The organism is Clostridium ragsdalei P11 (genome assembly GCF_001675165.1).
Classification (GTDB): Bacteria; Bacillota; Clostridia; order Clostridiales; family Clostridiaceae; genus Clostridium_B; species Clostridium_B ragsdalei.
In genome coordinates, this window is the sequence record NZ_LROS01000009.1 from 1 (window position 1) to 92115 (window position 92115).

Below are 92115 nucleotides of genomic sequence, written 5' to 3' on the forward strand. Positions count from 1 at the left end.
ATGGGAATTAGTATCAGATATTAAAATTCTTTTTGACGAACTTAATTCTAATTTTGCTAAGATTCATTCATTAGCTTATGCTAGAAGTTTCCTAGTATAAGTTAAATTATCACTTAGAAACCCTATATTAATATAAATGGTTAACTCTATAATTAAACTTTACAACCTGCATGATATTCTAACTTAAAAATCAACTTATACGCAGGCATATTTTTAAGTTAATAATTAATAATTAAAAATGAATAGTGAATGAAAACTTTTCTCTACTGTGGTGCGGAAAATCTCAAATTTAAAGCCTATTGAAGCTTTGCTTCAATAGTACAATGTTTTAGATCTTCTATAGTGCTAACGGAAGAAAATCATCCATAACTATTAATTCTTAACTTTTAATTTTTAATTATTAAAAAATATCTGGAGTATAAGTTGATTTTTCGTTTAGAAACTCTATAGGGAATTATCATTAAATTATAATAAATTTTTGAACCTTTTTGAGCTAAGGTGTCTCTTATATAATAGGTGCACCAAAAAGAGGAGGTAATTAAGTGAATAACATCGACATAATACAGCGCTGTAAAGAAGGTGATCTAGATGCCTTTAATATATTATTTGAAGAATACAGTGTAAAAGCTGTACGTACTGTATATCTTATAACCGGTCAAAAAGATATTGCAGAAGATATAGCTCAAGAAGCATTTATAAAATGTTTCAATCAAATAAAAAAATTAAAAAAAGCAGAGGCATTTGAATCATGGTTCTATCGCCTTCTTACAAGAATATGCTGGAGGTACTGTTCAAAACAAAAAAACAACCTGTGTATTGATGATATCAATGATAAAAATACAATTTCAAGCAACTCACTATCTGACATAACAGAAAAAAATGAAATAAAACATCTTGTGGATAAGGCCCTTGATAAATTGAGTATGCCTTTAAAAACAACCGTTATCCTATACTATTATAATGAGTTGTCCATAAAAGAAATATCACATGTATTAGGATGTTTTGAAGGTACTGTAAAATCTCGGCTGCATAACGCTAGGAAATTACTTAAGAAAGAATTTTTAACTGAAAATTTTGAGGGTTACTATTTTAATGATAATAAGGATGTGAGGTGTAATGAAAATGCTTAATCAAGAACAATTTGATAAAAATATAAAAAAAGCTTTATTAAACAAATCTCAGGATATAGTACCATCTGATAACATGTTTGAAAATATAAAATCTGAAATCAAATCAAATAGGAGTGATAAATATATGTCTAAAGAAAAATTCTTACCTTTTAGTTTAAATATTAAAAAAACTGTCATTGCTGCTTCCTGCGGATTTCTTATACTAGCAGGTTCAGTTGTTGCATCCCCAAATTTAAGGGCTTCAGCTCTTCAGAGTATAGGTAAATATGTTGATGGTTATACAGATATGAAGCATTACAATAAAGCTCCATCTAAAGCAGATTTACAAAAGGATTTAGGTTACAATGTAAAAATACCTAACTCTCTTTCCGGAGGATATAAACTGGTTGACGCTGGTGTAGATGGACATATAGACGGTGCAACCCCGGACAAACAATATGGTAATAGAGGAGCATATGCAATCTATTCAATAAATAATGATAGAAAAACAACCTTATCTCTTGGAGCTTCAAAAAGATCTGTAGATGCAGATGCTCCAATATTTAAAAATGCCGTACCTGTAAAAATGGGCAGCATTACAGGATATTTTACACAATATAAAGTACATGAAGCACCTGAAGGCACTAAATTTTCAGCTAAAGAAAAGCAAGATATCAAAGATGGCAAGGAAGTTCTAATTGGTATTGGAAGTCCGAAAAAAAATGTTAAGCTCAAAGAAAAGTTTAGCCAAGAATGTGCATTAAAGTGGAAAGATAATGGTATAAACTATGAACTTACTTCTATGGGCAATTTAAGTGAAAGTCAAATGTCTGAATTGGCTCAATATGTAATAAGCTCTAAATAGTTGTTATGGCTGGTATAAGTATAAAATTCACTTATACCAGCCATATATTAGTAAATTCTTAACTTTTAATCCAGTGAATAGATCACATCACCTAATTGTTCAGCTTCTGCTTTGTCATGAGTGACCAGTATAATGGTTCTTCTATTTTCGCTATAAATCATTAAAAATTTCTCTATTATATCACTTTTTAGTCTATCATCCAGTCCCTTAAAGGGCTCATCCATCAAAAGTAGATCGCTTTTATAGGCAAATGCTCTGGCAAGTGCAACTCTTCTTTTCATTCCTCCACTTAATTTATAAGGAAGTTTGTCTCTATAGTCCCATAATTCTACCATATTCAAAAATTTTCTTACAGCTAAATCTACCCTACCTTTGTCCATAGTAGACTTTAATACAAAAGCCACATTATCATATACACTAAGGTATGGAATCAATCTATCCTCTTGAAACACATAAGATATGGTACTGCCTTTTAAATTAACTTTTCCATTATAATCTTTTTCAATTCCACTTATTATATTTAACAATGTGGTCTTGCCGCATCCTGAAGGTCCAAGAATAGCTGTGATCCTATTTTTCAAGAATTTCATATTTAAATTATAAAAAACAGGTACTCCCTCGTAGTATTTACTCAATCTACTTATCGTAACTTCATATTGGTCTTCATTTTGCTCTTCCATAAAATCACCCTCTTTATCAATGCACATTTCACAGCTCACAATTCACAATTATAGTAAACAACTACTTTTTTGCTCTACTCAAGTAATACTTAAATATTTTTTCGAAAATAAAACTTAAAATTACAATTACAATAGTCCATGCGAAGAGTTCTGATGTTTCCAGAGTTGTTTTAGCACTTAAAAGATTTAGCCCTATAGAATAATTAGGAGTACTTAATACTTCAGATGCCACTGAAACTTTCCATCCGATTCCAAGACACATAAATATTCCTGATATAATATAATTTTTTATACTTGGTAGATATATATCTTTTATTACATACTTTCTCTTTACATTATATACACTTGCCATCTGTATCAAATATTTATCTACAGACTTTATACCTTGAATTACATTCGTATATATTATTGGAAAGCATATAAGTATAGCTGTGAAAATCACCACATTAGATGAATTAAACCATACTAAAGCTATAATAATTATGGATATAACTGGAGTGGATTTTACAGTAACTACAAGAGGTTCCAGTAGTTCTTCTATAAATTTATTTAGTCCTGCAATTATACCAGTTATAATTCCAATAGCTATGGATAATAAAATTCCAATAATCACTCTCAATATACTATTAAAAACGCTCTTCCAAAAATAATTTTTTCCCATTAAAATTATTAAGGTTTTTAGTACTTCAAATGGCGAAGGTAAAAGAAGAGGATTATTCATAAAAAGGGAGCAAAGCTCCCAAATCAGCATCCAAAATACTAGTATAGATAGTTTTTTAATTATTTTTGTTTCCACTGTAATAGAAATTTTCATCCGGCATTTTTCCTCCAATGGATTTTGGATTATTCTCATTTAAAACTTCATAAAATTTCTCCAAGGCCTGCTTTCCATCTTTAGCACTTATAAATACTATGTTACTCTTTGGAATAGCCATTTCCGCTACTTTAGCCTTTGGAATTATACTTTCCTTTGCTATAAGTTTTCCTGATTCTTGTTTATTTTTATTTACAAAGTCTACTGATTCTTTATATTTGCTCAAGAAGCTATCTAAATCTTTTCCTCTCTTGTCTATAAATGATTTTCTAAAAACCAAAGTTCCCATTACGAGCTTGCTCTGTCCCTGGGAAGCCTTGTCCCATTCTTTTGTCAAATCTATAGGTATTCTCAAATTACTGTCTTTCATTTTAGTTGTAGTTACAAAAGGTTCTGGTAAAACAGCTAGATTCACCTTTTTAGATGCTATTGCTGCAGCTAAATCGCTGTGATCCATCTTATAATCAATAGTTACATCTTTTCCTGGTTTCAATCCATTCTTCTTTAATATGTAATTTAACACATACTCAGGAGTAGATCCCTTACCACTTGAGTAAATGGTCTTTCCCTTCAAGTCAGCTATACTGTTTACTGTATTTCCATTTTCCACAATGTATAAAACACCTAATGTATTTATTCCAACTAACTTAACTTGACCTTTGGTTTTATTATATAGAATTGGTGCAAGGTTAGATGGAACTGCTGCACCATCCAATTCTCCGTTTACAATTTTAGACACTATTTGATCTGCAGAATTGTATACAGTAATATCATAGTCATCCTTATTTTGCATAAGTTTTGCCATACCCATTCCAGTAGGTCCTTTTAAAGCAGCTATCTTAATTTTATCCTTTTTAGCTGAAGCTGAAGTTGCAGTTGAATCATTAGAACAACCTGCTGCAAATAGGGTTGAAATTATAATCATAAATGACATTATAAATATACTTATCTTTTTTTTCATAAAAACCCTCCTATAGCTAATTAACTTAAAACATAGACACAATTCTATTTATTATCTATTTTATTATAACATTATCTTCAGGCTTTAATTAATTTTATATTTAGAATTTTTAAAAATATAAGTTGACATAATAAACATTTTGGATTAAAATAAAAGTATTAACAATATATACCATAAAATGCTATCAATTTAGTGTTTTAAAAATATCTTAAATTTCACAGTTATCAATTCATATCTTAACCTGATCTCTTACTTTAAGTTTAAGATCGGCAATAGTTATCTAAAAGCATTACCTTTAAAAAGATAATTGTTAATAACTGAAAAATATTTATTAATAAAGGCATTTGAAAGAAAATAACAAAGTTCAAATAACAAAGAACAGATAAAGATGATTTCCATCATACCTCAGGAAATTTATAATTTTAATATTTTCTGACGTTAGGAAGAAAATTATCATTATTTGATATTTGAACTTTGAACTTTGTTCTTTAAGAAAATTGCTTGGCAATTTTCTTATATTAAGTCAAAATTTTATATGTGCAAAAGTTGAGTTAATAAACATCTTTGTAATTATATATTAAGATGTTTATTAAATTTCAAAAATTTATTCAGCATAAGGAGGAATCAATATGAAAGCATTACTTTTAGCTGGAGGCAAAGGCACTAGACTAAGGCCTTTGACAGACAAACTTCCAAAACCCATGGTTCCAATTATGGGTAAACCGCTTATAGAAAGAACTATACTAAAGTTAAAAGAATCTGGTGTTAGTGAAATTGTCATAAGCACCTGTTATAAATCTGATTATATTGAAAATTATTTAGGGGATGGTAAAAAATATGGATTAAAAATACATTATATCTCCGAAGACTTGCCTTTAGGTACAGGAGGCGCCATAAAAAATGCCGAAAGTTTCTTTGATGACACTTTTATAATCATGAATTCAGATATAGTACATAATCTATGCTACTCTGATTTCATAAAATTTCATAGAGAAAAGAAAGCTTCTGTTTCCATAGCTATGACTGAAGTAAAAGATCCATCTCAGTATGGAGTTATAGAATTTGATGAAGACAACTATATAAAAGCTTTTAAAGAAAAACCTAAAGAAGAAGAAACCAACTCAAAATGGATAAATGCAGGAGTGTATATATTTGAGCCAGAAGTACTAAAAGAAATACCTGAAAAAGAAATTGTATCTATAGAAAAAGACACTTATCCCCTGATTTTGAATAAAAGCTATAAAATGGCTGCCTACAAATACACCGACTACTGGATAGATATAGGCACAATAAAAAAATATATAAAAGCACACGTAGATATATTGTACAGCAACTGTAATAAACTTATGGAAACAAAAAATCTTACAAATAAGAGTAATATAATTTTTAAAAATAAAAGTGTAAAAATTCATCCCAGTGCTAAAATAATAGGTCCTGTATTTATAGGTCAGGACTGTATCATTGAAGCAAACTCTCAGATAGGTCCTTATGTGGTTTTAGGTAACAATTGTCATATTGGCACTTCCTGCAATGTAAGCAAGAGTGTACTGTGGGATAGAATAAATGTACATGAAAATGTTAATCTGACAAATTCTGTAGTAGCTTCAGATTGCACTATAGAAAAATATTGCAATATAATTAATTCAGCCTATGTCTCAAACAATTATAATAATAATTTACTTGCAATATAAAAACTTAAGAGGTGATATCATTGAAAAAAAATATAGTATTTTTGAGTACCTATCCGCCACGTGCATGTGGGATAGCTACTTTTACTGCTGATCTTGTAAAAAATTTAGAAAACAAATTTTCTTCTAATTCCTATAAAATAACTGCTGTCAATGATGAAAATTATAAATATGCAAAGGAAGTAGCCTTCACATTAAATCAATTTGACAGAAAATCCTATATTCATCTTGCTAATATATTAAATAATTCCGATACTAACTTAGTTGTATTAGAACATGAATATGGAATATATGGTGGGGACTGCGGAGAATATATATTAGATCTTGTAAATAATTTAAATATTCCATTTATAACTACGTTTCATACCATACTTTCAATGCCTTCTGAGAAACAAAAATTTATACTCAAAACTCTAGGTAATAAGAGCCAGAAAGTCATTACTATGGGGAAAAGTTCTATAAAAATTTTGATGAACACATATAATATTCCTGAAAACAAAATCATACTTATTCCTCATGGAGTTCCGGATATTGTTGTAGAAGATAGAAATTGTTTAAAAGAAAAACTAGGATACAAAGATAGAAGCATAGTAAGTACTTTTGGACTTCTAAGTCCTGGAAAGGGCATTGAATATGCTATAGAATCCATTTCAAAAGTAGCAAAGAAACATCCTGAAGTTCTTTATCTGGTGCTAGGTCAAACTCATCCTTGTGTAAAAAAGGAACAAGGTGAAAGTTATAGAAATAAACTTAAGAACTTAGTATCACAATTTGATATTCAGAACAATGTAAAATTCGTAAACAAATATCTTACAAAAAAAGAAATAGTACAATACCTAACTTTATCTGATATATACATGACTCCCTATTTAGGTAAAGAACAGGCTGTAAGTGGTACTTTAGCCTATGCAGCAGGCTATGGTAGAGTTATTGTTTCCACTCCTTATAGGTATGCACAAGAAATGCTAAGCAAAAATAGAGGCCTTCTTGCAAAGTTTAAAGATGCAGATTCACTTGCAAAAGCTGTAAATTTCTTATTGGATAACCCTCTTAAGAGGCGTAATATGGAGCAATCCACCATGAAATTAGGCATGAAAATGAGATGGCCTTCTGTTGCAGCACAATATGAAAATCTATTTGCTTCTGTTATAAAAAACAGCGAAATTGCAACTCAGGTGGTGTAATATATGTTTACCTTTGAAGAAAAAGATTCTGTACCCCTTTTTATCATGACTGACGATACTGGAATTATACAGCACAGTGTATTTGCAGTTCCAGATCCAAATTCAGGTTACACTACAGATGACAATGCAAGAGCTTTGATTATAGCTATAATGTTATATGAAAAATTCAAAAGTGAAAAGTATATAAAATTAATTTTTACATACACTTCATTTTTGCTCTATGCCCAAAATAAAAGGGGAACCTTTAAGAATTTTATGGATTACAGTAGAAATTTCATTGAAGAGGAGGGCTCTGAAGATTGTTTTGGAAGATGTCTATGGTCACTAGGGTATATGCTTCAATCAAAAATTATTCCCCCCTCTATAAAACATGCAGCTCAAAAGATGATGTCAAAAGCTTTACCCAATGTAAAATCACTGTCTTACACTCACAGTAAAGCCTACTGCCTTTTGGGGCTGAATTTGATTTACAGTGAACTTTTAGAAGCCAGTTCTACATTTGAAATTTCAAAGCATACTGTAAAAGAAGATATAACTATGCTTTCAGATTCTCTTGTAGAAAATTTTAAGTGTTACAGCAGTGATTCCTGGAAATGGTTTGAAAATAGTCTCACCTATGGTAATGGCATATTTCCCTGGTGTCTTTTAAAAAGCAGTAATACATTAAATAACAAAGAGTACCTAGATATTGCCCTAGAAGCTTTAAGCTTTTTGGAGCAGCAGTGTTTTAAACAGGATTATTTTAAACCTATAGGAAATAATGGTTGGTTTAAAAGAAATGATTCTCATCCATGCGAATTTGATGAACAGCCTTTAGAGGCCTGCGGAACAGCTCTTATGTATATGGAAGCTTACAAATTACTTAAAGACGTAAAATACTTAGATAAAGCAAAATTATGTTATGAATGGTTTTTAGGTAAAAATTCCGCAAAAAAATCACTTGTAGATAACTTTACAAGGGGAGGCATGGATGGAATAATGGAAAATAAAATGAATTTAAATCAAGGAGCTGAAAGTATCATAGCAAAAATACTAACAGAGCTCCTTCTCTCCAAATAATTAATAATTAAGAGTTAAGAATTAATAGTTCTTAACTCAAATTTATATTACTTTCTCTTTATTCTATGCTTTTGAGGTTTTAAAGTAAGTTCTGTTACTACCAAGTTAGAAGATTCCCTAAGTACCCATTCCACCACATCTGCTATGTCTTTACAATTTATATAAAAGTCTTCGTTGCTATCATCTTCACTGAAATTTGCATTTCTATAGAAATTTGATTTCGTCATATCTGGATGTATTGTTACTATTTTTACACCTGTTTTTCTTACTTCACTAAAAAGACTTTCAGAAAAATGAGTTAACCCTGCTTTTGTAGCAGAATAAGCACAGCCATAAGTACTTATTTCCTTTGCTGTAACTGATGATATATTTATTATAATTCCCTTATTTTTCTTAAGTTGCCTCATCAGTATACTACCAAGTACCATAGGTACTTCCAAATTCACTGTTATCATTTCGTGTATCTTTCTAGGATTTAATTCTTCATGGGGGCCAAAGTATCCAACTCCACTATTATTCACAAGTAAAAATATTTCATCTTTGGCCTTTATTTCATCTATTCTCTGGAAGAATTTATTCGTATTTGTTATATCACAAATTTCTCTTATAAAATTAGGACTATCAAATTTTACCCTGGAAAAGTCTCTACCAAATCCATAAACCTTATAACCCATATTCAGTAGTTTCTGAGCTATTTCAAATCCTATACCTGAAGAAGCTCCCGTTACAATTGCAGTTTTCATCCTTACACCTTCTCTATAATTTTGTATTATTTTTATTGTACAAACACTTTAGATTTTTTTACATATTTGCAAACCAGATCATATACAAAATTCACCAAAAGCTTATGGTGATGTTCTGAATAACTGCAAGTTCCATCTGCAGTTTTAAATGGATACGCCAATAATAGAGATTGTGGATTCATTTTCTCCATGTTCTTTAAATAATCCTTCCCAATTCTAAATACACCAATACTCACATCCCGTATGTTTTCTTCTTGAATAACCCTGAATGTATCTTCTACACAATTCTTATAATACTCCTCCCAATTATGTACATATAACAGTGGATCAAAGCAAACTCTCACCTTCCATCCCCTATCTATAGCACTTTTAATACTATCCAACCTGAGCTTAAAACTTGGAGCACCCATTTCATATTTCCTGCAAATTTCTTCTGGTGAAAGAGTCCATGCAAGTATTACATTATCTTGCGGTACTATATTTTCTATACTTTTAAAATTGGAACTTTTAGTTCTTATTTCTATCTTTAAATTACTATGACGCCCTACAAATTGTATCCATTTTCTAATAAACCCTGTTATATTTTCAAAAGCCATAAGATCCGTATCATAAGATATACATAAATAAACGGAGTGCTTCTTTAGAATACACTCCACCTGTTTGAAAACATCCTCTAAATTCACAAATAGAACTATATTTGCAGAAGAATAAACTCCCTGCAGATAACAATACTCGCAATTATACAAGCAATTCATAATAGATGAAGTATAATAAAAATGTTCGTTTCCAAAATCATCACATACCCTTGCACCTTCATAAATTAAGTTTCCGTCATTGCGTGCAAGAATTAGTTTAGGAGACTTTTTTTGCACCAGAAAATCTTGATTGTGTCTGCAAAATACATCTTTATAATGATTTATTTTTATAACATTGGATTTTTTAAACTTAGACAGTACCTTCTTTGTATTTTCATTTTCAATAATCCCTTTTTCCACATAAATATGAGAAAAGCTACATAAATTCAAGCTGTTGTATAAGTTTTTCAAAATACATCTTCCTCTCATATTTAGTCTTACAGTAAATCTGAGTAAATGGCTCAAGAGCTAGGATTAAATTATCATTTCTAACCTTATAGCCTTTAGCTAACTTCTTTAGCTGATGCTGCATAGAAACAGACAAATTAAAATTGCATACTATTTCATTTATATAGTTCATATCTTTTTCATCCAATATGTCCTTAGGTTTTACACATTCGTGTTCGATATCCTGTATCCAACTACATATCTCATCTGACTTTTCACAAATTAATTCAGTAACTTTTTCCCCAGTTACATTTGTTCCATCCAAATAGTCAGATACTATCTTCAAAGAATAAATTCTATGGGGCGGCATAAATATAGATACCGCTTGAAAAAAAGCAGCTCCTTCCATGTCTACAATGTCACCTCTTATTTTTTCTAGGTCTTTTTGATCCACTATTTTTGCAAAACTCTCCAAACATGCCTCTTTAAAAGGATGTTTAAATATCATGTCAGGATAAAAATTCTTATCAGTAATGTAATCAATTATTTTATTACAAAGTACTGATGTGCCAATTTGAAAAGTTCTATCTTTACTTCCACAAACGCCTATATTTATAAAGGTATCGTATTGATCAGCTTCAAATTTAGCTATAATATATGCACAAGCAGAAGCCACATTTATTGCCCCGGTTTTACTTACTATAAGTACAATTTCTTCATTTTTAAAAACTTGAAATTTATTTACGGAATTATCCCTTTTTAAATCAAACCTTTCTATAAATGGCTTTGCCTCACAATGTAATGCTGTTACTATAAAAACCATATTTGCCTCCCTGTTGCCACTGCATTTATAAATAATTATACTTTAAATATACACTTAAGTGTATTAAATATCTATTATTTTATCCCCCTGCATAAGTACCTTTTTATTTTATAGTTCCAATCTTCATAAACTTCACCATAGTCTTCTTTTACAAATTCTAAAAACTCATCTAGTACTCCCAATTTATCTAATCCTTTCATTAAATGTCTTGGATAATTGCAGCATTTGGAATAATTATTTTTAGGATCTATTACTTTTATGGAAGAATCTTTACACAAATATAAGTCCTTACACCTTATATCCAGTTTAGTAAACTTGAGTTTCTGAAACTCTTTAATAAGATTAATAATGTTCTTTGCAACTTTTTCATCTAACCCATTTTGTTTAATGTAGTAATCAAGTCTCTCCCCTTCTGCATAACTTCTCACAATATAATAAAGCCCATGAGAATATATTTTAGGAAAATACTTGCTCTTACTAGTTTTTTGTAATATGTTATATTCACTTCTGCAAACATATTTGCTTTTAAATATTTTAATCACTTTATTATTATCTTCTAATAAATAAACAATTCCATTATGCCCACATCCTAAAAAATTTGCCCTCCTAAGCATGTTTTCAGCTGCATTATCTAATTGAATATAATATCCATCCCTTTTCTTCATAAATATACCTTCCTATATTGTTCTTAGTATATTGTATGAAACTATATTTTGTAACATGAGTATTTAAAATCAAGTATCTTACGGTAATATAGAAAATTTTTTTACCTGATTTTGAACTCTTTTGGAAAAAGCAATCCAAATAAGAAAGAAAGCAAATTTATTCCAATAACACATATAAATAAAAGATGTAAACCTGAAATCAAAGATTCCTTTATCAATTGAAGTGAAACACCACTATTTAAAATAGATGAAGAATAAAGATTGCTTGGATTTATACCTTCAATTCCCACATTCTTAAAATACTTTATTATACTTAAATTAAATATAGTACCAAATATACTCACACCTATAGTTTGTCCTAAATTTCGAAGAAGAATATTTGATGCCGTAGCTGCTCCTCTCATAGCATAATCTACAGAATCCTGCACCACTATAGTGACAATTGTAAAAGTACCTCCAAAACCAAAACCCATTATAGAGACACACAATATAATCCAAGGTAATGTTGAACCTACACTAAAAGTCAATAAAATGAAACTAGAAAGCAACAATATAATTGAACATATTAAAATTATACTTTTTTCCTTATATATAGTCAGCCATTTTGAAAGAACTATAGAAGATATAAGCCAGGTAAATGACATAGGGGCAATACAAATTCCTGAAATAGTTGCTCCAAATCCAAGCACATTTTGAATATAAATTGGCATATATACATCAATTGCAATTAGTGAAGCTGATACTAAAAAGCCTATTATACTGACAACTATGTTGACTCTTGTAAATATTTCAAAAGGCATAATAGGCTCCTTTGACTTTTTTTCCACAAAATAAAATACAAACAAAAGTGCTAAAGCTACACTTATACATATAATTGTAAGAGCCAAGTCAGGAGAGCTTTTTTTTCCAGCACTTAAAAATCCATACAAAATAAGTACTATAGAAATAGTTAAAACCAGCGTTCCCGTATAATCTATTCTTACTTTCCTCTTCTTAAAATTCTCCTTTAAATTATTTTTAAGAAGCACTATAGAAATTATTCCAAAAGGTATATTTATAAAAAATATCCAGTGCCAGGAGAGTGTGTCTATTAGAAAGCCTCCTAAGAAAGGGCCAAGTAGACTTGCAACTCCCCACACTGTACCTACCCATCCTTGAATCTTTGCCCTTTCAGAAGCAGCAAATAAATCTCCAACTATAGTATATGTTACTGTAAATATTGAACCTGCACCTATTCCCTGAAGAGCACGAAAAGCTATAAGTGAATACATATTCATAGATATTCCACATAAAAAACTTCCTAATAGAAATATTGATATTCCTACAATTAAGGTATTTTTTCTTCCATATAAATCTGACAATTTACCATATATAGGCGTAGTTATAGTAGAAGTAAGTAAGTACATAGAAAATATCCAGCTCATTAATTCAAACCCATTTAAACTTTTGACAATAGTAGGAATAGCTGTAGTCACAACAGTTCCTTCTACGGCTCCAAGAAATGTAGCTAGCATTATTGCAATTATTATATTTCTGTTTTTTGACTCCATATTAAATCACATCCTTTAGTAAGTACCGAAATTTGTCCTTAAAAAAACCTCAGGTTTATTAGGCATTTTCAAAGAAATAACTAGTCAGTATGCTAGCCTATTTTCCTTCAAATGCCTTATAGGCCTGAAGTTTCATTCAATATCCCGTTTTTCAATCTTTTAACTTTATCTTAATTCCACGTCCTATTTCCTTTATAGTAGGTAATATTCCTTCAAATTGCTCTGGGATATTTTCACTTAACATATATTCTGCATTTTTAGGATCATCTACATCCTTAAAGGCATACTGTACAATTAGCTTTTCTCCATCCTTACATAAAATTATACCTATAGATGAGTTGTCCCCTTCATCTCTTACTGAGTCATCCATGGCAGAAAGATGGAAAGTTAAAATTCCGAGATATTCCGGCTTAAATTTCCCTATTTTTAGTTCAACAGCTATATAACATTTTAATTTCAAATTGTAAAAAAGTAAATCCTCATAATAATCTCCACCTGAAAGTTCCATATGATGTTTTTTTCCTACTAGGGCAAATCCAGAATTCAGTTCTAGAAAAAATTCTACTACACTCTTTATAAAATGTTGTTGAAAAACCTTTTCTTTAATTTCATCCGAAATGTCCATAAAATCCATGAGATATTCATCTTTTAGTATAGGAGAAAATTTTTTAATATCTTCTTCAGATAGATCTTCTTCCTGTTCTTTTGAAATGGTATCTTTTATAAAGCAAAAACTGTCTTCAGATTTTGCTTTACTTTTTCCTTCATCCTTTTCTTCTTCAGAGTTTTTTTCCTCAGAAGTAATAATGCCTTTATTTTCAATATTTTCTTTTTCAACGGATTCTGTATTAAAAAGTTCTGCATAATCTAACTCCTGAATTCCGCATTCTTTATCTATCTCTCCTATTAAATCTTCAACGGACCAATCCTTTTCCCACATCTCATCTATGTATTCTTTTCTCTTATCAATATTTCTTATCTTATTCATGAGAATTAAGTTACACGACCAGCTTATTTTAGATGCCAATTGACTTACATAATCCTGAGAATTATATTCTTCAGCAAATCTAGCCATATTTTCTAAATTCTTTTCTGTAAAGCATAGATTACCTGGGAACTTACTTTTAAGATATTCTACTGTTTCACTTATAAATTCTGACTCGCAGCCTTCTTTTTCTCTCATTAGAATCAAATTTCCTATCTTCCAGTAGAGCATAAACATATACTCATTTATATTTACCAGTGCTTTATTTTTAAAAAGAATTATATCTTTCTCTAAGTTCTTAAAAAATGTATCCATATCATTATGATGTTCTATCATTAAAAAAATCACCTCACAATAAAATTTTTCCCATAATTTTATTATAGGGTAAAACATATAATATTACTACCCAGGTCATAGTCATTTATTTGTAATTTCTAATCTCTAAAATTTATACTTTTTACATATCTATCTTTTCCAAGCACTGTTTTTTTAAATATACTTTGGGCATTTTGCAGATACAATTCTGGTTTAGGCATAGAAGGACTAAAATGAGTAAGCCACAATTCTCCCACTTCTGCCCTTTTGGCAAGAGCAGCTGCTTCTGAAAATAACATATGTTTATACTGAATGGCCTTTGAAATATTTTCATCTTCTCCATACATCCCCTCACATATAAATACATCAGATTTTTCTACAAATTGAGCTAATTCACGAGTTGGCCTTGAATCGGTACAATAAGACACTTTTAATCCACTTCTTTTATCTCCAAGTACCATTCCAGGAGTATATATTTTTTCTTCATATTCTATCTTTTCTCCCTTTTGAAGCCTGTTCCAGAGGATTAACGGCACTTGATTTTTTAAAGCCTTGTCTCTATCAAATTTTCTATTTCTATCTACACTTATGGAATATGCAAAACAGGGCATTCCGTGGTCTACAGACAATACACCTATATTAAAATCTCCTATTTTTTCAAAGTAGCTTTCTTTACCACAAAGTTCAAGTAAGTTTATGTTATAGGGGAGCACAGGTGCTATTACCATAAGTCCCTCTATTACTTTTCTTAATCCCATAGGCCCAATTATCGTAATAGGCATATTTCTGCCGGAATTAGCTATGGTAAGAAGCAATCCTGGAAGGCCTGCTATGTGGTCTGCATGAAAATGTGTAAATAAAATTATATCTATATTTTTTATCTTACATCCAAGTATTTTTAAGCTAACCTGAGTTCCCTCACCACAATCTATAAGTAGTTTTTTTCCATTATAAGATGCTATCATAGATGTAAGGTACCTATCTGGCACAGGCATACTTCCCCCACATCCTAATAAGCATAAATCCAACATAATTTCCACCTTCTCTTCTAATTAGTATATGCCTAATGTCTATTTTTAAGCTAGAACCTAATTTAATTTTTTTATCCGATGACTACCTGCTCTAATACTCCCACGCACTCTGTGAAAGCGACTGTCACCAAATCAAAGAATTTGGGACATCTGCTTTTCTCCAAGTGGGAGTAAAGAGCAGTTACGTCCCTGGATAACGATTTCTCCTAAAGGATAACGCCTTCTAAGTGCTGAAGCACTAAGAATCCTGTTAATAAGCATCAGGTGGAGTCAAAACTCCATCTGATGCCAAGAACTCTGTTTATCACTTGAGAGATTAAAATAAAAAATAGGATTTATCCTGAGATCATCTACACCTTCAGTGATAAATCCTTAATTATATAAGTGTTTTAAAATAATTCATCTATTATAACTTTTATTTAAGAAGTTTTTACGGCAATCATGCACTTAATATTAAATCATCAATTTTACAGCCAAGTATCTTTGCAATCACTGCAACTTTTTCAAGGCTTGGATTTTTCTTATCTCCTCTCTCCAATTCTTCCAAATAAGATTTTGAAATTGAAGTTTGAAATCTGGTATCTTTAGCAAGATTTTGAATATCCAAAGTAGTATACCCCAAACTTACTCTTATATCACGAATTTTTTTTCCGTTTAACATAAGAAAACCCCCTATTTAATATTAACTTCTTTAAGTTGATTATATTACTTTTAATCAAGAATTTACAGATAAATTTTATCTTTTTAACATAAACCTAACAAATATTTAATAGTACAACTGTGTTATAATACCATTAAGTATTATAATAAGGTGGTTTTTACATGAAACATTATGAAGTTCTTTACTTACTAAAAGAAAATAGAAATGACTTTGTTTCCGGTCAACTTATAAGCGAGAAATTAGGTGTAAGCCGTACTGCTATATGGAAATATATAAAAGCATTAAAAGAAGAAGGTTATACTATAGACTCTTCCTCTAAAAAAGGCTATAAACTTATAAGTTCCCCTGATATACTTACTTCTGAAGAAATTAAAGGCTATTTGAATACAAAATATATAGGCAAAAAAATTATTCATTATGAAAGTATAGGATCTACAAATACCACAGCAAAAAAATTAGCTGAACAGGGAGAAGAAAATGGGACTATAATTATAGCCGAGGAACAAACTGCAGGACGGGGCAGGATCGGCAGAACATGGTCATCTCCTAAATATAAAAGCATATATTTTTCTATAATATTGCGGCCGAATGTAAATCCTATGGAAGTTCCAAAGATAACACAGATAATTGCTGCTGCCATAATAGAAGGATTAAAAGAATTGAAAATAGAAGCTAAAGTAAAATGGCCAAATGATATAGTAATAGATGGTAAAAAAGTTTGCGGTATTTTGACAGAAATGAGCGGCGAATTAAACAAAGTAAATTATGTAATTCCTGGAACAGGCATAAATGTAAATTTAAATAAAGAAGATTTCCAAGAAGATATTTTAAATAAAGCCACTTCTCTTAAAATGGAAACAGGATCAACTATGGATAGAAAAGTTACCTTAGGCACTATATTAAATAAATTTGAACCTCTATATGAAGAATTCGTTCAAAAAGGAACTATTGAATCCTCTATAGAAGTATGCAAAAATAATTCTGCTGCTATAGGTAAAAATATACGTATAATTCAAAATAAAAATGAAAGACAGGCAAAAGCAGTAGATCTAGCTGAGGATGGTAGATTAATCGTACAATATGAAAATGGTTCTTTTGAAAAATTAATATCTGGAGAAATTTCTATAAGGGGTTTAGATAAATATATTTAAAAAGGTTAAAACTTTTATATTTAAATCATAATAAAAATAGCTAAAAAATATATTTAAGGATGTGCTAAAAAATGATTTTAATAAAAAACGTAGAATTATTTAATCCTAAATCCATGGGGAAAAAAAGTATATTAACATGTTTTGATAAAATAGCTTACATATCTAAAAAGATAGACTTTCCATCTAGTAATTTCCCTACAGTTGAAATAATAGATGGTGATGACTTAATTGCAATTCCCGGTTTAATTGATCTCCACATACATATAAATGGGGCCGGGGGTGAAGGAGGCTTTAATAACAGAACTCCTGAACTAAACCTTACAAATCTTACTTTGAACGGTATCACTACCTGTGTAGGACTTTTGGGAACAGATGGAATTACAAGAAGCATGGGTGGACTTATAGCTAAAGCCCGGGCTCTTGAAAAGGAAGGCATAACAACCTACTGCTGGACAGGGTGTTACTCCGTTCCCACAAGGACTCTTACAGACAGTGTGAGAGGAGATATTGTACTCGTAGATAAAATAATAGGAGCTGGTGAAATAGCTGTATCCGATCACAGGGACAGTCATCCTTCTGAAGAGGATTTAATACATTTAGCTTGTGAAACAAGAATAGGTGGAATCATTTCAGGCAAATGTGGTGTACTTCACATGCATCTAGGAGATGGTAAAAAAGGTATGACTCCTCTATTTGATTTAATAGATAAATCAGACATACCTTTTGAAAACTTGCTGCCCACACATTTAAATAGAAACAGTTTAGTATCCAAGCAAGCTTTAGAATATTTAAAAATAGGTGGATTTATAGATATAACTACTGGAATTAAAAATGAAGGAGATACTGCTCAAAGTGCCGCTGAACTCTACAGTAAAATTCTAAAGGAAAATATATCTCCTTATCATGTAACTATGAGCTCTGATGCAGGAGGAAGCATGCCTATATTTGACGATAAAGGCAATCTAACAAAATTAACCGTAGGACTTCCCTCTACAGATATGGAGTCAATAAGAGAGTGTATAAAAATGGGGCTATCTATGGAACAATCCCTCATCCCCTTCACTTCATCTCCTGCAAAATTTCTAAAATTTGAACATAAGGGCTCTCTCCTTGAAGGTTATGATGCTGATCTAATTTTATTGGATAAAAAACTAAACATACATACCCTCATAAGTAAGGGCAAAATTATGGTTCAAAATTATAAACCATTAGTATATGGAACCTTTGAAAATAGTTAACAATGCACAATTCACAATTAATGAAATTTTGCCTGAAGGCAAAATAAATTTAAAGAATTTTCAGCTTTCGCTGAAAATCCTCATTAATTGTGCACTGTCCATTGTGCATTGTTTAAATTGATATTATAACTTCCTCATAAGGAATTATTGTCTTTGCCCTAAGCATTGCATTTTTCACTGCATTTACAATGCCTGAGCAGCATGGTACTTCCATTCTCACTACAGTTATACTTTTCAAATCATTTTTTTCTATAATTTCAGTTAATTTATCTTCATAATATTTAATGTCGTCTAACTTAGGACACCCTATTACTGTAATGTGATCCTTTATAAATTTTTTGTGAAAATCTCCACAGGCATATGCAGTACAATCAGCAGCTACAAGTAACTTCGCATTCTTAAGATAAGGTGCATTTGTATTTATAAGTCTCAATTGAACAGGCCACTGTGTTAACTCAGAAGCGGCACTAAAATCTTCCGAATTCTTTTTATCTGTATACGCATTTTTATCTGAAGCTCTCTCTATTCTTCTAGCTGCTGTACCTGGACATCCACAAGGCATAACTTCTTCCTTTTCTTTAGCCTTTTTAGCAACTAGTTCCTCATCATAATCCTTGCTTTCTCTTTCAATTATACTTATAGCTCCTGTAGGACATTCAGGAAGACAGTCACCAAGTCCGTCACAGTACTCATCACTTATAAGTTCAGCTTTTCCCTTTACAAGTTCAATAGCACCTTCATGACATGCATTTACGCAAAGTCCACATCCATTGCATTTCTCTTTATTTATATTAACAATTTTTCTTATCATAATATTTTCTCCTCCTTATTTTACTGTCTATATTATAATAAAATGCAGTCACAAAATCCGTAACATATGTTACTAAGTCTAAAGAGTACATAACAGATAACAATATCTTTCTTTAAATAGAGAAAAGGAAACGAAAATTTCGTTTCCTTCTCTACTACTTATTGTACAATTATCTGCATCCACAACCGCAACATAACAATAACAGTATTATTATTATTACTACTTCTTTTCCTCTATTACCTCGTCTACAACATGACATAAAGAACCCTCCTTATCTTCCTATAATAATTCTAAGCTATCTAATTTCTCATCATTTGCTCTACACTTTATTATATTAATTAAGTTTATAAAGGTTACTGTTAAGTTGAAAAACTTACATTTTTAAGATTAGTAACTACTAGCATCCACAACCGCAGCATAGTAATAATAATATTATAATTATTACTACCTCTTTTCCGTAACCCCCACATCTACATGACATAAAGTTTCCCTCCTTGTCTTCTTTTAATATTTTTATAAATATTTATTGATTCTCACTTTTCATCATCTGTTCTATACTTCTATAATATTAATTAACTTAATAAATGTTACTTTTAATTTTCGCTAGTGACAATTAGAAATTTGTCTTATTTAAAATATATGATATAGTTATATGTGAAAATGTTTAACTATACCATAAAAATTTGGAGGTACATAATACTTATGGATGAATTAGAAATTAATAATAAGTTGCAACAAGCTTTTGATACCTTAATCCCCTATATGCATTACTTTTTTGATGATGAAATAGCCTTTACCATGTCAACTACAACTCATTTTTTAAGAGTAGTAAATAGCAAAAATATTAATATGAATGCAAAACCAGGTGATCCTTTAAGACCTACTGGTGCAGCTTATGAATGCATAAAAGCAAGAAAACCTATTTCTACTATAGTTCCTAAAGAAACTTTCGGTGTAGAAATAAAAGCTATAGGACTACCTGTAAAGGAAGGTAATGAAATAGTAGGAAGTATAGTACTTGTAAAAAGTTTGGAGAGGCACAATAAATTTGTTGATATGTCTAAAGTGCTGTCAAGTGCCATAGAAACTCTTTCTGAAACCTCAAGTGTACTATCTTCTGATATAGATGAAATGACAAAACATAATGAAATTCTATTATCAGAAGTAAACGATGCCTCTGATAAAACTAAAAATACAGATGAAGTTTTAAATTTTATCAGAAATATAGCATCTGAAACTAATCTACTGGGATTAAATGCATCTATTGAAGCAGCAAGAGCTGGAGATCAGGGAAAAGGATTTACAGTAGTAGCAAACCAGATAAGAAAATTATCTAACTCCAGCAGTAAGTCTATAAACGAAATAAATTCTACATTAACTGAAATAGAAAAATCTGTAGCCAAAATATCTGAAGGCCTTGCATCAACAAAAGATACTTTTAATAACCAATTCTCCAAAATTCACGAAATAGATTCTTCCATAAATAACTTATCCGAATTGGTAGACAAGCTTAAAGATTTATCTGAATAAATCAATGAATCTTACTTAGTGGGAAAAGCGACTATCACCAAATCAAAGATTTGGTGATAGTCGCTTTTCCCACTAAGTCTAGATGAATTATCTAGAGGCGTAGCTACTGTTATGCACAGCATAAGAACTCTAAATCGCTAAAGCTCAAGAGTTCTAATACCTCCCACTTTGATAGAAGTGGGAGTATTACAGTAGGTAGCCATCAGATAAAACTCAGGAATTTGATTTCCTGAGTTTTCCTTTTACTTAATATTGTTTTTCTCTATAAGGTTATGCCCTTCTATCCAATCTACAAATTGTCTTGCAGTTCTTGCAGAACGTCCATTGTACCAAAGTTCCCATTTAAGAGCCTCCCTATGTAGAGTATCTTTGTCTATATTTAATTTTCTTCTTTCAGCTATTCCATCTACAATTTGCAAATATTTATTTTTATCTGGAGATACAAATACTACATTTATTCCAAATCTATCTGCCAGTGAAAGTTTTTCCTGCACACTATCTCCTTCATGTACTTCCCCTTCGGAGCCGGAATAGGAAGACGTCATTCTTTCATTAAAATATTCTTTTACAAGATGTCTCCTATTTGATGTAGCATATATTATAATATTTGAAGATTTATTTTCAAGTCCTCCTTCAAGTATAGACTTAAGTGCAGTATAACTTTCTTCATCATCCCCAAATACAAGGTCATCTATAAATATAATAAATTTTTCAGGCCTGTTTTTTAATTTTCTTATTATATTGGGAAAATCCACAAGATAAGATTTGGGAAGTTCAATCATACGAAGTCCTTGAGTATAATATTTATTGAGTATGGCTTTTACCGTGGATGATTTACCTGTACCCCTATCTCCATGAAGAAGTACATTGTTTGCAAAAAATCCATTTAAAAACTGCAGTGTATTTTCTATTACTATTTGGTGCTCTCTCTCATATCCAATAAGATCTGAAATATCAATAGGATCAGGATTTTCAATTCCCTTAAAGCAGCCTTTGCCCTCAATATGTTCCCATATAAAAGCCCTATAACGAGCAAAAATTCCACAACCATAGTGATTATGAAAATCTTGAATATCATCTACGCATTCATCCCAGTTATCACTATTATAAAGTTTTTGTTTTACATCTCTTACATACCCTGGACTATTTATACCTTCAAAATCAACTTCTGTTTTCCACTCCGGTAATCTCTCTACTATCTGTTTTAACTTGCCGTCAGAAATATACTTTAACAAACTTTCCTTTACATCTGCGGAAGTTAATTTAGCAATACAACAAAGATTTCTTAAATCGTTTTTAGCAGCTTTCTTAATTACATCTTCTTCTTTTTCTAATTCTTTGTTTTCAGCTTTCATGGAAAATGGATTTTCATTAAAAATCAATTTATCCATGATATATTCCTGTAGAGAACAATATCCGCTGTTTACTAATTTAAAAAAGGAATCATTGTACATGTTTACAGCACAACCTATATTGATTTTCCCCATATCAATATAGCTTATAAGATTTCTCAAATTTCTTATTACCTCATCTTCAAGTAAATTTCTATAGATAGATACTGAATCAAAAGCTAGTTTTACATATCTTATTTCAAAAACATTTTTTAAATTTATGCTTTCCATAAAAAGCCCCCTATGTATCTTTGTTTTTAGTATATATTCCATTTTAACACACAAGGATATGATTTTAAATCATATTGCAAATTCTATGTTATACTTATACATGAACTTAAAACTATAGCAAATTAGGGGGATAATTATGGATATAACAAATTTAAAACTAGAGGACTTAAAAGAAAATTTAAGAAATATTAAAAGTGGAGTAATTGCCTTTTCAGGTGGTGTGGACAGCACTTTTTTGCTAAAAGTTGCCCATGATATCCTTGAAGATAAAATAATAGCAGTTACTGCTGCTTCATCTACTTATCCTAAAAGGGAATTAGAAGAAGCTAAAAAATATGCCAAATCAATAGGTGTAAGACATCTAATTATAGAATCAGAAGAACTAGATATTAAAGGCTATAAAGAAAATTCTGTAGACAGATGTTACTACTGTAAAAAAGAATTATTTTCAAAACTAAAAAAAATTGCAGAAGAAAATAATGCAACTTATGTTTTAGATGGAGCAAATTTGGATGACACTGGAGACTTTAGACCAGGCATGAAAGCAGCTAAAGAACTAGGCATATTAAGTCCTCTAAAAGAAGCTGAACTTACCAAAGAAGATATTAGAAATCTTTCAAAAAGAATGGGACTTCCAACCTGGAACAAGCCTTCTTTTGCATGCCTATCTTCCAGATTTCCTTATGGAAATGAGATTAACAGTCAAAAACTAAAAATGGTAGAAGATGCAGAGCAATTTCTTCTGGATTTAGGTTTTAAACAAATTAGGGTAAGGCATCACAATGAAATTGCCCGAATTGAAGTTGCTCCAGAAGAAAGAGCTAAGTTTTTTAATGTAGATTTGATGAATAAGGTTGGACAAAAGTTAAAAGAAATAGGTTTTACATACGTAACCCTAGATCTATTAGGCTATAAAACTGGCAGCATGAATGCTGTATTAAAGGATGCTAAATAGGGGATTTCTAAGCAAAAATTAACTCATACTACGGATATTTTTAGTAATTAAAAATTAATAGTTAAGAATTAATAGTTATGGTTGATTTTCTTCCGTTAACACTACAGAAAATCTAAAATATAATAATAAACGTATCTGCAGAAATACTTTGCTGTAGGTTTTCTAACTTAAAAATCAACTTATATGAAGGCATATTTTTACAATAATGAAGCTCTTTTAAATATTTTGTAACTAAGTCTTAGGAAAAAATTTTAAAAAAATCCAGAACTTTTGAATTGTTTGAGGTACGAGTTTTCAAAAGTTCTCAGTATTTTTTAAATTTTTTACTTAGACTTATCAAAATATTTAATGAGCTGAAGGTTGTAAAATATATCCGAAGTATAAATTGATTTTTGTTTAGAAACTCTACATTTTATGGTGCTGAATTTTATCATTACATGCCCTGTATAAGTTAACTTTCAAGCTGCAAACCTATTTCTTAAAATTCTATCTTGATATTATACTCTTTAAGCCATGTATTTACCTGAATAAGATAAGCAAGAAGCTGTGGTCCTCTCATAAGTTGGCCAAACCAAGGTGCTTTAAAAGAAGATCCACCTGTATCTATTAATGTCTTAACTGATTTTTTATCTATAAGCGGCAAAATAGGAGAACTCTTGTCTTTCATAATATCTGACATCCGCTTTGTAACTATTTTTGTATATTCCGGGTTATGAGTTTTTGGATAAGGGCTCTTTTTCCTTTCAACAATTTCTTTTGGCAGTATTCCCTTTAACGCCTTTCTCAGTAACCCCTTTTCTCTGCCTTTATAAAATTTTATCTCCGGTGGTATATTAAACGCATACTCTACCAATCTATAATCTGCAAAAGGTACTCTAACTTCCAAACTATTAGACATACTCATACGATCTTTTCTATTTAAAAGTGTTATCATAAACCATTTTATATTTAAATAAAATAATTCTCTCATTCTGTACTCTAATTTAGATTCACCATCTATGTGGGGCACCTGTTTTATACTACTTTTATATTGTTCATTTAGATATTCCTCCAAATCAAGTGCCTTTAATTCATCAGACAATATTTCCTTTCTTGAATTAATAGATTTTGACCATGGAAAAGTATCTGCATTAATGTCTTCAGGTCTTCTATACCACGGATATCCTCCAAAAATTTCATCTGCACATTCTCCTGACAGTGCAACTGTATTGTCTTTCCTTATTTCCTTGCAAAAAAGATATAGTGAGGAATCAATATCTGCCATTCCAGGCAAATCACTAGCTCTTACAGAATCATAAAGGGCATCTGCTAAATCAGAACTTGTATTTATAATCCCATGATGAACACTTTTTATATAATCCGACATTTTTAATGCCCAGACTCTATCCGGCGTAGGTTCGAAAGAATTTGCTTTAAAATATTTGTCATTATCTTCATAATCAATAGAGTAGGTATTTAAAGTCTTTCCTTGTTTTTTAAATTCTGCTGCAGCTACTGTAGATATAACACTAGAATCAAGTCCTCCTGAAAGCAGTGTACAAACGGGTACATCTGCTACAAGCTGCCTCTTAATAGCATCTACAAGCAGTGTTTTTACATGCTGAGCTGTTGTTTCTGTATCTTCATTGTGAATTTTACACTGTGGTTTCCAGTATTCTCGCAGCTTAATACCATATCTATCATATAGAACATAATTAGCAGGTGGTACTTCATATATGCCTTTAAATACACCTCCACCCAAAGATCTAGCAGGCCCAAGGGCAAATATTTCAGTCAAACCATCCCTATCAACTACAGGTTCAATAAAGGGATGAGCCAATAATGTTTTTATTTCTGAGCCAAATATAAGTGAATTATTTTTTACTGTATAAAATAGTGGTTTTACTCCTAATGGATCTCTTGCCATAAATATCTGATTTTTACTTTCATCCCATATTGCAAAAGCATATATTCCATTTATATGTTTCAAACAATTTACTCCCCAATGGATATAACTAGTTAGAAGTACCTCTGTATCAGAATAGGATTTAAAAGAATAATTTTCCTTTACAAGTAACTTTCTTAAATCCTCAGTATTATAAAGTTCTCCATTGTATACAATAATATATCTCCTGCCACCTACACTTTTTGACATGGGCTGTACACCACCAGAAGGATCCACAACTACAAGTCTCCTGTGCCCTAAAAGTGCATTTTTAGAAAAGTAATAGCCTGCATCGTCAGGTCCTCTTTTCTTTAAAGTATCTGTCATATTTAAAATAACATCTCTATTTTTAGAAATGTCCTCTTTTAAATTAATCCATCCTGCAATTCCACACATAAGAAGCCGCCTCCGAATAAATATTATTAATGTACATATAATTTAATCTATGATTTAAAAAATATATATGTGAATAAATTTTTCTATTTATCCGATGACTACCTGCTCTAATTTAATGTTTCAAAAGTGTATCCTTTTGACTTTAAATACTGTATTACCTCAGGAAGAGCTTGTACTGTTGTTCCCTTTGTAGCAGCATCATGCATCAAAACTACTACAGTATCATCATTACTGTATTTTCTAAGCTCATTTAATAAAACATCCACAGGAACATTATTTCTCATAGCATCTCCAATCCAATCATTCCAATCCACATAATGATATCCTGCTTTTGTAACTGCATCTTTAAAAGGATCCAAATTCAAATGACGTGTATTAAAAGAGCCTCCTGGAAATCTCATAAGTTTTAAATTATAATCCTTTCCAACTATGGACTTAATTACCGTATCACATCTATTTATGTCATCTACAAACACTGATGGATCTTGCCTGTATCTAAGTTCATGGCTGTAAGTATGGTTTCCAACTACATGTCCTTCTTTTACTTCTTCTTTTACCAAATCCTTATTTCTCTCAGCATTTTGTCCAATTAAAAAGAAAGTTGCCTTTATATTATTTTGCTTCAAAATTTGAAGTATTTTTAAAGTATTTGGAGAAGGACCATCATCAAAAGTTAAGTAAGCCACTTTCTTTCCATCTGTTCTCTTGGTTTTCCAAGGCATATACGCTCCTGCAGGCTGTTTTGTTGTAAATCTTTGTTTTAGTTCATCCTTCTGCTTTTCTTCAGCACTTTTCTGATGCTCTACTTTATTAGAAGTAGTTACTACTGCATGTTTCTTATATGCAACTTTAGTTCCTATAAAAAATGCCCAACCAAAAATACATAAGAAAATGATTCCTATAATTATATTGTTTCTTCTCTTGATGATTCTATTTTTTTTAATTCTGTCCTCATATTTATTCATCAGTTCCATCTCCCTAATAAGATTCTAATGTCATACTGCATTTGAAAGAAAATAACAAGTCAAATAGACTAGTATACTGACTAGATATTTCTTCTAGATATTTCTTTGAAAATACCTAAGTAAAATTAAAAAATAGCATTTCGATACCTTCCTTTAATTTCACTTCATTAATTTCCCTATTTATAGTATAATAAATCATTCTATTTTACTATACATTATGACAAAATGTAATCATTTTGTAATTTGTTTTAACTCTTTAATGATATATTCTAAAAAATCTGAAATTATTCATTGGCATAAAAAAACTATAGAGAAGCTATTTGTAGTACTATCACTTCTCTATAGTTAAATTATTTTAGATTATTTTTTTATTTTAAAAGAACTCTTAAGAGATACTATTCTATTAAATACTATTTTCCCCTCTTTAGCAAACCTAGGATCAACATTGAAATATCCATGTCTGAAAAATTGAAACTTTTGGCCTGGTTTTGCATTTTTCATATCAGGCTCCAAAAATCCATTTAATATTTCCAAGGAATTTGGATTTACATTATCTAAAAATGAATCACTGCCTTCTTCTTCCTTTTCATCCAAAATTAAAGGTTCATAAAGTCTTATTTCTGCTGGAATTGCAGTACTTGCATTTACCCAGTGAAGTGTACCTCTAACTTTTCTTCCGTCAGGACTATTTCCGCCCTTTGATGCAGGATCATAGCTGCAGTGAAGCTCTTTTATATTTCCTTCTTCATCTTTTATGACTTCTTCACATTTTATAAAATAAGCACCTTTTAACCTAACTTCATTTCCCGGAAATAATCTATAATACTTTTTAGGTGGATTTTCCATAAAGTCTTCTTGTTCAATATATATTTCCTTTGAAAAAGGTACTTTTCTAGTTCCTGCTGCAGGATCATCTGGATTATTTTCAATTTCAAAAGTATCACATTGTCCTTCAGGATAATTTGTTATTACGACTTTTAGCGGCCTTAAAACAGCCATAGTTCTAGGTGCTTTTGTTTCCAGATCATCTCTTAAAAAGTAATCTAGCATTTGAGAATCTACTACACTACTTGCTTTTGCCACACCTATAGCTTTGCAGAATTTACAAACAGATTCTGGTGTAAATCCTCTTCTTCTAAGTCCTGCAATAGTTGGCATACGCGGATCATCCCAGCCATCCACAAAATTCTCATCTACTAACTTTTTAAGTTTTCTCTTACTCATTACCATATTTGTAATGTTGAGTCTAGCAAACTCTATCTGCTTTGGTACATTTTCCATTTCACATTCACGCACTACCCAATCATAAAGAGGCCTGTGATCCTCAAACTCAAGTGTGCATATAGAGTGAGTTACTCCTTCAATGGCATCTTCTAGCGGATGTGCAAAATCATACATAGGATATATGCACCATTTATCTCCTGTATTGTGATGTGGGGCATGTGCTATACGATATATAATTGGATCTCTCATATTTATGTTAGGAGAAGTCACATCAATTTTAGCTCTTAAAACCTTTTCTCCGTCTTTAAATTCTCCATTTTTCATTCTTTCAAATAATTCAAGATTTTCTTCTACAGTTCTATTTCTATAAGGACTTTCCTTTCCAGGTTTAGTTAAAGTACCCCTGTATTCTCTTATTTCATCTGGAGTCAAATCGCACACAAAAGCCTTACCTTTTTTTATTAAAAGTAATGCTCTTTTATACATTTCATCAAAATAACTGGAGGCAAAGTGCAATTCATCCCAGTCATATCCAAGCCATTTTACATCTTCTTTTATTGACTCTACATATTCCGTATCCTCTTTTGAAGGATTAGTATCATCAAATCTTAAATTAGTTCTTCCACCAAATTCATCTGCCAATCCAAAATTTAAAACTATTGACTTTGCATGGCCTATATGTAAATATCCATTAGGTTCTGGAGGAAACCTTGTTATTATTTTTTTATACTTTCCTGACTTCATGTCTTCTTCTACTATGTTTTTAATAAAATTTGATGAACTCTTGCTTTCTTCCATAAGTTAACCATCCTTTTCTAAAACTTATTTATCTGATGGATACCTACTGTAACACTCCCACTTTTATCAAAATGGGAGATAACAGTAGCTACGCCCCTAGATAATTCATCTAAACTTAGTGGGAGAAACAATCTCCCACTAAGTAAGATTCATTGATATGTACATCAGAGTGGTAATCGTTACCTGACCAAATCATGATTTGGATTCTCTGATTGAAAGAAAAGGCATTTTTTATAAGTAAATGCCTTTTCCAAATATCTATACAAATTGCTTGTTTTTAATATACACTCTAAAGGCTATCTCTTCTACAAGTGAAAAAATACTAGATGTTATAAAATACAATCCAAGTACTATTGGAGCTTTAATTGTTATTAAAAGTCCAATTACTCCAGGAAGTATTGCTGACATCTTATTGTACTGCACTTCCTTATAGACTTTAAAATAATCTATAGAATTTACTAGGCCAGGCAGCATTGAAATGATCGAATACACTATAGGAACTATAAAATAACTATCGCTTAATTTTATTGAAGATACCCAAGGTATAAGCACTGTACCTGAAATTACAGGCATGTTTATAATGGTTTTATAAAGCCCCCCTATTATAGGAAACTGAATAATTGTAAGTAAACATCCCATCATACTTTTTAAATTATCCTTATAACAGTTTTGTATTTCCTTTTCCATCTTAAGCTTATCATTTTTATACCTAATTTTTATGTCTTCCATCTTTTTAGCAACTTTCTGCTGCTTTAAAATGCTGAACCTTTGTTTCATAGACATAGGCATCAAAAGTACCTTTATAATTAAAGTGAGAACAACAACTGCAATACCCCAATCTCCTGTAAAATTAAATACGTGATTGAGCAAAGCACCCAGTAAATTAAAAATAATGTTCATATAATATCTCCTATCTATAAATTATTATATTTTAAAACATTATTTTTAAATAAGGCTGTGTAAAATATATCCACACTTTATATTTTTCGTAACTCACATACTGTTTTATATATAATTTTTTTGGATAACCCAATGCCCTTAAAACTATACATTCTATTAAATTATATCTAATACTTTCTCTTAAGCTTTTATGTACCTGTAAAACACCAGAAAAAACTGCAGTTATACACATAAACAACAGAATAAAGTAGAAAATATTGAAAAAGTCCATGTTCATGATAAACATTCCTTTAAAATAAATTATATATCAAATACTTTTATTTGATATTACCATATAATGATTTTATATTCAACACAAACCCTTTATTTATGCTAATATAACCATAATATCACAAAAATATTATTTAAAAATAAAAATTTTTGTTGTACCTTACCTTACGTCATGTGTTACAATAATTTAGGCAGAGGTGATAAATAATGACTTCCCATAAATCAGAACTAGTAAGTATCGGCAAATTTGCCCAAAAATCAGGTGTTACCTTGAGGACTTTAAGGTACTATGACAAAATAGGTCTTTTAAAACCCTGTGCATATACTGAGTCTGGTCACCGATTATATAATGTTGAAGATTTTGGTAAGCTTCAAAAAATACTTACTCTTAAATTTATAGGTCTTTCACTTGAGGATATATCTAAAATAATGAACTATGATTTAAATCAAGGTGATTTAAAAAGATCTCTCCAAATACAAAAAAAGATAATGAAAGAAAAAATATACCACATTGAAGCTGTAATAAAATCCATAGATGAAGCTGTGCATATGCTTGACAATGACAAGGAACTCAATTGGAACAAGTTTATAAACATAATAAGCATAGTAAATACAGATCAAAAGTGGATGGAACAATATGAAAATGCCTCTAATTTAAAAGCCAGAATAAGAATTCACGAACTTTTCAGCACCAATAAGCGAGGATGGATGAAATGGTTTTTTAATCAATTAAATATTCCTTCCAAAGCTTCTATTTTGGAACTTGGATGTGGTAATGGGGGGTTATGGCAAAAAAATTTGGATAAAATTCCTGAAGGCTGGGACATTACTCTTACTGATTTTTCCCCTGGAATGCTTCAGGATACAAAAAATAATTTAGGCATCAATTCAAAAAGATTTACATTTAAAATAGCAGATGTACAAAATATACCTTATGAGGACAATAGTTTTGATGTAGTAATAGCAAATCATGTATTATACCATGTAGGTGATGTAGACAAATCCCTTTCAGAGATTTATCGTGTTTTAAAACCTAAGGGCTATTTTTATGCCTCAACTGTAGGTAAAAATCATATGAAGGAAATGAGAGAAATCGTTAAAAAATATAACTTTAAAAATATAACTACAGATAGTTTTAATATTACAGAAAGTTTTCAACTTGAAAATGGTCTGTTAAAACTCTCTAAGTGGTTTAAGAATGTAAAAATGAAAAGATATAGTGATAACTTAAAGCTAACAGCTGCATCTCCTCTCATAGACTACATATTTTCCATGCCCGGTAATATAAAAACTACATTTGACAAAGATAAACTTGAATCCTTTGCAGAATACTTGCAGTCTGAAATAAGCAAAAATGGGTATATTTATATAACAAAAGATACTGGTTTTTTTGAAAGTAGGAAATAGTTTTATACATCAACCTACAATCTAAAAATTTATATAATAAACAACGAAACGAAATGAAAGGATTGATTATAAATGAATAAAAAAATACCATTCTCACCACCAGATATAGGTGAAGACGAAATAAATGCAGTTGTAGAAGTTTTAAAATCAGGATGGATTACTACAGGTCCAAAATGTGCTGAATTTGAAAAAAAGATTGCTGAATATTGTAATAGTGATAAAGCACTGGCTGTAAATAGTAATTCTGCTGGACTAGAACTTGTATTGAAGGAATTTGACATAAAAGCAGGAGATGAAGTCATAACTACTCCTTATACTTATACTGCAACAGCAAGTGCAGCGATACGCAGAGGAATAAAACCAAAGTTAGTAGATATAGAAAAAGATTCTTTCTTAATTGATTTAGAAAAATTGGCAGATGCTATAACACCTAAGACAAAAGCTATATATACAGTAGATGTTGCAGGAGTACCTATAGATTATGATGCTGTTCGCAAAATATTAAAGGATAAAAATCGTGAGGATATAATTTTTGTATCGGATTCCGCTCACTCTTTTGGTGCAAAATACAAAGGCAAAAGAGTTGGTTCTCAAGCTGATTTCCATGTTTTCTCCTTTCATGCAGTAAAAAACTTTACTACTGCTGAAGGTGGTGCAATAACATTTAACGAGAATGATAAATTTGGTAAAAAAGACTTATATAAGGATTTTAAGTTGGAATCCCTACATGGTCAATCAAAAGATGCTCTTTCCAAAATGCAGGCAGGTGCATGGAAATATGATATAGTCACAGATGGGGGTAAATGCAATTTAACTGATATATCTGCAGCTATAGGTTTGGCGCAATTTCCAAGATATGAAGAAATGCTAAAAAAACGTAAAGCTATATTTGATTTATATACTAAATTTTTAAGTGAAAAAGATTGGGCTATAATCCCATTTAAGAAAGATGCTATACGTGAAACTTCATACCACTTATATCTTCTTCGCATAAAAAACTTTAGTGAAGATCAAAGAAATGAAGTAATAAAATCCCTTGCGGCAAAAGATATAGCTACTAATGTCCACTATACTCCTTTGCCTATGTTTACACTTTACAAAAATTTAGGTTACGATATAAAGGATTATCCAAATGCATATAATCACTATGCAAATGAAATTTCTGTACCAGTTTATTCTCTTCTTAAATTAGAAGATGCCGAATATGTCGTTAAAGAATTAATTTCTGCTGTAGAAAAAGTAATGAAATAAATTGAAAGAGAGGACAAAAAATGAAAGTTAATTTTTTTACACCTACAAGAGAATACTTAGAAAAGAAAGAGGAATTTAATAAGGCTATATCAGCTGTACTTGAAAGTGGAAGTTTTATATTTGGACCTCAAGTATCAGAACTTGAAGAAGAAATAAAAAAATATACAGGTGCCAAACATGCCATAGCTGTAGCTTCTGGAACAGATGCACTTTTAGTTGCTTCCCATGCACTTGGATTTAAAGATGGAGATGAAATTATAACTTCCCCTTTTACATTTTTAGCTTCAACTTCTTGTATAGCTAAATTAAATGCAAAACCAGTTTTTGTTGATGTAGATGAAGATACTTTTAATCTAGATGCAAATAAAATAGAAGAAAAAATAACTTCAAAAACTGCAAGTATATTACCAATACATCTTTTTTCACAGATGGCAGATATGGATAAAATAATGGATATAGCATCCAAGCATAATTTAAGCGTTTTAGAAGATGCTGCAGAAGCTTTTGGTATGCAGTGGGGAGGTTCCTCAAGTGAATACAAACATTCTGGTACTATAGGAGATATTGGTATTTACTCATTTTTCCCAACAAAAACGCTAGGTGGTTATGGCGATGGAGGCATGATAGTAACTAATAATGACAAGTTAGCTGAAACTGCTAAAATGCTTAGAGTACATGGTGCTTCTAAGAAATATCATTATGACTATATAGGATATAATTCAAGACTTGATTCTATTCAAGCTGCTGTACTTTTAGTTAAGCTAAAGTATATAGACAATGCACTTAAACAAAGACAAAAGGTAGCTGATTGGTACAAAGAAAGACTTGCTGATTGTGACTATATAAAACTTCCTACAGTTAAAGGAAATCAAAAACCAGTATATTATGCATTTAATACATTAGTAGAAAAAAGAGATGAACTTGCTGCATACTTAAAGGAAAATGAAATTGGAACTAGCATTTATTATCCAATCCCTCTTCATCTTCAAAAATGCTTTGATTATTTAGGCTATAAAAAGGGTGATTTCCCTGTAGCTGAAAAACTTTCAACTAAAGTTTTAGCTCTTCCTATATACCCTGAAATAACTGAAGATGAAGTTAACTTTGTGTGCGAAACCATTAAAAAATTCTATACAAAGTAACATTATACAAAAAGCAGTATTTAGTTTTTACACTAAGTACTGCTTTACAAAATTAAACACATTTTCAAAGCATTATATATATTTTATCTGAGAGTGTAAGCTCTCCAGGATTCCAACACCTTTTAGGACATTTCATAATCTTGTATGACATATGCAAATCATTTATGAACTTATAAAATTCATTATCAAGCCAGGGAGGAGTCCAGCTTCCCGACCTACATATGTGAATGACATTTATGTTCTTATTCACTAAATGATCCACCTTAGGATATTTTATAGAAAACGATTTATTTATTTCCTCAAATTCACTTTTTTCTTCATAAGTATAAGGACTATAAACTATACTTGCCTTTTTTATAATACTGTTTTTTAAAAGTTTTCCAAGCCAATTGGCACAATTCAATTCAAAATCAAGTGACTTCATTCCACCATAACCCAAATCAGAATGTGCATCAAAATTTATAACTTCATCACAATTATTGTTTTGAGCTATGAAATAAGAAAACTTATGGGAGTCAGATACATATACCTTAGCTTTACTTTCTATGGAAAAACATTGTTTTATTTTACTCCAAAAGCCTTTCAGTTCATTACCGGTTCTAACTGTTTTTTCAATGTTTTCTCCCATTTGCCTATTTTTAAAATATCTCCTATACCACAATATAATATTTGTTCTCTTATTCTCAATATAAGAGCCGCACCATTCCTTTCTTACAGGAATAAAATAATCCCAATCAATGCTGAGAAGATTTTTTTTCATAGCAACACACCTCACATATAACTATAATGTTACACCTCCAGCATGAATTTTTAAACCTTTGAAATACTAATTTTTAACATAAGACATCCACATATTTCTTATATTTTTATAATATTCATCCTTAGTAATATTATAAAGTACATTCATTTCTTCAATGTGAATGCAGTGATAAAAGTCAGAACTACTAGGAGGTCCATTTTTTATAATGTGATATAAATCATAGGATGTGAAGTTCCCTATATCATAATAAGGCAGTATATATTTTAAGCTTAGAAGTCCTTTATTCCAGTATCTTTTAGCCACGTTAGAATAATATATATTTTGAGGACAGTGTACACTGCTCCAATCATATAAACCTATCAATGTAAATATATACCCGTTTAATGTATAGGTAGATGTTTTTCCCACATACTGCTGAAAAAATATCTTGTCTTCAAGGCTTTTATCTAAAGCACCTAGATTATCCATAACACCACCTTCTGAAACAGGCGTTAAAAGATATTTAAGCACTCTCTGCCCTGCATTTATATACTTTGAATTTTTAGTTAAATGATAGGCTCTAGTAAATACACTAAGTGCCTGACCCTGGGACATACTTGAAGCCCATCCTTCATTTAAGCATTCATAATATCCAAATTTGAACTCATATCTTAGAGATCCATCCTTTTTTATACTCTTTATTAAAAAATTCGCTGTATTTAAAAATTTATCTTTATTAGCTCCAGTATCCATATACCCATCATATAAATAAAGTGCATATTGGCATATAGTAACTGCATTGTAATAAAATTTGCCATTGTATTTTACCATAGGTATGCCGTTTTTATCATATTTAAAACTAGGAGACTCAATATAAGCCCAATCTGGCTGATAATTAAAATACTTTTTTACAGGATTATATTCCCCATATAATGTGTAATTACACTTATTGCTTTTATAATAATCCACACCATTTTTGCCAATATTCAGATACTCGGAGAGGAAAGAATACTTATTCAAAACAGGCACTTTTCTCTCTGCCAGCAGCTTACATATTTTTGCTTCATTTATAATACTTTTAGGCATATTCTTATTTTCTAAAACTGTATTATATCCTTCTATAGCTTTTGAATACTTTTTTTGATTTTGCAATCTTCTGCTATTTTTTAGTATGTTTTTCGCTTCATTTTCAGATACTTCACCCACTTTTAAAAGCCTTTGCTGCTCCAGTAAACACAATTATGTTAATAACCAAAATTATAACTGTACATATTATCTTTGTAATTATATTTTTCTTAAATTTCATATTTTCTCCTTTTATGACTTTCAAATAATATTAACCTATTATAACTTCTAATATTATTTTCTAATACATAAAAATATATTCTACACTTTAATCATCGCTTTCCCATTTTATATATATAAAATCAATAATATGGAATTACCTTATTTCTACCTGTATGCTTTGCTTCATATAGAGCGATATCTGCACTTTTTATAATTTGTTTAACATTATTTACAATATCAGGATAAGTTGTAACCCCAATAGATACAGAAATATTAATTTTTTTACCTATGGATAGTATAAACTCATGCTTTTCTATTGCTTTCCTTATTCGTTCACCAATTTCTATAGCTTGTCTATTAGGACAGTCTATTAATAATATTGAAAACTCTTCTCCACCGTTTCTTGAAATTATATCAAAAGATCTGCATACTGTTTTGAGTATTAAAGCAATTTGTTTTAGCACTTCATCCCCTGAAGGATGACCATATGTATCATTAATTTTTTTAAACCAATCAATATCTATCATAATAAGTGAAAGCCTTTCTTTTCTTTCAACTGCCCTTTTAGATAAATCGTTAAACAAGTTGTTGAAATTTCTAACATTATTAAGCCCAGTTAAAAAGTCTCTGCAGGAATCTTCCTTAAACTTCATAAACAACAAACTTGATTGATTTATATACTCGCAAAGATAATATATTATAAATCCAAATATAATTGTTAAAATTGAATATATAATAAAGGTTTTGTAAATTGTACCATTGATTTTTACAGGTGACGATACTATATTCATAAAAAGAAAATGTAAAATCAAACTGCTGCTAATCATGCATATCCATTTTTTTGTTTTCTGTACACTGCATTTAGAAATAATCCCACAGCTAATACTTATACTTAATATTGTAATTGACATAAGTAATGTTTGATAATTTATTAGCCAAAATACTATTGAAAAGAAAGAAATTACTACCCCTGTAATAAATGAAGATAAAAAGCCGCCGTTTATTGCTGAAATAAGTATAGCAAAATTTTGAAAATCTACCGGTATGTAACCTTTATCTTCCATAATAAAAGGTATCAAAAATCCGCCTAAAACCCCTGAAGTAATTCCATATAACACTCTTGTCCTTACAGGAGACGATGGATTTAATAAATGTTCCTTATTTTTAAAAAATTGACTCCATATAAAAAGAAATGAAATGAAAAGAAATACACTATTAAGTAAATGTCTTGTAATAAATAAATAATTATTTATAGGGCAACACCTCAAAACTTGGAAATTCCACCCTGTTTAATAAAGAATATTATAAGAGTATCTTACACATTTTAACTTATTTTTTATATACATTATTATTTAGGACGAAATAAATATTTTGTTCTAAAAATGATGATTTTATACTCATTTATTTTAATTTAATTTCATAAATTGAAAATAATTACATACTTTATTCCATTTTATTGAAAATAATAACATTACTTTGATATTATTATTATAATAATTGGATTTTACGCAATATTATGTTATAATTTATAATACAAAATATTTATAATGTACAATTATCTTGAAAAGAGGAAACTAAATGGAAAGAAAAGGTGATAGAAAAGTAAAATATCTTACCCAAGAAGAAGTAAAAGATCTTTTTAAAGCCATTATTAATTTAGATAGTACACATGCAGTTAGAGATTTAGCAATTTTTAGAGTTGCTTATAGGTGCGGCTTGAGAGCTTCAGAAATTGGTTTAATTAAATTGGAAGATTATAATGCTTCCAAAGGTGCAATTTACTGCAAAAGATTAAAGGGCAGTTACAATAATACTATAAGACTTGATACTAAAACTAAAAATGCATTAGATACGTATATACATGAAAGCAAATTATCATTTAATTCTGAATTTTTATTTAAAAGCCAAAGAGGGAAACCAATTTCCAGACAAACTCTTGATTATATGATGAAAAAATATTGTTCCTATGCTAATATTTATGATAAAAGTAAATATCATTTTCATTCTATAAAGCATACTACAGCAGTTCATTTAGCAGAATCTGACATGGACATAAAAGAATTACAATGGTGGCTTGGGCATAAATCTGTTACAAATACAGAAATATACTTTCAATTTACAACAAAACAGCAGGAAAAGATGTATTCCAAGCTTGAGGCAAAAAGTGAAATGGTTTAAAAATATATAATTGCTGCATTTTGTCGATATTTTAATTTTGAACTTACTTATTTAAGTTTTTATTAAATCTAACAGCATACGTTAAATATGGCTCTCCAAAATATTCTTCTTTATCTTTTTTATATCCATGTTTTTTATAAAATGAAATGGCTCTACTATTTCCCTTAAAAGCCCATATTACAATTTCTTTATAACCATATTTAAACGCCTGTTGCTCTGCAAAGTTAATTAATTGACTTCCAATTCCTCGATTTTGATAAGCCTCCGAAATATAAATACGCCAAACCTCAAAAGCCCCTATTTTATCATTGTCAACTGTATCTCCAATGGATAATAATGCTGCAATATGCCCATTACATTCATAAACATAGTTTGATAATCTACCAGATAAGAAATCTGCTTTCAATCTCTTTTCCCTATTAAAACAACCATTATCATTGAGCAATTGTTCATTTACATAACCATCATATACAGATCTCCAATTATCATTGACAATTTTACAAACAATTTCTATATCTTCTTCTTGAAGCAAACGTATCATTTAATTAATTTCCTTTCTAAATTGGAATTTATTCTTATTATTTACATACACCAACCCATGTTCCAGAAGTTACTTTTGATAATTCTTCTGGGGTAATTTTTACATCAGAGTTACATGAGCTAGAATTTATAATTGGAATTCTGAAATTGGAATAACTGGTTTTGGATTTGCAGAATGTTCTCCGATAATTTTCTCCATCCAAATCATATCATACCAGTTTCCAAACTTATATCCGCATTTTGTAAAATGTGCAACTTTCCTATATCCTAAATGCTCATGAAAATATGTACTGGCATTGGTAAGATATGTATTTTCAGTAGATGTATAAGCTATACACGCATTGAGATTAAGAATATTTTGTCTCTTTAATATTTCTTCCAAAGCTAAATACAATTTTTTGCCTACACCTTTGCCTCGACAATCCTGACTTAGATATATAGTAGTTTCAACAGCCCAATCATATGCAACTCGCTCCTTAAATGACGAAACATATGCATAACCAATAATCTGATTGTTATCTATTGCTACTATATATGGATATTTTTTTAATATATTATTAATTCTCTCAGTAAATTCTTCAACAGATGGAACATCATATTCAAAAGATATTGCAGTATTCCTTACATAAGGTGCATATATAGCTAAAATTTCTTTTGCATCTGCTTTAGTTGCCATACGTATTGTAACGCTTGTCATTATCCTACCTTCTTTCCCAAAATATAAATAATCTTTAATTGTCACTCTCTTAATTTTTCTGTGCAAAGACAATTATACTTCAAAGTTCAAAACATTATTCAATAGATTTACTAAGTATTACCACTCATTAGCCCTGGATATATTTCTTAATCCACTGTCTTAAAAATTGTAGTTGTTCTTCGGTATGAAAATAATGCTCTCCCTGTTCCATAACCTGTAAATTACAGTTGAAGCATTTTACAAATGAAGCTACCACATCAAACTCACATAAGTTGTCTTCTGAACCATAAAGAATTGAAGTTGGCTTATTCCAAGCAGCAATAGGATGTTCTTTTACATAACAGTAGTAATCCCAATAGAGTGTTTGTCCAATAGGTGTCGAAATTTCTTTTTCTGATTTAAGTCTATTCTCACTTACATTAAACCATGTCATCATATTATTTATAATACGTTCCATATTTACTACAGGAGATAAAAATAAGCACTGTTTGATTATCTCATCTTTATATGCTAATAGAGTGAAATATGCCCCAATACTACAAGCAAATACACTTATATTATTTGATAATGACTGAGCATAATTCATAATAGTATTAAGATCTTTAACACAGTTTTGAACTTTACAAGCATAGGCTTCATTCTTGCGATCACCATACTCAGGTAAATCAAAACTAAGCACTTGATAACCTATTGCTATTGCCTCTTCTGCAAATATAGTAATGGCATCGTCTTCCTTATTTGACATATTACCATGTACCGCTACAAATAATTTATCGGATTTCTTACCCCACAAAATTGCAGGAATATTTTCTATTTTTAATTTACTCTTTATCATTGTATTCTCCTTCATATCTTTCTTTATACCTTTTATTATACATAAAATATAGTATAAAAATCATTTTTAATATATCTATTATAACTCCTAATCATATACCACAAATTATGTTATATGTAAGTTTTTATATTATTTTTTGTTCTAATGTATTGTTTTTATGATATAATATAAAAAACAATACATAACTTTCAGGAGGAAAAAGTGATGGTTGTGGATCCAATTAGAGATAAAAATAAGATAGACGCATTGCTCATGCATTTAAAAGATAAAAGTGAAAGAGACTGGCTGTTAGCAAAATTTCAATTAAACACGGGATTAAGGATTAGTGACGTGATTAAAGTTAGAGTTCAAGATCTAATGACTTCCTATCTTAGTTTCAAGGATGATCTTGTGATTCAAAAAAAGAAAATCAAATTAAATAACAGCCTTAAGAAAGCTCTAAATGCCTATATAGAGCATAATAATCTTGGACAAACTTTTTATATTTTTCAGAGCAGAAAAGGCTTAAATAAACCCATAAGTGTCACACAAGCTTATAGAATTCTAAAAGCTACAGCTGTAAGTCTTCATATAAAGAATTTTGGGACTCACAGCTTAAGGAAAACATGGGGATACTGGACTTATAAGGCGAACAGATACAATATTGGTCTTATTATGTATACATTTAATCATTCATCAAAAAAGATCACTCTTAGATATATTGGGATAACTCAGGAAAATAAAGATGAATTATATTCTTTAGTTCAATTTTAATTTATCCGATGACTACCTGCTCTAATATTCCCACGCACACAGCGAAAGCGACTATCACCAAATCAAAGATTTGGGATATCTGCTTTTCTCCAAGTGGGAATAAAGAGCATCTACGTCCCTGGATAACGATTTCTAAGCATCATGTGGAGTCAAAACTCCATCTGATGCCAAGAACTCTGTTTATAGCACTTGTATAATATACTAAAAATTTTATGGGGATATAAGCGAACAAATTTTTTAGCAGTTAATAGGCCAAAATTTAAAAAAAATTTACTAGGAGGACTCTTATATGAAAATAAAAAATGCTTTAGAAAAAAACACTAAACAAGCTATTGTAAACAAAATCGTTAATTATCTTGATAAAAACCCAGGAGAAAATGTAGATAAGATATTTTCAGCTATTAAAATGCTGACAAAAGATAAATCTGCATTAGCTCAGATTGAGTTTGTTGAGAATTACTACAACAACGATAAATCCAAACATGAATTTATCCAGGATATTTTAAAAAATACAGATACTAAATGTTTAAAGAAGTTTTTTACTAATTTTTTTGCAAATGCAAATTGGTATGCTGGCCCTAAGAGACAAAAATACATGGATGAAGAAAATACTAAAATACCCTTTGTCATGCTTTTAAGTCCATCCATGAGGTGTCCACTTCACTGTAAAGGATGTTATGCTTCAAGCTACAGTAAAAAAGATGATATTCCCCCTGAAGAAGTTGATAGAATTATAGGAGAAGCAAGAGATCTTGGAATTTATTATATTATCATTTTAGGTGGCGAGCCTTTCTTCAATGATTATCTTTTGGATATATATGAAAAATACGACGATGTAATGTTTACACCATTTACTAGCGGACTTTTACTTAATGAAAAAATTGCAGATAGAATCAAGAAATGTGGTAATGTAATACCTATGCTTTCAATTGAAGGATTTGAAAATGATACTGATGCTCGTAGGGGAAAAGGAACGTACCAAAAAGTTTTAAAAGCTATGGACATGCTCCATGAAAGAGGTATATTATTCGGAGTATCTTCAGCAGTTACAAGAACTAATATAAACACCGTACTCAGTGATGAATTCACAGATATGTTGATTGAAAAAGGTTCTAAAATGAGCTGGTACTTTTTATTCATGCCTGTTAATGGCGAAGATGAAGATTTTAATATGATGCTTACAGCAGAACAGAGAGATTACCTTGGAAAAAGAGCTAGAGAAATAAGAGCTAATAAACCATATTTCACTTTAGATTTCTTTAATGATGCTCCATATGTAGGTGGGTGTATAGCAGGCAAATATTATTTTCATGTTAATTCAAAAGAGGATGTTGAACCTTGTATATTTTCTCACTTTTCAACAGTTAACTTAAAGGATAGGCATTTAATTGATGCTTTTAGGGATCCTTTTTTCAAAAAGCTAAGATCAATACAACCTTATAATAAAAATATGTTAAGACCGTGTATGATGATAGATAACACAAACGTTATAATTAATGTATGTAATGAAGTTGGAGCAAAGCCTGATGATTCTGGAGCAGAAAAAATGCTTCATGACGATGAATTTCATAAAAAAATAACAAAATCAGCAGAAGATTTTGTACCATATGCAGAAAAAACATGGGATGAAGTTTTTAAGAAAAAAGGTAATGATAATTTTGCTAAGGGATAAGGCAATGCTGGAGAGCAGCCTGAGCGTTTATTGCTGTTCTTTACAGAAATCGATAAACCTCAGTGATTTGGGGACAAAGTCCCCAGGTTAAGCTCCTTTATTTAAGTATTTCAACATTTTCATAAATGGTTTTCTTCTCATTGGGTGAAATAACTTTATCTGTAATATACGCTATTAAAATAATCACAGGTATATCAATTGCATATCGGGTAATCATAAATTTCCATCCCATTACTGATGCTTCAAATAATGATATAGGTATTTTTGTAGCAGACCATGCTCCTATAAAAATTAGCACGTTGAAAAATGCACTTTCCTTTTTCATCAAAACTGCAGCAAAAGGGAAAGAAACATATACCGGTCCAGCAGCAAATGAACCTAATAAAAAGGCAATAATCATACCTTTTAACCCTGAACCTTTTCCCATAAGTTTTATCATTGTTTCCTTTTGTACCCAAGCATCCAAAAGCCCCATCAGAATAAAGATCGGGGGCATAATAGCAAGCAGTTCCTTTAAATTATCTGCCGTTCCTTCCAACGAATTTATTCCCAATGAAGGTTTTACTAACAATAAAATTAAATTTATTATTAAAATAATACCAAAAGTTCTATATCTTTTTAATATTCTTTTCATCATATTAACACTCCCATCACAAAAGCAATTGCAAAAGAAAACACAAGGGCAAGTGAATTTCTAACATATGTGGCTTTCTTACCCCAATATTTTGATTCAATAGGGATTGTAATAATTCCAACCATGACTGACGTTGATATAAGCATTGTTATTTGAGCCATGCCAGCCCCATTTTTTAACAAAGTAGCTGCTAATGGAAATGTGACAAAACCAGGTATTACAGTACAAGATCCAATAAGTGCAGCTAACGCTAAACCTAATATACCAGATTGATGACCCATTATTTTTGAAATGACCTGCGGGCTTAAAATAGCAAGCATAATTCCTATAATAAACAATATGGAAAGGAATAACGGCAAGATATTTTCAAAAGACTTCCAAGCTTTTTTTAGAGCCAGTAAAGTTTTTTCGTGGCTTTTAATTAATGATATAAATAATAGAACAAGCATTAAAAAGTATAATCCCATAGTAAACATAAAATTCTTTTACCTCCTCATATAATTAGTTGTGTAAAATTAAGCACTATAGTGTAATAAATATAATAGTGTATTTAACACTATTAGCATACATCTATTTTTTGATAGTGTCAATAACACTAATATATTATTTGCAATAAGGTGTATAAAGTAATATAATGTTATTATACTATAAATAAAAAGGAGATATTCTATGGCTGGTAAAAGAAAACAATCTCGTCATCTTCCTGCATTTATTTTATTGACACTAGCTGAAGGTTCTGCATATGGTGGTGCAATATATACTTCACTTATAGAAAATATACCTGATTTTCAGTGTGATCAAGGAGCTATATACCGTACTCTTAAGCAGCTTGAAGATGATGGTGCAGTAATATTTTCGTGGGATACAACTAATTCAGGACCTGCAAAAAAAATCTATACTATTACTGACACCGGATTAAATCAACTTGATGATTGGAAAAATGATATAGAAAAAAGAATCCTATATTTAAAATATTTTTTAGATAGATATAAGAATTTAAATAGTTAAACTATGAAACTCAATGCCATGTTTTCATACATGAAGTTAGACATAAAGCCAATAGTAGGATTAGATCGTTAACATGGATGATATACTTTGAATACTAATTTATTATCTTGCTTATAAGCTTTTATAAATCCACCATGAAGTTTTACTATGTTTTTAACAATTGATAAACCTAAACCGCTGCCTTCTTTTTGTCTAGATGAGTCTTTTTTATATAATCTTTCAAAGAAGTTTTCCAGATCATCCTTTGAGATTGGATCATTAGGAATGTTTGACACTGAAAGTACTGCATAAGGCGTATTATTAAAAATTTCTTTACTAATATCAAACTCCACAACTGTATTTTCTTTGGAATATTTAAATGCATTACTTAAGAGATTATTCACCACTCTTAAAAATAAATTAGGATCTACTTCAATATAAATAGATTCCTGGGGCAGATTAATTGAAAGCTTTAATCCCTTTTGTGTGAATTCGTCTTCCTCTTCTTCAGCTATCTGTCTTGCAAGTTCATTTAACTCAAGTTTCTGCTTTTCAAGTATGATATCATTTGAAGAGAGCTTTGAGTATTCAAAAAAATCATCAAGCATGTTTTTTAAATAAATACCTTTCTTATCCATTATGTCAACGTAATTATCAAGCTCACTTTTTGACCCATACTTGTTATTTTTAATCATATTTATATATCCAAGTATAGTAGTTAATGGAGTTCTCAAGTCATGAGATATATTGGTCATGAATTCGTTTCTGCTTTTTTCTTCTTTCTCAATTTTTGAAGCCATGTAGTTTATGTCTTTTGCAAGTTCACCTAATTCATTTTTGTATTTTAATGGAACACGATTGGATAAGCTGCCTTCTGCAATATTTCTAACTGTTGATTTTATTTTAGATATATAGGAAATACGCTTCCATATGAGCAAGAAAAAAATAATTGCAAAAGTTACAATCCATAGTATGCCTACACTGTTTTCAGTGTCTAATTTTCCATAACCTATATATATATAATATAAATAGTATCCATCTTTTAAGTAATCACATCTGGTTATTTTACATAAGTTATCTCTACCAGTATTTAAAAATTTAAATGTATTTTTACCGTCTACAATTTCATGAATATCTATATTTTTAATTTCTCTATTATTTGCAGCTATTACTGTTCCATCTTTTTTTACCACAAAAATATAACATGACATATCAAATTCTCTATCCATATATTTTTGTAGTTTGCTGGAATTATTAATATCCATGTTTTTTAAATCATCTTCAATCCTAGAAACCATATGAGCATGTATATATATAGGAGTGTCTTTAGAATTATTCAAAAATGATCCTAAAATATATTCCTTTAAAAAAACTACAAGCATAAATGATATAAGTCCAGAAACAATTGCGCAAAAAACTAATTCACTCCTAAGCTTAAATATTCTTTTTAATTTTAAAGTTACGGAAAATAGTATTATAACAATAATAAGTTCAAATATCGTTCTCAATTTTATAACCAACTCCCCAGATAGTTTTTATATATTTGCCCTTCTTAATGTTATCACCTAGCTTGTTCCTCAAATTTTTAACATGCATGGTTACAGTATTGTCATTTTCCATAAATGTATCTTTCCAAAGCATTTCATAAAGCATTTTGGTTGAGTACACCCTGCCTTTATTTGATGCCAGTGTGTATAAAATTTCATTTACAAGCATTTCTCTTATATCTTTGTCATCATCTATTATCAATATATTTTCTTTCATAACCATCACCCAATTCAAAATTATATCACTTTTTATTTATACATATTTAGAAAACAGCTAATCAAGATCTCTCTTTCCAAAAACATAAGTACTTAAAAACATCATAACTAAAGTCCACAGAAGACATACAATCAAAACAAAACACACATTTATACTACTAGCAAGTTTTAAAGAAATATCTCCGGATAAGGTACCCAAACTATCAACTATATATGGGATAGGTAAAAACTTTACAAAAACGCCATATTTAGCTGCTGCAAGATATTTACCTGAAAAACAAAAGAGGTACCAAAATTGTGTTCCTGCAATTAGTATGAAGCTTGCAAGCGATGAAATAAGTGAATTCCTGCAAATAGTTGATATAAACATAATTATTGATATAATAGCTATTGAAATAACTATTAAAATTAATATAAGTTGAAGAATTACACTCCAAACAGGAATTATTGACATACTTCCACTTACGTACTTCATTTGAGAAGCCACTGGACTTAAAGGTAGTGATTTATCTAAAACATATTTTGCACCTACATCAAAAGGTAATCTACAATCTGAAAAGCCTAAGTGGATTCCAGCTTCCACTATAAATACTATGGTACTTATAATTATAGTGCCTGCATTTAAAATCACTGAAACAATAAACTTGGATGTTATGATTTTTTTTCTTGAAATAGGTTTAGTAATTAAAGCCTTAATTGTATTGGGTGAATATTCCCCTGATACTATATCAGATGACAATACAATAGGAATAATCAAAAAAAGCAATACAAAATATTGTAAAATACCTATAGCTGCATACATTCCCTTTGGTGCTAACTCACTTTTTTCTATATTGTGTTCTTTTTCATATTTCAATTGAAGTATTTTGTAATCATTTTTAGGATTATTTTCTTTTTCCAATTTTTGAATTTGTTTATCTAATTTTGATTTATCATAGTTATTTATTTGATTTAGCATGTCTTCTTTGTCATCTATTTCTTTTTGGGTCTCCAATATATCTCTAGAAATATCTGCCTTTTTAAATTCAGTATCAGCTTTAGTTTTGTCTATCTTTAGACTGTTAAGAAGAACTTTATCTTTTTGAATTTGTACTTCTACAGTATCTATTTTTGAGATTCTCATTAATCCAAAAGCTATTGTAACAATGAGAATGACAATAAGCGCAATTTTCTTTTTCATCATAACTCTTTTAAGTTCCTGCCATATATATTTACTCATCACTATCTTCCCCCATCATCTTTATAAATTTATCTTCTAAATTTTGCTTTACTTCAAAGAAACCTTCTATTTTTATTCCAGCCTCATGTAAATTTTTTAATATATCAAAAATATCATGTAACTCAGTATTTATTAAAATTGAAATACCATTATTTTCTACTTTTAATAATTTTACATCAGGTATATTTTGAATAATTTCTGATGATTTTTCTGGGAAATTAGTTTTTATAAACATATTTTTTTCACTGCTAGACTTTTCTTTATCACCTATTTCCTGAATATTAATAATTTTTCCGTCATCTATAAATACAATTTTTGTACATATATTTTCTATTTCACTTAAGATATGTGAAGATATAAAAACACTTACTCCTTTTTCTTTAGCTAAAGTGTTTATAGTATTTTTAAGTTCAAAAACTCCCATGGGATCCAGTCCATTTGTAGGCTCATCTAGTATTAGTAATGATATATTTCCCATCAGTGCTTCTGCAAGTCCCAGTCTTTGTTTCATCCCTAGAGAATATTTTTTTACCTTTTCATCAATTTTTTCACCTAAATTAGATGATTTTACAGCACCTTCTATTTGATCTTTTGTTACATCTTTAAGTACGCTTGATATATAATTTAGGTTTTGCCTTCCTGTCATATATCCATACATCACTGGTGTTTCCACTACTGATCCAACATTTTTTAAAGCTTCTTCTCTTTCAGTTTTAAGATTTTTTCCACAGATTATAACTTCACCTTCATCGGGAAACAACATGCTTGTTATAATCTTAATTAATGTGGTCTTGCCTGCCCCGTTTCTTCCTACAAAACCACATATCTCGCCCTTATTTATAGAAAAATTAACATCAGTTAATACCTGCTTTTTACCTCTCTTTTTAGAAATGTTTTTTAATTCTAAAACTTTCTCCGCCATTTTCATCATCCTCTTTTAATATATTTTATTTGCTACCAATATTTACAATTATAAAAGGTAAAAATATATTAAAAGTATATTAAAAATAAAGAAAAAATAAATTTATTACAAAAGGGCCCTACCTAAATATGGATATTAGTCAATTAATTTATGTCTTATTATTGGATTATTTGTTAGGTAATTTTTTGATATTTTCTCAGTATTTTTTCGAAAAAAATAAGACCTGCCGTCATAAGCATGTCTTGATTCTAATTGAATTTTCTTAGTTTCAATTCTCTTTTTACTCATAAAATTATCCTTCCAAATTTAATTTTTTTAGATACTTTAAAGATTCCAACTGGTCATTCGGGTAACCTTCCAAAATAAAAGCACCTTTATAATTGAAGATTATTATAACAAGCAATTGTATGAAAATCTTGTAAGTTAGGATTTTCTAATTCGCACTCCATTCTATTCCAACCAACCGATTGACGTAAATCTGCTAAATTCGAAACTGATATTTTCTCATTTATCCGATAATCCATTGCCTATCCCCCTATAATTTAATGTAATTCTAATTTTTTAATTCAATTGTTTGTATCTTTCCATCAAGATTTATGGTGACTTTTATTACTTCGTCTTTATCCTCCGTTGCTCCACCTGTACTACTTGATGTCATAGTATAAGTTCTTTTCCTTGGAGAGTTTTGCCCTATACTTCCACCTCCAGCACTACTTTTATACGATATTTGCAGATGTTTTACCGAAGATAAGTCAGATATATTTTTCTTATAGGTTACTGTAAATGTATCGTTAGAATTACCTTCATAATGTAGCTTGTCATCTTTCTTAGTAAATGTGTCTATAGAATTCACCTTATATTGGACAGTCCAAAATTCATTTTCTCCTTTATAAGTGTAGTTGTGTTTAATTACGTCTTTATTTGAACAACCTGCAACCATAAACAACATTATAGTGATTAAAATTATGGCTATTTTTCTCACACTATACTCCCCCACTCTTTTTTATAATTAATGAACAATATTCTGACACTATGAAAAGTTATTTTCATAGCCTTAAACTATTGAATTATATTATTTCATCAACACATCTTAAAAATGAAAGATATATGAATAACACAAGAAATAAATCATTGTTATATATGATAACTATCTACTAGGATTGTACTTAAGATTATTCTATTTTATGAGGAGTGTATCAGCATCAGATATGGCTATATTGGTGATATCCTTTCTAATGGCAGTTTCATCAACAAAAGATTTAGAGGAATAATTCTAAGTTATATAAATCTACTATTTATATAACTACCTTAAATTTAAAAATCACTTTTTCTTTTTTACTTTTGGATAAGAAAGTTCTTCATACATCTCTGTTATCAGTTTGTATAATAACTCTTTGTTATCAACATTGTGAACCAAAAGCATTGGTTTTGCACCATCATATGGCAATTCCTCTGTTCCCCCTAACATCAACTGTTTGCTGGATTTAGTTATCTTAACCAAAAAACGGTCATCATATATTCCTCCAAAAATTTTCCCCTGAAAATATAATATATATTCCCCCATCATTTTTCTATAGGAAATATTATTCAGTGTATCTAACTGTCCAATGATAAAATCTAAATACTCTTGACTAGAAGCCATATCCTATTTCCTCCAGTTATTTTTAAATTTACAATCTAAAAAAGAACAAGAACTTATTAATATATTACGAATTAATATAAGTTATTATGTTTTCTATATTTTTCTTATTTGTATAATCTACTGGTTTATCATATATAGAAAGCATACCTATTTCATCAGACGATAAATCTTCCTGCTTTTTATTTTTTATTTTCCATTTCAATAGTGTCATAAGAAATTTATCAAAAATATTTAGTTTACTATAATTAAATCCACCTCTTAAATAGAAAAATTTGATAGACTTTTGTTGATCTGTAGTAAAGTTTTTATTTCTAACTTCAGTTATCACTTCATCTCTTGAAGGTGATGCCCCTGTGGCAAAAACTACAATCTTTTTATTTCTTAATTTATTAAAGTTTTTTGTGATTAAATTTATGCCAATAATGCCTACTGCATACAAACTACCACCATAAATTATGGTATCATATTTAGCCAGCATATTAATATTAACATTTGCTGCATCAAAAATATCTGCTGATAATTCTTTTGAAATCCACTCTGCATATTTCTTTGTAAAACCTGTTTTTGATTTATATATTACTACTATTTTCATACTTATATACATTCCCTATCTCTCTTATGTATTATATAAATTCCCAGTTTTAATATTATAGCCTAATATTTATATAACATACCATATTATTAAATTTTAAAAAAGCATTCATATATTTGAATTCAATAACTTTAGTTGATTATTTTATGAGGAGTGTATCAGCATCAGATATGGCTATATTTATGATATCCTTTCTAATGGCAGTTTCATCAACGAGATATTTAGCGAAATAATTTCCTACTTCTTTAACCTATAGGTATCGTATATACTCCCTGATATACATTAGCTTTAATCATACTTTTCTTTCGTCTCAGCTATCAACTCTGGCAATTTATGCGTTAATTTCATCATATGTTTTAACTTATTACCTGCTGATTTATCCTCTGCCGCATCATAGTTAACATTTTGGGTTAGTTCATCTCTATAAGGTATCCTCTTAGGTTCTGCCACTGAAAAGGCATTTACAGATTTGAAAAGCCATTCTCTATCAATTCCCCATCTGTCCGCTAAATCATTAACATCGGCTTTTAATTTATTCTGTTTCCAAATATCAAAGGCCTCATCAAAATTTAAGTTGTAGGGCAAATTTCCAGTTATTAATTCAGTATCTACAAACTCCTTCAATAGATGTGCTTTACTATCTTCACCCATATCACTCAGTTCTTGAATTTGCTCATAAATTATACGCCGTGTTTCCCCATCTACTGTTTGCATACCATCCACATTGCTCACCTTGGAGCCAATCAATTCAAGTATATGTGATGCATCAATTACTTGTGTACCTGCTAACTTTGTTTTTCCAATAAGAGGTTTAACAATGCTTGGTATAGGATCACCTGTCCCACCTTTACCTATCAAATTTTTATACGCACCTCTATATTTTAACCAGGTATGCTCCTCAATACCAAAAGTACTATCCTCCCATTTATATTGATAATATTGTTCCACTAAATTGAATTGTTCATATGCATCTTTAAATGCAGTAATAAACTTATCTTTCTCTTCTTTCACATCTTTTATTATTTGCCACTGCGAAGGATCTTTAAGTGACTTAACCATTTTCAACGCATTTATCTTGAATTTTTCAACCGCTGCCTTATATGTATCAACGATTGCTTTGCTATTGCTGCCTCCACTACCATATAATTTCAACGCAATTGTTACTGCTTCTTTTGTAAGCCCTGGATACTGAAAGTTAACAATTGTTCCAAATTCTTTATCCCTTCCAAATACACGATTTGTACGGGAATATGCCTGGATTAAGTCCTGTAGTTCCAGTTTTCTATCAACATACAGCGTATTCAATCGTTTAGAGTCATATCCTGTGAGTAATTGCTTTGCAACAATCACAAGGTCTATATTCTTTTTATTACGTCCACTTCCACCACGGGCTGCACGTTCCACTATATCTTCAAAATATGCATTCTCACCATGCTTTTTATCACCGGCAATAAATTCAATACCTGTAAACTCAGAGTAATCCTTAAACATTCCTTCAATGATTTTTGATGAAATATTATAAGTATCACTATAATTTTCATTTTCAAAACTGAAGGTCATGGCAATATTTAGTTTTTTCCCACGTTCATCTAATTGCTTCTTAAATTCATCATAGAAAGCTACTACCCGCCTTTTGTACTCAACTGTTAAAATAGCATTAAATTTTCTTTCTTTAGACTGATTCTCCCAGTTATTTAATATTTCCTCAACAACTCTTGGAATATGTGTTTCATCTTGATAGGTTAAAATGTTTCTTTTTTTAGCCTGCCTTTCCACTTCTGTTTCAGACAATGCTTGTACCTTCCGTTCAAGCTCTCTATCTGAAAGCTCCGGGTGCTCTTCTTTCATTTTTTCTACTAACTGTTCTCTTAAATCTTCATAACTTTTAAATTCACCAGTATTGATATAATCCACATAAAACCCTAAAACATTCCCATCTGAAATTGCCTCGTCAATGGTATATTCATGAAGTTTCGGTCCAAATAGCTTTTCCGTAGTGTTAATTACTTCACTTTTCTCATTTATTTTACCTTTAACATTATTTTCATCAAATAAAGGTGTTCCCGTAAAACCATAGAAAAGACCATTTTTTCTAAAATAATTTTTAATTGTCCCCATCATCTGACCCATTGTTGTTCGATGAGCTTCATCTACAATAAATACAATTCTTTTATCTGCCACTGTATTGTCCTTAGCTTCTTCTAATTCCTTTACAAGTGCATTAAGTTTAAATGTTGTTGTAACTATAATTCCTGACTTCTGTGATTTAAGCTGCTTTTTTAATTGATAGGTATGTTTGGTGTCATCCACAGTTACTGGTTCATAAGCTGCATATGCCTTAAAATTATCGCTAGTAGTCCTATCTAGTTCTCGTCTATCAACTAAAAATACTACCTTATCAAACCCTGCGCGGGTAGATAAAAACAAGGCTGTCTTAAAACTAGTAATTGTTTTTCCAGAACCAGTTGTATGCCAAACAAAGCCTCCATGGGGTATACCATTATTATCCCATCCAAAAGCAGCACCTTCCACAGCTTGCAATGCGTAAACCTGATATGGTCGCATTAGCATATGCTTCCTGTTTTCCTCTTCTTTCGCCTCATCAATTACCAGGTAATCTCCAACCATTTGATGTGCCATAGGTATCATTAAGAAATGTTGAATCACTTTTTTCCAATCATTTATCGGTTTATTCTTTTTATCTGCCCAATGAAAAACAAAGGATGGATTAAAAGCATCAACAGACTTTGGTGTCGCAAAATAACGAGTTTCAATCTCTGTAGTAATTACCATCATCTGTGAGAATGCCATGAAGTTATTGCAGTATTCACCATCCCTATAGTACCTCTTAAACTGTTCATAGGCTTCATCTAACGACTTATCCGTGCGTTTTTGTTCTATATTAATTAGTGGTAAGCCATTAATTAGTAATACTATATCAAATCGATTATCACCCGGAGTTACTACCTCTCTTGCAATACGGTAACTTGAGTCACCGCCTCTTACCTCTGCCTTTTTGAATATAGTTAAAGTAATCTGTTTCCTGGTTACTTTTGGATTATCATCACGATAAATCCCGTCAATTTTTCCTTTAGCTTCTTCAATTGACAATATTTTAGCAGCTTCATAGCTATTGCTGATTTGACCTACCTTAGTCATTACCTGTGCAAATTCATTATCTGTTAACTCTACACCTTCAAGTTGATCCGCATTTATACGATTTAACTCGCCTCTCCAATGATTAATCAGATCAGATACCGTTACTTTCTTCTTATTTCCATTTAGGTAATCTGGAGCCTTCCATTTGTATTTTACTAGTTCTTTCACAAAATTCTCCTGAAAAGTCCTTTCAGAAGAATTTTTAGATGCATTACTCATGATTTACGCTCCTCTCTAAATAAACATTTCATTTAGGTATGCTTTCTTTATATTTTGAAGTTTTTCGAGCTTACGCTGATGAAGGGTGATAAGGTTGTCAATGTGAGCAAAATAGTTTCCAAGTTGTTTCCGTTCTATTTCGCTCACTGGAAATTTTAATCTCAACTCACTCAATTCACTGGCTTTAATTAGTGGTTGACCAGTACCAAAAGATAGGTTTTTTAAATTATATTTAGAAAGTGCATAATAAATAAAATCCAAGTTGCTTCCCTGCAAGAACACCGTATTATCACTTATTTTCACATTTCCAGAATACTTATACAAATCACCAGCATTCACACCAACACGAGCAGTTAATACAAAATCACCGGAATAATCATATTTCTCATTATAGCTTATCACAGATGTTGAACCCAAAACAGCATAAGGAGTTATATCTGATTTTTGAACACCCGAAGCAAATTTACTTTTTCCTGTTCCAATAGTTGCAACTTCTTCACCTAGCTTACGCTGTTCCCAATCGTCCGTAAAACCAGCAAATCTTAGTTTTGGCTTACGCTCACCTTCAGCAGGAAACATATCCTTAAGATATGCTTTTTTTAATGCTTTCATCTTATCTAACTTACACTGATGAAGGGCTATAAGGTTGTCGAGTTCTGAAAGTAATTCACCTATTTTCAATTGTTCTTCTACTTTTGGCAAGCATATATCAAGATTTTTTATAAGTTCAGCGTTATAACTTTGTTGCTTTGTCCCCTGAGTGAATCTAATACCATAGTCTTCTCCTACCATCTTATACCATTGAAATAAGAACTGCGTACTTAGCAATTTCTTATTAGGAAATACCGCCATACAGGACTGATTCAACGTTGTATCAATACCAAGAATTCCACAGTTACCACGAGTTCCAGCAGCCTCTAGTCCAGTTATTGCCATAACAAAGGTGTTTTTAGGAACAATACGTAAATTTGCGTCATCCTGGCCAGCGGACGTTATTTTTTCACTTGTCATTATGACAACCGAGCGATTTAATTCTCCGCTTGATAACCAGTTGATATTGCCATTCCAAAAGTCATCTCGGAATCGCGATGGAGTTTGTCCATTATATAATCCATCTATCACATCTCCTAACTTACGCTGTTCCCAAACTTCAGCATTTTCGAACTCTTTAAATCGTCTTTTCGGTACATTTTTCTCATTTTCGCTCATTATTTCACCACCAATTCATCCTTAAGTGCTTCAAACTCACCCATCAAGCTATCTATCTCCGTATCTATCTCTGACAGTGTATTTGCATAACGTTCCTCAAGCATTTGTAAAGTGTTTAATTCTGCTTTCAATGGAATTTGTACTAAACTCACCATTTTTTCAGCAGTACTTCCAAACCATTTTTTATACATTAAATTATCTATTTCATCATTCGTTAATACTAAAATACGTTCCTGCACTGCATCCTTAAGCTCTTTTTCTTCAGATTTGATAGCTTTAGCAAGTGAAGATTTTTTATTTATTAATGTTTCAACCTTTTTTAGTAACTCATATTCTTCTGAAGCTTTTTCAGCTTTCTTTAACTCTGCCTTCAATAATTTATTGTCAAAAGCATCACCTGGTTCATCCTCCTCGTTCTTTTTCAAAGCATCATATAAAGCATTATTTTCTACACTATCTTCAACCTTTGCAGCTTCTACCAAATCAGCTAATTCTGTCTCTATCCTTTGAATGGAATCTCTTTTATTTTCAATTGCCTCTAATTCTGCATGATAAAGTTCCTTTGCAATCAAACCACTCGGAATAATACTTCCAACCCATCCATCTTGTTCCTCTCGTTTATTACTTCCTGAACCTTTTGTTATCATATTAGGTTCACGGGTACGGCCTATATTATAAAATCCACCACTTGCAATAAGTTCTGTATCATGGGTTAATGCCTCTTTCCAAATTTCCGCTATTATCTGATATCCATCATATACATCAATATACTTATAATCGGACAAAATTTTCTTGATGCTATCAAGCATTTCTTCCATAAGATTTACTAGATCAGTGGATTTATCAACATTTCGTAAGACATCCCAATACTTCCCTATATAATCCTTTGTTTTTGTCCTGATTTCATCTGACATAGTAATAATATGGGCATCATTTAAAATCTCGTTTGTTAGTTCACTTACTGGCTTTGTAAGACTCACATATCCAGGACGAATTGTTTCAAAGCAGTGATTCAAGACATCAGGAACAAGTGCTTGTAATACTGTTAAATCGTCTATATTGTTCTGTGGGATTCCTCCTAGCAAATGAGCATCCACATCATGGCTAATTTCCGTATCGATAGCTTCAACGTAACGAGGTATATTCATATTGTATTCATTTTTCTTGATGTCTTCGCGTGTTGCAAGGTGACTATATCCAGGTATCTCCACCTTTTCCATGTACGCATCTACTATTTTTGCAATGTCTTTTTCCTGAAGTACATTTTGCTTTCCTACTTTAATAAAACTATTTGATGCATCAATAATAAGTACTGGAGCATCAATTTTACGATTCTTTTTTAATATTATAATCACAACTGGAATTCCTGTATTTGTAAACAGATTATTTGGTAAACCTATAATTGCATCAATATAATTCTTATCTAGTAATCTTTTACGGATTTCCCCCTCAGAAGATCCACGAAATAAGACCCCATGTGGTAATACAATTGCCATAGTTCCATTTGTTCCTAGGTGATATAATCCATGCAGCAAAAATGCAAAATCACCTTTTGAATCTGGTGGTAAAGTACCTGCTATTTCAAAACGGGGGTCGCTTACTTTTAATCCCGCTTTATTCCAGTTCTTTGCTGAATAAGGTGGATTCATAACAACCGCATCAAATTGCACTCCTTCATTAGGATTTGCTGGATCTTCTGGCCAATCATTGGAAAGAGTATCACCATTTTTAATGGTCATTTTTTCCGGACGCACTCCATGAAGAAGAAGATTCATACGGGTCAAATTATAGGTTGCTGTATTCTTTTCCTGACCATAGTAATCCAAATCTCTTTGCACATTCTTGTCCAGGTGCTTTTTAACTGTCAAAAGTAAGGAGCCTGACCCAACTGTTGGATCATATATTGATTTAATTTCTGAGGATTTTGCGACTATCTGAGCCATAACTTCACTAACTTGGTGCGGTGTATAAAATTCCCCAGCCTTCTTTCCAGACTCCATTGCAAACTGACCAATCAAATACTCATAGGCATCTCCAAGCACATCACCCTTTTGCAGAGCCACCATGTTAAGATCCGCAAATAATAGTATCAGTGCTTTAATATTTTTACTTCTTTCATTTAAATTGCTGCCTAAAGCTGTGTCTGTAAGATCAAGAGTGGAACTAGAGAAAAGCCCCTTAAAGTCACTTGCATCATCGGATACAGCTATTGTTCTTTCAAAATTATTAAGGCTATCTGAAACCTTTTGGACTTCAAAATTTCCTGAATTAATATCTTTAATCCATGTTTGATAAAGATATTCTGGAGATACATAATACCCCAAAACATCTTGTATCATTTTTTCAAGGTCATCTCCATATTCAAGCTTGTCCTTAGCATACTCACTAACCAACTCATCTTCTGATAATTGACCTTTTCCTGCAGCATCTCTATATTTCTCCAAAGTTTTATCACTTAAAAACTTATAGAACATGAGTCCAAGCATATAATCCTTATAGCGGCTTGCATCCATGGAACCTCTTAATTCATTTGCTCCATCCCATAATCTTCTTTTAATCTCTTCCGATGTAATCATCATTATGCCTCCGATTCTTAAATTCTACTATTTAATCAACTAAGTACGAACGCCATACATTAATACCTATATTATTCTTAAAACATAACACTCATATATCTCTTTATGTTAAGTTTACCACAAATCAAAGCAATAAAAAGAGTCCTTCTTAACATATTATCAATACTTTAAAAGTCCTATAATTCTTTATTTAATTTTCATATACCAATTAATATTTAATTAATAAATATATCTTTATACCTGATAATAAAAAACATTAATTCCATAATAAAATTATAAAATTGGTAGAAATAATTAGGAACAATATGAGTTAATATCATACAATATAGTGTGAAAAACTTTTATGGAGAATTATATATGAAACAAAATAAAATAATTTCAAATAACTCCACAAATTACAATTTAGTTCAGGATAGTTTTAAACATAACCATTATGGCTGCTATGCTTATTTTTATAAATATTCGCATCTTTGTTATTATTTACACCGTTGTCCATATAAAGTACCTGCTTATTGTCATCCATTTTTTTATAAATATGGCTTGTATATGAATGATAGAATGCTGCAAGAACGCTATTATGAACCTCAAAATAATAATATGCACCTTGTTATAAATTCTAATAATACAAAAAAGTTATCTAAACACTTTCACAAAACTACTGATTTAACTAATTTTAAAGGTAATAAAGTTATAAACTTAAATGGATTAGCTAATTTAAATATATCTGGTAGTTCCCAATTTTCTGAAAATAGTCTTATATTAATTAAACAATCCCTAGGCGATGCTATGCCAATAATTATAGTTGACTTAAGACAAGAATCACATGGATTTATTAACGGTATAGCGATAAGTTGGTCAGGTAACAGAAACAAAGCTAATAAAAGCTTGACTAAAGAAGAAGTTTTATTTGATGAAAATACGAGATTACAAAGCATCTTATTAAACAAGCCACTATCTATTGGCAATAAAATATTAATACCAAAGAAAGTAGAAAATGAAGAAAAATTAGTTGAAAGCTATGGTATGTCATATATGCGTATACCAGTAACAGATAAAGAAAGGCCTACTAATGACATGGTTGATTATTTTATAAAATTCGTTAAATCATTGCCCAAAAATACCTGGCTACATTTTCATTGTAAAGGTGGAGTAGGAAGAACAAGTACTTTTATGGTAATGTATGATATGATGAAAAACGCTAAAAATGTTAGTCTCCAAAATATAATGAATAGACAGGTCTTACTAGGAGGAAAGGACTTACTTAGAGATGAACTATACCTAATGAACCGCTCCAAACAAAGAGCTAAATTAATAGAAAGATTTTATATATATTGTGTTGAAAATGATGACAACTTTAAAACTACATGGTCACAATGGATTAGAACTTAGTGATATATTCTAAAAACAGGCAGTCCAAATTTAAGATAAAATTGAACTGCCTGCTGATGATAGACAAAATAGGGCGATATTTAATTTTAAGTTTCCGTCGCTGCTTATAAGTTGATTGTTAAAATAGTCCACAGTAACATTTTGATATTCTATATTTTTTACCATAACAATTGCAGGATATTATGGAGGATAAATACGAATGGCCGATGCATTTGCGTCATAAAATCCAGTTACCTTATCTCCTACCTCTACCACTTCATGATCCACAAAGTAAGTTCCTGTTTCGAATATGATTCAATTTCCATTTATTACGTAACTTTTTACTTTTACATCACATAATATAAATAACCTGTACTACAAATTACTAATTTATAATGCTAAACCTTAAATTAAAATTTGATTTAATTATCTATAATCATATTGACAAGAGTTTCAATATGTATCTGCATTGTATCCAAACAATCCACTGGTGTTTTGACTCCTTTGACCAACAACGGGAATTCAGTACAACCTAAAATAATTGCCTGTATTCCATTTTCAACTTTCATTCTTTGAATAATCTTCAAAAATGCTAATAAAGTCTCTTCCTTGACAATACCCAACTCTAATTCTTGCGAAATCTTTTGATTAACAAACTCCCTTTCTTCATCAGTTGGAGTTATCACTTCTATATGATTTTTTGTGAATGGCTTTTTAAAAAATTCCCCATTCATAGTAAAGATTGTTTCTAACAATCCTACTTTAGATATATTACGTCGTTTTACTTCATCACAAGTAGCCTCAATAATACTCACAAGTGGGATATTTACACTATTTTTTAAATTTATTCCTTATATATCAAGGGTTATAGAATTTTTTATATAAAATTACCTTTGCTTAGGTTTTTTCTTAATACACACAAGTTTCTGGACATCCATCAGTTCATTATCATTTTCTACCCTGTAATGTATCCAACCACCATCACCACACGGATAACGATTTTCCCATAGTTTTTTTGTTTTAGGAATCATTTTATCCAACTCTTTATATAGCTTTTTTAATTCATTTTTGCCTATTGTTATTGTGACTGTAAATGAACCTCTTTCAAAAAATACATAACACAATAATTTATTTTTATGGCTATATTTATACCCCCACCCATAGTTGTTGCCAAATGGAAATTTTAATTCACGAATTAAATCATAACTATCGTGTAAAAATGTTTCAAGCTTTGATAGTCTATTATAAGCTTCTTTTCCTAAAAGATTACATATTTCTAAAGACGTAGGAATTACATTCTTATCCATAAACCTTTCAACTGTACTCGTATACATAATTAGCACTCCTTTGTTACAAGTATTCATAGTTCATAAATTCAATTTCAATAAGATATCATTTTACCAAAATTACATTATTTTCTAAAGCCATTTCTATAATCAAATAAATTAAATATTTCATATTATTAACTTATAAATTTCTATCTATATATTATAGTAACATATTAAATATGACACCTGTATGTCATAATAACTTACCGTTGTGACGCAAGACAAAAATATTATGTACAAAATCCTACAAATACAGTTTAGGCTCCTTTATAATTCTATTTTTCATTGTTAATACTTTTGAAACCAGAAATCTCGGTTTATAAATAATTTTTCTTGCCTTTTTAGGACACCTTTTAGCACAACAAAAACAACGCAGACATTGTTCTTCATCTATTTCTAAAGTTTCCTTGTCGATTGCATTCATAGGACACAGTTTTACACATATATTGCAGTGACTACATTTACTCATATCTGCAAAAGGAGTTTTTGTAAATAATCTAGCACTATTTTTAGGCACTATTTTTGCCATTAATGGTAGTTTCCCTTGAGAAATTTTTTCCTCATAAACAGGCACTCCAATTAACACTATGTCTCCATCAATTAAAGGAACGCCAGCCTCTCTTACTTTAGGCAAGGTTAAATCAATTATCTTATTATTAATTATTTTCATTCCTTTTACAATTGAATTAATAATCTTTTTAGTTGTACCTGTTGGTGAAAAATATATTGTTGTTACTGAACTAATTAACATAGTTATTCTACCTCACATTTATCTAATATAATTACTGCACAATAATTTACGATTGTGATTTAATTGATATAAAAATTGTACCACATTTAGTCCTACTCCTATTACTTTTATCTGATGTTGATAATATATGTTTGTTGATTTCTTATATCTAGGTATATAATGCCATTTGTATTTAGCCCAATAAAAATCTGCACCAACTATATTAGGCTTACGTATTCTTTTATTCTTCTCTCTATATCATCCCTTTTTACCTGGAGCTTGGCTATATTTTTAAAATCTCTTTTAATCTTACATTTGTTATTTTTTATTTCGTAACAATTGTTACAGACTAAATCACAGTATTTTAGTACTATATAATCATAGCAAAGAAAGTAATAAATTTATAGATATAAATTTTAAGGGGAAAGGTGGAATTCTTAAATGTCAATGTTTTGTTATCAATGTCAAGAAACAGCTGGATGCAAGGGGTGTACTAAAGTAGGGGTTTGTGGTAAGAATGAAAATGTTGCAAAGGCTCAAGACTTATTAATATATGTAACTAAAGGGTTAGCTATTGTAAGCAACGAAGGAAGAAAAGTTGGAGTTAAAGACAGCAATGTCGATAAAGTTATAGTAGAAAATTTATTTACAACGATTACAAATGCTAACTTTCACAGAGATTCTATTTTAGGCAGAGTAAAAGAAACTTTAAAAATAAGAGAAAAATTAAAATCTAAAGTAATTAGTGCTGGTGGTACAGTTGGAGAAGTAAAAGTAACCGGCGGCTTTTTCAAGAAGATATTTGGAATGCAAACCACAGAGATGATTATGCCAGATGCAGCAGTTTGGACAGCTGATAATACTATAGAATTTGATGTAAAAGCTGAAAAAGTTGGAGTACTTGCGACAAAAAATGAAGATATAAGAAGCTTAAGGGAGCTTATCACTTATGGATTAAAAGGATTGTCTGCTTATATGAAGCATGCAATGAATCTAAATTACAATAATGAAGAAATTCATGCATTTATGGCAAAAGCATTGGCATCTACAATAGATGACAGTTTAACTGTTGATGATCTGGTAGCTTTAGCACTTGAAGCAGGTAAATTTGGTGTAGATGGCATGGCATTACTTGATAAAGCTAATACTGAAAGTTATGGACATCCTGAAATAACAACTGTTGATATTGGAGTTAGAAATAATCCAGGTATATTAATTTCAGGACATGACTTAAGGGATTTAGAAATGTTACTAGAACAAACAGAAGGAACTGGAGTAGATGTATATACTCATGGTGAAATGCTTGCCGGACAATACTATCCTAAATTTAAAAAGTATAAGCATTTTGCAGGAAACTATGGCAATGCATGGTGGAAGCAAAAAGAAGAATTTGAAAAATTTAATGGTCCAATCATCATGACTACAAATTGTTTAGTTATACCAAAAGACACCTATAAGAATAGATTATTTACGACAGGTGATACGGGAATGCCAGGATGTAGCCATATAGAAGTTAAGGCTGATGGAACAAAAGATTTTTCTAAGGTTATAAAAATGGCGAAGAAATGTAGTGCACCTACAGAAATAGAAAAAGGACAAATAGTTGGTGGATTTGCTCATAATCAAGTTTTAGCTTTAGCTGATAAGGTTGTAGAAGCTGTTAAATCAGGTGCTATAAAAAGAGTCTTTGTAATGGCTGGATGTGATGGAAGAGCAAAATCAAGAGATTATTATACAGAATTTGCTTCAAAGTTACCAAAAGATACAGTTATATTAACTGCAGGTTGTGCTAAATATAAATATAACAAATTGAGTTTAGGTGATATTGGTGGAATTCCAAGAGTATTAGACGCAGGACAATGTAATGACTCATATTCATTAGTTGTTATAGCACTTAAACTTCAAGAAGTATTTGGATTGAAGAGTGTAAATGAGTTACCTATATCATATAATATAGCTTGGTATGAACAAAAAGCTGTAATAGTATTATTAGCATTATTACACTTAGGTGTTAAGAACATTCACTTAGGACCAACACTTCCTGCATTCCTTTCAGCAAATGTTGCTAAGGTATTAGTTGATAACTTTGGAATAGGTGGAATAACTGATGTTGAAAATGATATTAAGAAGTTTATGGAAATCTAAAGTATATAAATTCATATAAGTAAAATGGCTCTATTTACGATATGGTGGAGAAGTTGTCATAAAAAACTGTTAGTCAGATATGTAAATATCTGACTAACAGTTTCTTCCTATTTTTCTTATTAAAAATTATACTTATTCCATAATTTCATTAATGGAGTCATCCCTTGAAGTACATCAATTTTACTGTCAGTACTACATATTGTATCGATGATTTTATGTACTAATTTATTATCTAAATTTTTAATTGCAGAATCCAAATCCTTGTCATTTAAATTTTCCAAGAACCTTCTTAAAACAAGAGAGTGATTATAGTTTTTAAATAATGGTTTAACAAGCTCTTCATATTTTCCTATTCCACATATATCATAAGCTGAATATATCCCTGTAAGTATTGATGCAAATTGCCCAAATCCTAATCCAGGAGAAAGAGCTCCAAAACAATTTCCAACAAAATAAGTATTATCAACTTTGGGTACATTACATATTCCCGTCATATATTTTGTAATCTCAAACTTATCTGTTATTCTAAATTTTTGATCTAAATCTTTGCAAACTAAATTATAAAATCTTTCCCATATTGTATTTATATCTAATTTTATATTATCAGGATAGTCAGGGTAAGCTATAACAATATTAGCTTCTTTTTCAGAAAATGGTACAACCCATGCATATCCTTTAGGTATGATGTCATAATTAAACCATGCATGCGAAATATCTGTAGCAAATTTACCTTTAACTGTTACACCTCTTAATGTAAATGTAAGATCACACTTGTAATTTCCTAAATGTGAAGCATATTCTCCATCTCCTGTTGCTAATATTACATACTCAAAATTTTTACATACTTCTTCATATTCACAAGTTGAATTAAAATTAATTTTTGTCATCAATTGTTTCTCTAATTGACATTCATATGAATTTTCATGCCTTCCCCTAACATTTGTGTATCCGATTTTCCCATCAATACTTCCTATTTGCTTTTTTGAGTGGACAACTAATTTATTAACAGCATTTATTGGTTTCAAATGTATATCATAATTTTTAGAGAGAAAATACAGAGAATCTTTAATAGGTCTATCTAGTAAACTAAACATTGCCTCAGCATTAACAAATCTATCTCCAACACAATTTCTTTTTTCAAAAATTGTTGGTATAATTCCATGTTTCTCTAATGTTATTGCACAAGATAAGCCTGACATCCCAGCACCTAAAATAGCAATTTTCACAGAAATCACCTCCTGTTTTGTATAGTTTTTGCAACTTATAAATTTTGTATACAAAATAGATCACCTTACTCCGGTGTACTATTGTAAAAATACAAAACTGTTTAACGCCATGTATAAAATAGCATTAAACAGTCTTTGGAATTAAACTATGGAGGAAAAAACTAATTTCACAATTGTATTCTAAGCTTATCACCTAGCTGGTATAACTTTTTCAATATTGAACATATTATCAAGTACCTGCCAGTTTTCTGGGAACGGCTTTGCTAAAACCCAGTAGCTAACACCTCGAAGTCCATATTCATTTACAAGTTTATATTTGGCCTCTACACTTCTTGCATCTTCAAACCAAACTACATGATGTCGTCTTTCTTCATCTATATAGTTATAATATGGTGATTGTGCTTTTTGATCATATCTTATGACAGCTCCATATCTTCTTGCTCTATCCACCGCTTCTCTATTTCCTACGCTTTCTGCAAATTCTCCTCCTGGGGTGTATGGAAGTGTCCAATCGTATCCATAAAGCGGCATTCCCATCATTATCTTCTTAGGAGGTATTACAGTTACAGCATAGTTTATTACTTTTCTCACCTCATTAATTGGAGCGACGGCCATAGGTGGGCCACCTGACCACCCCCACTCGTAAGTCATTATTATTACAAAATCAACTATCCTGCCGTGGGCACTGTAATCATGAGCTCCATGCCATGCACCAGCTTTTACATCATATGTTTTAGGTGCCAATGCAGTTCCAACTACATATCCCAGTGGGTGAAGCCTTGCTACCAACTTCTCAAGGAATCGGTTATACTTTGTTCTATCTTCTGGTGGAATCCTCTCAAAATCTACTACAGTTCCATAATAACCTTTTCTCCTCATCATATCTATCATATTATTTATAAGATTGTTCTGAGCTTTATCATCATTAAGGAACTTTCTTATTAGCTCAGTATCAAAGTTTTTCTCAGATAAATTTGTAACTGAAAGTAAGGATGCAACCCTATTATTTTTTCCAACCGCAATAATTGTTTCATCCCTAAGCGGAGTCAATCCCCCCTCTGCAGTAATATGATGACTAAAAGGAGTTACATAAGTTAGATATGGTGCTGCATCAATTACAATTCTAGTTTCTTTTTCATCAGTAGAAGGTTGTATAAAGCCATTTGTTTCAATAGTTCCATAGTTTTTGGATTTTTCAGGTATCCTAAGTATCATACCTGGATAAATGGCAGAAGAACTTGACATGTTATTTAAATTTAGTATGCTGTCTACGGAAACTCCAAATTTTTTGGCTATAGACCACAGTGAATCTCCCGTTTTAACCCTATAGGCTCTTTCCCTGGATGGAATTACAATTGATTGTCCAACTACTAAACTTTCCCTTGGATTGAGGTCGTTGGCCTTTATTATACTGTCCGGAGAAACTCCAAATCTTCTGGCTATAGACCATATAGAGTCTCCTGGACGGACTACATATATACTCAAATATATATACGCTCCTTTTTTATTTACTACCATTAGTTATTATATTCAATAGCTCTATTTCTGTTCTAATGCATTGATAAATATTTTTCTCCAATTAACTTATTTTAAATTTTTGTATTAACTTATTCAATTTTTGAACTAATTCAGCTTGATCTCGAGAAGTTTTTAATATCTGATCCATCGCTAATTTAGAATGATCCATACTTTTATGAATAAGATTTGAACTTTCAGCTGACCGTTGAGATGACTCTGCTAAATTTTCTATTGCTGTAGACACTTCCCCCATAGTACTGCTAATTTTTTCAGTCATAGAAGCTAAATTTTTAGACATGTCACTTACAAATTTAGCATCTTCTTGATATTGGACTCCGATGCTATTAAAGTACTTAAATTGGGTTCTTACATTTTCATCCATAAAAACTAATAATTCATTACTATTATTTGAAAGATTAGTAAATCCATTTTTCACTTCACTAATAATCTCTTTTATGTTCTTAACAGCTTCAGATGTTTGTTCTGCTAGTTTTTTTACTTCATCAGCAACTACCGCAAAACTCTTACCTTTTTCCCCTGCTCTTGCAGCTTCAATGGCCGCATTTATGGATAACAAACTTATTTGTTTGGCTACATCTGCTATAGTATCTGCCATTATATCAATTTCTTCAACTACTTTACTCTCTTTAATAGATTCAATAATTCTCTTTTCTTTTTCTCCATAAATTAATTCAGTTTCATGAATTGCATTGCTGCTATTTTGTTCAACTTCTGAAGCTCTTTCCTTTATTTTTAATGAATTATTGCTTCCATCAAGTGCTTTATTTGATAAAGTATTTACATTAGTTCCAATTTCATACATAGATGCTGATATTTCTTCGGCAGTAGCTGTAGTTTCTTGCACCCCTCCATTAATTTCTTTCATAGCGCCATTAATAGTTTGAAACTGTGAAGTAACTTTTGCTACTGTTTCAGATAAATCTTCACTAGAAGAACTTAATTCATTAGAATAACCAACCACATTGCTTACAATTTGTTTAATATTATCTATCATAAAATTAAGGTTAACAGCCATTTGACCAAATTCATCTTCAGAATTGATTTGTACTTTATGGGTTAAATCTCCCAAACCTAAACCCTTTGCTAAACTATTAACTTTATCCACATTGCTCTTTAAATATTTTACTAAAAAGATAATAGATAAAACTAATATTAATATAGAAATAGCAGCAATTGCTATCATTCTATTCATTAGAGAAGTTACACCTGCATATAATTCTTTTTCAGGAATACAAATTGCTACTATCCATTTTGTTTCAGGAACTTCGTCAAAATAAACTATATTTCTTCCATTTTTATCTATTACTTCTCCTTTGCCAACCTTTGAATTAAGCATAATTTTTCCTAACTTTTTCAAAGAATTATTTTCATCTTCAGTAATTTTAGATTTCATAATTTTATCAGTACCAATATTAGCTCCAGCCATATAAAATCCTTTTTCATCTATTAAAAAAGCCCTTCCACTCTTTCCAATCTTTATGTTAGCAATATTCTTCTGAATAGAACTTATGTCAATATCAGCAGAAGCTATACCTATAAAATTATGATTATCGTCATAAATAGGTGATGTTGCAGAAACTAAAGTTACTTTTGAAGTAGTATTACTAGCAAGTGAATCCCACAGTGCCGAAGACCATTTTACAGTTTTTTTAGATTTAATATTTACCTTATACCAGCTATCTTTAAAATAATCATCCTGCCCAGTTTTATACACATCTGTAAAAACTACTTTACCTTCATTCTTATATGCATATAGTCCAAAGTACTTTAATGTGGAATCAAATTTATTAGGTTCAAACCATATACCTAATCCTAATGTACCAGCAGAGGCCGAATTAGAAACCAACATTTCTTTAATCAAGTTTTGCAAATTTTCTTCACATACCTTCTTATAAGAGGTTTTAACAACATTAGTCATAGCTTCTACAATTTTTGAATGTACTATAAGTTTTTTTTCTATATTATCTATATTATTACTTAAAAGACTCTTCATTTTTCCATTGATTTCAGTATCAATTATTTGCTTGCTTGAGTAATAAGCTACAATAGTAAGCATAAGTACAGAAATTATAGTTATTGGTAAGAATATCATCAAAATTTTCATACTAATCTTTTTTAGTTTCAATTTCATTCCCCCTTTCTCCTCTAAAATTAATAGTATTCACTTGCATCTAAAACCAATATTGCTCTAAATATTTAATAGGCCTTTTGCATATTATTCTAAATTCATCGAATAAACTATAATTATATTTTTTTAAATCAATACCTGGTGAAACTATTAGCCTCACCAGGTATCTTTAAAATTACTATTATGCTACATTTTAATTAGAGTGCCACTAAGTCCTTTCATAGCAAGTGGTGCCTTTTCCAAAGAAGCAATTACAGCTTTTTTACCAGGCTTACTACTTGCAAACTGGATAGCAGCTTCTACTTTAGGCAGCATACTTCCAGGAGCAAAGTGTCCTTCTTCAGCTAATGCTTTTGCTTCTTTAACTGATACCTCTTTTAATTCTTTTTGATTTGGCTTCCCATAATTAATAGCAATACGGTCAACTGCTGTTAAAATAAACAAGTATTCTGCGTCTACAAGTTCTGCAAGCTTTGCAGAAGCAAAGTCTTTATCAATAACAGCTGGTACGCCTTTATAATCTTCATTTTCATCTAAAATAACTGGTACGCCACCACCTCCACATGCAATAACTATAAATTCATGGTCAAGCAAATTCAATATGGAGTCCTTTTCCACTATGTCAACAGGCTTAGGGGATGCAACCATCTGCCTGTAACCTCTTCCTGCATCTTCTTTCATTACTAATTTAGGATCTTCTTCCATCATCTTTAATGCCTCTTCTTTTGAATAAAATCCTCCAATTGGTTTTGTAGGACATTTAAAAGCATTATCGTTCTTATCTACTAACATTTGTGTTACTACAGTTGCCACATGCCATGGCATTCCCTGCTTTTTTAGTTCTTTTTTTAACCCCTTTTGCAAATGATATCCTATATATCCCTGACTCATAGCCGTACACTCTGGTAGCTCAAACTTTGCAACTTTATCATTATTAGCTGAAGCAATATCAAGTGCCAAACTAATCATTCCTACTTGAGGGCCGTTGCCATGACTTATAATTATTTCATGTCCCTGTTTGATTAATCCAATTAAAGATGGAGCTGCATTATCTATCATTTTTTGTTGTTCTATTGGAGTTTTTCCTAAAGCGTTTCCCCCAAGGGCAATTACAATTCTTGACATATTTCTTCTCCTTTTTTATAAAAATTTCTATGCCTAATTATTTTATACCAGGCTGCTGCTGTGTAATACAATGAATGTTTCCTCCACCAAGCAGAATTTCTCTAGCATATATTCCAACTACCTTACGTCCAGGGAAGCAAGCTTCAAGAGTTTTTCTTGCTTTTTCATCATTAGGGTCTCCAAACATTGGGAATACAACACCTCCATTAGCAATATAGAAATTTGCATAAGAGGCTGCAAGTCGGTCTCCTTCACAACGTGGAAGAGTACCATCTACAGAATCCACTCCTTCACTTTCTTCCTTCGTAATTAGAATGTTTTTAGGTAACATTAATTTGTGAATCTTTAGATTTCTACCTTTTGCATCCTTTTCCCTACTTAGAATTTCATATGCTTTTTGAGAAATATCATATTGTGGATCATCTTCGTCCTCTGTCCATGCAAGAACGATTTCACCTGGAGCAATATAATGAAGAATATTATCTACGTGCCCATTTGTCTCATCATTGTATATTCCATAAGGAATCCAAATAATTTTTTCCAGATTTAAATATTTCTTCAATATATCTTCGATTTCTAATTTTGTAAGATGAGAATTACGTCCCTTACTTAATAGACATTCTTCCGTTGTAATCAACGTACCCTCACCATCTACATGAATTGAACCACCTTCTAAAATAAAGTCATCCAGACGATATCTATCTTTTCTCTCAATATCACAAATTTTTCTAGCAACATGATCATCTTTATCCCATGGGAAATACAGACCATCTACCAAACCACCCCATGAATTGAAAGTCCAGTCAATTCCTCTTACTTCCTTTCTATTGCTTACGAAAGTAGGACCACAGTCACGCATCCATGAATCATCTGTGGACATTTCAACCACACGCACCTGCCCTGAAAGTTTGCTTCTTGCATTATCATACTGAGAATTGCTAACACATACAGTTACTGGTTCAAATTCACTAATAGCAGTTGCAACCTCAACAAATACTTTTTGTGCAGGTTTTGCTCCAAGTCTCCAGTTATCCGTTCTTTCAGGCCAAATCATCCAGCATCCATCATGTCTCTCAAATTCTCCTGGCATTCTAAATCCATCTTCTTTAGGTATTGACATTAACGTTTTCACAATAAATACCTTCCTTAACATAATATATTTAGATTATTAAAGTTAATCTATAGTACTAATTAGATAAAATTTATTTAGAACTACTACTCTGCCTTATGTACTACTTTTCCATTAGTCATAGTAAAACATATTTTAGCATTTAGAAGTTCTTTAGGTGGCAAATTAACAATATCTCTGTCGATGACTGTAATGTCTGCCAATTTACCCTTTTCCAATGTACCAAGTTCATTACCTCGGCCAGCAGCACATGCTGAACCATAGGTGTGAGCTATCAATGCCTCTTCTACTGAAATTTTCTGATGAGGTTCCCAGCCTCCTTCAGGCTCTCCCTGTACATTTTCTCTTGTAACAGCATAATAAATTGTGAGCAAAGGAATTGTATCAATAATTGGTGAATCAGTTCCAAATGCCAGTGTAACATTACTATCAATCATATCACGGAAAGCCCACATTAATTTACTTCTTTCCAATCCTAAATCCTTTTCAATACCTGCTGGATCTATTAGACAGTGTCCAGGCTGCATTGATGCAATCACATGCAAATCAGCCAAGCGTTTTATATCTTCTTTTTGAATATTTTCCAAATGCTCTAAAGTATGCCGTAAATTTGGCTTTCTTCCATATTGCTTTTCTGCTTTTTCAAAAGAATCTAAAGCTAAATGTATAGCTCCATCTCCAATTGTATGAATTCTGATACTCATATCATTTTCTACTGCTGACATAATAAGATCTTCCATATCTTTTGGATCAATGGTAGTTCTACCATTGTCACCTTTAAAATAAGCATTAGAATATGGTTCTGAAAGATATGCAGTATGTGTACTTGAAACACCATCAAAGAACTGCTTAGTTCCTCCAAATTTCAACATGGTACCTTTATACTTTTCTCTCATCTTCAAAGGACGTTCCAAATTTTTTGTTATAGTTGGGAACATATTAACACGTGCTTTTAGCAAATTTTCGTCTAATAATTTTTGATATATATCATCTTTAAGTTGATCCATTCCTTCCATAGCCATCATGGATAGATCACAAATAGATGTTACTCCATTTTGTACTAAATGCTCTTGAAATTTTTTATAAGCCCCAAATAAAGATTTTTCATCAGATTGTAAAATATTTGAGCTAGCACTTAAACCTGCTGTTTCAAATAAAATACCAGTTAAATGCCCTTGTTCATCTTTCCCATACTTTCCCCCAACTGGTGGAATTGAATCTTCAGTAATTCCTAATTTTTCAAGTCCTCTAGAATTAAGCCATAATGTATGTCCATCTCCTGACATCATTGCCACAGGTCTATCAGGATAAACTGCATCTAAAGAATCTTTTGTAGGAAGTACTTTATTTTCCCATATAGGAAGATACCATCCCGATGTAACTATCCATTCATCTTCTCCAAATCGATCTGCAAAATCACCAATAGCATCTACGCATTCCTGTTCTGAAAAACCTCCAATAGGCAGTACTTTTTTATCAAGAATAAGTGCTGACATTAATCCATGAACATGAGCATCCTGAAATCCTGGTATAATTATTTGATCACCATAATTATATATTTTGGTATATTCATCAACTAACTCATCTAAGCAAGATGCATCTCCCACATAACTTATTTTATTATCTTTAACTGCAACAATACCCTCTATGACTTCTTTTGAAGTTCCTGTAAAAATATGATTACTTTTTAGAATAATATCTGCTTTATTCATAAACTTCCCCTTTCTAAGTATCAAACTACCCCAAACTATTAATAGATTTTATTTCTCTTGCTAATAAAATTAACGACAATAAACATGCTAGTATATCAGCAACTGGCTGACTGTACCAAATTCCCATCATACCAAATGGTTTTACTAGTATAAATATAAGTGGAATAGCAAACAACACATATCGACTTATACCGATTACAGTAGATACAGCAACTTTGTCCACTGCTTGATAATATCCAGAAATCAGGTTAGAAGTAAACCCAAAAGCAGCAAAAGATACTACAATTCTTGTATAAAGTGTTGCTGAATTTACAAGGCCAGCATTATTTCCAGCAAATGCACTAATAATTGGTCTAGCAAATATTTCAGTAATTATAACCAGTATCATAACAATAATAAAATTACTTGAAACACTAACTTTAATTAATTCTTTTAAACGACTCTTGTTTTTAGCTCCATAATTATAACTAGCAATTGGCTGAACACCACCAAGCATAGCATTGCAAATCATCATAAGAATATAAATAACATAACCATTAATAATTGAAAAAGCTGCAATGTCTACCTCATTTCCAAGTTTACCCAGCATGTTATTAATCACAATTCCAAAAACAAATGTACCTGCCTGTATGATAAAAAACGGTATTCCTGTTTTTAGTGCAGCTGCTATATTAGTAAAATCAATTTTTAAATCAGATACCTTAATTTTAAATAGAGTGTTTTTATCTAATAGGAAATAATAAATACAACCGAACCATAAACCTATTGACAACGCATAATAGATAGCAGCACCAGTAATCCCTATCTTAAAAACAACTACGGACAAAAATAGTTCTGCTAATGCCACAATAGATGCAAAGGACATAAAGAAAGAAGCTATTCCTGGTTTTTCATCCACCCTCAATACATAACACAGCATTTGCCCAATAACACAAAATGGGTATCCTATCATAAATATTTTTATAAATTTTACCACATCACCTGTAATTTGAGGTGTTGCACCTAAGAATCCAGCAACTCTACCTACATTGGTAAAAATAAGAATTGACAACACAATCATAAATATTGTACAAAACCAAAATCCCTGTGCAAATACTTTTCTAGCACCCTCATGGTCATTGTCACCTAACTTTATTGCCGCGATACTACTGATACCAACTCCAAAAAATCCTCCTAGCGCCAGGCTCAAATTTTCAAGAGGCATGATAATACTCACTGTAGCTAAACCTAAAGTTCCTAATCCACGTCCTATAATAACTCCTTCAAACATAACCATAACGCACTGTGCTATCATTCCAACTAAAGTAACAAAACTATATCTTGCATATAAACTCTTTACGGGCTTTGTGCCTAACTCTCTATCTTTAACATCTGCTTCCGGGTTTGTCATTAATTCATCCATTTTATGCACCCCAATCTATTTTTTTGAACCAATAGAATTTAGAACTACTTCTAATTCAGCTCTAGACTTCATTTGTGCAACTTTATCTTCTTTTTTTGCATTTTGATTTAAGAAATATACAAGTAATCCTCTCATAGCTGTCAATCTGTTTTCGCCTTCATCAAACACGATAGAATAATCAGCATCTATTACTTCATCTACTACCTCTTCTCCTCTTGTTGCAGGTAGGCAATGCATAAATTTTACATTAGGGCTTGCTTTTGCCATCATCTCTTTAGTTACTTGATATTTAGGATAGAATATTGCCATTCTGTCTTCCTTAGAAAGTTCAGCATCATATAAACCATACCAAACATCAGTATAAACGAAATCTGCATCCTTTAATGCTTCATCTTCGGTATCTGTAATCAATAATGAGCCGCCGGATACTTTACAATTCTCTTCTCCAATCTTAGTAAGTTCTTTCTTTAATTGATAACCTTTTGGTCCATATTGAACGAAATGCATTCCTAATTTAGTTGTAATAAACATTAAAGAAGCACACACCTGAGTAGCATCTCCTACAAATACAACTTTACAATCTTCCAATTTCTTTCCTTCTGGTAAATGTTCTGTCATAGTACAAACGTCTCCCATTTCCTGGGTTGGATGGTTGTAATCAGACATACCATTAATTACTGGTACTGTAGCATTTTTTGCAAGATCAACTACACTCTTATGTCTGTCTACACGTGCCATAAGAATATCTACTAATCTAGATAAAACACGGCTTGTATCCTCGATAGTTTCATGTCCTCCCAATTGAATCTGACCTGGAGCTAAATACTGAGCATGTCCACCAAGTTGTTCCATTGCTGTCTCAAAAGATACCCTTGTTCTAGTTGAACTCTGTTGAAAGATCATTCCTAACGTTTTATGTTTAAGTAACTGTGGATAATATCCATTTTTGATACATTTTTTCAACTTTAAGGATAAGTTAATAATATCCATTAATTCCTCCTTTTTAAAATCATTTGTGTTAATAAAATCTTTTACTGCCATTTTTTCTTCCTCCTAAAAATTTATATTTTTTTATTGTTGTTTGTTCATTTTCATGAACTTGCATTTCCTAGCTTACCATCTGGAGGAAATTTATAAATCCATCTATAGATATATAATTAGCTATACCTATAGATGGATTTTTTATATTTACCACATAAACCGACATAAACTTTTATCTATTTTTGTAATTTGACTATTTTTTTCATTAGAAAAATGATAAAATTATTTTGTATTCAATGGAATGCAATAGTTTCTAGATGAGCTAACACTGTGAAAGGAGATTGTAAAATGAAATTATTTTTCTTTTCTTATAATATTTTTTTAATTGTTATGTACGCTATGGCGTCTACCAGCTGTTTCTTTGCTTACTCTTATTCTAAAAAAAAGATTTATTTATACAGTGGGCTTACTTTTATTTTTTTTGTTTTAGATGAGTTCATAATTTATAATGCTGAATTTTTATTATACGGCACTAATTTTAATCTAAATGTAATTCCACATATTACATATCCTATCTTAAAAATACTAGTTGGAACAGGGATATCAATTTTTTATTTACTAATTACTTTTGCATTATTAAAAAAAGGTTTTCATATAAAACACTTATTGTTTCCAATGTCATTTTTCTTACTTTCTATTTATTTAACTACGTTGCCTGAATCTGTCATGAAGTTAGAATGCTTTTATGGAATACAACAACTATATATCATTAGTCTTTGCTTTTTTTATTTTTATTACCTCAGGTTCTCTACCAATCCTGACTATAAAGCTAGTATACAACCATACCGAATATTTTTTACTACAACTTTTATTATCACAATTTTTATTGCTTTAGAAGATATTGTTACAATTCCCAATATGGGCAAATTAATTGCTTACTTATCAATACGAAATGTAAACGAAAGAAACTTTAGTGAAGATATTTTATCTATTTTCTTCTCTATTATGGCCATTAAAATATCCTATAAAGTTCTTCATAGTATTTTCTACACTAAAAATTCTTCTACATATACAGATACAAATTCTTCTGAATTTGAAAAGCAGCTAAATTTTTTCTGCAGCACTTACAATTTAACTAACCGTGAAAAAGAAGTTATTCACCTTTTATTAGAAAACAAAAGTAATCAGGAAATAAGTGATCTATTATACATATCAATTGGAACTACCAAAACTCATGTTCATAATATTTATAGAAAAGCAGAAGTAAATAAAAAGATTGAACTTCTGCGCCTTTTTCAAGATACAGTTGTTAATAATTAATGAACAGGATTTCCAATAAAAAAAGGATTTAGCATCAAGAACCTGATCTCAATACTAAATCCTTTTTTACATTTACCTAAGTTAATCTCAAGCATAAGTAGTTTATTTTTTGTTTTAAAGTTCTACGGATTCCTACAAAATTATTTAGTTACTTCAACTTTTCCTAATTTCTCATAGAATTTTACTAGAGCAGAATGATCGCTTTGTCCCTCTCCATCTAAATGCAAATTTCTAAGCATTTCTAATACTTGATTTGTAAGGAAAAGAGGTGCTCCTACTCCTGCTGCAGTTTCAACAGCATTCTTTAAATCTTTTATATGTAGGTCAATTTTGAATCCTGGTTTGAAATTTCTGTCTAGTACCATTGGAGCTTTAGCATCTAATACAGTACTTCCTGCTAGTCCTCCACGAATAGCATTGTAAATTAATTCTGGAGATACACCAGCTTTAGTTCCTAGTACAAAAGCTTCTGACATAGCTGCTATATTTAATGCAACAATTACCTGGTTTGCTAACTTTGTTACATTACCTGCACCAACATCACCACATAGTACTGCACTTGTACCCATCTTCAAAAGTAAATCTTTATATTTTTCAAAAACTTCTTTCTTTCCGCCTACCATCATAGATAAACTTCCGTCAATAGCTTTTGGTTCTCCACCACTTACTGGAGCATCCAACATGTCAATTCCTTTTTCTTCTAATTTTTTAGCTATTTCTCTAGAAACAAGTGGTGCTATGGAACTCATATCAATAAATACAGAACCCTTTTTTATTCCCTCAATAACACCATTTTCTCCCAAGACAACTTCTTTAACCTGTGGAGAATTTGGAAGCATCGTTATTATAACATCACTTTTAGCTGCAACATCTTTTGGTGAAGCTCCTCTTTCAGCTCCTGCTTTTTCGAGTTCTTCTTCTGATGCCTTACTGCGATTATAAACTACAAGGTCATAACCTGCCTTTATTAAATTCTTTGACATTGGTTTTCCCATTATTCCAAGTCCGATAAATCCTACTTTCATAAGTCAATCCTCCTGTATTTCTATTTTATAATAATATTATCATACCTTTGCATTTATCATTCAATGTTCATTTGCACAAATATGATTTATTACTAGCAAACTATTTTATATATATGCATAACATTTTACAAATTAGCTTGTGGTATATACTGCATCAATTTCAATTCATCTTTTAAAACGCTGCCTATAACTATTTTACATTCATTAATCTTACTATATTTTCAACTGTTTTCTCTATATTTTCACTGCCTTTTTTTAGAGCACAGTCTAGTGTCGTCACACCTCTAACAATACTAAAAATTGAATCTATACCCTTTTCATACAGTACATCTATACCATTTTCAACACTACCTGCCAGTGCTACTACAGGTTTATTATATTTCTTTGCTATCATAGCTACTCCAATTGGAGTCTTTCCATATTGTGTTTGAAAATCAATACTACCTTCACCGGTAAAAACTATATCTGCTTGCTTAATTTTTTCTTCCAACTTAGAATATTCTATAACTATATCAATACCGTTTTTCAGCTCTCCTTTTAAGAAAACCATAAGTCCAGCTCCTAATCCACCAGCCGCACCTGCTCCAGGTATATTTAACACATCTACATTAATTTGTTCCTTAATTATCTTAGCATAATGCCTTAAGTTATCATCCAATACTTTAATCATTTCAGAAGTAGCTCCTTTTTGTGGTCCAAAGACATTAGACGCTCCTTCTTTTCCGCAGAGAGGATTAGTAACATCGCAAGCTACTTCTAATTTGACGTCCTTCAAGCGAACATCAAAATTTGTTAAATCAATTTTTTCTATTTTGCCTAACTCACCGCCGCCAAATCCAATCTCCTTTCCATCTCTGTTCATAAATTTTCCGCCTAGAGCTTGAATTGCCCCTACACCACCATCATTAGTAGAGCTTCCCCCTATGCCAACTAACAATTTTCTTATATTGTGGTTTAAACAATCTCTTATTAATTGTCCTGTTCCGTAAGTTGTTGTTATGAGCGGATTTCTTTTTTCTTTTGGCACCAAACCTATTCCGCTTGCACTGGCCATTTCTATAATACCTGTTTCGCCGTCTCCTAAAATACCATATTCAGCTTCTACTTCATCTCCAAGTGGTCCAATTACTTTTAATCTATATATATCTCCTCCTGTAGCATCAACAAGAGATTGCATTGTTCCCTCTCCCCCGTCAGCCATAGGAACTTGTATACACTTAATATTTTTATTTACTTTTTTTATTCCCTTTTCCATAGCTTCACAAGCTTCTTTTGCAGTCATACTCTCTTTGAAGGAATCTGGTGCCAGCAAAATACTAAAATCCTTTTTCATGTTTAAACCCTCCTATTGCCTAAAATCTATTCAAGAACTTAGCTTTTCTAATATATCTAAATTCTATATTAAAGTTAGCTGTTACTATTAAAAGCATTTACTATTTTTACAATTATTATTTATCATATATTTCTATTTTATTATTCTACTTTTTTACAAGTGAAACAATATTCAGTTGCACAAATATCATTTGTCGTTAATATTCTCTTTTTATTTATTTGCATAACTTATTTTTGATCCTAGCTCTTATATAAAAAAGGATTTGGCATTGAACTTAATATCAATGTCAAATCCTATGCTATAATAAAAGTTTTTGTTGTTACTTAATAACTTTTATATCTTCGTTTGCATGAAACTTTTTACTTAAGTCAACAGGTTCTACCTTATCTACTATAAACAGAAAAGCCAAAGCTCCAACAACAGCAACTGCAGAAGTATAATCCATAGCTAAATGAAAATTACCAGTTTTTTGATGTAAAACTCCAAAAATTATTGGACTAACTATACCAGATAAATTTCCACAAAGATTAAGTACACCTCCAACTCTACCTATCATGCTTTTAGGTAAAACATCACTTAGAGCTACCCATCCTAAGTTAGAAGCTGCATTTGCAAAAAATGCAATTGATAAAATAATTACAGCTATAATAGGTGTCTTTTCAAAGAAATTTGCTAAACATAAAATGGATGTAAAAAGTAATCCTGCAACTATTGGTATTTTACGAGCTACGGTCAATGATGTTTTTTTCAATAAATAATCGCTTAAAAATCCTCCAAATAGAACTCCTGCCATAGCCATCATATAAGGTAATATTGCCATAAATCCTGCTTTTTGTATTGGTAATTTTAATCCTTTTTGAAGATAAACAATAAACCATGTCATAAAAAAATATAAAGTAGATGCTACCGCAAATTGTGTAATAAAGATTCCCCAAACTCTTCTTTGCTTTATTACATATAAAATTTCATCCAATGAAATCTTATCTTCTTTTTTTGCTCCAATTTCATTAGGATTGTAAGCACCGTTATTTTTTAAGTAATCTAATTCTTCTTGATTTATACGTTTACTGTCTTTAGGGTCTCTGTATACAGCCAACCATATGATACCAAAAACGATTGCAATTCCACCAGAAAGATAAAATACTGATTCCCAACTTATTTTAGCAACCATAAAAGCTAATATAGGAGTAAATACTGCTAGTCCTATATACTGTGCAGATGAATAAATACTTATTGCTCTAGCTCTTTCCTTATTTGGAAACCAAAGTGCTGCTATTTTTGTATTGCTTGGGAAAGCAGGTCCCTCCGCTATTCCAATTAATATTCTACAAACTATAAGTACCATAAATGAAGCACCAATACCTGCAAACAACCCCTGCGAACTAAATGCCATAATAAATGTGAAAAATCCCCACAATACCATAGCTCCACCATATAAGAATCTTGCTCCAATTTTATCTAATATCATTCCAACTGGTATTTGAACTATAACATAAGACCATGTAAATGCTGAAAATAAAACTCCTAACTGGGTAGAATTTATTTTCAGCTGTTTTTGAATTGCAGTACCTGCAACTGATAAATTAGCTCTATCAAGATATGTTATTGCAACAGCCACAAAAAGCATTAGCAATATCAAAAAACGTACTTTTGTAGGTTTTTTTTCTGTATACATATTTTCATTCCTCCACGATTGTTTAATAATTAACTTATTATTTACCTAGGTTACTTTAATGTCTTAAGACTTTTATAAATGTTTACAAGTTTATTATCATATTTTTCGACATTTCATTCAATGTTCAGCTGCACAAATTTAAATCGTTATCAGGAGCGTTTTTTCATATATATGCATAACTTTTTTAACTCATATTTATAAGCAAAGCTAGCTTCAATACAAAGATAACGTATTAATAATTATACTCTCACATAAACACATATAAATTTAGGACTGCTACACTAATAGTTGGTGCAGCAGTCCTAAACGAAAGCATATTTTATCTTACTAAACAAGGGCGTTTATTGTTAAACTTCCAACCTGGAATTAAAAATTGCATAGCAACTGAATCATCACGTGCCCCTAATGACATTTTTGTATATAATTCATTAGCTTTCTTGACTTGTTCCATATCTATCTCTACACCCAAGCCTGGTTTGTCTGGAATATCTATCATACCACCTACAATCTTAAATGGATTTTTAGTCAAATACTGACCATCCTGCCATATCCAGTGTGTATCAATTGCAGTTACATTTCCTGGAGCTGCAGCTGCTGTTTGAGCATACATTGCAAGTGAAATATCAAAATGATTATTTGAATGTGAACCCCAAGTAAGTCCAAAATCTCTACAAGTTTGTGCTACTCGTACTGAACCTTCCATTGTCCAAAAATGTGGATCAGCTAATGGAATATCTACTGAATGCAGCTGAAGAGAATGTACCATCTGTCTCCAGTCCGTTGCAATCATATTAGTAGCAGTAGGCAAATCAACAGCTCTCCTAAATTCAGCCATGACCTCACGCCCTGAAAAACCATTTTCAGCTCCACAAGGATCTTCAGCATAAGCCAAAACACCTTTTATGTTTTTGCACAACTTTATAGCTTCGTCTAATGACCATGATCCATTTGGATCAAGAGTTATACGAGCATCCGAGAAACGTTTAGCCAAAGCTGTTACAGCCTCTATTTCCTTTTCTCCACTTAAAACTCCGCCTTTCAATTTAAAATCTTTGAATCCATAGCGTTCCTGTGCAGCTTCTCCAAGTCTTACAACAGCTTCTGGAGTCATTGCTTCTTCAATACGTAATCGTGACCAATCATCCTTTGAATCAGGTTCACTTACATAAGGTAAATTTGTTTTTTTCCTATCACCTACAAAGAATAAATATCCCAAAACTTTAACTGATTTTCTCTGCTGACCCTCACCTAATAATTCGCAGGTTGGTACATTAAGAAATTTTCCCATTAAATCAAGTAATGCTGCTTCTATTGCAGTAGCTGCATGTATAGTGGTACGCAAATCAAATGTCTGAAGTCCACGTCCACCAGCATCTCTAGATGAAAAAGTTTCTTTTACATTTCTAATTATTGATTTATATTTTCCAATACTTTGTCCCACAACTAACGACTTTGAATCCTCTATTGTCTTACGTATAGCTTCGCCTCCTGGCACTTCTCCAACACCAGTATTTCCTGCATTATCCTTTAAAATTACAATATTACGTGTAAAAAAAGGTCCATGTGCTCCACTTAAATTAAATAACATACTATCATGTCCTGCTACAGGAATAACTTGCAGATCAGTAACAACAGGTGTATTCTTTATCACATTTTTACTGTCATTCATGTTCTAACCTCCATAATATAGCATTTTACCTTACCATGCATGGTTTTTTACTATCAAACTTCCAATCTTTTATTAAATACTGCATGGATATAGAGTCATCTCTATCCCCACAACTCATTTTAGTATATAACTCATTAGCTTTCATAACCTTATCCATATCAACTTTCAAACCAAGCCCTGGCTTTTTAGGAAGTTCTATCAACCCATTAGATATTTTATATGGAGTTTTAGTTAAGTATTGTCCATCTTGCCAAATCCAATGAGTATCCATTGATGTAATTTCTCCTGGGGCTGCGGCAGCAACTTGAGTGAATACTGCTAATGATATATCAAAATGATTATTTGAATGTGAACCCCAAGTGTATCCCCATTCATTACATATTTGCGCCGCACGTACTGCACCATTCATTGTCCAAAAATGTGGATCTGCTAAAATTATGTCAAGTGAATTTAATGAAAGACAGTGACCAAACTGACGCCAATCTGTTGCTATCATATTTGTTGCTACTCTTAGTCCTGTAGCTCTCTTAAACTCAGTCATAATCTCTCTTCCTGAAAAACCTTTTTCTGGCCCACAAGGATCTTCAGCATAAGATAAAGCTGTACCAGCATCCTTGCATAGCCTTATAGCTTCTTCTAAAGACCATGCCCCATTAGGATCTATATTGACATTAGCATCTGGAAATTCTTTAGCTAAAGCTTTTATAGTTTCTATCTCTTTTTCTCCTTCAAATACTCCTCCTTTTAATTTAAAATCTTTTACTCCATAACGTTCTTTTACTGCATGAGCCTCTTCAATAATATCTTCTACAGTTACCATTCTCTTTCTTCTTATTTTAAACCATGGGTCCTTGCTATTGCTTTCATCAATATATGATAAATTCGTTTTATTCTTATCTTCTACATAAAATAAATAACCAAGCATTCTCACAGCATCTCTTTGTTTACCATCTCCAAGCAAAGATGCTACTGGAAGATCCATATATTGTCCTAATAAATCCAGTAATGCAGATTCAACAGCAGTTTCAGCATGAACCACAAAACGCAAGTTTTTTAAATCAAGTTCTTGAATACCTTCCCCATTATTTTGATCTGCACCCCAAGTCCTATTTTTTAATTCATATATTATACCCTTATAATCACCTATATGTTTGCCTATAACAAACGGCTTATAGTTTTCCAAAGCCTTTCTAATATGCTCTCCTCCATGTATTTCACCAAGCCCTGTATTACCTGAATTATCTTTTATAATAACTATATTCCTTGTAAAAAATGGTGCATGAGCTCCACTTAATGTTAATGACATACTGTCATATCCTGCTACTGGAATAACTTTCATATCTGTTACAATAGGTGTACCTTTACTACTCATATTAAATCTCCTCCAAATTCTGTATTTCTATAAAATATGAATCATTTGCATATATCCATAAAATTAATACAATAAAAAAACACCTCAAAGTTTCAATTTGGACTAGCATGAATTTAAAATATTAAGAAAACATACTAATAATGTCTAAATACTTTGCAATTTAATTATCATATTTTTTCATTCTTCCTTCAATGTTCATATGAATAAATTTCAATCGTTATCAAAGTCACTTTTTTATATATATGCATAAATATTTTTCAAAGAAAACTTTTACACATCAAAATAAAAAACTTACATTTTACTATTTTTTGTTCAACATTTCCGCAAAAAAGTATGCCTATTGTGCAAAGACAATAAGTTATATGATAAACACTTTTATTATAACTAATTAAATGATTGAGAGAGTGTTTCTATAATAAGCTTTTGGGCTTCCTTAAATTCTTCCCTACAGTTCTCAACAAAACCGTGCTTACTATTTAGGAACCTTTTTATCTTCACTTCTGTACCAACCTCAACCATCATCATTGCATATTTTTCCCCTTCAAAACGGAAACAATCTTTTCCTGCTGTTATTACAAGTGCAGGTGGTAAGCCTGTTAGCATTTCTTTTGTGGCAAATACTGGAGATACAAGTGGATTACTTTTATCCTTTTCATTTTCAATGTATAACGAATTAAATGCTCTCATTCTATCTACAGGAATAACATCTTTATCTGTTATCTTATCTTTAGGATCAGTAGCAGCATCCAAAAAAGCATAATCCAAAATCTGCAGTTTAATTTTAAAATCTTTACTTTGATTTGCCATAATAGCAATTGCTGCAGTTAGATTTCCACCTGCACTATGCCCTCCTACTGATATTCTATCTCTATCAACACTCAAATCAGCTGCATTATCAAATGCCCATTTAACAATATCGTAACATTCATTAAGTGCTGACGGAAATGGATGTTCTGGTGCAAGTTTATAATCAACACTAATTACTTTACAACCTAACTTTGATGCAATCTTACTGCTAAGTAATGTATCCCTTTTTTGATATTCTCTTACAAAACCACCGCCATGAAGGTTTATATACAATGGATATACCTTCTTATTTTCTTTTGGGCTTACTATATATATGTGGGCATCTCCATCTCTTGTGTGTATATTTCTTTCTTCACATGTAACAAAGTTTAAATAGTTTTCATATTCCTTAGAAATAATAGTTTTAACTACAGTAGTACTTCTTAACTTTTCTGCCATTTCTACCTTTTCTTTTTTAGTTAATTTCAACTTGAAATTCCACCTCCATTTAATGCTTGGCTCTATTAATATTAATTACTGATAAATAATGTATTATTTGATTTTATATCCCAAATTTTCAATAGCTATGTAGCACTCATCATCTGTTTTTAAAATATATTTTGCAAATACTTTTACAGATGTAATAGTATCTGCACCATCACCACCATAACCCATATTCCAGTCTGCTCCACCAGGAATAACCTTACCTCGCATTTTCTCACCCTCAAAACTGCCTCCACTGATCATAATTGCTCGAAGATATCCAAAATCATTTGCTCCAACTTCGAGCCTTTCAGGACAATTCACTTTCAGTTCCATAATTAATTCAGCATCCAACTTTGTAATCATACTTTTCCTCTCCTTCTATTTTAATTTCTTATAAGCAAATTCTAATCCTTATGAAATTTACTCCTTACACATTAGGAAACAATAGATTGCATACCATCCCAAATTAACTTTTTATCCTCTTCACCACATTTTATTTTACTAACAATATATTCACCAATAATCCTCAAATTTTTCTCTGTAGCATCTAATTGTATATCTCTTAATGTAGTCGGCAAATTAATGGATCGTAAAAAATTTTTATATTGATCAATCTCATCATTCGAACGTCCATTAATTTTCATCTGAAGAGATAGTCCCAAAGAAACTAATTCTCCATGAAAAAACTTAGCTTGTTGTTCTTTAAAAAACTTAGTTATGCAATTATAAAAATAATGTGCAATCGCTATCTGATTTCCGCTATTAGCTAAGGACGATGCCATCCCAGTTAGTACAATATTAGCACAAACCATATCCTCTACTTCCTGTGAATTGGAATTATTGTTTACATCATTTACAGCCTTTCTGCTCATTTCTATATATTTGTTCCAAGTAAATTTTACCACCTGCATAGCTAAAGACATTGAACTTGATTTCTTTAACTTGAGACAAGATGCCATTCTAAACTGAATTTCTGGATACTTTGCCATTCCGTTTCCTATTCCAGCCGCCAGCATACGAGAAGGACATTTTTTAGCAATAATATTTGTATCTATAATTACACAATCTACTTTATGTTTGAGAAACATATTGTCTAGTACCATTCCATCATCAGAGTATATTACACTAAGAATAGAATAACCCGCACATTGTGCTGCAGTAGTTGGTACTGTAACAATTTTTTTACTAAAAATATCAGCTGCAGCTTTAGCTGTATCTAAAACCTTTCCTCCTCCAATGCCTATAATAACATTAGCATTAAATTCGTTTGCCTCTTCTCCAATACGGTTTATCTGTGCTATTGTGCAATAGCCACTAAATATATGTACCTTATAATCGATTTCTTCGCTTTTCAAGCTTTGTTCTATTTTATCAAAGGAAACTCCAAGTGCAGTTTGTCCTCCAATAATAAAAGCTCTTTTTCCCAATTGTTTGACTTCTCTTCCAACAGCTTCAAGTCCACCAGAAGTTTGAATGTATTTACTGATAAGTCCAATACTATTCTTCTTACACATTCTAATACCTCCTCTACTCTCTTCCAATATAATCATCATATTTTTTTTAAGTAATATCAATATTCAATTGCATAAATAGTTATAGCTATCACTTCTTGTTTTTATGTAATTGCATAGTGCCTTGTTCAAAAATATATGATTTCTCATAGCAGAGGTTTAGAACTTAAAAAACTTTATAAATAGATTCTTAATATATACCAATCAATTTCCACCACAACATTCCAATTCCAATGAGAATTAAAAGATGTGCTATTGAAACGCAAAAACCTACAAACCACCATTTCTTTTGCTTAACATATCCTTCCGAAAAATAAACTCCTCCTTGTGCTAATCCATAATGAGTAAGTCCAGAACTTAAAGCTGATATGTTAACTAGTAAAAATATAGATACTATTGTTGGAGCTCCAGCACTTAGTAATATAGTTAAAAAGGCTGAAAATAGGGCAGTAAAATGTACCGTATTGCTTGCAAACAAGTAATGCAAATAATACATTATAATACATACTATAATTAGTGTAAGCATCCATGATTTTGTATATATGTGGTCTCTTACTATACTACTTATCCATTTAATAATTCCTAATTTGTTTAGTTGACCTGCCATCATCATAAATGCTCCTAGCCATATGAGTAAATTCCATATTTCTTTTTTGCCAGTGAACTCTTCCCAGGACACAATTCCTGTAGAAATTAATATTATGAGCCCTAAGACTCCTACAGTTGTAACATCTAAATTTATCTTATTCCCAATGATCCAAAGGAAAACTACTATTGCAAATACAAAAATCATTAGTTTCTCTGATTTACTTATAGGTCCTAATTCTTCTAATTTTTTATCCATCAATTCTTTAACATTGTCCATCTTTTTTATTTCTGGAGGACATAAAAAATAAATGATTATGGGTATAACTATAAAAGCTGCCAATGATGGGAGTAATGCCATTAAAAACCACATACCAAAAGTTATATTCTCTTTTACTCCCAAATCTCTAGCCATAGTAATTGCCAGTAAATTTACAACCGAAGATGTCATAAATAGAGAAGATGAAATAAGATTACTATGTAGTGCCGTAAGCATTAAAAATTCTCCTGCTTTTTTCTCAGTTCCATCTCCAACTTTTGATCCATAAGCTCTTGACAAAGATTTTGCAATAGGAAATACTATTCCACAAGACCTAGAAGCAGAACTTGGAATCAACATAGACAATATAATTTCACATATAACCAAAGAATATCCTGCACCTATAGTTCTCTTACCTATCTTCTTAATAAGATTATAGGCAATCCTTTTGCCAAGTCCTGTTTTAGTTATCCCTATGGAAAGGCAATCAGCACATACAATCAGCCAAATAACTCCTTCTGCATAGGATGAAAATGCTGTTTTTACTGTAATAATGTGTGTGCAAGTTAAAATAAATATGCCTATAAAGGATGCTAGTCCAAGTGATACAGCACCTAAAGCACAGGCAACTATAATAGCAATAAACACTGCCAAGAGGTACCATCCATTTCTAGGTACCATATTGGGTTTAGGTATAAAACAAATTAGTACTCCAATTAAGATTGATATTAGTAAAGGCTTTAATTTAACTGGAGAATTAAATTTAATTGCCTTCAAATTTAAACTATTTACCATATAATCCTCCCCAAATAAATTTAGCTAACATAACAATGTTAGCTAAATTTATTATTTCTTTATTTTAAATCACTTATGAAATTTGGAAGGTCAAAGCAGGACTTTACAATTTGTTTTGTTAAATAGCGGGTATTTAAAGGCAATCTATCTACATCTATATTGCAAGGATCATAGACATCTGATGCCATTGTAAAGCTCCACAATCCTCCAGGATAAGTAGGAACAAAAGCTACATATGTTTTTACAATTTTAAAGTTATCCTTTAATATTTTTCTCGTACTTTCAATTATATCACGATGCAGCATTGGAGATTCACTTTGACATACCATTACTCCGTCAGAATTTAATGTTTTTTTCACATTTTTATAAAATTCTTCTCCAAATAAATCTTTGGCAGGTCCCTCTGGATCTGGTGAATCAACTACTATTACATCATATTTAATATCTGTGTTTTTTACATATTGAACTCCATCTCCAAATTTGAAATTCACCCTTTTATCAAAATTTGCTCCTCCACTTATCTTTGGAAGAAACTTTATACATTCCCTTGTTACTATTTCATCCAGCTCAACCATATCAATTGTTTTAAGTTCTTTATACTTTGAAAGTTCACGGACTGCCCCGCAATCTCCCCCGCCAATTACCAAAACCTTTTCTGGTTTTTTGTGCGTAAGTACTGGAATATGGGTTATCATCTCATTGTATATAAACCCGTCTGCAGAAGTGGACTGCATTATTCCATCTAGTGCAAGACATGGGCCAAATGCCGCAGTGTCAATCAAAGCTATCTCTTGATAGGGGGATTTCAAATAAGAAAGTACCTTGTTAACTTTATAAGTGATCTTTAAATTTTTTTTCTCAACTTCAAACTCCTCAAACCACAGTTCGCCATCAACTTCTTTGAAATACTTTGGTAATTGATTTATTTTCATAATACTCCCTCCGTTATAATTAATATTTACATATCTAATAAAGTTTTACTCGATTAATTATAACTAAAACAAAGATGTATTTCAAAGATTAATCTAAATAAAATTTTTTAAGGCATTTGAAAGAAAATAACAAGTCAAAGATGCGACGTATATTTTTTATCAGACAAGGGGACAGGTTCCGCAGATAGTGAATCCTATCTAAGGGTTCTACCGACGCAGTATGATAAAAAATAGGCTAGCATACTGACTTGTTATTTCTTTGAAAATGCCTAAAGTACATCCAAAGTTACTTTTCTAGTAGGCTTTGGAAATATCCTGTCAAGTTGAATTAAATCTTCTTTAGATAAAACAATTGATCCAGTTCTTGCATTTTCTATTACGTGTTCCTCACGGGAAGCTTTAGGAATTGCTATAACATCCTTTGTCCTTATACTCCAGGCTAAAAGTATCTGTAATGGCTTTGCATTATATTTTTTCGCCATATTTATTAAAATAGGATCATCTAATAACTGTCTTCTCAATTTACCACCTTTGGCAATTGGGCAATACGCCATAATTGGCATGTTGTGCTTTCTCTGCCATGGCAGTAAATCAAATTCAATTCCCCTTGATCCCAGGTGATATAATACCTGATTAACCATACAATTTTCCCCATCTTTACAACTTGAAAATTCTTTCATATCTACTGTATCTAGATTTGATACTCCCCATCTTAATATCTTTCCCTGCTTTTTCAATTTTTCCATGCCTTTTATAGTTTCTTCAAAAGGCACACTTCCTCTCCAATGCAAAAGATACAAATCTAAATGATCCGTATTCAATCTTCTTAAACTATTTTCACAAGCAGTAACTATATTTGAAAGTCCTGCATTGTATGGATATACTTTGGATACAATAAATAACTTGTCTCTAATGTCCTTTATTGCCTGTCCTACTAAAACTTCAGAACCACCATCTCCATACATTTCTGCTGTATCTATAAGTGTCATCCCAAGTCTTATTCCCATTCTAAGAGTTTCTATCTCACTTTTTCTCGTTTGTGAATTTTCGCCTAGATACCATGTGCCTTGTCCTAATGCTGGTACTAAAGTTCCATCTGGTAACTTTACCAACCTTTTCTGATTTACGTTTCTAATTTGTTCTATTTCTTCATCACTTATTAAACTCAAAATATCAATCCCTTTCTTTGCATAATTATAGCCACTAATTTTTATTAGTTTCAAAATTAATAATAGAGCAGTACAGCCAAAATAAATCAATATAATTTTTAGGATTCATATTAGTAATCTTATATATTTTGTTAAGACGATAATTAAGGGTATTTCTATGTATGAATAATTTATTTGATACTTTATTTAACTCTCCATTTTCTTCTATGAAAGCTTTTAGTGTTTCTCTTAATTCACCATTCTTATCATTTAGTTCAATTAATCCATAAGAATCCTTTAATTCATTGATTTTCCATTGTGCATTATCCTGAAAAAATAGCATCTCATACTTCAATACATCAAAAATGTATACGTTATTATCAGGATGACTTTTTTTTCCAAATAAAAGTGTTTCTCTGGCTATTTCATAGGATTTATGCATGTCACTTAGTTTAGTATATACCTTTCCAACAGATATTTTTACATCAGTATTAGTTTGATTTTGTATTTTCTCATAAATTCCCTCTATTCTATCCTTACAAGTTATAGCCCTGTATTTTATATTTGGACACTTATATAATAAAACGATAGTCTTTGAGTCAATAACTGCTACTAATGATTCCTTAAGAGTACCCTCCAAAATTGATACTATGTTTTTTAATATATCCAAATCTTTTCTATTTGAAATCTGTTTAAAATTAGCCTGTATAATAAAAATAGTCATAGGATAATTAGAAGCTATTTTAAATTTTTTAGTATATTTTTCAAGCAAACGAAATGATCCCTGATCATTTTTAATAAGTGAAAGTATCATATCCTCTTTAACCCTGTTACTCCATTCAAGTTCCTTCATAACATAAGCTTGTTCTATTATCATTTCTGCAGTCATTTTGATAAGCTTACCATAGCCTATAACCTCATCTCTTTTTCCAGTAATACCTATTACTCCTACAATTTCATGTTCAAATTCAATAACTATATTTGTACCCTGCTCTACTCCATTCAATTTTCTACATTGATTTTCATCAATACTGAATTCAGATTTTCTTCCAATTGCAAGAACTGCACCCTCATGAACGCTTCCAATTCTATCTTTATTACCCGATGCTATTATAATACCTTGTTTATTCATTATATTAATATTTTTATTCACGGCTTTCATAGTTCTATCCACTATTTCTTCAGCCAATTTGGTGCCAATATCCATTTAATCTTCCTCCTGACTATATAATAAGAGTAAATCTTATTCTGCTACAATGTGCACATAAATAAAAACATTTAAGTGATAACGATTAATATTTGTGCAATTGAACATTGCTATATACTCCGATAAATACGATAATGATGCTGTAAGGTTATTCATTTAGAATTAATCTTATTATAATTATAATATAAAAAGGTTAATATTTCTAATTTTATAGGAATATCGTACTAAAACTTGGGAGGAATTGTATTATGTTAAAAGGGGTTTTTACACCAATGATAACTATTTTTGATGAAAATGGTCAATTTGACAGTAAATCAAATAAAGCTATGATTGAAAAATTGATTTCTGATGGAATATATGGAATATGTATACTAGGAACTACAGGTGAATTTTTTAATTTAACTTTTGAAGAAAAGAAACAATACATAAAATTTGCATCAGAAGTTATAGATGGAAGAGTTAAATTAATAGTTGGCACAGGTAGTACCAATTTAAAAGAAGTTATTGAACTAGGTAAATTTGCAGAAGAAAATAATGCAGATGCAATATTGGTTTTACCTCCATTTTACTTTAAGTTAGATGACAATCATGTTTTTGAGTATTTCTCCATTATAGCAGAGAATACAAATTTACCCATGATATTATACAATATTCCTCAAAATACAAAGGTAAATTTATCTCCAGATTTAGTCTTAAAATTAGCTAACAAATATGAAAATATAGCAAATGGCGGCGTAAAAGATACTACTCCAGCCCTAGCTAATGTAAGAAATTTTGTAGAAAAAGTTAAAAGTGTTCATAAAAACTTTGCTGTTTTCTCTGGAATCGATGAATACCTTATACCAAATCTTATAATAGGTGGAAATGGTATTGTAGGAACTCAGACTAATACTCAAGCAAAATTAATGGTTGAAACTTATAAAACTTTTATGAATAAAGATTTTGATAAATTGCTATTACTTCAAAAAAGAATAAATAAGATTATGGCTGTACGTGAAATGCCTGGCAGCAACAATATATTGTCTACAAAAACTGCGGCAAGTATAGCACTTGATATGGATTTCAACACTTCTATAAGATACTATGATATAAAGCTTCCTAAAGAAACTAAAGATAGGATCGAAAGAATTGTTAAACAAAAATAGTATATTTGTGATTAAAAAAGAAATGAAAGTAGATTAATCTACTTTCATTTCTTTTTAATTTTTACTTTTGAGCATATACTTAAATACCCATTGTATAGAATGTTCTATACAATGGGTATTTTTACTTACCTGGCAGCGACCTGCTCTCCCACAGAGCCTCCCCTGCAGTACCATTGGCACTGTGAAGCTTAACCTTCCTGTTCGGTATGGAAAGGGGTGTTACCTTCACGTCATTACCACCAGATACCGATTTGTCAAAATCTTTGATTTTGGTATAAATCGGTACTCATCAGCTTTAGCTGATTGAGTCTCATTAAATTGGCGAAAATTGCTATAAACTTCTCATATTTTCGTCAAGGTCTTCCCTGCGGCGCTCATTTACACAAGTAAACTCTGCTCCTCATTCAAGCCTTTCCTCAATCTGCTCGCTTCTATCAATTTTCTTATATATTATCTTTTAAGAGTTCAAATTACTCTGTCCTCTCAAAATTGCACAGTAAACTTTTCTTTCGTTTTTATTTGGTCAAGCCCTCGACCTATTAGTATCAGTCAGCTTAACAAGTTGCCCTGCTTACACCTCTGACCTATCTCCTCGTGTTCTTCGAGGGGTCTTACTAGCTTACGCTATGGGAAATCTTATCTTGAGGTGGGCTTCACACTTAGATGCTTTCAGCGTTTATCCCTTCCCAACT

Annotated in this window: 80 protein-coding genes, 2 rRNA genes and 1 pseudogene; 20 read left to right on the top strand and 63 right to left on the bottom strand. The window is 30.9% G+C overall.

Annotated features, from left to right (window positions below; translation table 11 throughout):
- Positions 1-542: 542 nt before the first annotated feature.
- On the top strand, positions 543-1130 hold the full coding sequence (locus CLRAG_RS04100; RefSeq protein WP_065077222.1) for an RNA polymerase sigma factor: 588 nt from the start codon (positions 543-545) through the stop codon (positions 1128-1130).
- A complete protein-coding gene (locus CLRAG_RS04105; protein WP_083985534.1) occupies positions 1117-1974 on the top strand; it encodes a hypothetical protein in 858 nt (285 codons plus the stop codon). Before CLRAG_RS04100 ends, CLRAG_RS04105 begins: the two co-directional genes overlap by 14 nt.
- 65 nt (positions 1975-2039) lie before the next feature.
- Here the strand turns inward: CLRAG_RS04105 and CLRAG_RS04110 are convergent, their stop codons facing one another.
- The 3 genes from CLRAG_RS04110 to CLRAG_RS04120 form a co-directional block, all read right to left on the bottom strand.
- The gene (locus CLRAG_RS04110; RefSeq protein ID WP_065077223.1) at positions 2040-2654 is read right to left on the bottom strand and encodes an ABC transporter ATP-binding protein; all 615 of its coding nucleotides are present in this window, start codon (positions 2652-2654) and stop codon (positions 2040-2042) included.
- A 61-nt stretch (positions 2655-2715) separates the two neighbouring features.
- On the bottom strand, positions 2716-3468 hold the full coding sequence (locus CLRAG_RS04115; protein ID WP_065077224.1) for an ABC transporter permease: 753 nt from the start codon (positions 3466-3468) through the stop codon (positions 2716-2718).
- A complete protein-coding gene (locus tag CLRAG_RS04120) occupies positions 3431-4429 on the bottom strand; it encodes an ABC transporter substrate-binding protein (protein ID WP_065077225.1) in 999 nt (332 codons plus the stop codon). Before CLRAG_RS04120 ends, CLRAG_RS04115 begins: the two co-directional genes overlap by 38 nt.
- A gap of 629 nt (positions 4430-5058) precedes the next feature.
- On the opposite strand from CLRAG_RS04120, the gene CLRAG_RS04125 reads away from it, so the two are divergent.
- From CLRAG_RS04125 to CLRAG_RS04135, 3 genes are read left to right on the top strand one after another with little or no spacing between them, the layout of a single operon-like run.
- Positions 5059-6120 carry a nucleotidyltransferase family protein gene (locus tag CLRAG_RS04125; RefSeq protein ID WP_065077226.1) on the top strand — a complete coding sequence of 354 codons (1062 nt, stop codon included), beginning with the start codon at positions 5059-5061 and terminating at the stop codon, positions 6118-6120.
- Between the two features lie 20 nt (positions 6121-6140).
- Positions 6141-7301: a glycosyltransferase family 4 protein gene (locus tag CLRAG_RS04130; protein WP_065077227.1), complete on the top strand. Its 1161-nt coding sequence runs from the start codon at positions 6141-6143 to the stop codon at positions 7299-7301.
- Between the two features lie 3 nt (positions 7302-7304).
- Entirely contained in the window at positions 7305-8360 is a 1056-nt protein-coding gene (locus CLRAG_RS04135) for a glycosyltransferase (protein WP_065077228.1), read from the top strand.
- 47 nt (positions 8361-8407) lie between these two features.
- Here the strand turns inward: CLRAG_RS04135 and CLRAG_RS04140 are convergent, their stop codons facing one another.
- The 8 genes from CLRAG_RS04140 to CLRAG_RS04175 all read right to left on the bottom strand — a co-directional run bounded on the left by CLRAG_RS04140 (position 8408) and on the right by CLRAG_RS04175 (position 16155).
- Positions 8408-9103 carry an SDR family oxidoreductase gene (locus CLRAG_RS04140; RefSeq protein WP_065077229.1) on the bottom strand — a complete coding sequence of 232 codons (696 nt, stop codon included), beginning with the start codon at positions 9101-9103 and terminating at the stop codon, positions 8408-8410.
- Between the two features lie 32 nt (positions 9104-9135).
- Positions 9136-10149 (bottom strand): SPL family radical SAM protein, encoded by a 1014-nt coding sequence (locus CLRAG_RS04145; protein ID WP_065077230.1) that lies wholly within the window; start codon positions 10147-10149, stop codon positions 9136-9138.
- The gene (locus CLRAG_RS04150; RefSeq protein WP_065077231.1) at positions 10115-10948 is read right to left on the bottom strand and encodes a 5'-methylthioadenosine/S-adenosylhomocysteine nucleosidase family protein; all 834 of its coding nucleotides are present in this window, start codon (positions 10946-10948) and stop codon (positions 10115-10117) included. Before CLRAG_RS04150 ends, CLRAG_RS04145 begins: the two co-directional genes overlap by 35 nt.
- A 74-nt stretch (positions 10949-11022) precedes the next feature.
- On the bottom strand, positions 11023-11613 hold the full coding sequence (locus tag CLRAG_RS04155) for a protein kinase (RefSeq protein ID WP_065077232.1): 591 nt from the start codon (positions 11611-11613) through the stop codon (positions 11023-11025).
- Between the two features lie 101 nt (positions 11614-11714).
- Positions 11715-13163 (bottom strand): MDR family MFS transporter, encoded by a 1449-nt coding sequence (locus CLRAG_RS04160; protein WP_065077233.1) that lies wholly within the window; start codon positions 13161-13163, stop codon positions 11715-11717.
- Positions 13164-13314: 151 nt separating this feature from the next.
- Positions 13315-14484 (bottom strand): PDDEXK nuclease domain-containing protein, encoded by a 1170-nt coding sequence (locus CLRAG_RS04165; protein ID WP_065077234.1) that lies wholly within the window; start codon positions 14482-14484, stop codon positions 13315-13317.
- Positions 14485-14582: 98 nt separating this feature from the next.
- A complete protein-coding gene (locus tag CLRAG_RS04170; protein WP_065077235.1) occupies positions 14583-15494 on the bottom strand; it encodes a ribonuclease Z in 912 nt (303 codons plus the stop codon).
- 439 nt (positions 15495-15933) lie between these two features.
- On the bottom strand, positions 15934-16155 hold the full coding sequence (locus tag CLRAG_RS04175; RefSeq protein WP_013239313.1) for a helix-turn-helix domain-containing protein: 222 nt from the start codon (positions 16153-16155) through the stop codon (positions 15934-15936).
- Between the two features lie 161 nt (positions 16156-16316).
- Between CLRAG_RS04175 and CLRAG_RS04180 the strand changes: the two genes are divergently transcribed.
- Entirely contained in the window at positions 16317-17306 is a 990-nt protein-coding gene (locus CLRAG_RS04180; RefSeq protein WP_065077236.1) for a biotin--[acetyl-CoA-carboxylase] ligase, read from the top strand.
- Positions 17307-17377: 71 nt separating this feature from the next.
- A complete protein-coding gene (gene iadA / locus CLRAG_RS04185; RefSeq protein WP_065077237.1) occupies positions 17378-18544 on the top strand; it encodes a beta-aspartyl-peptidase in 1167 nt (388 codons plus the stop codon).
- Between the two features lie 112 nt (positions 18545-18656).
- Here iadA and CLRAG_RS04190 read toward each other — a convergent pair whose 3' ends face one another.
- On the bottom strand, positions 18657-19355 hold the full coding sequence (locus tag CLRAG_RS04190) for an ATP-binding protein (protein ID WP_065077238.1): 699 nt from the start codon (positions 19353-19355) through the stop codon (positions 18657-18659).
- A 702-nt stretch (positions 19356-20057) separates the two neighbouring features.
- Here CLRAG_RS04190 and CLRAG_RS04195 point away from each other — a divergent pair.
- A complete protein-coding gene (locus CLRAG_RS04195) occupies positions 20058-20885 on the top strand; it encodes a methyl-accepting chemotaxis protein (protein WP_083985536.1) in 828 nt (275 codons plus the stop codon).
- Between the two features lie 242 nt (positions 20886-21127).
- On the opposite strand, the gene CLRAG_RS04200 is transcribed toward CLRAG_RS04195, so the two are convergent.
- Complete coding sequence (locus tag CLRAG_RS04200) at positions 21128-22507, bottom strand: ATP-binding protein (protein ID WP_065077239.1); 1380 nt, start codon at positions 22505-22507, stop codon at positions 21128-21130.
- Between the two features lie 136 nt (positions 22508-22643).
- Here CLRAG_RS04200 and larE point away from each other — a divergent pair, with 136 nt between their 5' ends.
- Positions 22644-23462, top strand: a complete 819-nt coding sequence (gene larE, locus CLRAG_RS04205) for an ATP-dependent sacrificial sulfur transferase LarE (protein ID WP_065077240.1) — start codon at positions 22644-22646, stop codon at positions 23460-23462.
- Between the two features lie 478 nt (positions 23463-23940).
- Here larE and asnB read toward each other — a convergent pair whose 3' ends face one another.
- The 4 genes from asnB to CLRAG_RS04225 all read right to left on the bottom strand — a co-directional run bounded on the left by asnB (position 23941) and on the right by CLRAG_RS04225 (position 29669).
- Entirely contained in the window at positions 23941-25782 is a 1842-nt protein-coding gene (asnB, locus tag CLRAG_RS04210) for an asparagine synthase (glutamine-hydrolyzing) (protein ID WP_065077241.1), read from the bottom strand.
- A 107-nt stretch (positions 25783-25889) separates the two neighbouring features.
- Positions 25890-26747 carry a polysaccharide deacetylase family protein gene (locus CLRAG_RS04215; RefSeq protein WP_065077242.1) on the bottom strand — a complete coding sequence of 286 codons (858 nt, stop codon included), beginning with the start codon at positions 26745-26747 and terminating at the stop codon, positions 25890-25892.
- A gap of 360 nt (positions 26748-27107) precedes the next feature.
- Positions 27108-28769, bottom strand: coding sequence for a glutamine--tRNA ligase/YqeY domain fusion protein (locus tag CLRAG_RS04220; protein WP_065077243.1), 1662 nt, complete (start codon positions 28767-28769; stop codon positions 27108-27110).
- A gap of 258 nt (positions 28770-29027) precedes the next feature.
- Positions 29028-29669 (bottom strand): YidC/Oxa1 family membrane protein insertase, encoded by a 642-nt coding sequence (locus CLRAG_RS04225; protein ID WP_065077244.1) that lies wholly within the window; start codon positions 29667-29669, stop codon positions 29028-29030.
- A 477-nt stretch (positions 29670-30146) separates the two neighbouring features.
- On the opposite strand from CLRAG_RS04225, the gene CLRAG_RS04235 reads away from it, so the two are divergent.
- From CLRAG_RS04235 to CLRAG_RS04245, 3 genes are all read left to right on the top strand, one after another.
- A complete protein-coding gene (locus CLRAG_RS04235; protein WP_065077245.1) occupies positions 30147-31346 on the top strand; it encodes a MerR family transcriptional regulator in 1200 nt (399 codons plus the stop codon).
- Positions 31347-31418: 72 nt separating this feature from the next.
- Positions 31419-32597, top strand: coding sequence for a DegT/DnrJ/EryC1/StrS family aminotransferase (locus CLRAG_RS04240; RefSeq protein ID WP_065077246.1), 1179 nt, complete (start codon positions 31419-31421; stop codon positions 32595-32597).
- 20 nt (positions 32598-32617) lie between these two features.
- Positions 32618-33739, top strand: a complete 1122-nt coding sequence (locus CLRAG_RS04245; RefSeq protein WP_065077247.1) for a DegT/DnrJ/EryC1/StrS family aminotransferase — start codon at positions 32618-32620, stop codon at positions 33737-33739.
- Between the two features lie 64 nt (positions 33740-33803).
- On the opposite strand, the gene CLRAG_RS04250 is transcribed toward CLRAG_RS04245, so the two are convergent.
- The 3 genes from CLRAG_RS04250 to CLRAG_RS04260 all read right to left on the bottom strand — a co-directional run bounded on the left by CLRAG_RS04250 (position 33804) and on the right by CLRAG_RS04260 (position 36883).
- Positions 33804-34499 (bottom strand): arginase, encoded by a 696-nt coding sequence (locus CLRAG_RS04250; protein ID WP_065077248.1) that lies wholly within the window; start codon positions 34497-34499, stop codon positions 33804-33806.
- A gap of 66 nt (positions 34500-34565) precedes the next feature.
- A complete protein-coding gene (locus CLRAG_RS04255) occupies positions 34566-35684 on the bottom strand; it encodes a D-glucuronyl C5-epimerase family protein (RefSeq protein ID WP_065077249.1) in 1119 nt (372 codons plus the stop codon).
- Positions 35685-35905: 221 nt separating this feature from the next.
- A complete protein-coding gene (locus CLRAG_RS04260; protein ID WP_167351549.1) occupies positions 35906-36883 on the bottom strand; it encodes a GGDEF domain-containing protein in 978 nt (325 codons plus the stop codon).
- 460 nt (positions 36884-37343) lie between these two features.
- Here CLRAG_RS04260 and CLRAG_RS04265 point away from each other — a divergent pair, with 460 nt between their 5' ends.
- Positions 37344-37943: a tyrosine-type recombinase/integrase gene (locus CLRAG_RS04265; RefSeq protein WP_065077250.1), complete on the top strand. Its 600-nt coding sequence runs from the start codon at positions 37344-37346 to the stop codon at positions 37941-37943.
- A 43-nt stretch (positions 37944-37986) separates the two neighbouring features.
- Here the strand turns inward: CLRAG_RS04265 and CLRAG_RS04270 are convergent, their stop codons facing one another.
- The 3 genes from CLRAG_RS04270 to CLRAG_RS04280 all read right to left on the bottom strand — a co-directional run bounded on the left by CLRAG_RS04270 (position 37987) and on the right by CLRAG_RS04280 (position 40015).
- Positions 37987-38484, bottom strand: a complete 498-nt coding sequence (locus CLRAG_RS04270; protein WP_065077251.1) for a GNAT family N-acetyltransferase — start codon at positions 38482-38484, stop codon at positions 37987-37989.
- 126 nt (positions 38485-38610) lie between these two features.
- Positions 38611-39180 (bottom strand): GNAT family N-acetyltransferase, encoded by a 570-nt coding sequence (locus tag CLRAG_RS04275; protein WP_065077252.1) that lies wholly within the window; start codon positions 39178-39180, stop codon positions 38611-38613.
- 127 nt (positions 39181-39307) lie between these two features.
- On the bottom strand, positions 39308-40015 hold the full coding sequence (locus tag CLRAG_RS04280) for an alpha/beta hydrolase (protein WP_065077253.1): 708 nt from the start codon (positions 40013-40015) through the stop codon (positions 39308-39310).
- Positions 40016-40219: 204 nt separating this feature from the next.
- On the opposite strand from CLRAG_RS04280, the gene CLRAG_RS04285 reads away from it, so the two are divergent.
- Together CLRAG_RS04285 and CLRAG_RS04290 are read left to right on the top strand one after the other, a co-directional pair.
- Positions 40220-40768, top strand: a complete 549-nt coding sequence (locus CLRAG_RS04285; protein ID WP_065077254.1) for a tyrosine-type recombinase/integrase — start codon at positions 40220-40222, stop codon at positions 40766-40768.
- A 289-nt stretch (positions 40769-41057) separates the two neighbouring features.
- A complete protein-coding gene (locus CLRAG_RS04290; RefSeq protein ID WP_065077255.1) occupies positions 41058-42440 on the top strand; it encodes a radical SAM/SPASM domain-containing protein in 1383 nt (460 codons plus the stop codon).
- A 97-nt stretch (positions 42441-42537) separates the two neighbouring features.
- On the opposite strand, the gene CLRAG_RS04295 is transcribed toward CLRAG_RS04290, so the two are convergent.
- Together CLRAG_RS04295 and CLRAG_RS04300 are read right to left on the bottom strand one after the other, a co-directional pair.
- The gene (locus CLRAG_RS04295) at positions 42538-43077 is read right to left on the bottom strand and encodes a permease (RefSeq protein ID WP_065077256.1); all 540 of its coding nucleotides are present in this window, start codon (positions 43075-43077) and stop codon (positions 42538-42540) included.
- On the bottom strand, positions 43074-43550 hold the full coding sequence (locus tag CLRAG_RS04300) for a permease (RefSeq protein ID WP_065077257.1): 477 nt from the start codon (positions 43548-43550) through the stop codon (positions 43074-43076). Before CLRAG_RS04300 ends, CLRAG_RS04295 begins: the two co-directional genes overlap by 4 nt.
- Before the next feature lie 193 nt (positions 43551-43743).
- Between CLRAG_RS04300 and CLRAG_RS04305 the strand changes: the two genes are divergently transcribed.
- Complete coding sequence (locus CLRAG_RS04305) at positions 43744-44082, top strand: PadR family transcriptional regulator (RefSeq protein ID WP_065077258.1); 339 nt, start codon at positions 43744-43746, stop codon at positions 44080-44082.
- A gap of 68 nt (positions 44083-44150) precedes the next feature.
- Here CLRAG_RS04305 and CLRAG_RS04310 read toward each other — a convergent pair whose 3' ends face one another.
- From CLRAG_RS04310 to CLRAG_RS04355, 12 genes are all read right to left on the bottom strand, one after another.
- Positions 44151-45569, bottom strand: coding sequence for a HAMP domain-containing sensor histidine kinase (locus CLRAG_RS04310; RefSeq protein ID WP_207644785.1), 1419 nt, complete (start codon positions 45567-45569; stop codon positions 44151-44153).
- Positions 45553-45825, bottom strand: a complete 273-nt coding sequence (locus CLRAG_RS04315; protein ID WP_242872088.1) for a winged helix-turn-helix domain-containing protein — start codon at positions 45823-45825, stop codon at positions 45553-45555. Before CLRAG_RS04315 ends, CLRAG_RS04310 begins: the two co-directional genes overlap by 17 nt.
- Before the next feature lie 57 nt (positions 45826-45882).
- Positions 45883-47043 carry an ABC transporter permease subunit gene (locus tag CLRAG_RS04320; protein WP_065077259.1) on the bottom strand — a complete coding sequence of 387 codons (1161 nt, stop codon included), beginning with the start codon at positions 47041-47043 and terminating at the stop codon, positions 45883-45885.
- Complete coding sequence (locus CLRAG_RS04325; protein ID WP_065077260.1) at positions 47036-47971, bottom strand: ABC transporter ATP-binding protein; 936 nt, start codon at positions 47969-47971, stop codon at positions 47036-47038. The genes CLRAG_RS04320 and CLRAG_RS04325 overlap by 8 nt, the downstream gene beginning before the upstream one ends.
- Positions 47972-48100: 129 nt before the next feature.
- Positions 48101-48253 carry a hypothetical protein gene (locus tag CLRAG_RS20825; RefSeq protein ID WP_167351550.1) on the bottom strand — a complete coding sequence of 51 codons (153 nt, stop codon included), beginning with the start codon at positions 48251-48253 and terminating at the stop codon, positions 48101-48103.
- Between the two features lie 86 nt (positions 48254-48339).
- Positions 48340-48489 carry a hypothetical protein gene (locus CLRAG_RS20425; RefSeq protein WP_154104936.1) on the bottom strand — a complete coding sequence of 50 codons (150 nt, stop codon included), beginning with the start codon at positions 48487-48489 and terminating at the stop codon, positions 48340-48342.
- 29 nt (positions 48490-48518) lie between these two features.
- Complete coding sequence (locus CLRAG_RS04330; RefSeq protein ID WP_065077261.1) at positions 48519-48947, bottom strand: hypothetical protein; 429 nt, start codon at positions 48945-48947, stop codon at positions 48519-48521.
- Between the two features lie 339 nt (positions 48948-49286).
- Positions 49287-49607 (bottom strand): TfoX/Sxy family protein, encoded by a 321-nt coding sequence (locus CLRAG_RS04335; RefSeq protein WP_065077262.1) that lies wholly within the window; start codon positions 49605-49607, stop codon positions 49287-49289.
- A 64-nt stretch (positions 49608-49671) separates the two neighbouring features.
- Positions 49672-50199: a flavodoxin domain-containing protein gene (locus CLRAG_RS04340; protein WP_065077293.1), complete on the bottom strand. Its 528-nt coding sequence runs from the start codon at positions 50197-50199 to the stop codon at positions 49672-49674.
- 288 nt (positions 50200-50487) lie between these two features.
- Positions 50488-53577, bottom strand: a complete 3090-nt coding sequence (locus CLRAG_RS04345; RefSeq protein WP_065077263.1) for a type I restriction endonuclease subunit R — start codon at positions 53575-53577, stop codon at positions 50488-50490.
- A 15-nt stretch (positions 53578-53592) separates the two neighbouring features.
- Positions 53593-54786, bottom strand: coding sequence for a restriction endonuclease subunit S (locus tag CLRAG_RS04350; RefSeq protein ID WP_065077264.1), 1194 nt, complete (start codon positions 54784-54786; stop codon positions 53593-53595).
- Positions 54786-57362: a type I restriction-modification system subunit M gene (locus CLRAG_RS04355; protein WP_065077265.1), complete on the bottom strand. Its 2577-nt coding sequence runs from the start codon at positions 57360-57362 to the stop codon at positions 54786-54788. Before CLRAG_RS04355 ends, CLRAG_RS04350 begins: the two co-directional genes overlap by 1 nt.
- Before the next feature lie 357 nt (positions 57363-57719).
- Between CLRAG_RS04355 and CLRAG_RS04360 the strand changes: the two genes are divergently transcribed.
- Positions 57720-58751 (top strand): phosphatase domain-containing putative toxin, encoded by a 1032-nt coding sequence (locus tag CLRAG_RS04360; RefSeq protein ID WP_065077266.1) that lies wholly within the window; start codon positions 57720-57722, stop codon positions 58749-58751.
- 72 nt (positions 58752-58823) lie between these two features.
- Here the strand turns inward: CLRAG_RS04360 and CLRAG_RS21040 are convergent.
- The 4 genes and pseudogenes from CLRAG_RS21040 to CLRAG_RS04375 form a co-directional block, all read right to left on the bottom strand.
- A pseudogene (locus CLRAG_RS21040) lies at positions 58824-59027 on the bottom strand (hypothetical protein); the annotation flags it as partial.
- 125 nt (positions 59028-59152) lie between these two features.
- Complete coding sequence (locus CLRAG_RS04365; RefSeq protein ID WP_275507569.1) at positions 59153-59578, bottom strand: aspartate/glutamate racemase family protein; 426 nt, start codon at positions 59576-59578, stop codon at positions 59153-59155.
- Positions 59579-59617: 39 nt separating this feature from the next.
- Positions 59618-60064, bottom strand: coding sequence for a DUF3788 domain-containing protein (locus CLRAG_RS04370; RefSeq protein ID WP_065077267.1), 447 nt, complete (start codon positions 60062-60064; stop codon positions 59618-59620).
- Between the two features lie 238 nt (positions 60065-60302).
- Positions 60303-60809 (bottom strand): 4Fe-4S binding protein, encoded by a 507-nt coding sequence (locus CLRAG_RS04375; protein WP_065077268.1) that lies wholly within the window; start codon positions 60807-60809, stop codon positions 60303-60305.
- 420 nt (positions 60810-61229) lie between these two features.
- On the opposite strand from CLRAG_RS04375, the gene hcp reads away from it, so the two are divergent.
- Positions 61230-62933, top strand: a complete 1704-nt coding sequence (gene hcp, locus CLRAG_RS04380) for a hydroxylamine reductase (RefSeq protein WP_065077269.1) — start codon at positions 61230-61232, stop codon at positions 62931-62933.
- Positions 62934-63052: 119 nt separating this feature from the next.
- Here hcp and CLRAG_RS04385 read toward each other — a convergent pair whose 3' ends face one another.
- From CLRAG_RS04385 to ptcA, 8 genes are all read right to left on the bottom strand, one after another.
- A complete protein-coding gene (locus tag CLRAG_RS04385; protein WP_065077270.1) occupies positions 63053-64159 on the bottom strand; it encodes an FAD-dependent oxidoreductase in 1107 nt (368 codons plus the stop codon).
- A gap of 189 nt (positions 64160-64348) precedes the next feature.
- A complete protein-coding gene (locus CLRAG_RS04390) occupies positions 64349-65644 on the bottom strand; it encodes a glycoside hydrolase family 18 protein (protein WP_065077271.1) in 1296 nt (431 codons plus the stop codon).
- A gap of 94 nt (positions 65645-65738) precedes the next feature.
- Positions 65739-67823, bottom strand: coding sequence for a methyl-accepting chemotaxis protein (locus CLRAG_RS04395; RefSeq protein ID WP_167351551.1), 2085 nt, complete (start codon positions 67821-67823; stop codon positions 65739-65741).
- 189 nt (positions 67824-68012) lie between these two features.
- Positions 68013-68951, bottom strand: a complete 939-nt coding sequence (arcC, locus tag CLRAG_RS04400; RefSeq protein ID WP_065077273.1) for a carbamate kinase — start codon at positions 68949-68951, stop codon at positions 68013-68015.
- A gap of 37 nt (positions 68952-68988) precedes the next feature.
- On the bottom strand, positions 68989-70083 hold the full coding sequence (gene aguA / locus CLRAG_RS04405) for an agmatine deiminase (protein ID WP_065077274.1): 1095 nt from the start codon (positions 70081-70083) through the stop codon (positions 68989-68991).
- Between the two features lie 83 nt (positions 70084-70166).
- Positions 70167-71792 (bottom strand): amidohydrolase, encoded by a 1626-nt coding sequence (locus CLRAG_RS04410; RefSeq protein WP_065077275.1) that lies wholly within the window; start codon positions 71790-71792, stop codon positions 70167-70169.
- Between the two features lie 25 nt (positions 71793-71817).
- Positions 71818-73194: an MATE family efflux transporter gene (locus CLRAG_RS04415; RefSeq protein ID WP_083985540.1), complete on the bottom strand. Its 1377-nt coding sequence runs from the start codon at positions 73192-73194 to the stop codon at positions 71818-71820.
- 15 nt (positions 73195-73209) lie between these two features.
- Positions 73210-74235 carry a putrescine carbamoyltransferase gene (gene ptcA / locus CLRAG_RS04420; protein WP_065077276.1) on the bottom strand — a complete coding sequence of 342 codons (1026 nt, stop codon included), beginning with the start codon at positions 74233-74235 and terminating at the stop codon, positions 73210-73212.
- A gap of 288 nt (positions 74236-74523) precedes the next feature.
- Here ptcA and CLRAG_RS04425 point away from each other — a divergent pair, with 288 nt between their 5' ends.
- Complete coding sequence (locus tag CLRAG_RS04425; protein WP_065077277.1) at positions 74524-75495, top strand: helix-turn-helix domain-containing protein; 972 nt, start codon at positions 74524-74526, stop codon at positions 75493-75495.
- 140 nt (positions 75496-75635) lie between these two features.
- On the opposite strand, the gene garR is transcribed toward CLRAG_RS04425, so the two are convergent.
- The 12 genes from garR to CLRAG_RS04485 form a co-directional block, all read right to left on the bottom strand.
- On the bottom strand, positions 75636-76520 hold the full coding sequence (gene garR, locus CLRAG_RS04430) for a 2-hydroxy-3-oxopropionate reductase (protein ID WP_063555433.1): 885 nt from the start codon (positions 76518-76520) through the stop codon (positions 75636-75638).
- A 190-nt stretch (positions 76521-76710) separates the two neighbouring features.
- Positions 76711-77853, bottom strand: a complete 1143-nt coding sequence (locus tag CLRAG_RS04435) for a glycerate kinase family protein (protein ID WP_065077278.1) — start codon at positions 77851-77853, stop codon at positions 76711-76713.
- 319 nt (positions 77854-78172) lie between these two features.
- Positions 78173-79558: an MFS transporter gene (locus CLRAG_RS04440; RefSeq protein WP_338030831.1), complete on the bottom strand. Its 1386-nt coding sequence runs from the start codon at positions 79556-79558 to the stop codon at positions 78173-78175.
- 289 nt (positions 79559-79847) lie between these two features.
- Positions 79848-81197 carry a glucarate dehydratase gene (gene gudD, locus CLRAG_RS04445; RefSeq protein ID WP_065077280.1) on the bottom strand — a complete coding sequence of 450 codons (1350 nt, stop codon included), beginning with the start codon at positions 81195-81197 and terminating at the stop codon, positions 79848-79850.
- A gap of 25 nt (positions 81198-81222) precedes the next feature.
- Positions 81223-82569 (bottom strand): enolase C-terminal domain-like protein, encoded by a 1347-nt coding sequence (locus CLRAG_RS04450; RefSeq protein ID WP_065077281.1) that lies wholly within the window; start codon positions 82567-82569, stop codon positions 81223-81225.
- Positions 82570-82953: 384 nt separating this feature from the next.
- The gene (locus CLRAG_RS04455) at positions 82954-83844 is read right to left on the bottom strand and encodes an alpha/beta hydrolase (protein ID WP_065077282.1); all 891 of its coding nucleotides are present in this window, start codon (positions 83842-83844) and stop codon (positions 82954-82956) included.
- 63 nt (positions 83845-83907) lie between these two features.
- Positions 83908-84204 carry a DUF3237 family protein gene (locus CLRAG_RS04460; RefSeq protein ID WP_065077283.1) on the bottom strand — a complete coding sequence of 99 codons (297 nt, stop codon included), beginning with the start codon at positions 84202-84204 and terminating at the stop codon, positions 83908-83910.
- A 71-nt stretch (positions 84205-84275) separates the two neighbouring features.
- Positions 84276-85355, bottom strand: a complete 1080-nt coding sequence (locus CLRAG_RS04465; RefSeq protein ID WP_065077284.1) for an iron-containing alcohol dehydrogenase family protein — start codon at positions 85353-85355, stop codon at positions 84276-84278.
- Between the two features lie 187 nt (positions 85356-85542).
- Positions 85543-86991, bottom strand: coding sequence for a DASS family sodium-coupled anion symporter (locus tag CLRAG_RS04470; RefSeq protein ID WP_065077285.1), 1449 nt, complete (start codon positions 86989-86991; stop codon positions 85543-85545).
- A gap of 59 nt (positions 86992-87050) precedes the next feature.
- Positions 87051-87923, bottom strand: coding sequence for a polyamine aminopropyltransferase (gene speE / locus CLRAG_RS04475; RefSeq protein ID WP_065077286.1), 873 nt, complete (start codon positions 87921-87923; stop codon positions 87051-87053).
- A 269-nt stretch (positions 87924-88192) separates the two neighbouring features.
- Positions 88193-89092, bottom strand: coding sequence for an aldo/keto reductase (locus CLRAG_RS04480; protein WP_065077295.1), 900 nt, complete (start codon positions 89090-89092; stop codon positions 88193-88195).
- Positions 89093-89126: 34 nt separating this feature from the next.
- Positions 89127-90278, bottom strand: a complete 1152-nt coding sequence (locus tag CLRAG_RS04485) for a sugar diacid recognition domain-containing protein (RefSeq protein ID WP_065077287.1) — start codon at positions 90276-90278, stop codon at positions 89127-89129.
- A 248-nt stretch (positions 90279-90526) separates the two neighbouring features.
- Here CLRAG_RS04485 and CLRAG_RS04490 point away from each other — a divergent pair, with 248 nt between their 5' ends.
- Positions 90527-91423 (top strand): dihydrodipicolinate synthase family protein, encoded by an 897-nt coding sequence (locus CLRAG_RS04490; RefSeq protein ID WP_065077288.1) that lies wholly within the window; start codon positions 90527-90529, stop codon positions 91421-91423.
- Between the two features lie 127 nt (positions 91424-91550).
- On the opposite strand, the gene rrf is transcribed toward CLRAG_RS04490, so the two are convergent.
- A 5S ribosomal RNA gene (gene rrf, locus CLRAG_RS04495) occupies positions 91551-91667 on the bottom strand.
- 275 nt (positions 91668-91942) lie between these two features.
- Positions 91943-92115, bottom strand: a 23S ribosomal RNA gene (locus tag CLRAG_RS04500); the annotation flags it as partial.

Excerpts from the sequence above, each read along its gene's own strand:
- CLRAG_RS04105 (WP_083985534.1), top strand. The coding sequence starts at position 1,117 with ATGAAAATGCTTAATCAAGAACAATTTGATAAAAATATAAAAAAAGCT.
- CLRAG_RS04110 (WP_065077223.1), bottom strand. The coding sequence starts at position 2,654 with ATGGAAGAGCAAAATGAAGACCAATATGAAGTTACGATAAGTAGATTG.
- CLRAG_RS04115 (WP_065077224.1), bottom strand. The coding sequence starts at position 3,468 with ATGAAAATTTCTATTACAGTGGAAACAAAAATAATTAAAAAACTATCT.
- CLRAG_RS04120 (WP_065077225.1), bottom strand. The coding sequence starts at position 4,429 with ATGAAAAAAAAGATAAGTATATTTATAATGTCATTTATGATTATAATT.
- CLRAG_RS04125 (WP_065077226.1), top strand. The coding sequence starts at position 5,059 with ATGAAAGCATTACTTTTAGCTGGAGGCAAAGGCACTAGACTAAGGCCT.
- CLRAG_RS04135 (WP_065077228.1), top strand. The coding sequence starts at position 7,305 with ATGTTTACCTTTGAAGAAAAAGATTCTGTACCCCTTTTTATCATGACT.
- CLRAG_RS04140 (WP_065077229.1), bottom strand. The coding sequence starts at position 9,103 with ATGAAAACTGCAATTGTAACGGGAGCTTCTTCAGGTATAGGATTTGAA.
- CLRAG_RS04150 (WP_065077231.1), bottom strand. The coding sequence starts at position 10,948 with ATGGTTTTTATAGTAACAGCATTACATTGTGAGGCAAAGCCATTTATA.
- CLRAG_RS04155 (WP_065077232.1), bottom strand. The coding sequence starts at position 11,613 with ATGAAGAAAAGGGATGGATATTATATTCAATTAGATAATGCAGCTGAA.
- CLRAG_RS04160 (WP_065077233.1), bottom strand. The coding sequence starts at position 13,163 with ATGGAGTCAAAAAACAGAAATATAATAATTGCAATAATGCTAGCTACA.
- CLRAG_RS04165 (WP_065077234.1), bottom strand. The coding sequence starts at position 14,484 with ATGATAGAACATCATAATGATATGGATACATTTTTTAAGAACTTAGAG.
- CLRAG_RS04170 (WP_065077235.1), bottom strand. The coding sequence starts at position 15,494 with ATGTTGGATTTATGCTTATTAGGATGTGGGGGAAGTATGCCTGTGCCA.
- CLRAG_RS04175 (WP_013239313.1), bottom strand. The coding sequence starts at position 16,155 with ATGTTAAACGGAAAAAAAATTCGTGATATAAGAGTAAGTTTGGGGTAT.
- CLRAG_RS04180 (WP_065077236.1), top strand. The coding sequence starts at position 16,317 with ATGAAACATTATGAAGTTCTTTACTTACTAAAAGAAAATAGAAATGAC.
- iadA (WP_065077237.1), top strand. The coding sequence starts at position 17,378 with ATGATTTTAATAAAAAACGTAGAATTATTTAATCCTAAATCCATGGGG.
- CLRAG_RS04190 (WP_065077238.1), bottom strand. The coding sequence starts at position 19,355 with ATGATAAGAAAAATTGTTAATATAAATAAAGAGAAATGCAATGGATGT.
- CLRAG_RS04195 (WP_083985536.1), top strand. The coding sequence starts at position 20,058 with ATGGATGAATTAGAAATTAATAATAAGTTGCAACAAGCTTTTGATACC.
- CLRAG_RS04200 (WP_065077239.1), bottom strand. The coding sequence starts at position 22,507 with ATGGAAAGCATAAATTTAAAAAATGTTTTTGAAATAAGATATGTAAAA.
- larE (WP_065077240.1), top strand. The coding sequence starts at position 22,644 with ATGGATATAACAAATTTAAAACTAGAGGACTTAAAAGAAAATTTAAGA.
- asnB (WP_065077241.1), bottom strand. The coding sequence starts at position 25,782 with ATGTGTGGAATTGCAGGATGGATTAATTTAAAAGAGGACATTTCTAAA.
- CLRAG_RS04215 (WP_065077242.1), bottom strand. The coding sequence starts at position 26,747 with ATGAATAAATATGAGGACAGAATTAAAAAAAATAGAATCATCAAGAGA.
- CLRAG_RS04220 (WP_065077243.1), bottom strand. The coding sequence starts at position 28,769 with ATGGAAGAAAGCAAGAGTTCATCAAATTTTATTAAAAACATAGTAGAA.
- CLRAG_RS04225 (WP_065077244.1), bottom strand. The coding sequence starts at position 29,669 with ATGAACATTATTTTTAATTTACTGGGTGCTTTGCTCAATCACGTATTT.
- CLRAG_RS04235 (WP_065077245.1), top strand. The coding sequence starts at position 30,147 with ATGACTTCCCATAAATCAGAACTAGTAAGTATCGGCAAATTTGCCCAA.
- CLRAG_RS04240 (WP_065077246.1), top strand. The coding sequence starts at position 31,419 with ATGAATAAAAAAATACCATTCTCACCACCAGATATAGGTGAAGACGAA.
- CLRAG_RS04245 (WP_065077247.1), top strand. The coding sequence starts at position 32,618 with ATGAAAGTTAATTTTTTTACACCTACAAGAGAATACTTAGAAAAGAAA.
- CLRAG_RS04250 (WP_065077248.1), bottom strand. The coding sequence starts at position 34,499 with ATGAAAAAAAATCTTCTCAGCATTGATTGGGATTATTTTATTCCTGTA.
- CLRAG_RS04265 (WP_065077250.1), top strand. The coding sequence starts at position 37,344 with ATGGAAAGAAAAGGTGATAGAAAAGTAAAATATCTTACCCAAGAAGAA.
- CLRAG_RS04270 (WP_065077251.1), bottom strand. The coding sequence starts at position 38,484 with ATGATACGTTTGCTTCAAGAAGAAGATATAGAAATTGTTTGTAAAATT.
- CLRAG_RS04275 (WP_065077252.1), bottom strand. The coding sequence starts at position 39,180 with ATGACAAGCGTTACAATACGTATGGCAACTAAAGCAGATGCAAAAGAA.
- CLRAG_RS04280 (WP_065077253.1), bottom strand. The coding sequence starts at position 40,015 with ATGATAAAGAGTAAATTAAAAATAGAAAATATTCCTGCAATTTTGTGG.
- CLRAG_RS04285 (WP_065077254.1), top strand. The coding sequence starts at position 40,220 with ATGGTTGTGGATCCAATTAGAGATAAAAATAAGATAGACGCATTGCTC.
- CLRAG_RS04290 (WP_065077255.1), top strand. The coding sequence starts at position 41,058 with ATGAAAATAAAAAATGCTTTAGAAAAAAACACTAAACAAGCTATTGTA.
- CLRAG_RS04295 (WP_065077256.1), bottom strand. The coding sequence starts at position 43,077 with ATGATGAAAAGAATATTAAAAAGATATAGAACTTTTGGTATTATTTTA.
- CLRAG_RS04300 (WP_065077257.1), bottom strand. The coding sequence starts at position 43,550 with ATGTTTACTATGGGATTATACTTTTTAATGCTTGTTCTATTATTTATA.
- CLRAG_RS04305 (WP_065077258.1), top strand. The coding sequence starts at position 43,744 with ATGGCTGGTAAAAGAAAACAATCTCGTCATCTTCCTGCATTTATTTTA.
- CLRAG_RS04315 (WP_242872088.1), bottom strand. The coding sequence starts at position 45,825 with ATGAAAGAAAATATATTGATAATAGATGATGACAAAGATATAAGAGAA.
- CLRAG_RS04320 (WP_065077259.1), bottom strand. The coding sequence starts at position 47,043 with ATGAGTAAATATATATGGCAGGAACTTAAAAGAGTTATGATGAAAAAG.
- CLRAG_RS04325 (WP_065077260.1), bottom strand. The coding sequence starts at position 47,971 with ATGAAAATGGCGGAGAAAGTTTTAGAATTAAAAAACATTTCTAAAAAG.
- CLRAG_RS20825 (WP_167351550.1), bottom strand. The coding sequence starts at position 48,253 with ATGAGTAAAAAGAGAATTGAAACTAAGAAAATTCAATTAGAATCAAGA.
- CLRAG_RS20425 (WP_154104936.1), bottom strand. The coding sequence starts at position 48,489 with ATGGATTATCGGATAAATGAGAAAATATCAGTTTCGAATTTAGCAGAT.
- CLRAG_RS04335 (WP_065077262.1), bottom strand. The coding sequence starts at position 49,607 with ATGGCTTCTAGTCAAGAGTATTTAGATTTTATCATTGGACAGTTAGAT.
- CLRAG_RS04340 (WP_065077293.1), bottom strand. The coding sequence starts at position 50,199 with ATGAAAATAGTAGTAATATATAAATCAAAAACAGGTTTTACAAAGAAA.
- CLRAG_RS04345 (WP_065077263.1), bottom strand. The coding sequence starts at position 53,577 with ATGAGTAATGCATCTAAAAATTCTTCTGAAAGGACTTTTCAGGAGAAT.
- CLRAG_RS04350 (WP_065077264.1), bottom strand. The coding sequence starts at position 54,786 with ATGAGCGAAAATGAGAAAAATGTACCGAAAAGACGATTTAAAGAGTTC.
- CLRAG_RS04355 (WP_065077265.1), bottom strand. The coding sequence starts at position 57,362 with ATGATTACATCGGAAGAGATTAAAAGAAGATTATGGGATGGAGCAAAT.
- CLRAG_RS04360 (WP_065077266.1), top strand. The coding sequence starts at position 57,720 with ATGAAACAAAATAAAATAATTTCAAATAACTCCACAAATTACAATTTA.
- CLRAG_RS04370 (WP_065077267.1), bottom strand. The coding sequence starts at position 60,064 with ATGTATACGAGTACAGTTGAAAGGTTTATGGATAAGAATGTAATTCCT.
- CLRAG_RS04375 (WP_065077268.1), bottom strand. The coding sequence starts at position 60,809 with ATGTTAATTAGTTCAGTAACAACAATATATTTTTCACCAACAGGTACA.
- hcp (WP_065077269.1), top strand. The coding sequence starts at position 61,230 with ATGTCAATGTTTTGTTATCAATGTCAAGAAACAGCTGGATGCAAGGGG.
- arcC (WP_065077273.1), bottom strand. The coding sequence starts at position 68,951 with ATGTCAAGAATTGTAATTGCCCTTGGGGGAAACGCTTTAGGAAAAACT.
- CLRAG_RS04410 (WP_065077275.1), bottom strand. The coding sequence starts at position 71,792 with ATGAATAAAGCAGATATTATTCTAAAAAGTAATCATATTTTTACAGGA.
- CLRAG_RS04415 (WP_083985540.1), bottom strand. The coding sequence starts at position 73,194 with ATGGATGAATTAATGACAAACCCGGAAGCAGATGTTAAAGATAGAGAG.
- ptcA (WP_065077276.1), bottom strand. The coding sequence starts at position 74,235 with ATGGCAGTAAAAGATTTTATTAACACAAATGATTTTAAAAAGGAGGAA.
- CLRAG_RS04425 (WP_065077277.1), top strand. The coding sequence starts at position 74,524 with ATGAAATTATTTTTCTTTTCTTATAATATTTTTTTAATTGTTATGTAC.
- garR (WP_063555433.1), bottom strand. The coding sequence starts at position 76,520 with ATGAAAGTAGGATTTATCGGACTTGGAATAATGGGAAAACCAATGTCA.
- CLRAG_RS04435 (WP_065077278.1), bottom strand. The coding sequence starts at position 77,853 with ATGAAAAAGGATTTTAGTATTTTGCTGGCACCAGATTCCTTCAAAGAG.
- gudD (WP_065077280.1), bottom strand. The coding sequence starts at position 81,197 with ATGAATGACAGTAAAAATGTGATAAAGAATACACCTGTTGTTACTGAT.
- CLRAG_RS04450 (WP_065077281.1), bottom strand. The coding sequence starts at position 82,569 with ATGAGTAGTAAAGGTACACCTATTGTAACAGATATGAAAGTTATTCCA.
- CLRAG_RS04460 (WP_065077283.1), bottom strand. The coding sequence starts at position 84,204 with ATGATTACAAAGTTGGATGCTGAATTAATTATGGAACTGAAAGTGAAT.
- CLRAG_RS04465 (WP_065077284.1), bottom strand. The coding sequence starts at position 85,355 with ATGTGTAAGAAGAATAGTATTGGACTTATCAGTAAATACATTCAAACT.
- CLRAG_RS04470 (WP_065077285.1), bottom strand. The coding sequence starts at position 86,991 with ATGGTAAATAGTTTAAATTTGAAGGCAATTAAATTTAATTCTCCAGTT.
- speE (WP_065077286.1), bottom strand. The coding sequence starts at position 87,923 with ATGAAAATAAATCAATTACCAAAGTATTTCAAAGAAGTTGATGGCGAA.
- CLRAG_RS04485 (WP_065077287.1), bottom strand. The coding sequence starts at position 90,278 with ATGGATATTGGCACCAAATTGGCTGAAGAAATAGTGGATAGAACTATG.
- CLRAG_RS04490 (WP_065077288.1), top strand. The coding sequence starts at position 90,527 with ATGTTAAAAGGGGTTTTTACACCAATGATAACTATTTTTGATGAAAAT.